This window comes from Pseudochrobactrum asaccharolyticum (assembly GCF_003314995.1).
In the GTDB taxonomy this organism is placed as follows: domain Bacteria; phylum Pseudomonadota; class Alphaproteobacteria; order Rhizobiales; family Rhizobiaceae; genus Pseudochrobactrum; species Pseudochrobactrum asaccharolyticum.
In genome coordinates, this window is sequence record NZ_QNRH01000001.1 from 518,232 (window position 1) to 633,574 (window position 115,343).

Consider the following 115,343-nt stretch of genomic DNA (forward strand, 5'->3'; position numbering starts at 1 on the left):
CTTTCGCTAAGATGCGCCAATAATTGATCATGATAAATGCTTCGGGACTTTAAAAATTGCAAAAAATTTTGACGCCGTCGTCTTATCACAGCGCGATAAATTGCAATAGTGAAACCATGCGGAAATCACTGTCATAAAAGCCGGATACGAATAATGAAGATATAGTGGGAGAGGGAGGCAGAAAAAAACTGAAATTCAGTGTCGTCAAAGAGACATTGAATGGCGATCCCGACTGGATTCGAACCAGTGACCGTCGGCTTAGAAGGCCGGTGCTCTATCCAGCTGAGCTACGGGACCGCAAATATCAGTCGCGGTGCTTAAATCAGTGAGTCCAAGGCTGCTGACGGTCGAAACGGAAATTATCCGTATAAGAGACCTTGCGGCGGTTGGCTTCTTTAGGCTCTTCAATGCGGTAAGGAATGCCGTATTTCTGCGCATAAGCGAGAGCCTCTTCAAGGCTTTCAAAGCTCATACGAATCTGGCTCTTCATATCGCGGGAAGATGTGTAACCCATCAGCGGTTCAATTTTGCGGGCAACTTCAGGCTCATATTCAAGAAACCAGGCTTCGGTTTTCGCTTTACCGGATTGCATGGCAGTCTTGGCTGGACGATAAATACGGGCAACCATATTCATATACCTCAGGGCACAAAAGCGACCGTCAAATTTCAGATTTGCTGGTCTGTTAAACGAGAGACAAAAATTACTATAAAAATCAGTATTTGTCATGGTCGGAGCGAGAGGATTCGAACCTCCGACCCCCTGATCCCAAATCAGGTGCGCTACCAGGCTGCGCTACGCTCCGTTATCCTCGAGGGACAAGACGTGTCTAGAATTTTCAGTGCAGAAGTGCAAGAGGCAAAACAACGGTTTTGACCGAAAATGCATGAATGTCACACTATAAAAGAGGGGACAAAAGCACTGTTTTGTCTCCTCTTTTGATGGGTTACGGTTTTTGCGGATGATTACACCGTGTTTTTAAACAAAAACCATTTCACTGAGGCAGGGCGATAGTGAGTCCCTGTTTCAGGTCGTTGATCAGATCCTGAGTATCTTCAAGACCGATTTGCAGGCGGATCACGGGGCCTTCAAAACTCTGTGCCGCAACGGTACGATCGCCGAGATAAACGTGAACCGCCAGACTTTCATAACCGCCCCATGAGTAGCCAAGGCCAAACAGCTGCAAATTGTCGAGCAATTTATGGGCTTCTGCTGCTCCACCGGAAGCAAGAACGATAGAGAAGACACCGCTGGCGCCTTTGAAGTCACGTTTCCACAAAGCATGATCCGGATGACTTTCCAGCGCCGGATGCAGAACACGGGCAACCTGTGGCTGCTGTTCCAGCCAGCGGGCAATGGTCAATGCACTTTGCTGGTGATGGTCGAGACGTAGACCCATAGTCCGCAAGCCACGTAAAATTTGATAGGCGTCATCGGAATTAACGCACATGCCAAGGGCGGTGTAGGATTCTTCCAGACGTTTCCAGCATTTTTCATTGGAAGAAATCATGCCGAACAGCACATCAGAATGGCCTGAAGGATATTTGGTGCCTGCATGAATACTGATATCAATGCCGAAATCCAGCGCTTTGAGGTATAGCGGTGTCGCCCAGGTATTATCCATCATGGTAATGATGTCATGTTCACGGGCAACCGCGACAATGGCCGGAATGTCCTGAATTTCAAATGTGTTGGAGCCCGGTGATTCTGTGAAAATAACACGGGTATTCGGGCGGATCAGACCAGCAATATCACCGGCGATATGCGGCGGATAATATTCAACTTCAATACCGAGGCGCTTCAGCATAGAGTCTGCAAAGCGGCGTGTCGGATTGTAAATTGTATCTACCAGCAAGACGTGATCGCCGGATTCAAGGAATGCAAGCAAAGGTACAGTCACTGCCGCAAGACCGGATGGTACCAGCAAAGTGCCTGCGGAACCTTCCAACTGGTCAATCGCCTGACATAAAGCATCGGTTGTCGGCGTGCCGTGCGTGCCGTAGGTGTATTTCTGGTTCTGTGATGCCATGGTTTCAGCATCTTTGAACAGCACAGTGGAAGCGCGTACGACCGGCGGGTTTACAAAACCATGAAATTCATAGGGATTATTGCCGCAATGCGCGAGCATTGTGTTGATACCTAAATTTCCTGCCGGTTTTCCTGATTTGACCATAAAAACGCCTCCTGCTGCTTGTTAGTCTGCACTTACATAAATGAGTCTCATATTTGCAGGCAGAAATACGGAAGCCTTTTGTTGAAAAACATTTATTTTTCAACACATTGTTTGATTCTGTATGCCTGTCTGATTGGAGATGAGACCGGATAACAGGACTAGAGCATAATCCTTGTTTTTTGCCGAGGGCTTTATTCTCCTTAAAACGCAAATCTGAGGCAGTAATTTCCAAGATGAAGAAATTACTGCCTCAGATTTGTATTCAAACTAACATCTTTGTTGTGAACGCGAGTGGTTGATGAGTTTAAAATACGAGATTTCAGAACTGAAAATGGCATGGCAGGCAGGTATTAAGCGCCGGAATTCTGAACAGGAAATTAGTGCTGAAACTAAGTTATGGCCAGTGGTTCTGACCGTTATAGTGCTTGTCACTCTCATGGGAGCGGTGGCCTTATTGCCTTTTGATGCTACGCTGTCGCGACAGGCCTTTGCATCGGACTGGCCTCCTTTCCTGATGCTGCGGGAAGTGACAAATCTCGTTTTAGCGACGCCTTATATTGCTCTTTCATTAGTCGTCATTATTGTGATGTTCGTTATGCGTAGCAGAGTAAGGATGCAGGAGGGCTTTCGCCTGAAGGTTCCTGAAATTCAGCACTATTATTGCCGTCTGGGTACAATAGCGCATCAAGCGATGTTTGCCATTGCGGCAATCCTAAGCGCGGGAATCATAGTCAATATCGTTAAATATATTGTCGGACGTCCGCGACCGCATCTTGTTGATACTATTGGGCCATTCGGCTTTAAGCCTTTTGACTTCACTTATCATTATGTGAGCTTTCCGTCGGGGCATGCCTGCACTGCAGCGGTTCTGGCTACATTGCTGGCTTTGTGGTTCCCGCGCTTTCGGATTGTTGCCTATGCAGGTTTGGCTCTGATTGCTGTGAGCCGTGTTTTTGTACAGGCACATTATCCGACCGATGTTCTCGTCGGTTTCACGATCGGTGCCGTCACGACTTTGATTCTGGCGCGTTTACTGGCGCAATGCGGCTTGCTGTTCCGCTTGGAACAGGGGCAGTTGTTTCCGGTTCTTAAAGCTAAAATCACCAGAAAAATCAAACAGGTCGTTGTTTAAGCAGGCCAATTAGCAAGCTCTGTTATTAGCACTATAGTCTGGTCTGAACACTTTTCCGTGTCTACGCTCTTGACCTGTCGAAAATAATAGCTTTCGATAGGAGGAGTTTATAGGCATCCGCCTTTGATCGAAGCGGATAGCGGGTTGAACTGACGGATGAATCCGCTCGGTTGAACCTGCTAAGACTGTTAGAATATCCGGCGTAATAATCTTTCGTACGGATGATACAGAATGCAAAATTGATTTTTGAATGCTGATTATAAGTTTAACGATAAAGAGGGTGAGCATCATATGAGAAAGTCAACTTTCCTCAAACTGGCCGGTCTGGCTGCTTTGACCTTTACCACCTCTGTAGCAGTTGCCGGCACATTGGATGATGTGAAGAAAAAAGGCTTTGTGCAATGCGGAACCAATACCGGTCTTCCGGGCTTCGCGGCACCGAATGATAAAGGTGAGTGGTCCGGCTTTGACGTGGATTATTGCCGTGCAGTGGCTTCGGCGATTTTTGGCGATAAAACCAAGGCTAAATTTACACCGTTGAATGCGAAAGAGCGCTTTACCGCGCTGCAATCCGGTGAAATTGATATTCTCATCCGCAATACCACATGGACGATCAGCCGTGATACGTCTTTGGGCTTGGAATTTGCCGGTGTGAACTACTATGACGGCCAGGGTTTTATGGTCAATAGTAAGAAGCTTCCGGATATTAAATCAGCATTGCAGCTCTCCGGCGCATCAATTTGTGTGCAGGCGGGTACAACAACTGAAATGAATATGGCCGATTATTTCAAGGCCAATAAGATGGAATATAATCCGGTGGTCTTCGAGAAAATCGAAGAGGCGAATGCCGCTTATGACAGCGGCCGCTGCGATGCTTACACCACCGATCAGTCCAGCCTTTATGGCGTGCGTCTGTCGCTTGCCAATCCGGATGACCACATGGTTCTGCCGGAAATCATTTCCAAAGAGCCGTTTGGTATCGTTGTCCGTCAGGGCGATGCTCAGTGGGCCGATGTCGCGCGCTGGGTGCATAATGCGCTGCTTAATGCAGAAGAAGCCGGTATTACACAGGCCAATGTCGAGGAAATGAAGAAGTCGGATTCTCCGGAAATCAAACGTCTTCTGGGAACCGAGGCTGAAACCAAGATCGGTATTGATCTCGGGCTTGAAAATGACTGGGTTGTGAAGATCATCAAGAATGTCGGCAATTACGGCGAGATTTTTGAACGCAATATCGGTACAGGCAGCCCGCTGAAAATTGCACGCGGTATCAATGCTTTGTGGACCAAAGGCGGTCTGCAGTACGGTATTCCGATCCGCTGATATCTTAACATTATTTGAAAATGTACCTGCATCACAATGTGTGATGCAGGGCAGTCCTTTGTACCTGAATTTATTATATTTTATCGTTTTAATTTAAATCGCATGAATCTGTCGGCACCTGTTGGCATGATGAAAGTTGAAAAGCATATAGCGAAGCCGTGACACGGTTTTCGGTAAACAGCGTGAAATATGAATAGGCTGAAGAATTGTGCCGCACTGACCGGCACCAGCCCGCATGACCGTAGTCCCTGTTTTATATTTATAATTTTATAATCCGGCTGCAGACGAAAACTACAGGGGACATTTCATACATCGGTCAATGTCTGACAGCCGAAAATGAGGTGCGCATGACAGATCAAAGCGCCGTAACCGGCAAACAACAGCAACCGCAGGTCGCTCTCCTGAATAATCCGAAAATTCGCGGATTGTTTTATCAGGCTGTTGTTTTCATTTCAGTTTTTGCTTTGGTTTATTGGATAATAGGAAATACGGCTGCAAATCTGCAGCGATTGAATATTGCATCAGGCTTTGGATTTTTGAACAGCCGTGCAGGCTTTGACGTTAGTCAAACCTTGATCAGCTATGATGCTGATTCAAAATATGCCAGAGCTTTTCTGGTCGGCCTGCTCAATACGCTTTATGTTGCTATCTTAGGGATTATCACTGCTTCCATCATCGGCTTTCTGGTTGGTATCGGGCGACTTTCCGGCAATTGGCTGATTGCTAAAATCTGCACGATTTATGTGGAGATTTTTCGTAATATCCCGCCGTTGTTGGTGATTTTCTTCTGGTATTTCGGTGTATTGTCCGTTCTGCCGGATGTACGCGGCAGTTATGCATTGCCATTCGATACTTATCTGAACAAGCGCGGCTTTTTCTTTCCTGCAATGATTTGGGGGGAGAAAGCATGGCTCACTTTAGCGGCATTCATTGTCGCTGTGATTGCCGTCTTTATCATGCATCGTTGGGCGCGTTTGCGTCAGGCCAAGACAGGACAGATATTTCCGTTCTGGCGTGTCACTATTGCAATCCTGGTAGGATTACCGGCACTCACCTTTGGCATAACAGGCATGCCGGTTAGCTTTGATTTTCCAAAACTCGGCTCTTTTAATCTGACCGGGGGAGCGCAGGTAAAACCGGAATTTCTGGCGCTTTATCTGGCGCTGTCATTCTACACGGCATCATTTATTGCCGAGACTGTGCGTGGCGGGATTAAAGGCGTCAATAAAGGTCAGTCAGAGGCCGCCGCAGCATTGGGCTTGCGCAGACCTCAGGCTATGCGGCTTGTTGTGGTGCCACAAGCGCTGCGGATTATCATTCCGCCACTTTCCAGCCAGTATCTTAACCTGACCAAAAACTCATCTCTGGCGATCGCCATTGGCTATCCGGATTTGATGGCGGTTGGTGGTACCGTCCTCAATCAGACAGGGCAGGCGGTGGAAGTCGTCGCGATCTGGATGGCTGTCTATCTTGGGATCAGTCTGGTTACATCGGGTTTTATGAACTGGTTTAATGCAAAAATGGCATTGGTGGAGCGGTAAGATGACAGATTCAAACTACCAATATATTCGCCAGAAAATGGTGGAACCGATGCCTGCACCAGCCAGTGAAAAAGGGATTGCATCCTGGTTAAAGGAAAATCTGTTTTCGGGCCCGAAAGACACTGTTTTAACAGTTATGGGAATATCGCTGATCGTCTGGTTCTTACCGGGGCTGATCAACTGGCTTTTCGTTAATGCTGTCTGGGTTGGTACAGATCGCACATTCTGCACGACAACAGTACAGGGCGGTTTGCAACCGGAAGGTTGGTCTGGTGCTTGCTGGGCATTTGTCGATTCTAAAATTCAGCAATTTCTCTACGGGCGCTATCCGGTTGATGAACGCTGGCGCGTGCAATTAGTAACGCTGGTTTTTGTGATCCTGCTGGTGCCGATGCTGATCGGAAAACTGCCTTATAAAAAACTGAATGCATTTTTGCTGTTTATCGCTTTTCCGGTTTTTACCTATTTTCTGCTGGTTGGCGGTTCTTTCGGCCTGCGCTATGTCGAAACCTCGCTCTGGGGCGGTTTGCTGGTGACAATGATCCTGTCCTTGGTCGGTATCAGCGTATCATTGCCGATGGGAATTTTACTGGCTTTAGGGCGTCGTTCTAATATGCCGGTGATCAAGGCATTCTGTGTGATCTTTATTGAGATCATTCGTGGTGTGCCGCTGGTCGCATTGCTGTTCATGGCCAGTGTGATGTTGCCGCTGTTTATGCCGCCCGGCACTAATTTCGATAAGTTCTTGCGTGCGCTGGTCGGTGTGTCACTGTTTGCTTCAGCCTATATGGCGGAGGTGATCCGCGGCGGATTGCAGGCCATTCCGTCAGGGCAGTATGAGGGAGCGGATTCGCTCGGACTGAGCTACTGGCAAAAAACTTTGTTCATTATCATCCCGCAAACGCTGAAAATTGCGCTTCCGGGGATTGTGAACACGTTTATCGGCTTGTTCAAAGACACAAGTCTTGTTTACATTATTGGTATGTTCGACCTGCTTGGAATCGTCAGGCAGAATTTTTCGGATGCCACTTGGGCAACACCGCAGACACCGGCGACGGGTCTTGTTTTTGCCGGATTTGTATTCTGGATTTTCTGTTTCTGTATGTCGCGTTATTCGCTATATATGGAAAGAAGGCTGGATACGGGCCATCGGTAAACCGTTGCAGAAACCGGGATGGGGTTCTGCAAGGCTGCACGAATACGGAGATGGCTTTGCTCGCTTGAGCAGGGTCTTGCAATTGGGAAATCATCCGCCTGTAACAGGCCGATGATCAGTGAGGGAATAAAGAATGAGCATGCAATCGGGCGCTTTGCTGAAGCCGACGATGGAAGAAACGGGAGCAATCATGGAAGTATCCAAAACCGATGTCGCAGTCGATATTGTCGGAATGCATAAATGGTATGGTGAATTCCATGTGTTGCGCGACGTTAATCTGCGCGTGATGCGCGGTGAGCGTATTGTTGTTGCAGGGCCATCCGGCTCCGGCAAATCAACTATGATCCGCTGCATTAACCGCCTTGAAGAGCATCAGAAAGGCCAGATCATTGTGGACGGCAAAGAGCTGACCAATGATCTGAAAAAGATTGATGAAGTGCGCCGCGAAGTAGGTATGGTGTTCCAGCATTTCAATCTGTTCCCGCATCTGACAATTCTGGAAAATTGCACACTCGCGCCGATCTGGGTTCGCAAAATGCCGAAGAAACAGGCAGAAGAAATTGCGATGCACTATCTGGAACGCGTGAAGATTCCGGAACAGGCCAATAAATATCCGGGTCAGCTTTCCGGTGGTCAGCAGCAGCGTGTGGCGATTGCCCGCTCGCTGTGCATGAAGCCGCGCATTATGCTGTTCGACGAGCCGACCTCTGCGCTTGATCCTGAAATGGTCAAGGAAGTGCTGGATACGATGGTTGGTCTTGCTGAAGAAGGTATGACCATGATCTGCGTAACCCATGAGATGGGCTTTGCACGTCAGGTTGCCAACCGTGTGATCTTTATGGATCAGGGGCAGATTGTTGAGCAGAATTCGCCAGCCGAATTCTTCGACAATCCGCAGCACGAGCGTACCAAGCTGTTCCTCAGCCAGATCCTGCACTAATTTTCAGAAACATATTAAAACACCCGCAATTTTCATTGCGGGTGTTTTTTATTATCTATTCGTCATGCGGGCCTTCGCAAAACTGGATACGATTGCCGAAAGGATCAATCACAGCCAGAACCCGACCCCATGACTGTGTTTCGATGCCGGGTCGTAAAAAACGATATTTGCGGCTGCTGATTTCCTGATGCAGACTATCAATCCCCTGCATACGCACAAAAATATTGGCGCCGGGGCTGCCGTCACCATGATGTTCACTGAGATGCAACACCAGATTGCCGCGCGAAACCTGCATGTAAAGCGGCATATTCTCTGCAAAACGGTGTTCCCAGTCACATTGAAAGCCAAGATAGTCGAGATAAAATTCTTTGGCTTTATCAATGTCGAAGATTCGGAAAATCGGGCAGACCTGTTCAAACTGAACGGATTTCATGAAGTTTTCTCCGGTGTGTTTCGCGACGGATTATAAATCTTGTCTATAAAATTCATATTAAAAAGATAGCTGAATTCAGGAGAGAGAATTTGCAACATCAGTGGCTGGAGCGGCTGGAGCAAAAACATCATCAGAGTTTGTATGCGCTCTATTCGAAGGAATGGTGGACGCAGAACCGCTCTTATGAAGATGTGATCAATATGCTCGCGCATTGCGATGTGATTATCGCTTGTTGTGATACGCAGCATCGTGTGCTTGGCTTTGCCCGTGTACTGACGGACTATACATTTAAAGCGCTGATTTTTGACGTGATCATTGATGAAACCGCGCGCGGGCAGGGACTTGGTCAGGAAATAATCTCACGCATTATCCGGCACCCTGATCTGCAAAAAGTTCAGAGCTTTGAACTCTACTGCCCTGAACGGTTAATTCCGTTTTATGAAAAACAGGGCTTTGTCAGAGGTTCTTCCTGTCTGATGTTTCAGCAACCATAATCACGTTCAGAGCTTTTGCATCAGCTCAATGCGGTTGCCAAACGGGTCATTGATATAGGCACGGAGATAGCCGATCAGTGGCTCATCCTCGGTCGCTTCTACCTGATGCTGCGCGAGCATAGTCAAAAATGCAGCCAGATCATCGACCAGAAAAGCCGGATGTGCTTTTTGTGCGGGGGCAAAGCCGCGCTCAACACCCAGATGCACTTTGACAGTTCCCAATTCAAACCAGCATCCGCCGCGCTCGATAAGATTATCCGGTTTTGTCACTTCACCCATACCTAAAATCTGTGCGTAAAATGCACGGGCTTTATCTTCACCACCCGCAGGCATAGCAAGCTGAATATGATCCAGTCCGAGTATCGGCATAGTGCTCTCCTCTTTTTCAGGCAGGCAAAACCACTTGTGTCAGCACATAGTTCTCATGGCGCTCACCCGGCAGTTCAAACCAGATTGTGCCTTGCCTTTGGAAACCTTGTTGCTTGTAGAAGTTTAATGCAGGGTAATTATCATGCAAGACGGAAAGCCAGATATGGCTGACATTTCTGGCAATGACGGCCTCTCTGGCCTGCTGCATGAGGGCGGAGCCAATGCCATTTCCGCTATGTCGGGCTCTGACATAAAGCGTGCTGATCTCTGTGGCTGTTGTCAACGCATCCAAGCTTTCAGGCAACGCAGCTTGATAATCAATGACAATATAGCCGAGCAGATGGTCATCCTGTTCCGCAAGAATGATCTGCTTTGCACCTTCCGTGATGATCTGCTCAAAATAGAGCGGCGTAAAACGCTGCAAAACATAATCTGCAAAAACATCACTGATGCCTGCTTTGGCATAGGTACTCAGCCAAACCTCAATGGAAAGAGCTGCAAGTCTTAGCGCGTCGGTGGCCTTCGCGTCACGGTAAATTATCAAATCCGGCCTCCCGCCCAAATTCGTATATTTTCTTGCATTATGCTGAAACTGCCGCAAGTTTAAATAAAAAGTATTAGCGCGCTAAAATCGAGGATCGCTCTGATGCGGTCAATTAAAGGAGGAGAGAAAAATGAGCAGGCAGATTTTTGTCAATTTCCCCGTCAGCAATCTCGCACAGGCGACAGCGTTCTATGAAGCTGTCGGGGCGCAAAAGAACCCGATGTTCAGCGATGACACGGCATCCTGCATGGTTTTCACGGACATAATTTATGTCATGCTGCTGACCCATGAGAAATTCCGCCAGTTCACGCCGAAAAGCATCGCGGATGCCCGTGCAGTGAGCGAGGTTCTGGTCTGTATTTCTGCTGCTGAGAAACAGGAAGTTGATGACTTCATTAATAAAGCAATCGCTGCAGGCGGGCGGGGAGATCCGTCACCGGTGCAGGATTATGGCTTTATGTATGGCCGCAGTTTTGAAGATCCCGACGGCCATATCTGGGAAGTGATGTGGATGGATATGGAAGCTGCCAAACAGGCTATGCCGCAGGGATAAAACGATGTTTCAGGCCGTAATATCCGCTGCATCATATTGGTAGAGCCAATCGAGATCGCGCAGGAAATCGTCCGGCTTACGCAGTTTGAACATGATATTGCGGCCAAGAGCAACGGGCCCGCTGGCGTGATAGGCAAAGCGATTGAGCTTGCCGCGACGGGCAACCTTGGCAATCCGTGCCAACCGCTGCTTTTCAAAGGCGGCGAGGGCAGCGCTATGGTCGCTTTGTTCCGGTGACAGATGGGCGGCCAGAGAGGCAGCATCTTCAATGGCCATTGCCGCGCCCTGCGCTGCAAAGGGTGTCATGGCATGGGAGGCATCGCCAAGCAGGATCAGGCGCTTGTCTATAACAAGCTTCGGCTCCGGCATTTCAAACATCGGCCAGAATGTCCATTGCGGTGCGGCTTGCAGCACATCGCCGACAGCTTGCGACCAGCCGCTGAAGCTACGGATCAGCGCTGCGCTGTCGCCTTTCATATCCCAGCTGGTGCCGATATCTTCACCATCGGTAATGGCAACAAAATTATAGGCTTTACCGTTTTTAATCGGATAGGCAATCAGGTGGGCGCCTTGACCAAGCCATGCGGAAACGCTGAGCTGATCTTTCAGTGCCGAGAGGAAGCTCTGCGGAACCTGCTCAATCGGCAGGGTGGTGCGCCATGCAATATGGTCGGTAAACCGTGCCCGGCTTTCGTCCGCCGGTTTGTTTTGCTGATTGATACCGGCGCGCTGGGCAGACCAGACACCATCGCAACCGAGCAGCAATTGCCCGCTATAATCGCTGATCTGGTCATTATGATCGACACGGATCGTCACCTTGTCGGCAGCAATATGATGCGACAGCACATTCGCGCCAAGGTGGAGAGTAATATTCGGATGCGCACGAACAGCCTTGAGCAGTGCAGCCTGCAAATCTGCACGATGGCAGGTAATGTAAGGTGCATTCCAGCGCTGTGCAGCCTGGCTCCCAAGTTCCATGCGGATCAGTGGTTGCGCTTTTACGCCGTCCATCAGATACAGCGCTTCAGGGCTGACGGCCTGTGGCAGCAGATCATCCATCACACCCAGACGCTCAAGCAGACGGGTGGCATTTGGTGCGAGCTGCAATCCGGCACCCACTTCAGAAAGAGCAGGTGCTTTTTCCATCATCAAAACAGAAAAGCCACGGTCAGCAAGTGCCAGAGCCGTGGTCATACCGGCAAGGCCGGCACCGGAAATGAGAATACGCTGATCGTTCTGATTTTGCATGGCGCCCTCAAACTAATAAAGCATGAGCCGGAACTGTCTGAACGGAAAAACCGATCCGGCGAACAATTCCCGCTCTGATCTTTGCAGTCATACGAGCCGGAAAAATAGATCAGCAGACTATGCCGCACTATGATTCCGGTTCATATTCAAAGGTGAAAACGGGGCGCTTTTTCACAACGGCTAGAGCGCCGTACGCCCACTTGGACGCACAAAACTCGCTCTAAAACTTTATATTTACAGCATAATTTTACCTTAAACTGATCCAGGTTTAAGGAATTATGCTGTAAGCGGATTTATTCCGCTGCTGCAACCACAGGGTCACTATATGTGCAACCGGCAGGCACAGTCTGCTCTGCGCCAAGCGATGCATCGTGACGATAAAGGGTTGAGCAATAAGGGCAGACAACTTCTTCTTCATCGCCCATATCAAGGAAGACATGCGGGTGGTCGAATGGTGGATTAGCGCCAACGCACATGAATTCTTTAACGCCGATGCTGATGGCATTGTGACCAGCATCGTTCTGGAAATGAGGAATAATATGATCTGACATGGGACAACTCCAGTGATTGCATCACCTTATAACATCAAAGCGCAGAGCGGAATCACTCCTTGCCTTCATGTGGTAACAACAAAGCGTGAGAGTGATAGCGGAAATAACCTTAATCCGGCACCGCTCAGACGCATAAATTTGCTCTGATGTATCGCGAATAGAGCAGGAGCGGAAGTGTTTTTTATCGTTTCCGCTTTAATCTCCGCTTTGTTAAGAATTTGTCATGCAGAATACACAAACGAACCGTAACAGGATCACTGTTTTGAGGATCGAATATCGCGCGGACTACGCGGCGATTTCAAAGGGGTTTTAAACGTGTCGCATAGAAAAAGTCATGGCTCGCTGAAAGAAGCTGAACCTGTGGGTAATGTGCCGGCATTGATGGCCAAAACAGATGTTGTTGCAGTTGTACCCAATGGCGCTGATTACACAGTGCCTCCTTTGTCTGAGAGTCCGGAGCGCTTTGTAAATCGCGAGTTCTCATGGCTGCAATTTAACAAGCGGGTTCTTGCCGAAGCTGTTAATAAGCATCAGCCGCTGCTGGAGCGCGTACGCTTTCTGTCGATTTCTGCTGCCAATCTTGATGAATTTTTCATGGTGCGTATTGCCGGTCTTGCAGGGCAGGTGCGTGCCGGTGTTGCCACGCGCTCGGCTGATGGCCGCACGCCGCAGGAGCAGCTGGATTTTGTGCTGGCAGAAGTTGCCACATTGCAGGCCGCGCAGCAGGAAACACTGCAAATGCTGCGTAAGGAGCTTGTGCAGGAAAATATCGAGATTATCCGCTCTGACCGTTTGAAGAAAAACGATAAGAAGTGGCTGGAACATCACTTCCTCGATACGATTTTTCCGGTTCTCACACCTTTATCGCTCGATCCGGCACATCCGTTTCCGTTTATTCCGAACCTCGGTTTCTCGATGGCGCTGCAATTGTCGCGTATTACCGATAAGCATCCGATGGTTGCGCTTTTGCGCCTGCCGGTCGCACTGAGCCGTTTTGTGCAAGTGCCGTCAGAAGCCGGAACCTATCGCTTTATTACGCTGGAAGATGTCGTCAGCCTGTTCATCGAACGGTTGTTTCCAGGGTATGAAGTGCGTGGTGCCGGTACATTCCGCATCATTCGCGATAGCGATATTGAAGTAGAAGAAGACGCGGAAGATCTGGTGCGCCATTTCGAAACCGCTTTGAAGCGCCGCCGTCGCGGTAAGGTGATCAGCATTGAATTCGACAGTGATATGCCGGAAGCGCTGCGGGTTTTCATGACGATGGAACTCGGTGTCTCCGAAAGCCGTGTCAGTGTTCTGCCCGGATTGCTGGCGCTGACAATGATCTCGGAAGTGGTTGCCATTCCGCGCGATGATCTGAAATTTACTCCCTATAATCCGCGTTTTCCGGAGCGTATCCGTGAACATGGCGGCGATTGCTTAGCGGCAATCCGCGAGAAGGACATTGTCGTTCACCATCCATATGAGTCGTTTGATGTCGTGGTGCAGTTTTTGCGTCAGGCTGCGCTTGATCCGAATGTGCTGGCGATCAAGCAGACACTTTATCGTACTTCCAACAATTCACCGATTGTTCGCGCACTGATTGATGCCGCTGAAGCCGGTAAATCGGTAACAGCGCTGGTGGAACTGAAAGCTCGCTTTGATGAGGAAGCGAATATTCGCTGGGCACGCGATCTGGAACGTGCCGGTGTGCAGGTGGTATTCGGCTTTATCGAATTGAAAACACATGCGAAAATGTCGCTGGTGGTGCGCCGTGAAGATGAAAAATTGCGCTCCTATGTGCATCTTGGCACCGGCAATTATCACCCGATTACCGCCAAGATTTACACCGACTTGTCGTTCTTTACATCCGATGCGGATACAGCGCGCGATGTGGCGCATATCTTTAATTTCATCACTGGTTATGCGCAGCCTGCGGACGGTATGAAACTGGCTATCTCACCGTTTTCTTTGCGCAAGCGTATTCTCAAGCATATTGCTGATGAAATCGAGCACGCTCAGGCTGGTCGTCCGGCTGCAATCTGGCTGAAAATGAATTCGCTGGTTGATCCGCAGATTATTGATGCGCTCTATAAAGCCAGCAGTGCAGGGGTGCAGATTGATCTGGTTGTACGCGGTATTTGCTGTCTGCGTCCGCAAGTGCCTGGTTTGTCAGACAATATCCGCGCCAAGTCGATTGTTGGTCGCTTCCTCGAGCATTCGCGCATTTATTGCTTTGGTAACGGGCAGGACCTGCCGTCCAAAGAGGCCATTGTTTATATCAGTTCAGCCGATATGATGCCGCGTAACCTTGATCGCCGCGTGGAAACGCTGGTGCCTGTTACAAATGTGACCGTGCATCAACAGATTTTATCGCAGATTATGCTTGCAAATCTCTACGATAATCAACAAAGCTTTGAGGTACTTTCAGACGGAACCTCCAAGCGGATTAAACCCGTGGACGGGGAAGAAGCTTTTAACGCTCAGGAATATTTCATGACAAATCCAAGCCTGTCCGGCCGCGGCAAGTCTCTGAAGTCATCAGCACCGCGTTTGATTGCGCGTCATAACCGCGTGCGCGCAGAGCGAAACCGTAACGCATGACTTTGTCCGTGGCACAGGGCCGTTTAAAAGGTCTGGAACCGGTTGCAGTCATTGATATCGGTTCCAACTCCGTGCGTATGGTTATCTATGAAGGTATCGTGCGTGCGCCGACGATTTTCTTTAATGAAAAAATTCTGAGCGGTCTTGGCAAAGGGCTGGCTCAAACCGGACGTCTGAATGATAAGTCGGTCGCCAGCGCCCTTGAGGCGCTGCGGCGTTTTCGTGCGCTCGCCAAACAGGCCGGTGCAACAAAAATCTATACGATTGCGACTGCCGCAGCCCGTGAGGCTGAAAACGGATCGGATTTTATTACGCGCGCAGAGGAAATTCTGGGCGAGAGCATCCAGATTCTTTCCGGCCGCGAAGAAGCCTATTATTCCGCTATGGGGATTATCTCCGGCTTTCATCACCCGAACGGTATTGCCGGTGACCTTGGCGGCGGCAGCCTTGAGTTGGTTGATGTGCATGGCGATAATCCGGATAAGGCCATTGGCAGCGGTATTACTTTGCCGCTTGGTGGTCTGCGTCTTCAGGATATGTCCGGCGGCAAGATTACCGAAGCGGCCAAGATTACCCGTAAGTATGTCGGCGATGTTTCCTTCCTGAAAGAAGGTAAAGGTCGTACATTCTATGCGGTTGGCGGTACATGGCGAAACCTCGCCAAGCTGCATATGAGCGCCAAACATTATCCGCTGCATGTTATGCATGGCTATGCCATGGATCCGGAAGATGCCTATCACTTCCTTTATCGAGTGGCGCGGTTTGATATTGATCATATGCGCGGCATTGAGGCCGTGTCCAAAAACCGTCGACAGTTGTTGTCCTATGGTGCGACAGTGCTGATGGAAGTTGTGAAGCGCATGGAACCGGCACAAATTGTCTTCTCGGCGATGGGTGTGCGTGAGGGCTATTTGTATTCGCTGCTTTCCAAGAAAGAGCAGCGGCTTGATCCTCTGCTGTCGGCAGCGGAAGAGCAGGCGGTCTTGCGTTCGCGTTCCCCGCGCCATGCGCATGAGCTGGCCGACTGGACAGGCTATGCCTTTGAACAGCTGGGCTACGATGAGACTGAAGACGAGGGGCGTGATCGTCGTGCTGCTTGTCTCTTGGCGGATATCAGCTGGCGCGCGCATCCTGACTATCGCGGTCCGCAGGCGCTGAATATCATCGCCCATGGTTCTTTCATCGGGATTGACCATCCGGGGCGCGCTTATATGGCGCTGGCCAATTATTACCGTCATGAAGGTGTGATGGATGATGATGTTGCGCCGGAGATTATCCGCATTGCTACTCCGCGTTTGCGCGAGCGTGCGCGGGTTCTGGGTGCTTTGTTGCGTGTGGTCTATCTGTTGTCGGCGTCGATGCCGGATGTGATTCCGCAGCTGAAATGGCGACAGGAAGGCGATGTACTGGCGCTGGTCGTGCCTGATGCCTATCGCGATCTGGTCTCAGAGAGACTGGATAACCGGTTGAATGTGCTGGCTAAGGTAACCGGCAAGACGCTTCGTTTCGTGATTGAATAAAATAAAAAGGCCGGATTATTAAATCCGGCCTTTTTATTACATTGCTTTATCGAATTTATATCGGGCTTGCACCAAGCCGCTTGGAAAAGCTTGCTGACCCGTAAGTTTCCACCGGCTCATGGACATATCGCCTTCAAACAGCCGCACACCTTTGCCGATTGTGGCCGGTACCCAGCTTAAAGTCAGTTCATCAACCAGTTGCTGTTGCAAACCTTGCCGCACAACATTGCCGCCGTCGAGATAGACGTGTTTCAGACCGCGTGTTGTCAGTTCCGGCAGCAGATCACTGAGTGTACCGTTAAAGCTGGTTTCACCATAGAGCGGTGTCAGCGGGCGGCTGGTCAGCACTACTACTTGTTTGCCCTCATAAGGCCAGAAGCCGAAGGTGAGCACTGTGTCATAGGTATTGCGCCCCATAACCAGCACATCAACATCAGCCATTAGCGCATTATAACCGGTATCCTCTGGCGGATCGGTCTCGACAATCGACAGCCATGACAGATCATTGTCAGGACCGGCAATATAACCATCAAGACTGATACCCAGAAAGACGCTGACTTTGATCTTGTCACTCATGTTCAATCCAGCGGTACAGCTTTGATCTTACGGTTTTCAAACTTGATGCCGATTTTGCCTTCGATCATCTGCAGTGCTTTTTCACCGAATAATTCACGGCGCCAGCCTTTCAGAGCCGCTACATCCGCTGCATTGCCCTTAGCCGCAATCTGATCAATATCATCGGAGGAGGCGACGACTTTCGGTGCCACGCCATGATCTTCGGTGATAATTTTGAGCAGAAGCTTGAGCACGTCCGAAGCTGCTCCGGTGCCTTCCGGTGCATTATGCTGCTTTGGCAGGCGTGGCAGGTCTTCTTTAGGAATGCTCAGCGCTTCATTGATTGCTTCAACCAAACCTTGCGCATGGGAGGAGCGCTCCCAGCCTTTCGGCACTGTGCGCAAGCGCGACAAAGCCTCGGCATCGCGCGGCTGTTGCTGGGCGATTTCCTGAATCGTATCGTCTTTGATCACACGACCACGCGGCACATTACGCTCACGTGCAGCACGTTCGCGCCATGCTGCAACTTTCTGCATAACAGCAAGTTCAACAGGTTTACGCAGGCGGATTTTCAGACGCTTCCATGCATCGTCCGGATGCATGTCATAGGTCTCGCGCGCCGTAAGGATGCGGATTTCTTCGCTTACCCAGTCGTTGCGATCTTCTTTGGTCAGCCGGTCTTGCAGGTAAAGATAGACATCGCGCAGATGCGTAACATCGGCCAGTGCATAATCCAGCTGCTTGTCACTCAACGGGCGACGACGCCAATCGGTGAAGCGGGAGGATTTGTCCAGATTAACGCCGGTAATACGCGCAACCAGCTGATCATAGGAGATCGCATCGCCAAAGCCGCAAACCATCGCTGCAACCTGCGTGTCAAACACCGGTTCAGGGATCAGGTTTCCGAGATGGAAAACGATTTCTATATCCTGGCGGGCGGCGTGGAAAACTTTGACAACAGATTTATCCGCCATGAGAGCGAAGAAAGAGCTGAGATCAATGCCCGGTGCCAGTGCGTCCACCAATGCAGTTGTGTCCGGCGATGCCATCTGGATCAGGCAAAGCTCCGGCCAGAACGTGGTTTCGCGAATGAATTCGGTATCCACAGTGACAAAATCAGATTTTGAAAGCTGTGAAACGGCCTTTTCAAGACCCTGTGTTGTCGTAATCAGTTCCATTATTTTTCTATAACCAATCACAATTGCTTTGTCGCGAAAAACTAAGTTTAAAAATTACATATCTTGTGACTTTACTACAATTCTGAAGGCGCTGTTGTCTGTTGCTCACAGGCAAGAGCAGTTATAGAACATACAGAATGAATCAATTTGGCTGCAGAATGGTCTGACACTTGACTTTTTGCGGCCAAAATGCGCTTGTCCGACAACATAAAAATCAGATTTTGATCTTTGATTTTACGTTTATTACCACTCTTCTGAAGGCAGAAAACATGCATCGTTACCGCAGCCATACCTGCGAAGCCCTCCGCAAGTCGGATGTCGGCCAGACAGTTCGTCTATCCGGCTGGGTTCATCGTGTCCGCGATCACGGCGGTATTCTCTTTATCGACATTCGCGACCATTATGGTCTGACCCAGATCGTTGCTGATCCGGAAAGCCCGGCATTCAAAATCGCTGAAACCGTTCGCGGTGAATGGGTTATCCGCGTAGACGGTGAAGTGACCGCCCGTGCCGGTGAAGCTGTGAATCCGAATTTGCCAACCGGCGAAATCGAAGTGGTTGCCAAAGAGATCGAAGTTCTGGCCGCTGCTAAAGAATTGCCTCTGCCGGTGTTTGGTGAGCCGGACTATCCGGAAGATATCCGTCTGAAATACCGCTTCCTCGATCTACGCCGTGATACGCTGCATAAGAACATTATGAAGCGCACCAAGATCATTGCAGCGATGCGCCGTCATATGAACGAAATCGGCTTCAATGAATTTTCAACGCCGATCCTGACTGCGTCTTCGCCTGAAGGTGCGCGCGACTTCCTCGTGCCGAGCCGTTTGCATGATGGTCAGTTCTATGCGCTGCCACAGGCACCGCAGCAGTACAAGCAGTTGCTGATGGTTGCCGGTTTCGACCGCTACTTCCAGATCGCACCTTGCTTCCGCGATGAAGATCCGCGTGCAGATCGTTTCTATGGCGAGTTTTACCAGCTCGATCTGGAAATGAGCTTTGTCACTCAGGAAGAAGTCTGGGAGACAATGGAACCGGTTATGCGCAGCATTTTCGAAGAATTTGCTGATGGCAAGCCTGTAACCCAGAACTTCCGTCGTATTGCTTATGATGATGCGATCCGCACTTATGGTTCGGATAAGCCTGATCTGCGTAATCCGATTGAAATTCAGGGTGTGACCGAGCATTTTGCCGGTTCCGGTTTCAAGGTTTTCGCAAACATGATTGCGAATGATCCTAAGGTTGAAGTCTGGGCAATTCCGGCCAAAACTGGTGGTTCACGTGCATTTTGTGACCGCATGAACTCATGGGCACAGAGTGAAGGTCAGCCGGGTCTCGGCTATATCTTCTGGCGTAAAGAAGGCGATAAGCTGGAAGGCGCTGGCCCGATTGCTAAGAATATCGGTGAAGAGCGCGTTGAAGCAATCCGTACCCAAATGGGTCTGGAAGATGGCGATGCCTGCTTCTTCGTTGCCGGTCTGCCGTCGAAATTCTACAAATTTGCCGGTGATGCGCGTAACCGTGCCGGTGAAGAACTGAACCTCACAGACCGTGATCGTTTTGAACTGGCCTGGATCATCGACTTCCCGTTCTATGAGTGGGATGAAGATAACAAGAAGCTCGACTTCGCCCATAACCCGTTCTCCATGCCGCAGGGTGGTCTGGAAGCGCTGGAAACGCAGGATCCGCTGTCGCTCAAAGCCTACCAGTATGATCTGGTCTGTAACGGTTATGAATTGGCATCCGGTTCTATCCGTAACCAGTTGCCGGAAGTTATGGTCAAAGCCTTTGAAAAGGTTGGCCTGAGCCAGCAGGATGTGGAAGATCGCTTCGGTGGTCTCTACCGTGCGTTCCAGTATGGCGCACCTCCGCATGGTGGTATGGCTGCCGGTATCGATCGTGTGGTTATGCTGCTTTGCGGCGTGCAGAACCTGCGTGAAATTGCACTGTTCCCGATGAACCAGCAGGCTGTTGATCTGCTGATGGGGGCGCCTGCTGAAGCTACTCCGGCTCAGCTGCGTGATCTGCACATCCGTGTGAACCCGATCAAAAAAGACTAACCTGCCAGCAGGTTAGATGATTTAAACGCCGCGTCTTATCAGATGCGGCGTTTTTTATTGCCTGTAAACTGGACAATAAAAAACCCGGCTCAAAGGCCGGGTTTTCTGTAATCGAAGATCTGTCGATCTTACTGATTAGCTGTCAGCTTAACAGCCAGCAGATCAATAAGCTTCTTAGGATCAGCAGTTGCAGTCGCAGCAATCAGAGCGAAGGATACAGGCGCATCCGGCTTCGCAGCGATTGTCAGGGACTTTGGATCGTCCAGATAGGTGTTGAGGGCAGTAGTTGCCTGAATTGCGAAATCCGCATGGCCGAGATAGCCAACCATCAGCGGTGCAATGCCTTTGATCTGGTTGACCATGTCTTCGCTGCTGATACCCTGCTGTTTGCCGTAGTATTCAAGCAGTTTAGGAGTCAGGGATGCGTCGTCATAACGGAAGGAGATGCCGCCGATTGACAGCTGCTGCATCAGACCAAGCATAGCCATTGTTGCTGCATCGTTGTTTTCACCGCTGTCAGCAAGCTTCTTATTGGCTTCCTGAATGGCTTTGATGAACTTTGTATCATAGCCGCCCAGTTTGAGTGTGGTGTCAAACTTGCCGAGATCAGCAACGTCAAATTCCATCTTGTCCATGACGAGGTCACCTTTTTCAGGTTCCCATGAGCCAGTGGAGGTGATCGCCATTTTCAGCTGCTTGTAGCCGAGGTCAATCATCGGATTTGGTGTGGCTTCGCCTGATTCTGCTTCCGACTTCTTGCGGACTTCTTCCATTTTCTCAATGTCGAGATCAATGGATTTAACACCGAATTCGTAAGTCATCGGTGTGCCTTTGGTATAGGCAGACGATTTGGCAGAAATGTCTTTAATATTAGCCATTTCCTGACCATCTTCAGCAACAACCAGACTGTCAACTTTGAAAGTCTGGTAGGCCATCATCTTGGCAATGACATCTTCTTCATTGTCAGCTGCCAGATAGATTTTGCCGATTTCGATGCCTTTTACATCGATTTTGGTCTTGTCATCGGTCTTCGAGAAATCCTGGAAAGTTGCTGTTTCAGCGGTGTAAGCGCCTTTGCCATCTTCAGCGACATCTTTCAGAACGATATCGCCAACAGGAAGCTCACCGATTTCGGAGTTCGGAACGGTTACTTTGGTGTCGCGCAGCGTTACGGTTGTACCGTCTGTTTCGACTTTACCAAATGCAATCTTCGTGCCCTGTTCCTCAAAACGAGCCTGCAGACGCTTTGCAACATCATTTCCGTCCAGCGCATAAGCTGAACCTGCAAAGATTACAGTGAGTGCTGTAGCAACGGAAAGAGTGCGTGCAGCTGTATAAAGCGGTTTCATAACCGGCATAGGAAGGCTCCTTGGGATGTTTGCCTATATTTACATGCGAAATACTTGGATTGTCTATAACAGGACAATTTTGGCTTTTTCGTAACAGTGACTTTATTTCACTGCAAGTCACACTTCGGTATCAGAGAAAATCTGCCGTCATAATCGTTGTATTTTTGACGAAATAACGAGAATAATGCGGAAAACCGGCCTAGTTGCTGTGTGTAAACGCATCCTGACTTGCCGCAGAATCAGCCGCTTGCTAACCATATACTATGGGTAAAAATCTGATTCCGCCATCAGGCGGCGATGATCACGTCGAAACAGTTGATCTGAAATCGGCGCTTGAAGAGCGCTATCTGGCTTACGCGCTGTCCACGATCATGCATCGTGCGCTGCCGGATGTGCGCGACGGTCTGAAGCCGGTTCACCGCCGCATCATGCACGCTATGCGTTTGCTGCGCCTCAATCCGGGCAGTTCCTATGCCAAATGTGCGCGTATTGTCGGTGATGTGATGGGTAAATTCCATCCGCATGGCGATGCGTCGATCTATGATGCTCTGGTACGTCTGGCGCAGGATTTCGCAGTGCGCTATCCGCTTGTCGACGGGCAGGGCAATTTCGGGAATATCGACGGCGATAATGCTGCTGCGATGCGTTATACGGAAGCCCGTATGACCGAAGTGGCATCATTGCTGCTCGAAGGTATCACGGAAAACGCCATTGATTTCCGCCCGACCTATAATGAAGAAGATCTGGAGCCGGTGGTTCTGCCGGGCGCATTCCCGAATCTTCTGGCCAATGGTTCATCGGGTATTGCTGTTGGCATGGCGACCAATATTCCGCCGCATAACGTGGCAGAACTTTGTGACGCCGCATTGCTGCTGATCCGCAATCCGCAGGCATCAGTTGAAGAACTGGTGCAGCTGGTGCCGGGACCTGATCTGCCGACCGGCGGTATTCTGGTTGAGCCGAAAGAGAATATTCTTGAAGCCTATCGTACCGGCCGCGGCGCTTTCCGTGTCCGTGCCAAGTGGGAAAAAGAAGATCTCGGCCGTGGTACATGGGTAGTTGTGGTCACCGAAATTCCGTATCAGGTGCAGAAATCGCGCCTGATTGAGAAGATCGCTGAACTGCTGCTGGCGAAAAAACTGCCATTGCTCGACGATATTCGTGATGAGTCGGCAGAAGATATCCGTATCGTGCTGGAGCCGAAGAATCGCTCTGTCGATCCTGAGCTTCTGATGGAATCGCTGTTCAAGCTGACAGAGCTTGAGAACCGTGTTTCACTGAATATGAACGTGCTTTCCCACGGGAAGGTGCCGAATGTTCTCTCATTGGGCGGTGTGCTGCAGGAATGGCTGGAACATCGTAAAGAAGTTCTGCTGCGTCGTTCGCAATATCGTCTGGAAGAGATTGAAAAGCGCCTTGAAATTCTGGGCGGCTATCTGATCGCTTATCTCAATCTGGATGAGGTTATCCGCATCATCCGTGAAGAGGATGAGCCGAAGCAGGAGCTGATGCGCACCTTCAGCCTGACGGATATGCAGGCTGAATCGATTCTGAATATGCGTTTGCGCTCTTTGCGTAAGCTGGAAGAGTTTGAAATCCGCAAGGAATTCGACGGTTTGACTGCTGAAAAAGCGCAGCTCGAAGAATTGCTTGGTTCGGAAATCAAGCAGTGGAAGGCGATCAGCGGAGAGATTAAAAAGGTTCGTGAAACTTACGGCCCTGAAACACCGCTTGGCAAACGTCGCACGCAATTTGCTGAAGCACCAAGTCACGATCTGGAAGACATTCATCAGGCGATGATCGAGCGTGAGCCGGTTACGATTGTCGTGTCTGAAAAAGGCTGGATGCGCGCCATGAAGGGGCATCTGCCGGACTTCTCCGCATTGTCTTTTAAAGAAGGCGATAAGCTGAAGCTGGCCTTCCATGCGGAAACGACGGACAAGATTGTTGTGGCAACCACCGGCGGCAAGTTCTTCACCATTGGTGCCAATACCCTGCCGGGTGGCCGTGGCCATGGTGAACCGATCCGTATCATGGTCGATATGGATAATGATCAGGATATTCTGAGTGCTTTTGTGCATGATGCCAGCGCTAAATTGCTCTTGGCGTCGCATGAAGGTTATGGCTTCATGATCAATGAGAGCGAAGTGATTGCCAATACCCGTAAGGGCAAGCAGATCATGAATGTGAAATTGCCGGATGAGATGAAAATCTGCCAGCGCATTACGGGAGATACGATTGCTGTCGTCGGTGAAAACCGCAAAATGCTGGTCTTCCCGTTGGCGGAACTGCCGGAATTGTCACGTGGTAAAGGCGTACGTCTGCAGAAATACAAAGATGGCGGCATATCCGACATTCGTACTTTTGCGATTGATCAGGGACTGACCTGGCAGGATTCGGCGGATCGTACCTTCACGCGCAGTAAAGACGAATTACAAGAATGGACGGCTGACCGTGCAACTGCAGGGCGCATGGTGCCGAAAGGTTTTCCGCGCACCGGTAAATTTACATCGTAAGAACATCATTCGGGCGGGCTCTGGTAGGGAAGAGTCCGCCCGACCTATATTTATAGAATGGGAAGAGTGACTTAATCATGCCGGTTGAATCAAAATATCAGGTCTTGCGTCAGGTTCCGGATGTCCAGACCTATTGTCATTTGCGTGCAGCCAGCGGGCTTAGTGCAAAGACCGTTGAAGCCGCAGAGCGCGGTTTGAAAAATTCGTTGTTTGGCGTGCAAATTTCGGACGGTGAAAAGATCGTCGGCATCGGGCGCGTCATTGGTGACGGCGGTACGACCTATCAGGTTTGCGATATTGCAGTTTTGCCTGAACATCAGGGACAGGGGCTCGGCAAACTGATCATGACCGAGATTATGGCTTATCTGGATGAGAATGCGCCGGAAAGTGCTTATGTCAGCCTGATCGCTGATGGTCCGGCTGCGCATCTTTATACCAAATATGGCTTCGCACCGGTGACGCCTGCATCTATCGGTATGGCGTTCAAGGTTGGCCGTAAGGCTTAAGATGAATCTCATTGTGAGATTTATTTCCTAACGGATTGAAATTAATAGAAAATAGTAACACACCCGCATAGTTTTATGCGGGTGTTTTTGTTTAATCAGCAATATCTGTCAGCTGCCAGCCATTGGCTGTGAGATGTTCTTGCGGTTTATAACGGGTCTTATAATGCATTTTTGCAGAGCCGTTGACCCAATAACCGAGATAGACATGCGGCAGGCCAAGTGCATTACAGCGCATAATATGGTCGAGAATAATATAGGTTCCGATTGAGCGGTCAGCCAGTTCCGGATTGAAAAACGAATAGACCATGGAAACACCGTCACCCATCACATCGGTGAGTGCGGCAGCAATCAGCGGCCCTTCGCCCTTGCCTGTGATCATCGTATCGGCGCCACGCATGCGGTATTCAATGATCTGTGTGTTGACGTGGCTGTCCTCAACCATCATCGCATAGTCCAGCACAGACATTTCTGACATGCCGCCATTATGGTGCCGGCTGTTGAGATAATCATGGAACAGCGCATATTGTTCTGAGCTGGGCTCCGCTTTATTGGCGAAACCGATCAGATCCTGATTGCGTTTCCAGATACGGCGCATGGAGCGTGTCATCTTGAATTCGCCGGCCAGAATACGCACGGACACACAGGCGTTACAATTTTCACAAGCAGGGCGGTAAGCAATATTCTGAGAGCGGCGGAAACCTGCCTGCGTTAGCAGGTCATTCAGCTCCGGTGCGCGATTTCCAACCAGATGCGTAAAAACTTTGCGCTCGGCACGATTGTCCAGATACGGACATTCAGTCGGTGCGGTCAGGTAGAATTGCTGTGGTTGCGGTTGATGCTGTGTCATGATTTGCCCGTCAATACGACAATAAAGACGACTTGAAATTATACGTCTCAAATTGTGCAGTCAAAAGGCCTGCAGAATGGTTAATCATAATAGAATTGAGCAGGATGTAAAATCCCGCTTTCGTGAATTTGTAGTCATAGCGCATAAGCGACGATAATTAAGCTGATAATGCAAACAGCGCAGAAAACTCTGCGCTGTTAAAATCTCTAAATGTTGTTGTTACGGATTGGTGCGTACAATCACCGCGCCGAGCAGCATATCATGCACTGCGCGTTTGTAGTCCAGAAACAGCGTTGCCAGCAGGATCAGCGGTGTCAGCAGCACATTGGCCGCCCAGAACAGCACCGAGTGCACAACGGCGAACACGCCGTCAATCGGTTTGCCGTCCATACGCTCAATCCGGATACCCATCATGCGCATACCTGTTGTGGCTTTATTCGGACCACCGACAGTAAAATACACATAAGGCAATGCCACCAGCGGCAGCAAAATACCGTAGAGCATCCAGCCAAGACCCAGTGTCAGAATGCCGAGAAAGGCAATCAAAATGGCAACCGGAATACACAGCAGCAGCACAATGAAATAGTCGATCAGAAAGGCGAAAATACGCCTTGATCGCACACCTTCATAGAGGCGGCGGTCTTCAAAACGCGGCAGAACAATATCATGGTTGATTGTTCGGTCATTCATCGGCTTATGATTGCTCCTTATACTCTCTTATAAGTTGAGAGATAGGAGGCACACAGCCGGATTTCAAGGTTTTATGTTTCGATGAGCTAAAATACAAAAGAGCACATCCTGCTTCAGCAGAATGTGCTCTTCATAGATATTATAAGCCGGATCAGGCGTTTTTGAGCTTCTCAGCCACTTCCAGCGCGAAATAAGTGAGAATACCGTCGCAACCGGCACGTTTAAACGCCAGCAGGCTTTCCATCATGACTTTTTCTTCGTCAATCCAGCCATTCTGACCGGCGGCTTTGATCATCGCATATTCACCGGAGACCTGATAAGCGAAGGTCGGCAGCGCGAACTGGCTTTTGATACGCTGAATAATATCAAGATAAGGCATGCCAGGTTTGATCATCAGCATGTCTGCGCCCTCACACACATCCTGCTCGGCTTCTCGCAACGCTTCATCCGTATTGGCCGGATCAAGGTAATAGGTTTTCTTGTCGCCTTTCAGAACACCGGCAGTGCCGATTGCTTCACGGTAAGGGCCGTAGAATGCAGAGGCGAATTTGGTGGCATAGGACATGATCGGCAGGTGCTGGAAGCCGTTGGCATCCAGTGCGTCGCGGATGGCACCGATGCGGCCGTCCATCATGTCAGAAGGTGCAATAATATCCGCACCGGCTTCAGCCTGTGCCAGTGCACCGCGTACAACAACCTCGACGGATTCATCATTGAGAATAATACCGTCGCGCAGAATTCCGTCGTGGCCATCCGTTGTGAAAGGATCGAGCGCAGCATCAGTGATAATGCCGATTTCCGGCACTTCTTTCTTGATCGCACGGGTGACTGAATTGATCAGATTGTCCGGATTGGCGATATAGGAGCCATCTTGCGTTTTAATATGAGCCGGTTCATTCGGAAAAGGAGCAATTGCCGGAATACCAAGCTTGGCAGCTTTTTCTGCCTGACGCACTGCCATATCCACGGAATAGCGATGCACGCCTGGCATCGCAGCAATAGGAGAGGCAACATTGTTACCTTCGCACACAAAGAACGGCCAGATCAGATCATTAACGCTTAACGCATTTTCCTGAACCAGACGGCGGGACCATTCGGTGCGGCGGGTACGACGCAGGCGGCGGCTTTGGGTGATTTCATCAATATTACGCATAATACCTTTTCCGTAATTCGGCGTAAGGAAAGGCGGGATCAGGCTATTCTATAGTCTGGAGATACCGCGCAGGCCAGATCAGGAGCCTTAACACTCTAATTGCGGTAACAGCTTGATAAAAACGCTTTTTGAGGTGTGAAACATTGCCGCGCTTAAGATTGGGAAGGCCTGTAATATGCAATGTTAAGCTATGGCCTTGGTTGAAAAATTAGCTACAGTCTGACCAGATAGCGCTAAAATATATTTGCGGGCAGGAGAAAATGATGGACAAGGCACAGCAGTCAGCAACCTCTCATGCAGGTTCAGTGGATTTCGGCGGCGATGATGAAATCGGCTTTGCTGTGCATGGTGCTGTAGGCTTAATCCGGCTGACCCGCCCGAAAGCGCTGAATGCCCTGACCCATAAAATGATTCAAGCTATGGAACGGGCTTTATTGCAATGGGCAGATGATCCGCAGATCAAAACCATTCTTATCGAAGGTGAAGGACGCGCTTTCTGTGCCGGAGGTGATGTCGTTGCCGCCTATCACGCCGGTAAAAATGGCGCGCCGGCCTATGATTTCTTTAAAGATGAATATCGGCTCAACCGGTTGATTGCGGCCTATAAGAAACCCTATGTGGCTCTGCTTGACGGTATTACGATGGGCGGTGGTGCCGGTGTGTCCGTGCATGGTTCACACCGGATCGTGACAGAAAACACGATGTTTGCGATGCCGGAAAGTGGTATCGGCTTTTTCACCGATGTCGGCGGCAGTGCTTTTTTACCTGCATTGCCGGAGAAGTTCGGTTTCTATCTCGGCTTAACCGGCTCTGCTATTCGTTGGGGCGATTGTCTGCATAGCGGCATTGCAACCCATGCTCTGAAAGCTGATCAACTGGATATGCTGCGTTCAAAGCTGATTGCCGGTGAAAATCCTGATGATATTCTGAGCACTATGCCGATGAGCGAACCGGAATGGGAGACTTCCGAGCAGGACAGGGCGCTGACCACCCGCTGTTGCAGGGCAGACAGCATTGAGCAGATTATTGCGAATTTCACTGCAGCCGGAGAGGCCGGTGATGAAAAAGCTGCCGCAATTGCGGATTTGCTCGGCAAGCGCTCTCCGACCAGTTTGAAGGCGATTTTTACACTTTTTCAGGATGCAGAAGCATTTATTCGTGCAAACAACCAACTGAGTTACAGCGCACGCTTGGATAGGCAGATGCAAATAGAGTACGCTCTGGCAGAGATTCTGCTGCAAGGGCATGATTTCTATGCGGGGATTGGCGCTGTTCTGATTGAAAAGACCGGCAATCCTGTGTGGAAACCAGCAAGTCTGGCGGATGTGAAACTGCCCGATTTCGTGCAGCATAATTGAATAAACCGTTGCAGAGACGCAGCTTTGCATTTGCAATGGTAATGAGATGAAGAGCGAGCTGTTTCAAACATGAAACAGCTCCGAATAAAGGTAAAGAACCGCATGGTGGATGATCAGCTGAGATTACGCACGGGAGATTCAGCCCTGCATAGCTGGTTCGTTCTGTTCATGCGGTTTGTTGCACTCGTTTGCCTTGCCGGTGGTATTTATTATTGGATGCGTCTGATCGGCCTTTATCCGGGATTGCTGTGGCGTTTCGATCTGATGCCCTGGCAGTGGCAAACCGTCAGCGTAAGTCTTGCCGTTGCCTTGCCGATTGTTGCTACCGGCTTATGGATCCGCGCCTCATGGGGCGCTGTGCTTTGGGTGATAACAGCTTTGGCACAGGCATTGATTTACACAATTTTTGCACGTTCTTTTGAATATTTTCCGGCCTTGGCAGCGCTGAATGTCGGCTTCCTGCTGATCTACATCGTATTCCGTATCGGCTTGTTTATGCAGGGAAAAAGAGCACTGGCAACGCCGGTACGCTAACTGCGGCACTCCCTGCCTCATGAGTTTTCAGTTGAATAACCGGCCGTTAACCGGTTGTTAGCCTTGCGGCTTAAGCCGAATTTCACCGCTGCTTCTTACAGTCATCGCTAAGCACTATGCCGGTTTTCTGCATGTCACACAGGGATATGTGGTGCTGCTGGCTTTTGCTTTGAAAAGCGGAGACAAGCTGAATGCAAACGCACGAGCCGTTTCAGACAACACATTGCGGAGCAGGGCACAAGGATGCCCTTGCAGGCTATGAGACTGTGCAAAGCGCAGAGCATGGCTCAGGCTTGCAGGTGTTATGTCTGGAAGTTGAGCGTCAGCTGAACCGCCATTACAGACGTTTGCTGGCTTTTTTCCACGGCGCATTTTCTGACAGGCAGAACTATCCGTTAAATGCGGAGCAGGCGGTAATGCTGTTTTGTATCGGCAATGGCCTGCGCGATACGGCGCAGCTTTATCGCACGATTGAGCCTCTATCCTCGCAGACCGTGATTATGCTCGCCAGCCTGATTGCACAGGGGTATGTGGTTTCTGCCGCTGAAAGCTCCGATGATCTGACAGTCCTGAGATTGACAGCGAAGGGGCAGGCCGTCGCCGATGGTCTTTTCGAGCTTTATGATTACGTGTTTCTCGATGGTGCAGGGCGCGATGTGCCGGATGCGACACGTCTGGCTTCAATGCATAATTCGCTCTGGCGCTTGCAGCGCTTCAGCCTTGTTAAAGCCGCAGCCGTATAAATCCGTCGGATAAGACCAGCCTTTATCGTTGCTGAATCGCCACAATTCCGGATTAAGCATATTTATGATAGTCATTTTTAGCTCATGATAATGATAAGAGCTTGCCGGAATGCTTACAGACATGTTTAAGCCACAAAACTGTTTATAGCGGTTAAGTCCGGCAGGATGTTTGGCGTCCATGCAACTGATGTGAGTTTGATCAGTTATACTGCTATTCGGGTTGATTATTGTTTCAGAGTTAAATTGTGAGCAGGGAAAGCGAAGCGGCTTTTCTGTTGATCTGCCTGTGTCGCACAGTCTTGCGATGGGAATTCTGGCGATGTGAATTCCGGTGAGCAAGTTGCTGTTGCTGCGGAGTGAGGATGAAAATATGAAGCATAGTGTAAAAGACGGAAAAACAGCAAAGGCGCTTGATCGCCGTTTGTTTTTGCGTGGCGCTGCCGGTCTGGGACTGGCTGCTTTGTCGGTGCCAGCGGCTACTTCCGCTGCATTTGCTCAGGCTGTGGGTCTGAATGATGTGCTGTCATCCGGTCGTCGCGGTAACTGGAGTGATACATTTGATGCGCGCGGTACTGGTGGTGCCAAAGCCATTGCAACCAACCAGCCAATCATGAGCCCGCAGACGCTGAATTATATCAGCGCGGCGATCAATCAGTATAATATGATTGTTGCCAATGGCGGCTGGCCGACAGTGCCAGGCAATGAGCGCCTGCGCTTAGGCATGAAAAGTCAGGTTGTGCCGATCCTGCGCCAGCGTCTGATGATTTCCGGCGATCTGCCGGAGGGTATCGGTTCTTCTACTTCCTTTGATACCTATGTGGATGCTGCCGTGAAGCGTTTTCAGGCGCGTCATGGTTTGCCAGCCGATGGTGTAATGGGCGATATGACCTATAAGGCGCTCAATGTCAGTGCCGATGTTCGTCTCGGTCAGCTCAATACCAATCTGCAGCGTCTTGGCTCTCTTGCCAATGTTGATCAGACCCGCTTCGTGATGGTCAATATTCCGGCAGCACAGATCGAGGCGATTGAAAACGGCCGCGTTGTGCAGCGCCATACGGCCGTTGTCGGTAAGATCGATCGCCAGACACCGATCCTGACTTCAAAAATCCACGAAGTGATCCTCAACCCGTACTGGACAGCGCCAAAGTCGATTATCCGCAAGGATATCATTCCTTTGATGCGTAAAGACCCGCAATATCTGACCAAAAACAAGATCCGTCTTTATAATGGACAAGGGCAGGAAGTGCCGCCGGAAACCGTTGACTGGAATACGGAAGATGCTGTGAAGCTGATGTTCCGTCAGGATCCGGGCAAGATCAATGCTATGGCATCGACCAAGATCAACTTCCATAATGCCCATGCTGTTTATATGCATGATACGCCGCAAAAGGGCACGTTCAACAATCTGATGCGTTTTGACTCATCCGGCTGTATCCGTGTGCAAAATATCCGCGATCTCGATGTGTGGCTGTTGAAAAACACCAATGGCTGGTCGCGTGACAGCATTGAGGAAACCATCAAGAGTGGTCAGAATAACCCGATCCAGCTTGCTGATCCTGTGCCGCTGTATTTTGTTTATATCTCGGCATGGTCAACCGGTGACGGTATTCCGCAGTTCCGTGATGATATTTACAAGATGGACGGCGCTTCTGAACTGGCTATTGGTACTGCGATCTGAGATTTTTAGTCTTGGAGCATAAAAACAGCAGGGCAGTTTTGAAAAAGACAGCAGCCGGTTTACTCTCAAAACTGCCTTCTGTGCATAAGATAATTTACTGATAAAGCCGCCTTCGGGCGGCTTTTTTGTATCTTAAACGATATAAATCGGACTTTAGCCGTTTTACGTCATGAGATATCGCCTGCTGGCCATGGAGCAGTCATGACAAGTGTGATATTGCCACCCGACATAGGAATGCGCTAAGCCGCAAGCTACATTGAATTTACGTGCTTTTTGTTCTGCATTTTGATATGCGGATGAACATTGAGCGTATCCCGAAAAGTGGGAACCGGTTTTCGGATAAGATACGCGTCAAAAACAAATAGCGAGGAATTCCATGACCGTCGCAAACAGGCGACGGGAGTGGTGTCTGATTGACTTTTGACTGGGAAATTGACTGGGAACCGGAAGGAATAGGATATGTCGCAGGCGAACGGTGCTTCTCTCGAAGCATTCTTTAATAAGGGTCTTGAAGAAGCGGATGCTGAAATTTTCGGCGCAATCCGCAAGGAACTTGGCCGTCAGCGTCACGAAATCGAGCTGATCGCATCGGAAAACATCGTTTCCCGCGCAGTGCTTGAAGCTCAGGGTTCAATCCTCACCAACAAATATGCCGAAGGTTATCCGGGCAAGCGTTATTACGGCGGTTGCCAGTATGTTGATATCGTCGAAGAACTGGCGATTGAACGTGCGAAAAAGCTGTTCGGCGCAGAATTCGTCAACGTGCAGCCGAATTCCGGCAGCCAGATGAACCAGGCTGTATTCCTTGCGCTGTTGCAGCCGGGCGATACATTCATGGGTCTTGATCTGAATTCCGGTGGTCACCTGACCCACGGTTCTCCGGTAAATATGTCCGGTAAATGGTTCAATGTTGTATCTTATGGTGTACGTGAAGACGATCACCTGCTGGATATGGACGAAGTGGCACGTCTTGCCCGCGAACATAAACCAAAGCTGATTCTGGCCGGTGGTACTGCTTATTCCCGTATCTGGGACTGGAAGCGCTTCCGTGAGATCGCCGATGAAATCGGTGCTTATCTGATGGTTGATATGGCGCATATCGCGGGTCTGGTTGCTGCCGGTGTTCATCCGTCACCAGTGCCGCATGCGCATGTTTGCACCACAACCACGCATAAATCCCTGCGCGGTCCGCGCGGTGGTATGATCATGACCAATGACGGTGATCTGGCCAAGAAGTTCAACTCGGCTGTATTCCCTGGTCTTCAGGGCGGCCCGCTGATGCATGTGATCGCCGGTAAAGCGGTAGCACTGGCAGAAGCTCTGCAGCCGGAATTCAAGCTCTATGCACAGAATGTTGTGGCAAATGCCAAGGCTCTGTCAGAGAACCTGAAGAAAAACGGTCTTGATATCGTTTCCGGCGGCACTGACAACCACTTGATGCTGGTTGATCTGCGTCCGAAGAATGCAACGGGTAAGCGCGCTGAAGCAGCACTGGGTCGTGCAAATATCACCACCAACAAAAACGGTATTCCGTTTGATCCTGAAAAGCCTTTTGTAACCTCCGGTATCCGCCTCGGCACACCGGCCGGTACAACCCGCGGCTTCGGCATTAAAGAATTCGAACAGATCGGCGATATGATCACCGAAGTGCTCGATGGTCTGAAAACAGCCAATTCTGATGAAGGCAATGCCGCTGTTGAAGCTGCTGTTCAGAAGAAGGTTATTGAACTGACAGCAAACTTCCCGATGTATGGCTATCAGGGCTAAGCTTGCTTTGCTGATGTTGTAAAAAATGACGCCGCGTATCACATAAGTGTTACGCGGCGTTTTTATTGCGGCGGGTTATTGATGCCGGAATGTATCTTTGAAGGACGCAGGGCTGTTTATCACGCAAGATGCGCATAAAAATAAATGGCTGGTGCATTTCAAAGGATTCAATTTAACATTGGAAATGTTCTAGCTGATGACAAAAGGGTCCATCTGCTTTAGATAATTTCAATCTGAAATATTTATTGTCATTGGTGCTGTTTGTTTAGCTGCAATGACCGCTGCGTTGTAAAGCGTGGCATAGTTTGAGAGTTTCGCCATGCGCTGCCCGTTTTGCCAGTCCGATGATACACAGGTTAAGGATTCCCGTCCGGCAGAGGACGGATCAGTAATCCGCAGACGCCGTGTTTGTCCTGTTTGCGCTGGTCGTTTTACCACTTTTGAGCGCGTGCAATTGCGCGAACTGATGGTGGTGAAGAAGAGTGGCCGCCGTGTACCGTTTGACCGCGATAAGCTGATGCATTCTGTGCAGGTGGCATTGCGCAAGCGCGAGGTTGATGCGGAGCGTGTGGAACGTGCCGTCTCCGGCATTGTACGCCAGCTGGAAAGTTCCGGTGAAGTGGAGATTCCGTCGGAGGAAATCGGTCGCTTGGCAATGGAAGCGCTGAAAGGCGTGGACGATATTGCTTATATCCGCTTCGCTTCCGTCTATCGTAATTTCAGTGTTGCTAAAGATTTTCACAATGTCATTGATGAACTCGGGCAGCCGGAAAATTCTGCATCGGCAGAGAATGAGGAATAAGTTCGGGGCGCATCATGTGCCCCGTCAGTTTGCAGATTGCTGCTTTTGAATGAATATCTGAGACAGGAAGTGGTTTTGTGTGAGCCGCCGGTCTCTTTTGAACAGAATGTATTCTGGCAACCGGAAATTTCGGGTCAGATACGTGTTAAAGTAAATAGGTTTTGCATCTGTTTGGCTTAAAGGCGGGCAGTACAAAACACTCCGTACTGGAATTTGGCATATGAATGAACCTCAGAACGCAACAGCCCGTCAGAACCAATCTGCGCAGGCAAGTGCATCAGAGCTCGATAAGCGCTTTATGGCGGCTGCAATCCGCTATTCACGCCGCCATCTTGGCATTACGGGAACCAATCCTTCTGTGGCAACGCTGATTGTGGCTGATGCCGGGCACGGGCCGGTGATTGTCGGACGCGGTGTGACAGCTGAGGGTGGCCGTCCGCATGCGGAGACACAGGCGATTGCCGAGGCCGGTGAATTGGCTAAAGGCGCTACAGCCTATGTTACGCTGGAGCCTTGCGCCCATCACGGCCATACACCGCCTTGTGCCAGTGCGTTGGTAACAGCGGGGATCAAGCGTGTTGTTGCTTCCAGCAGCGATCCTGATCCGCGTGTTGCAGGGCGTGGCTATCAGATTTTGCGCGATGCAGGACTGGAAGTTATCACTGATGTCTGTCGTGAGCAGGGCGATGATGAGCTGGCTGGCTATCTGTCACGCTCTTTCCGCAAACGTCCGGAAGTGATGCTGAAACTGGCGTTGTCGGTTGACGGCTATGTCGGTTGTGTCGGGCGCGGCCAGATCGCGATTACTGGTGCTGTCAGTATTTCACAGGTCCATATGCGCCGCGCGCAGACCGATGCGATTATGATCGGTGTCGGAACCGTGATTGCCGATGATCCAATTCTCAATGTTCGTTTACCGGGCTTGCAGGATCGTTCACCGATCCGCGTTATTCTAGATAGCGAGCTGCGCACTCCGCTGACCTCGAAGCTGGTGCGTTCCGCACGTCAGGTGCCGCTGTGGATTGCCGCCCGTAACGATGCTGATCCGGTCAAGCGCCAGCAGCTGATTGAAGCCGGTTGCCGTATTCTGGCAACGGAATGCGAAGATGAGAAAATCGCTCTTCCGGAATTGCTGGATGACCTAGCTGCACAGGGTATCGCCACTTTGATGGTTGAAGGCGGTGCCGTGGTTGCGCAGGCATTTCTCGCTGCCGGATTGGTTGATAAGCTGATGATCTTTGATGGCCCTAACCCGATCCTGCCGAATGGCGATGGGCAGGCACTGGCGGTTGAAGGTTTGCAGGCATTTATCGCCGCAGATTTCGTGAAAACCAGTGAGAGCCATTTTGCATCAGATGTTTTGAGCCAGTATAAGCGAAAATAAATATCTGCTAATATACTATCGCTGCAATGAGAATGACGGAGAATGACGGATGTTTACAGGTATTGTGACCGATATCGGTGAAGTCTCGGACGTTAAAGTTCTTGATGAAGGTGTGCTGCTGCGCATTGATACGGCTTATGATCCTAAAACCATTGAGATCGGTGCATCAATTGCTTGTTCCGGTGTTTGCCTGACTGTGACCCGTTTGCCGGATATTGAAAGCAATGCCCGCTGGTTCGAAGTGGAAGCATGGGAAGAGGCGTTACGTCTGACCACCATCAGCGAATGGAAATCCGGCCGTAAAATCAATCTGGAGCGCTCGCTGAAACTCGGTGATGAGATGGGCGGCCATCTGGTTTCCGGTCATGTCGATGCGATGGCAGAAATCATCAATATTGAGGCGGAAGGTGAGGCGGTGCGCTTTACCATTCGTGCGCCGGAAAATCTGGCACCTTTCATTGCGCAGAAGGGCTCTGTGGCACTGGACGGCACATCGCTGACCGTGAACGGTGTCAACGGCAATGAGTTCGATGTGCTGCTGATCCGCCATTCTTTGGAAGTGACCACATGGGGCTCCCGTCAGGTTGGCGATAAGATCAATATCGAGATTGATCAGCTGGCACGCTATGCCGCACGTCTGGCGCAGTTCAAAGCATAAAACGCATATCAAGATACGTCATATCAAAGGCGCCGCTAAAGACATGCTTTAGCGGCGCCTGCTCGTTTGCATGCGACAAAATTACAGAAATGCAGCAAACAGGGCTTACTTTTTAAGCATAATGCTGTAGAGCAGAATTTATTACCGTTCAGCCATTTGCTTAACCTCAGTTGTGCAGAGTTTCGTCTGTCACAGCGGGGCTTGCTGTCGTTGCAGGACAAAAGCCGTTATTAAAAAATCTATGGCCGCTTACATTGTAAGTGCCGCAGGTTTCTATAGAATATGATTTATATATGCTTTCTTGTCCCGCACGGGATGCGGAAGACAGTAGAGTGTTCTTAACCTGCAGCAGTTTCGGAAAAACCGCTCTGGTTGTCGTGGGTTCGTTTGCTGGAATAGCAATTGATTATGGAGAATGAGATGACCGGAAATCTGGCGTATCAGCCGCATATTCTGATTGTTGAAGCCCGTTTTTACGATGCGCTTTCTGATGCACTTCTGGACGGCGCCAAAGCCGCGCTTGATGATGTGGGTGCAACCTATGATGTTGTGACCGTGATGGGCGCGCTTGAAATTCCGGCAGCTATCTCCTTTGCTCTGGATGCAGAGGCAGGCGGCGGTACTGAATATGATGGTTATGTTGCGCTTGGCACGGTCATTCGCGGCGAAACCTATCATTTTGAAATTGTTGCGAATGAATCCTCCCGTGCGCTGACAGATCTGTCGGTGTCAGAGAGCATTGCGATCGGTAATGGTATTCTCACTGTGGAAAATGAAGAGCAGGCCTGGGCCCGCGCCAAACGCAGTGAAAAAGATAAGGGTGGATTTGCTGCGCGCGCTGCCCTGACAATGATTGATTTACAAAGAAAATTTGGAGTCTGATATGACCGCCCCACATGCGACGCCGCAGAATGCGCCGCGCACCGCCAATAAGCGAGGCGTAGCCCGCCTTGCTGCCGTTCAGGCTCTGTATCAGATGGAAGTCACCGGCACCGGCGTGCTGGACATTGCTGCTGAATACGAAAATTTCCGTCTGGGTAAAGATATTGATGGTGATCAGTATCTGGATGCCGATCCGCAGTGGTTCCGCGCGATTATCGCCGGCGTTGTTGCAGACCAGCGTGTTCTGGATCCGATGATCCGTCAGTCGCTGACCGAAGACTGGCCGCTGTCGCGTCTTGATTCGACACTGCGTGCGATTCTTCGTGCGGGTATCTGGGAATTGCGCACCAAAAAAGAAGTGCCGACCGCAGTGATTGTCTCGGAATATGTCGATATTGCCAAAGCATTTTACGACGAAGACGAGCCGAAACTGGTCAACGCTGTTCTCGATCGTTTGGCATTTGAGATCCGTGGTGAGAGCCGCGGTACAAAAAAAACGCCGCGTTAATCCTGTTTTGACGGCGGCAGAACAATCTGTCACGCCTGTGATGTATTTTAAAAGCCGGTACAATTCTGTGCCGGCTTTTTTTATGCTCAATTGTCGCTTTGTCTGTTTTTAAAACAGGCACTTGACCTTTGTCTCCGGCTTTCGCATCCTGCGGACAGAATACCGGAAGACAAGCCTGAAGCATGCTGATCAGACAGATGCTACAAGAAAACATAATCCTGATGACTAAGCGATTTCAGAACAGGATTATGGGGTAAATCGAACGACCGGACTCTGAATTGAAATGACTGCCTTCTGTTTCTGTCTGAGCAGACTGAGAGCATTTTCTGAAGCGCCCTCTGCGCTTTAAATGACTGCTGTACCTTGCTTCATGCCGTCCTCCGTTATCGGGAGATAATCCGGTGATTATTCCGGAATTATAAAGGCCGAAGAATAAGGGGAATACGCATGGCAGTTCTCATACTCATTCTTATTTGTGGTATTTTGGCTCTGGTCTATGCAGGCTGGGCAATCCGTTCTGTGCTGGCATCCGATGCGGGGAATGCGCGGATGCAGGAAATTGCAGGTGCTATCCGCGAAGGGGCGCAGGCCTATCTGGCGCGCCAGTATATGACGATCTTTTTCGTCGGTGCGGTGGTCTTTATCATTACATGGTGGCTTTTGGGCGCCTATGCGGCTTTCGGCTTTCTGATCGGTGCGGTTTTGTCCGGTGTGGCCGGTTTTATCGGGATGCATGTCTCCGTGCGTGCCAATGTGCGCACAGCACAGGCGGCTTCGATGAGCCTTGCGGGTGGTCTGGAGATTGCTTTCCGTGCCGGTGCGGTAACAGGTATGCTGGTGGCAGGTTTGGCACTGCTTGGCGTGGCCGGTTATTACGCGCTGCTCACAGCCGGTATGGGCTATGCCTCCGGTGACCGTGTGGTGATTGATGCACTTGTGGCACTCGGTTTTGGTGCCTCGCTGATTTCAATCTTTGCCCGTCTTGGCGGTGGTATTTTCACTAAAGGGGCAGATGTCGGCGGCGATCTGGTCGGTAAGGTTGAAGCCGGTATTCCTGAAGATGACCCACGCAATCCGGCAACCATTGCTGATAATGTGGGCGATAATGTCGGTGACTGCGCCGGTATGGCCGCAGATTTGTTTGAGACCTATGCAGTGACAGTTGTTGCGACGATGGTGCTGGCAGCAATTTTCTTCGCCGGTGCGCCACTGTTGCCGGTAATCATTCTCTATCCGCTGGCGATTTGTGGCTTATGTATTCTCACTTCTGTTGCCGGTACATTCTTTGTGCGGCTTGGCACAGATAACTCCATTATGGGGGCGCTTTATAAAGGCCTGATCGCCACAGGTCTGCTTTCAGTCGTTGGTCTGGCGCTGGCAACAACCATGACAATCGGCTGGGGAGAGATTGGCACAGTCGCCGGTGTTGCTATTTCCGGCAGCAATCTGTTTATCTGCGGGTTGATCGGTCTGATCGTTACCGGTCTGATTGTGGTGATTACCGAATATTATACCGGTACCAATAAACGTCCGGTCAACTCCATCGCACAGGCGTCGGTCAGTGGTCACGGTACCAATGTGATTCAGGGGCTGGCTGTCTCGCTGGAATCAACGGCACTGCCAGCCATTGTTATCGTGTTTGGCATCATCACCACTTATCAGCTGGCCGGATTGTTCGGTACGGCGATTGCGGTGACAGCAATGCTCGGCATTGCCGGTATGATTGTGGCGCTCGACGCCTTTGGCCCTGTGACTGATAATGCCGGTGGCATTGCGGAAATGGCGGGGCTTGATCCTGAAGTGCGCAAGGCAACCGATGCGCTGGATGCGGTCGGTAATACGACCAAAGCTGTGACCAAGGGCTATGCGATCGGTTCGGCCGGTCTTGGTGCCTTGGTGCTGTTTGCGGCCTATTCCAATGATCTGGCGTTTTTTGCAGCCAATAGTCAGAACTATCCGTATTTCAGTGATATGGGCGCAGTCTCTTTTGATCTGTCGAACCCTTATGTAGTAGCAGGCCTGATCTTCGGTGGTCTGATCCCTTATCTGTTTGGTGGTATTGCAATGACTGCCGTGGGGAGGGCTGCGGGTTCGGTGGTGCAGGAAGTGCGCAGGCAATTCCGTGAAAAGCCGGGAATCATGAGTGGCACAGAGCGGCCTGATTATGCCCGCGCGGTGGACATTCTGACCAAGGCGGCCATTCGGGAAATGATTATCCCGTCTTTGCTGCCGGTACTGGCGCCTCTGGTAGTCTATTTCGGTGTATTGCTGATCTCGGGTTCCAAGGCTTCGGCTTTTGCTGCCCTTGGCGCATCTTTGCTTGGGGTGATCGTCAATGGTCTGTTTGTGGCAATCTCGATGACGTCGGGTGGCGGCGCATGGGATAATGCCAAGAAGAGCTTCGAGGACGGTTTTACTGATGCAGACGGTGTTAAGCATCTGAAAGGCTCGGAGGCCCATAAAGCCTCGGTGACTGGTGATACGGTTGGCGACCCCTATAAGGATACTGCGGGGCCTGCGGTTAATCCGGCAATCAAGATCACCAATATTGTGGCGCTGTTGCTGCTGGCAGTTTTGGCACATCAATAAACAAAAACGCCGGTGAGAATATCTCACCGGCGTTTTCAATTCATATCTGACTTGTTGTAATGCGCTATTACATTGTGCCTGGCAGTGAGGTTGGCAGTTTGCCAACGCCTTGCATGAGCTGTCCGACAAAAGTCTGGTCTTTACCGCCGGTCGGTGTGGTGCGGGCAACAAAGTCAAAGACCTTGCCATCCTGCAGACCGTAATGGGCGATCTGAGAAACTTTACCGTCCTTGCCGAAATAAACAGCCAGAATACGACGGTCGATAATTTTTGGTTTCATGAATTGCGCAGCACGGAAACGCTTTTGCGAAATATAGTAGAAAACTTCATTATCAAATGTTGCCGTTGTGGACGGGGTGCCGAGTGTCAGCAACACCTGTTCACGACTGGAACCAACAGGAACAGAATCAAGTGCCTGTTCATCAAGGACATAACCTTCAGTCAGTGTTTCTGAAGGATTGAGCATGCTTGCGGTATTGCAACCGGCAAGTCCGAGCGAAAAAAGCACGGCTGCGCCTGTAATGAGCAAGCTTCTGCTGCGGTTTTGTGCGAAAATACGCTGCAACGACGACATCTCCATAAGCATTATCCCAACGGTACTTCCGTAACCTGATGAACTTGGGTAAACCACCTTGCATCCGGATGCAACAAAAGCATGGGCGTTTAATCATGATTCTTAATTTATTAAGACGCAAATCCCGAGTAAATGAAGCAATTACTCTGTCTGCTTACGAAAAAATCGTGGCGGCAGCACGACAAAAGCGCTTCTATGCGGAATTTCTTGTGCCGGATACACCAATCGGGCGTTATGAGATGCTGTCATTACATGTCTTCTTGCTGATGCACCGGTTGAAATCGGAAGATCCGGCGCTGAAAGAACTGACGCAGGATATTGCCGAAGAGTTTTTCAAGGATGTGGATCATTCATTGCGTGAGCTTGGTATCGGCGATCAGGGGGTGCCGAAGCGTATGAAAAAGCTGGCGCGCATGTATTATGGACGTGTGCTGAGCTATGCTGAGGCTATTGATAAGAATGATGAGGCCGAACTGGCGCTGGCACTGAGCCGCAATGTGCGGCCGGATCTGACGGAAGCGGGACAAAACTGGGAGCAGAGCAGTGCTATGGCCGCTTATGCAATGCAGACCTATCAGTATTTGCTCACACAGCCGGACAGCAAATTCCTTGAAGGCCACTTCAGCTTTGCATAAATAAGCTTGATATCATTGTTGTTAAACCAGCAATTCAAAAAATAAAGATGGACTTATCATGACGAAATATAATGGGTCGGGCGATGCAGGGCTTAAGTTTCCGGTTTCGGTGGCTCATGTGCCGAGCAAAGGCCTGACTATAAAAATCGAAGCCGATGAAAAAGAACGCGCGCAGCTGGCAAAAAATCACGAGTTGATTTCAGTTGGTTCTTTTACGGCTGATTTTGTGATCACCCAGTGGAAAAAAGACGGCATCAAACTGCGTGGTCATATTGAAGCGCAGATTGTACAGGCTTGTGTGGCGACACTGGAGCCGATTGAAGCGCAGATCAGTGAAGATGTGGATACGGTCTTTGTACCGGAAAATTCACGTCTTGCACGTATTCGTCTTGATGAAAGCGGCGAAATGCTGATCGATGCAGAGGGGCCGGATATGCCGGAAACTTTTGAAGGCGATCAGATTGATATCGGTGCGGTCGCCGAAGAGTTCTTTGAACTGGCAATTGATCCTTATCCGCGCAAAACAGATGCCGAATATATCGAAATTATCGAAGAAGATGATGAAGAGGTTGAGGACGACGTGAAGCCGGATTCGCCTTTTGCCGGTCTTGCGAAATTGCGCGATAAAAACTGACGCGCGATTTTAAGGCAGTTAGACATGCACGGAATTTGAATAGGCAAAGCCGCTAAAGTGCTTTATATTCAAACGCATGGTGTGATAACTGTAATGCTGGGAACTGATGTCTGCGTGGCAAAATTAAATTTAAGTTGTGCGCGCAGACAAAAAAGTTATTTTGCGCAATTCAGGGCATGGTGCAGATTTCTGCTGAAATCGCACCAGCGCTGAAGAGAAGACGAAGATATTCATGCTGTCTTTCGGGCTGGCTGGATATGCATTTTAAATCATGCCGGGCACGCAGGCTCTGATAGTAAACCCGTATGGTTTGTGAAGACCGGTATAGGACGATCAAGTGGTCACAATTTCTATTGACGCTATGGGGGGCGATTTTGGCCCTGAAGTGGTTATCCCCGCCGCAGCGAATGCACTGGAGCGTCATCCCGACATCCGGTTTCTTTTTTATGGTCTGGCGGGTCAGGTTGAGCCGTTTCTGGATAAATTTCCCAAATTAAAAGCTGCCTCGGTCCTGCATATCAGTGAAACCGCCGTGCAGATGGACGACAAGCCTAGTCAGGCTTTGCGGAATGGTCGTGGCAAGTCCACGATGTGGCAGGCCATCGAAGCCGTTAAAAACGGTGAGGCCGATGTTTGTGTTTCTGCCGGTAATACCGGTGCGCTGATGGCAATGGCAAAATTCTGCCTGCGCATGATGGCGAATATCGAGCGTCCAGCTATTGCAGCAATCTGGCCGACAACACGTGGCGAAAGCATCGTTCTCGATGTTGGCGCCAGTATTGGTGCAGATGCCCGTCAGCTGATTGATTATTCGGTGATGGGGGCGGGCATGGCGCGCGCTCTGTTTGAGATCAAGCGCCCGACAGTTGGCCTACTCAATGTTGGTGTTGAGGAAGTTAAAGGTCTTGATGAGATTAAAGAAGCCGGTGCTGCGCTGAAGGCAACGCCGCTGCCGGGCTTTGAATATAAAGGTTTTGTCGAGGGCGATGATATCGGCAAAGGCACTGTGGACGTGGTTGTCACGGAAGGCTTTACCGGCAATATCGCTCTGAAAACCGCTGAAGGTACTGCAAAGCAGATCGCTTCTTATTTGCGCGGTGCGATGAGCCGCACATGGATGGCTAAGCTGGGATACATCTTTGCCAAGGGCGCATTTAACCGCCTGCGCGAGAAGATGGATCCGAATAAGGTCAATGGCGGTGTGTTTCTCGGTCTCAACGGCGTAGTCATCAAAAGTCATGGCGGCGCAAGCAGCGAAGGCTTTTGTTCGGCGATTGAAGTTGGCTATGACATGGTACGCAATGGTTTGATGCAGAAGATCGAAGCAGATCTGACTTCATTCTACAGCCATTATAAGGCTGAGGAAGCGGAAGCCGTTAGCACAGAAGCTGCGGACAGTCCTGCCAAACCTGCTTAATTATCGTAAATTTGCCTTATATGATTTTCATATAAGCGCTGACTCAGGCAGTCATTGCTTTCTGCTCAGGCATTTGTAATGACTGCTATTATATTGTTGCTGCCGGTGATCTATATATAAATACGTTGTCCGGCAGGACACAAAATCAAAATATGTATCCGGTGTCGTCGGATGGCTTGCATTGCGCCAGATGACCGACAAGATGCCCGATATGTCAGACAGGAAAATTACTGATGATCAGATCCGTCGTTAAAGGCATTGGTGCAGTCACCCCGGAACGCGTTGTTAAAAATGCTGAGCTGGAAGGTGTTGTCGAAACAACCGACGAATGGATCGTTCAGCGTACAGGTATCCGTCAGCGTTATATCGCCGGTGAACATGAAACCACAGTATCACTTGGTACCAAGGCAGCGCAGGCCGCTTTGGAAAATGCCGGTCTGACGATTGATGACATTGATCTGATTATTCTGGCAACCTCCACACCAAACCATACATTTCCTGCCAGCGCGGTTGAAATTCAGCATGCTCTGGGCATGAAGCACGGTTTTGCTTTTGATATGCAGGCGGTGTGCAGCGGTTTCGTTTATGCTGTGACCACCGCCGATATGTATATCAAGAGCGGTATGGCCAAGCGCGTTATCGTGATTGGTGCAGAAACGTTCTCCCGTCTTCTCGACTGGAAAGACCGCACAACCTGCGTTTTGTTCGGCGATGGTGCCGGTGCAATCATTATGGAAGCGGCTGAAGGTAACGGCTTGACCTCCGATCGCGGTGTGCTGACTGCCAATCTGCGTTCAGACGGCTCTCATCAGGAAAAGCTCTATGTCGATGGCGGCCCTTCGACCACCGGTACCGTTGGTCATCTGCGCATGGAAGGCCGTGAGGTTTTCAAACATGCGGTTGGTATGATCACGGACGTGATTGAGGCTTCATTTGCCACGACCGGTCTGAGTGCTGATGATATTGATTGGTTTGTACCACATCAGGCCAATAAACGTATCATTGATGCCTCTGCGAAGAAGTTGAATATTGCCGAGCATAAAGTGGTGATCACTGTTGACCAGCATGGCAATACATCTGCTGCTTCTGTGCCTTTAGCTTTGGCGACTGCTGTTAAAGACGGACGTATCAAGCAGGGCGACCTGATTTTGCTTGAAGCAATGGGCGGTGGCTTTACATGGGGTGCGGTTTTGTTGCGCTGGTAGGGCGTATAAACGTCATTTCAATGGCTTTAGCACGTAAAGAAGTTCAAATAGTCGCAAAAGTCTGCTTGACCATCGGCATTTCATCTGTGTAACCTGTTGCACATACAAGAGATTATCACCTTTAACGCTAGCCGAGTAGGTTCATCATGGGGGGTAAGACTGTCACGCGTGCCGATCTGGCGGAAGCTGTCTATCGTAAGGTAGGGCTGTCACGTACTGAATCTGCATCGCTGGTAGAAATGATTCTTGACGAAGTCTGTGATGCTATTGTGAATGGCGAAACTGTTAAGCTTTCGTCCTTTGCAACATTTCAGGTCAGAGACAAGAATGAGCGTATTGGCCGTAACCCGAAAACGGGTGAGGAGGTTCCGATCCTTCCTCGGCGTGTCATGACGTTCAAGGCGTCCAATGTGCTGAAACAGCGCATTCTGGATCAGCACCTTGCGCGTCAGGGCAAGAAGGCTAAAGCCTGATTGAACAGAGATTTAAAACACCGGCTGCATTCGTGGCCGGTGTTTTGCTTTGTGCTGCTTTGTTCTGGTGGCGCAATGGATATTAGGGAAAAGGCATCGGGTTACGGAAACTTAACCCTGTTTCGCATTCCTTTTTAGGCGTTATGCAGCAGATCAATTTTGCTTTATGATCTGAGCGAATAAGAATCATTGCAGATGCTGACCAGAGCGACGCTCATTTAAGCCGGTTATTTCTCTCTTTCCTCACGGAAAGACCTGTATTTTACGTGTTTATTAGCGCCACGCCTTGTTTATGCTGGAAACGTGATTCATCCGAATTGATGTATCGTTTGAGTGATACTCCTTTGCGACCGGAAAGGGGCAGTACATGAATAAGAGTCCTGATGCGTTTAAGACGATCAGTGAGGTAGCGGAAGATCTGGATCTGCCGCAACATGTGCTGCGTTTTTGGGAAACCCGCTTCACACAGATCAAGCCGATGAAACGCGGCGGCGGCCGCCGCTATTATCGCCCGCTGGATGTGGAATTGCTCAAAGGTATCCGTCATCTGCTTTATGATCAGGGCTATACGATCAAAGGCGTGCAGCGTTTATTGCGTGAGAATAATGCACAATTCATTATTGCGCTTGGCAATGGTGATGTGGCGGCCGTTGAGGCGATTACCCGCCAGAAACAGGCAACAGCTGCGCAGGATGCCGCAATTGAGGATTACGATCCGCAGGAGCCGCGCCAGTCATCAGGCGGGCGCAAATTGTTCGGCTTGTTACGTGGTGAGGAAGAGGGGCCGATGGGCGCTGATTCTAAACGCCTGAACAAAGATAACCGCACACTTTTGCAGGAAGCTTTGTTTGATTTGCTGGAGTGCAAACGCCTTCTCGATCAGGTGCGCTAACTCTTAATGAGTTTGAAATAAAAAGCGGGGCTGCTAATGCGCCCCGCTTTTTTTATTACACGCGTTTCAGGCGCAGAACTTCACGTTTTTTCGCGTCAGTCAGGATCAGTTTGCCTTTGCTGATTTTCCAGCTTGTTACTGTTCCCAGCGCAGCATGGAATTTGGAATCCTGTTGCATCTGTGCGGGCGGGCAGGCCATGCGTGTCGATCCGGCAGGCTGAACTTTGATTGTTTCGCCTTTAATCTCCATGCCGCCCATATATTGGTTGCAGCCTGCATTGCCGGTGATGTTGCCGTCTTTTGCAATATCCAGTGTGGATTGAACTTTAGCGCTGACTTTCTGTCCCTGAATACGCTCTGCGACCCAATTGCCGTAAATACCTGTTTCTGCAGCCTGAGTCGCACCGAAGCTTGCAAGCAGAAGGCCTGCAGAGAGTGCGGCAGGTTGAATGAGCTTGGTAAAGTTAAATGGCATAACAATCCTCTTTTAATAAGCTGTATGAGGGCAATCTTATTTTATGCGCGCTTCAGGCGCAGAACTTCGCGATTTTTGCCGTCGGTCAGGATCAGTTTTCCTTTATTGATCTTCCAGCCTGTGACTTTTCCAAGCGCGCTGTGAAACTGAGAATCCTGTTTCATCAAAGCCGGAGGGCAGGCCATCAGTGTTGCTCCGCCGGGTAAGACTTTGATTTTGTCGCCTTTGATTTCCATGCCGCCCATATACTGGTTGCAACCGGCATTGCCGGAGATGTTGCCGTCTTTCGCAATATCCAGTGTGGATTTAACTTTCGCGCTGACTTTATGCCCCTGAATACGCTCTGTTACCCAGTTTCCATAAATACCTGTGTCCGCAGCATGAGCTGCACCGAAGCTTGCAAGCATTAGGCCTGCTGAGAGTGCGGCAGGCTGAATGAGCTTAGTGAAGTTAAATGGCATAACTGTCCTCGTAAAAATATTCTGCATAAAGGCAATCCTTTGCAGGTTCCGCATGGCTGCGGATAGTGCAGTAACGCTTATCAAACATATGGGTTGCACTAAGGCAGAAATAAAATTATATAGAGTAATAATTGTTAGCACTCTATCTATATGTGTACTCATGAAATCTGCAATTGTACAAAAGCGCGCTGATTTTCTGACGGACATGTCCGTGGCAGGCAGAAAGCTGCGCACTCTGTTTGATGTTTTTGCCAAAGAGCATGGCATGACTTTGCCGCGGGCGAGGGCGTTGTTTTTGCTGTCCAATCACAAATGCATGACACAGACCGAACTGGCCGCTGCGCTTGAAATTGAAACGCCGACCTTGGTGCGGCTGATTGATGGTTTGGAAAAGCAGGGGCTGGTCACGCGACGTGCTGTTGAGGGCGACCGGCGTGCCAAGCACATCATTCTCACAGAGGCTGCCCATGACCATGTTGAAGAACTGCAACGTGTCGCGGAAGTGCTGCGTATCCGCATTATGCAGGATCTGACAGAGGAAGATCTGGATCATGGATTGCATATTTTGCGGGTGATTTTGAAGAATATGGAAGCGATCAACTGAGATCATCATGGCAGACATACAAGCAAACCAGAAGGATGAGCCCAAAGAAGCTCATGACGATGCTGACGCAGTGCTGCATCCGGCGAAAGCCGATGCACAGCCTGTAAGCCAACCTTTATCCGATAGTGCAAGCGTGGCTATACAGCCTAAGGACAAACCGTCGCTTATAGAAGAAACTGTGGAAGCTGCCGAAGAGCCCGCACCACAAGCGCCGCCTGCGCCTCCGTTGCCACCTGCAAAACCTTTCCTGCTTTCTGCGGCCTTTGTCTGCGCCTCTCTGCTGATGTGGATTACACAGGGGATTGGTCTGAATATGGTTGCGGTGAATATTCCGCAATTACAGGGTGGGCTTGGCGCAACAACCGCCGAAACGACGTGGCTGCTGGCTGCCTATATGGCGCCGAATGTCAGCCTGACCTTGTTTCTGATGAAAATCCGCACGCAATACGGCCTGCGTTTGTTCACCGAACTTGGCCTTCTGGCCTTTGTGCTGGTGACCTCGCTGCACTGGTTCATTCATGATCTGAACTCGGCGCTGATCGTGCGGTTCTTTTCCGGTGCTGCAGCATCGCCGATGTCGACACTCGGCTTTTTCTACATGCTGGAAGCGTTTCCACCGAGCAAGAAGATGAGCTGGGGGCTGTGTCTGGCTCTGACCTGCACCACAATTGGTGCTCCATTAGCACGCATTATCTCGCCGAGCTTGCTCGGAATAGGGTTGTGGCCGCAGCTTTATATGCTGGAAATCGGTCTGGCGCTGATGTGCTTTGCAACGGTTTATACGCTTAAGCTGACGCCTATTCCGCATCAGAAAGTGCTCGAAAAGCTGGATTTCATCAGCTATCCGCTGATTGCACTTGGCTTTGGCCTACTGGCGATGATGCTGGTTGTCGGGCGGCTTTATTGGTGGCTGGAGGCGCCATGGATCGGTGTTTGCCTTGCTGTTGCTTTTGGTGCGCTGGCACTGGCCGCAGCGATTGAGTTTAATCGCGAAAACCCGTTGCTCAATATCCGCTGGCTGACAAGTCGCCAGACGCTGACGTTTGCCGGTATGTTGTTGGTCTTTCGTCTGGTGCTTTCCGAGCAGACGGCCGGAGCAACGGGTATGTTTCAGGCTTTAGGTATTTATAATGAGCAGAGCACCGGTCTCTATTGGGTGCTGATCGCCAGTTCCGTTATGGGTGGTATTATCTGTGCAATGGTCATCAGACCAGGCAGAGAAGCGTATATTTATACCGTGGCATTGCTGCTGATTATGAGCGGCGCCTTTATGGACGGACATGCCAATAATCTGACACGGCCTGAGATGATGTATCTTAGTCAGGCAATGATTTCTTTTGGCGGTGCTTTATTCTTGCCGCCTGCAATGGCCGCGGGTCTGGTCAGTGCGCTGAAAAACGGCCCTACCTATATTACCAGCTTCATTGTGGTGTTTATTTTCACACAAAGTGTCGGCGGCTTGTTTGGTTCGGCGGTGTTCGGCAGCTTTGTGACGTGGCGGCAGCAACATCATATGCGTGCGCTTTATGATCAGATTGTAATGACTGATCCTTTGGTGGCGCAGCGTATAGCACAGCTGTCTGCCTCTGTGTCGAAGGTGATCACGGATCCGGTCTATGTCAATGCTGAAGGTGCCGCTCTGCTTGGTCAGCAGATTGTGAAAGAGGCTACCGTTCTATCCTATAACGATCTGTTTTTGCTGGTGTCTGCCATTGCTGCAATGACGCTGGCTATTCTGATTATCCGGCGGGTTGTCGTGCCTGCGCTGTATCAGCTCTGGAACTTTTTGCAGCGCCATATAGCAGCTGCTGAACAACCCGCCGTAAACTGATTTTGATTTGAGAGTATCTGAAATGCAGAAGATTTTTCGTAACTCAGCCACATTATTCATTCTGGCTATCGGGCTTTGCGGCGTGTTGTTTATTCTCTACGCGTGGCAGTTGCCGCCGTTCCGCTCCTCGGTTGAAATGACTGAGTATGCCTATGTGCGCGGGCAGGTAACAATCGTCAGTCCGCAGCTTGCCGGTTATATTACAAATGTGCCGCAGCGTGATTATCTGCGTGTGAAAAAAGGTGATGTTCTGTTTACGCTGGATGACCGCATTTATGTTCAGAAACTGAAGCAGGCTGATGCTATGTTACAGACGCAGAAAGCCGCTCTGGCGAATTCTGAACAGGATCGTCTTGCGGCCGAAGCGCGGACACGGTCGGGTGAGGCTGTACTGAACAGTGCAAAGGCAGCCTTGGTCGTTGCAGAGGCGAACTATAATCGCGTGACACCTCTGCGTAAAAGCGGAGTGATGACCCAGAGCAATGAAGATCAGTCGCTTTCAGCTCTCGAGCAGGCGCGCGGTTCGGTTAGTCAGGCTGAGGCCGCACTGGAAGTGAATAAGCAGGATGTGCAGTCGATTGTCGTGCGCCGTCATTCATTGGAAGCTGCGGTCACCAATGCAGAAGCAGCAGTCGATCTTGCTAAAATTGACCTGAGCAATACGAAAATCATTGCGCCGCAGGATGGTGTTCTTGGTGAAATTGGTGCGAAACCCGGCCAATATGTCAATATCGGTGCGCAGCTGACCTCTCTGGTTCCGGATAAGAAGTGGGTGATTGCGAATTTCAAAGAAACGCAATTCTACGGCATGAAAGTCGGCTTGCCCGTAAGCTTTACAGTCGATGCACTTGGTTATGAGAAAATGACCGGCCGTATCGAGGCTTTCTCACCGGCCACAGGTTCAGAATTCAGTGTATTGAAGGCTGACAATGCCACAGGTAATTTTATTAAGGTGGCGCAGCGTTTGCCGGTTCGCATTGCTATTGATGAAGGCCAGCCACAGGAAGACAAGCTTGCGCCTGGTATGTCAGTTATTGTTAAAGTCGATACCAGCGCGAGTATCGAAAAATAATCGTATAGCAGCGGTGCAGAGGACAGAATGCAGAATATAGAACTACGCCGCCTTGAGCACAGTGAAGTGGAGACAGTCTGGCAGATTGAGCGCCGTGAACTGGTTCACGAAGTCTACCGCTTTAACAGTGGCGTATTGCAGCTGCATCCGGAGTTCTACGATACGCAGGATTGGCCGGAAGGTGAACCGGAGCTTTATACGCCGATCCTGCTCGACTGCTATGATCATGGCGGGTTATTTATTGGTGCTTATGCCGGACAGCAATTGATTGCGGTTGTGGTTGTGGATGCCCGTCCGGTTGGTGATTACCCGCATTATCGCCAACTGGCATTCCTGCATGTTAGCCACAACTGGCGCGGGCAGGGATTAGCCTCACGCCTTTATCGTCAGGCTATGGAATTGACCAAAATGCAGGGTGTTGAAGGCTTCTATATTTCATCAACCTCAACAAAACACACAGTCGATTTTTATATGCATCAGGGGGGTAAGCCGGTCATACATCCGGATAAAGCTCTCTATGCTTTAGAACCGGATGATATTCATCTGCTTCATAGATTCTCTGATGCGGAATGATGTTGCGATTTATTTTTTACAGCGCTGCTTGCCAAGCTGAACATTGAATTGTCTGGGGCCAACAAGTCCGGGCTTGGCAGGGAGAGAGACGATCTTCGCAGTAATGGTGCAATTTCCGGCAGCCACCAGATACTGATCATCTTTTTGATAGACAATTTTCGTAATCGGCTGGTAAGGGGAAAGTGTCTCAGTAACAGCTGTGATTACCGCATTCATCTCATTGGCACGTTGATATTGCGGCGCCAGTGCAGCCATCGAAACTGTGCTGAAACCTGCCAGCATTAAAATAGCGACAATCAGCCTTAAAATCATATTGCGCATTTCATTTGCCCTTTGAACGGATCAGTATTTTTGAAGCTGACAAACACTATCATAGTCGGAGCACGGATTTAATCGTCGCTGAAATCCGGAGTTTCCCCAAAGCTGGCAAGCAGGCGCGGGGCGTTCATATCGCCGCTTTCCTCATCCACCTGCACGGCATAGGCTGCAACGCCGATATAGCGCGCTGACATGGAAGTGGCGATTTTAATCGCGCTGGCCTCACTGGAGGCAGGGCGCATTTCCGCTGCAACAAGCTTTTGGTTGTTCTTGCGGAACGGCATTATGATGTATTTTTCTGGTTTGGCCACTGCGAGAGACATAGTGGAATCTCCTTTGCGTTCCTATAATGTTCTCAATTTGTGATCTCTGTCAAGGGGAGTGAAAGATCGTGGACTTATTGTCAAATGATCTCCGCACATTGAAGGCTCTTGCCAATAAAATCTTTATATCCTAAGGCTTTTAGGTGTTAGGAATGTAGCGCAGCCAGGTAGCGCACTTGACTGGGGGTCAAGGGGTCGTGGGTTCGAATCCCGCCATTCCGACCATGTTTTCAAACAATGATTTACTTGTATTTTTGCGCATAGAACGGCCGGTTTTCATAAATTGTGCCGGTGTTTTGTTACGCTTAATAATGACCGTAAAAAAAATTTAACAACCTGATATAAAAAGAAAGTTGAATTTTATTGACGCCTTCCCATATCCTCGGGATAACGAAGGAGTTCGGCATGAAAACGATAATTGCAGCTACAATTTTGACATTTACAGCCATGAACGCTTATGCGGCAGTGCCTGAAGGTGCAAAGCTTTCAGAAATTATTGCTAAAATTGAGAATACAGCTGATGTGAAATATATTGACGAAATTGATTGGAATGACCGCGGATATTACGAAATTGATTATTATCTGAATAGTGGTGCAAAGGTTGAGGTCAAGATTGATCCGAAAACCGGCGAAACCGTCAAATAATTGAGAGATTTAAAACATAGGGCTCCATATTGAACGGCTTTGTAAATGTGGAGCCAGACAAATCTATCCTGGATTTGAAGACGATATTTCCATCAGGCGCATGAGCAGAGAATTTGTATCAATGCTCAGTCCAATCTTTGCAAGATCAATGACATCGACAGGAGATAGCTCCCCTATATATGATCGATGATGGTAGACAGAATGAAGCTGACACAAATAAATTTGCTAATTGATATTCCTGAACTCAACCGCTTCAATATTGGGGATAAAGTTGTGACTGAGGCATCAGAACGCTTCAACCAGACCGAGGGAATTGTTGTCGGCATTGAGCTTCGGCAGCTCAATTCTAGTGATATTGCTATTCCGAATATTACCTTGCTGGATAATGAGGGCAGTCTGAAAAGCGGTTTTAAACCTGCGGATTTGCGCCTGTTTGGCATTCCGACCCCCCGTCCAGGTAAAGGTCTGCACTGATAGGGGACACTACCATTTTGCATCTTCAGCGCCGCTTGGTTTAACCACAAGTGGCGCTGAAATTATAATGTTACATTTTTAATGTCCGGAGGCTAAAGTGCTCACTCAGATTATATATGAGGTGAAGCTTTATGTCGGGACAACAGAAAACGGTAAAACATTGGTCCAAAGTCGAAATTCTGGCCGATACCGTTAAAAATCCTAACATTCATATACGCGGTAAAAACAGTTATTATAGCGATGCCTGGAGCGGAAGCTTCGAGGAAAGTGTTGTGCGTTATCACTATGGCGATGAGTATAGTCTCGCCCATTGGGAAACGCTGTGGGAAATTGACCAGCTTTATATCGGCGATTATGTCTGTATCGGCGCTGAGGCTGTTATTTTAATGGGCGGTAATCATACGCACCGCACCGACTGGTTCAGTCTCTATCCTTTTCCGGAAATAATTGCAGATGCCTATATGGCTAAAGGTGACACTGTCATCGAGGACGGTGCATGGATTGGTATGCGGGCAATGATCATGCCAGGTGTAACGATCGGTGAGGGGGCGATTGTCGCCTCCGGTGCATTGGTCACGAAGTCCGTTGCGCCTTATACAATCGTTGCCGGTAATCCTGCCGCGCCGATTAAGCAACGTTTTGCTGAAGCGACAACAGAGCAATTGCTGGAACTCAAAATCTATCAGTGGGAAAAAGCGAAATTCGATGCTCTGAGGCAATATATTTGCTCGGATGATATCGGCAAGCTGGTTGAGGCTGCAAAGCTTTATGATGCGAAGCACGCATAAGAGATAAACTTCGCTGATCCGGTTACAACCCGATCTGACACAAACGCCCGTTTCAACGGGCGTTTTTTCATTGGGACATGCTCCTTATCAGAACGGGCCTTTAAAGACGAAAAAGGCACCGAGGCAGATAAAGCCAAAACCAATTATATGATTGATCGTGATATTCTCGCCCAGATACAGCACAGAGAAACCAGCGAATACACTCAGAGTGATCACTTCCTGAATGGTTTTCAGTTCTGCTGCACTATAGATGCCATGCCCCATGCGATTGGCTGGAACCGCCAGGCAATATTCAAAAAAAGCAATCAGCCAGCTGACAACGATCACCAGTATCAATGGTTTATTTGTGAATTTCAGATGCCCGTACCAGGCAAAAGTCATGAAAATATTAGATGCGCAAAGCAACAGGATCGGCTTGAGATAGTTAGCCATGATATGCCTCAATATACCGGCGGGTGTCAGGATCGACAAAGCACCGATAGCTCTATTCTCAGCATAAGTAAAACGCCTTCGGATATTTCTCCGGAGCATTTGAGATGTTGAACGTTCTATAGTGCAATAATGAAAAATGCGGGTTTAAAGCCCGCATTTTCAGTTGTGATTGTATAGCTGTATTTGCAAGGATTTATGGCACGTCGTCATAGCCGACGATACCGCCTTCTGCTTCAAGTGCAGAAATCCGTTTGGCCTCAGAGCGGGTAAATTTCAACCGGACACCGATGCCGCCGCCATTCTCGGGAATGAAGACTGCTCCGGCATCTTCAAGCGCTTTCTGTAATGCTTCCAGAACGCTATGGTCAGGCGTGTCAAGCTTGCGCTCAAACAACTCAATGACACCAATTTCAATGCCGGAGAACGAGGATAATCTTTCACGGCTAAGTTCAATTAAGGTACGGGCAGCTTTACATTGCGGGCCGGTAATCATCACACATCTGTCCTTCTGCTGAGGTCTGTTTAGTTCTACTGAAAACATACCTTAAGAGATTGAGAAACAAAGCCTTATTTCTTGTATCATAACGCAGTTTCTGCCGGTTGAAACAAGACTTTTTGAAGCGGTCTGACAGGTTGAAATCCGCTTTTTGTTCAAAAATCGGCTTTAGATGACATAATTTCGTCTGAAAACGGATGCTTGGTTATTGGCTATGCAGTGTTTGAACTGAAAATTTATAAATTTTGGTCATTATTGATATTAATTAAAATAGATTTTTAAAAATTTAATATTGGATATTCGGCATAATTTTTATGCAGATTATAAGCTATCTGAAAGCACATGATTTCTTGACGGATATGTAAGATGTAGTTTTTTTATTTAGAACAGGTGACATATGAAATTCAAAAGAATTTCTGTAGCAAGTAATTTATTATGTTTTATTTCAGCTATTTATATTGCGATCTTTTTTAACCGAACTGTGTTTGCATTCATATCAGATTATCTGAACGGCGATTATCTGGTTACCGGAGTTGTTGTTTTAGCAATATTTTTGCTGACTTATTGCCTCCTCGTCTTATTCTCAGCGCCATATCTCATCAAACCGGCGTTGATTTTCTTTATCGCCGTTTCGGCCTCATCTGCCTATTTTATCGACCATTTCGGGGTTTTTATTACGCCGAATATGATTGAAAATGCTGCGACAACAACAAGAGCAGAATCCGGACACCTGATTAACGGTCATTTTATTCTGAGCATGTTGCTTTATGCCGGCTTGCCAAGTGCTCTGATATTCTGGGTGAAGATTAAACACCGGCCTTTTACGCAGAAATTATGGGTCAATACATTATTGATTTCCGGTTGTCTGATCGTCACGTTGGTTTTGGTTATGAACCATTTCGGGACGATTTCGTCGATGTTTCGTGACAAAAAAGAAGAGATTGTCGCGAGGATAAATCCTCTGGCGCCGGTTAGCAGCAGTATTCGCTATTTAGTAAAGGCGAATAAAGAGCGCACTTATGTTGCAAAGCCGCTTGGTACAGATGCGGTGCAGCTTAAACCTTATAAGGGCGATGGCGATAAAAAACGCCTGACGGTGATTGTGGTTGGCGAAACAGCACGGGCGCAGAGCTTTAGTTTCAATGGTTATGCCCATGACACCAATCCGCAATTACGCGCGCGGGATGTGCTGAATTTCAGCAACACGACCAGTTGCGGCACAGAGACAGCCGTATCAGTGCCTTGTATGTTCTCACCTTTTCCGCGAGCAGATTATAGCAGCAAGAAGTTCCGTCAGTCAGAAAATCTGATGGATGTGCTGAACCATGCAGGTCTGCAGCCATTATGGATTGAGAATAACACCGGCACCAAACGTGTTGCAGACCGAATTGAAACAATTGATCTCAGCCTTATGCAAGAGGGGAATCCGAATTGCGAGGATGGTGAATGTTATGATCAGGTGCTGGTTGATCAACTCGCAGCACGGATGGACGGATTTAAATCCAATACCGTGGTTGTGCTGCATATGCTTGGCAGCCATGGGCCTGCTTATTACCGGCGTTATCCTGCGGATGCGGCGGTTTTTAAACCTGCTTGTAACACATCGAACTTTTCCGAATGCACGCAGCAGGAGATCATCAATGCCTATGATAATACGATCCTCTATACGGATAAGATTCTGGCAGAGATTATTGATCTTCTGAAGTCAAAGGAGGGGGAGTTTGCGTCCTCGATGATCTATATGTCAGACCATGGGGAATCCCTTGGCGAGAAAGGGCTTTATCTGCACGGCATGCCATATTTCATCGCACCGCGTGAGCAGACCTCTATTCCGTTCTTCAGTTGGTTCTCGCCGGATTTCCTGAAACAGAATGATCTGGATATGGCTTGTCTCAGGCAGCAGACGGATAAGCCAACCTCGCATGATGATCTGTTCAATCTGGCATTGGGTCTGATGGATGTGAAAACCAGCATCTATGATGAGAAACTGGATATTTTCAATATTTGCCGGAGTGTTGAAACCGCGAACTAAAATATTTCACAGTCAAGTTGTGGCAACTTTCCGTAGTGATAATGCGGCAAACTTAAGAATCCAGAGCGATCGCTATGGTTCAATCTGAACGTAAATTGCTCTAGTCCAGACAACAAAGCTCCGGAAAAGTGCTTCCGGAGCTTTTTTCAATTTAGCAATCTTACCAGCGTGAATCGTTGCGGCAGCTGGCAACAAGAAAACCCAGAACAAAACCGGCAATACCGGCCGTGCTGAGTATGGTGGTTGCAGTGCCCGGATTTTCACGAATAGCAGAGACCGTTGCTTGTCCCTGTTCCTTGATGGTTGAGGCAGCGCGGTTCAGGCGGGTGCGGGCTTCTTCAGCTGCTTCCTCACTGCGCTGTTTCAGGGATTTACTCATTGTATCGATCTGCTGGCGCAGTTCTGCGATTTGTTCTTCCATTGCCTGACGGGCATTGTCTGCATTATCTGCCATTTATAGTCTCCGTAATTGCTATTTCAGAATTTAAATCATTCAGAAAAGGCAGAGCGCCGGTGCTGCTGTACAAGCGCACCTCGCTTTAAACGCTCATGCTCACATAGGTTTTTTTGTTCAGTAGCGGCTTAATCAGAAGAAAAAATACCAGATCAGCACCACAACAAAAAACGGGACACCCATCATCCATAAAATACCGGCTCTCAGCATTATTGTTCTCCTTATTTTTATAGGGAGGTAACGCAGAGACTGGTCTTTTAGTTCCCTAAAATCTTTAACGGAGAACGATGATCAGTTCGTAATTGTTGCTGGTAGCGGTGTTCCAGTCCGGCACAGCCCCAGATGATACCGATAAGCAGATAAAAATGTCGCCAGTGATCAATATCAATCACATTGCCAATGAGAATATGGGCGATAAAGGCAATATAGGTACACAGAAGATAGGGTTGCCATGGCCGCTCGCGCAGCATCAGCCTGAAACCAAAAGCGAGCGTCAGTATTGTCAGGATGATGAAGGCGACAAAACCCAGCCAACCGTAATCGAGCAGGGCTTTCAGCCAGATATTATGAGTGTCTTCGCCGAACATTGGCCCGAACTCTAAAGGGCCTATGCCGAAAGGCTTTTCCATTGACAGCAATAGCCCCAGCCAGTGCCGTGCAAAACGTCCTGTACGCGCACTGTCATAATCCTGCTCAAGGCGGGCGCGTTGATAGAAAATATAGCTGATTTGCGGGATTTGCAAAGCGATAACCAATGCCAATGCCAGCAGAATAGTGACTGTAACGCTGATCAGAATGATCTTGCCACGCAGGCGCTGATCGGTACTGCGCAGGAAGAGCAAGGCCGGAATGAACAGCAGAGACATAGCAAACATGCCCCATGCTGCACGGGAGAAGGACAGCAGAACGGCGAGCGTTAATATCAGGAACAACGCCCAATACAGCAGGCTTTTGTTAAAAGGACGGGTCAGAACCTGATAAATGCACCAATTAATCGGCAGGATCAGGAAAGGCCCGAACACATTCGGATCCTGAAAGGCACCTTTGGCGCGGCCATAAAGTGTGAATAAATCCGCTGCCGGTATCAGATTGAGATAGCCGCCAATGCCCAGCAAGCCGGTGATGGTTGCCGCAGCCAGATAGCCGGTAAAAAGCGGTTGCAGTCTTCGCCAGTCACTCTCGGTCACGGCGGCGAAGAAGACCGCTGTCAGCGCAAGAAAATATGAAACAGCAATATAAAGTGGGGCTTTTTTCAGATCATCCATCTGAAAAATCGAGAGAACACCGCCAATATTAAATAGTGTGAAAAGCAGCAATAAAGTGAGCGCATGGATGCTGAGCCTGAGACCGGAAAGCAGCCACAGGCACAACAATGCCAGCATCAGAATTTCATATGGACCCGGTTCAAACAGAACAAAACCGCTGAAAAACACGCCGGTGCCCAGAGACAATCGTGCAAGCCATGGCAGTACGGCTTGCTGATTGTTGAGCGCAGGCGGTTTAAAGTCTGCAGTAGCCCTATATCCAGCCTTGGCACTCAATAGGCGTTTTCCGTGTTCAGCAGACGCACAGGGGTCAGGAACAGAATTTTCAGATCGAACCAGAGCGACCAGTTTTCAATATAATTCAGGTCATATTCTGTGCGCATGACGATTTTTTCCGGCTTGTCGATTTCGCCGCGCCAGCCGTTGATTTGCGCCCAGCCGGTGACACCGGGTTTGACCTTGTGGCGTGCAAAATAGCCGTCAACCACATCATTATAGAGCATATTGTTTGAATTGGCGCTAACCGCATGGGGACGCGGACCTACCAGCGAAAGACTGCCGGTAAGGGAGTTGAAAAACTGCGGCAATTCATCAATGGAGGTTTTGCGAATGAAGCGGCCGACACGGGTAACACGGCTGTCATTTTTAGTGACGGCCTGTTTGGCGGTCGGGTCGCACTGATCCACATACATGGAGCGGAATTTCCAGACATTGATCACTTCATTATTAAAACCGTGACGCTTTTGTTTGAAAATAACCGGTCCTTTGCTGTCGAGTTTGATAGCAATAGCGGTTGCCAGCATGACCGGAGAAAACAGCACAATACCAAACAGGCTGAAGACAATATCAAATATCCGCTTGGCGATGGCGTCCCAGTCGTTGATCGGCTTGTCGAGAATATCCAGCATCGGCACTGAGCCGATATAAGAATAAGCACGTGGGCTCAGGCGCATACTGGCTGCATGGGCGGAAAGACGAATATCAACCGGCAGCACCCAGAGCTTTTTCATCAGCGTCAGCACACGCTCTTCTGCCGAGATCGGCAGCGATACAATCAGCATATCAATGCGGGCGACACGGGCAAATTCGATTAGTTCGGAAATATTGCCGAGCTTTGGATAGCCTGCCACCACCGGAGGGGAGCGACGATCACCGCGATCGTCAAAAATACCACAAATACGAATATCGTTATCGGGTTGCTCGTTGAGCGCAAGAATAAGATCTTCGGCATTCTGACCACCACCAACGATTACCGCGCGGCGCTCCATACGTCCGCTGCGTGCCAGCATACGCATCAGTTTGGCCGCCAGAATACGCGACAGCATAAGCAGAACAAAGCCGGTGACCGCAAAACCAGCGAACCAGACACGGGAATATACTGCAGAAATTTTTAGCAAAAAGGCCAGAATAGCCATTGCCGCAAAAACACCGGCCCAGCAGATAATCAAGCGGCCGAGAAATCGGAACGGCTTACGCAAAACCGAAGGGCGATAGCCTGAGCTAAACTGCGCAAAGATAACATAGAGTGAGGCTGCCAGTGTGTTTGCCATGAAATATTCAAGAAAGTGCATTTCCTGAATGCCGACATAGGCAAGATAAAACCCGCTGCCGCACAAAAAAACAACCAGAAACTCCCAGATGCGCATAAGACCGGTAAACAGCGCCGGTGAGATGCTCTCATTGCGGTATTGGGCAGCAACTTTGACGGCAAGAGGGCTCAGCTCAACCTTTTCAGCAGGCGCAACCGGCTGATCGGGGGCATGCTGTTTCAGCACTGCCTTCCTGTCAAAATTTCCGTTGTTTTTTTTCTCACGCATAGGATCTACCGGCATATCTGGGCTTTTTCACAAGAAAATATATGCAATTTATCGGCTATGAGAGTTGTTATTTTCTTATTTTTACGAGGCGTTTCATATTATAGCCGTGTATACAGGCTTTTTCATAGAACTTGGTTGCCGGATAGTAAATGTATCCGCAATGTTAGTTTAATAGATGGAAGTCTGTTTATTGGTTTTTTTACTTGCAAAAAGCCGCAGAAAATTCTGTTTTCTGGTGTGTGCACATAACGCTCAGAGCGGTTTTTGATCGCCGCAAAAGCGCATAAAACTCCGTAATCGCTAATTTAATAGCTACGATAGAATTGTTCAACAGCGGCGGCCATATTTTCGCGGCTGAACAATGAGCGTAGCAGCAGCGGATCGGGCATGCTTGCTTGATAACCGGCCTGATCAGTCAGGGCTTCATGCATTCTGGCTGCAAGAGCAGCCGTATTCGGTTTGCACAGTGCAGGGCTGTCTTCGCCAAAGATTTCGGCCAACCCGCCGACGCGGGTGGCAATAATACTGCGTTGGGCTGCCAGCACTTCGAGAGCAATATAGGGCAAAGATTCAGCACGGGAGGGGAGGACAAAGATACGGCCAAGTATGAGCGCTTCACGTATCGGCATAGCCGGATAAAAACGGATATGCTCTGATAAGCCCAATTGTTCAGCCAAGGCTTGATATTGTTGCTTTTGCGGACCATCACCGACCATGGCACCGGTAATTGGTGCGCGGTTTCCGGCTTTGGCAGCAAGGTTAAGCTCTGCCAGTGCCCGTATAAAAAGGTCAGGTCCTTTCAGATCACGCATCATGCCGGTGAACAGAAAATCTGCGGTATCAGCGGCCAAATCAACCGGCGCAAATTCATCTTTGCTGATGCCGTTACGAATTACTGCATAGGTACAACGCGGATTGCCGACTTTGGCACGATAGGTGTTTTCTTCATAGGCCGATACGAAGATTAATCCGTCAGTCACATGTTCCTGCCAGCGTTCAGCGGTAAACATGACTTTGCCGGCAAGCGAAGCAGCATCAAAATGCAAGCTACCGCCATGCGGAGAGTAAAAGCGCAGCGGGCGGGAAATCTGATTGCGCTTTTCTCGCGCCAGAACCGTACCAAGACGTGCATAGGTGCCGCCCTTGGCGCCATGACCATGCACAATATCCGGTTGCAGATGCTTGAATAATTTTCGTGTTGCGAGAATAGCACCAATATCACTGAGGCCGATTTTACGGCTGATTGGAATGCGGTGCAGTCCCAGCGCTAAATCCGGCAGGAGTGATGCAAATTGCGCCTGTTCGAGCGCGCCGTCTTCACATAATTCGCAGATGACCCCGACCTGATGACCGGCAGCATTTTGCATCGCTGCCAGATCGCGAATATGCCGGAACACACCACCGACAGGTGAGCGGAAGCAATGGATAATCCGCAAAGACTTTTGCTTCACAACATCCTCATCTCAGCTTCTGAAACTGCTGTATGCCCCACTATTTGCTGATCAGAATAACCGCTCACGGACATAAATGGTATCGCCCGGCAGAATAGGGTCGGTAATGCGCACCCGTCCGGTAAAGATTTTACCATTGATCTGGCGGGTAATGTCTACGCTTTCCTGATTGGCACGCGGTGTAAAACCACCGGAAGCCGCAATGGCTGTCTGCGCTGTCATGCCCGGTACATAGGAATATTGTCCGGCACCACCGACTTCACCCATAATGAAGACCGGACGATAACGGTCGATCTCCACGCTGACATCAGGATTACGGATATAGCCGCTACGCAATTTGGTTGCGATTGCCGATTCAAGCTGTTTGGCAGTTTTGCCGCGGGCAGGAATGCTGCCAACCAGCGGAAACGCAATATAGCCGGACTGATCAACGGAATAGGTGTTGCTGAGACCGGTTTGTTCAAACACAGTAATGCGCAAACGATCACCGGAGCCCAGAATGTAAGGCTGATTCAGAGCTTCATGAAAAGCTGGCGGAGCAGGCTGATAGCTGGAGCAACCTGAAAGGATCAGGCCGGTTATCCCCAAAGCTGCCATAAAAACTTGAGTTTTCATTCTGCTCTTATCCTCATACCGCTTTCAGCATCTTCCGGCTGCATAAAGGCCGCTCGCATAAAGCTTGTTGTCGCGTATATCGTCAATTGCCGGTGCCATGCTTTGAGTGGCGTGGCCGGTGATTGAGTGCGATTATTGAATTATTAGGGTTAATATGGCGTAAAGGCGGCGACATTAATTCATGTCACGGAACGAAATTGCCATAAAATACAATCTTCTAAAGTAAAGATTTGAATCTGACCGGCAGAAGAGGGCGGCTGAATTCCGGCAGTTTAACGCTATAGTTACCTTGACGATTTACCATGTCAGCTCTGTTCAGGAGTATTGGGGTCGGTTCAGTTATGCGCGATACAGCGGAAAATGCGGATATTGATATCGGAGCACTGTTTGCTGCTCTGAAACGCAACTGGCTGTTTATTGTGCTGGGAGCTGTCTTATTTGCTGTGCTGACATGGGGCGTGGCGCAATTCCTGACGCCTTATTACCGGTCTGAAGCGCGCATTCTTATTGAAACACGTGAATCGGTCTTTACACGCCCGAATGCCGGATCAGAGAATGATCGTCCGTTGCTCGATGCCGAGGCTGTCAAATCTCAGGTCGAGCTTGTCGGCTCCGCGCAGGTTCTGGCAAAGGTCGCGACTGATCTCAAACTTGCTGATTATGCGGAATTTTATCCGAAAACCATGTCACCGGTAAAGCAGGTGCTGGTTATGCTCGGATTACGCCCTGATCCGCGTACTATTCCCGCATCCGAGCAGGTGCTCACCCGTATGCGCGAGAATTTGCAGATTTATGCAGTAACCGGATCACGGGTTATCGTCGTTGAATTTGCTGCGAAAAATCCCCAGATTGCTGCGGATGTTGCCAATAAAATTGCCAATGAATATATTGCCATGCAGGTTGCCGCCAAACGTCAGTTGACGGGCGATGCAACAGGCTGGCTGGCACCGGAAATCGACCAGCTGACCAAAAAAGTGCGTGAGGCTGAAAGTAAGATCGCAGACTTTCGCGCAGCAACAGATCTCCTCAATACCAGTGGTAATACATCACTTGCGACGCAGCAGATGTCCGATATCTCATCGGAACTCTCTCGCCTAAAGGCGCAGCGTGCGGCGAGTGAAGCCAAAGCTGAAAGCATCCGCGCAGCCTTGAAAAAAGGTGTGCCGGTCAATAGTCTGCCGGAGGTGATGTCCTCAGGCATTATGCAGCAGCTCAATGAGCGCCGTGGTGCATTGATGGCTGAGATTGCCAATCTGTCGACCACATTGCTGGACGGGCATCCGCGTTTGCAGGGCTTGCGTGCACAATTGGCTGATCTTGACCGGCAGATCCGGCAAGAAGGCAATACGATTCTCAAGAGCCTCGATAATGAGGTGAATACTGCCCGCAGCCTTGAGCAGGAGCAGACCCGAGAGCTGAACCGCCTCAAAGCACAGGCTGCCGAAGCTGGCAGCAAGGAAGTTGAGTTGCGGGCACTTGAGCGTGAAGCAGCAGCACAACGCGATCTGCTGCAGACTTATCTGGCGCGTTTCCGCGAGGCTTCCAGCCGTGTAGACCGGACGGATCAGCCTGCGGATGCACGGATATTCTCTGATGCAACCGTAGCCGGTGAACCTTATTTCCCTAAGGTTCTGCCGATGGTCAGCATGAGCTTTGTTGCGGGCTTGTTGTTATTGTCGGTTTTTGTGCTGCTGCGTGAGCTTTTCAGTGGTCGTGCTTTGACCAGAAATCCTGTCAGAACTGTCAGGGGACAAAATATCTGGGGTGATGAAGATAATCGCATCGCAGAAAACTTTACTCCTGCACATAATAAAACCGCACAAATTGATAATAAACTGATTGCGCAGCCGGTCTCTGAGCCTGCCGTAGCGAATAATGAGATGATTGAGCGACAAATGGCCCGTCCAGAAATTGATGTCGAAACCATTCAGCGTATTTATGACAGCTACACTGTGTCCGAAAATGGTGCAGATGAAGTTGTTGCTGAAACCGATGATATTTATGCGCCGAATGGTGTTGCTGCAATCGCCAGCCGTTTGATGTTGCAGGAGCGCCGTCGCATTATTCTGATTTCGCCGGAAGGTGATGCCGGTTCTGCGGGCAGTGTACATTTGCTGCGTGAATTGGCAGACCGCAGTCTGCGTGTGCTGCTGGTGGATATGAGCGGCACCGGTGCGATCAGTCAGGCGATGCTGGATGGCAATAAACCGGCGGGCATTACCGATCTCCTGCTTAATGTGAAGCAGTTTACCGATATTATTCACGGTGATCTTTATTCGGATGCCGATGTTATTCCGACCGGCCTTTCTGATCCGAAAGCTGCAATGGTACAAGCCGAACGTCTGCCGGTGATTTTTGAAGCACTGGAAACGGCTTATGATTTCGTTCTGGTGGAAATCGGTGCATCAACGGCTGAACAGGCACTTAATCTCGATAGCGATGCATCGCTTTTCGTGATGAATGTGTTCGATAGTGAAGATCAGACTGTTGCGCAAACCGCGTTGGCTTTCCATGAGGCCGGTCAGGAAGATGTGACCATCTTGATGGTTCCGCATTCTTGAGAATTTAGGGCGTTTAGCGAAGCTTCTGCCTTAGCTTTTTAACCAGTGGCCAGAGATGGCGATTGGTTTTAATGCGATAGACAAGACCGGAGCGCAGTTGATTGAAGGTTGCGCTCAAACGCCCGCCAAATGTCAGCGCAATATGGCTGTCATAGAGCGGCTGCTCAATATCGCACCAGTCGCGTTTATATTTTTCTTCACCAATGCCGAAGCTGAAATAATCCAGCCCTTCATCAATCGCTTTGATTATGGCCTCGTAGAACAGGAAATCGCCGGGGCTGGCTGTTACCAGATCATCATCGGCAAAAGCACCGAACTCAACTGTCAGGCCGCGCTTTATAGACGCAGATACCGTTTCAGGACTTTGCCAGTAAGAGCAGCCGATCACGGCGCGCGGTTTATCCGCGACCTCGAGCACATGCAGGCGATATTGCCTTGCATCGTCATTTTCAGGGGCAGCAAAAAGATCGCGGAAGAAGCCTGTCAGGGCATCACCGGTAAAACTATTGGCAATACCCTGATTGGCAAAGCGCTGGCTTTTCATGGCATAAAAAGCATCGTAGGCGGCGATGTTTTCTTCAGGTGTGACGGCGGTATAGATGCGCCATGCACCGGCTTCATCATAGCGGCGTGCATGCTGACGATGTTTTTTGCGTTTGCGCGATGCATTGCTGCGCTCAAGTACAAGATCAAAACTATTCGGCAGAGACGCGGTCAGTGCGGGATTCGGATTAAGCTGATGACGCAAGCTCAGCAACGGATTGCTGAAGCCCAACCAGTTTTCCATCTGACGGGTAAGCGAGAGCAGGGCAATATCCGGCCGCGCTTCCTTCAGGCAGGTAATCAATGCAGAGATATGTTCAGCCGTGATTTGACTGGCTAAAGCCGGAAACAGCACAGGGAAATTGCAATTGGCGTGAGAACCGCCGGCAAAGCGGGCAATGATCTGTTGTTTTTGTTTGATGACTTCAAGCGGCAATAGCAGCGCAGGACTGTTATCAATAAACAGCGCCAGCACTAAGCAGTCAGGGTTGACGTGTAGCTGCCAGAGCTTTGTCCAGAGTGCTGATTGAGCAATACCATGCACAGTCGCATCATTGCTGCTCCAGAGCGGTAAAGCATTAGCCAGCTTGGTGAGACAGACCGTTTGAAACATGGTTTAGCGGGTTTTGGGTGGCTGAACCATCCACCACAGCAGATACATTGCCGGAAGAATCCAAAGGAAACCGGTGAAGAAGAAATAGGCGAGCTGCACCCAGACTGAAGACTGGCCGAGATGAGCAACCGCAATAATGGTCGCCAGCAGTGCATAGACTGCAATCAGCACAACAAGCAGAAAAGTTCCGATCAGTTTTTTCAGGCGTACAGGCATATTTCTCACTCCGTCTCCCCACTCATACACCAGACAGATTTAAATCTGAAATGTTTTAATCCATTGTTGATAACCGCGAGGTCACCGTAAATTGACGTGGGAACTAAAAACAGCGTCTGCGTGTCGCGCGCTGTTGGCTTGTATTCATGGGGCTCATGCGGCATGTAATTGCAGGGCGGAATTCAGGCGGAGCAGAATTGATGATCACAGATTATGCCGCATTACCGGCAAAACAACAGCCGGTCAGTGCTAACCACGATAAGAACCGTAAACTGGTGCGGTGGTGGCTCTATGCGGTGTTTGTGGTGCTGATTGCCATTGTTATGGTGGGCGGCGCAACGCGTATGACCGGTTCTGGCCTGTCGATTACCGAATGGAAGCCGATTCACGGTGTTATTCCGCCGCTTAATCATGCGGAATGGCTTGAGGAGTTCGATAAATACCGCCAGATTCCGCAATATCAGCAGATCAACAAAGGTATGGCACTGGAAGAGTTCCAGTTCATTTTCTGGTGGGAATGGGCGCATCGTATGCTGGCGCGCTTTGTCGGCTTTCTGGTAGCAATTCCGCTGATTTTCTTCTGGGTAACAGGTCGTTTGCAGGATGGTTTGAAAGCACGGATGCTGGGTATTCTGGCTCTCGGCGGTCTGCAGGGCGCAATCGGCTGGTGGATGGTGGCATCAGGTCTGAGCGTGCTGACATCTGTGAGCCAGTATCGTTTGGCCGTGCATCTTACAATGGCCTGTATCATCATTGTTGCGGTGTTCTATGTGGCGCGGGGACTGGCTGAATATACGGAAAAACCAGCGCAGAAAAATGTGCAACGCTTTGCCGGATGGCTGGTTTTCGCGGTTCTGGTGCAGATTTATCTCGGTGGTCTGGTTGCGGGGCTTCATGCCGGCCTGACCTATAATACATGGCCGCTGATGGATGGCGCAATTATTCCGTCTGATCTGTTCACCAACCAGCCTTATTGGCGCAACCTGTTTGAGAACCCGAAAACCGTGCAGTTCATTCACCGCATGTTTGCCTATACGGTTCTGGTGCTTGCAGTGCTGCATGTTGTGCAAACTCATCGCTATGCTTCCGGCACAACCCATGCACGGCGCTCTGTGGTGCTGCTTGGCCTGATTCTGATGCAGGCAGCGATCGGCATCGTCGCCTTGCTGACCATGGTGCCGATTGAGTGGGGGCTGGCGCATCAGGGCTTTGCTCTGGTGGTGCTAAGCTTTGCTGTTGCGCACTGGCGTGCCTGCAAAGGCGCCTATGCCGTGCGCCACGCTTAAAACAAGAAGCCCGCAAAATGCGGGCTTTTTTATGGGCAAGTTTCAAGGCGTAGTTTGCGCAATGCGGATGCTATTTTCAGTTCCCGCGCTTCGTCCGCATCATTGCCGTCCTCGCGGTGCCATGCAGCCGAGAGGCAGCCATAGCAAAAGGCATAATCGAGAATATAGGATGCAGGCTTGCCGATAGTTTCTGAGAAAATCTCAGCCATAGCCAGTGCTCTGCGCCCGTCAAGGCAGAGATCATCGCGATCAAGCGGGTTGTAAAACAGATTGGCACAGTCAAAGGCTGCATCGCCGCACAGTCCGTGCGGATCAATAGCCAGCCAGCCACGCGAACTTTGAATAATGTTCTCATGATGCAGATCGCCATGCAGAGCGATGATCTCATGCGGTTGATTGAGCAAATGCAATGCCAGTCCGGCTGCATCGGCGTAGATGTCCTGCGCGGCATTAGCCAGATCAAACAGGCTTTTGAAATGCTTGCGCAGAGGCTGCAATTCAGACGGCAGCACCTGACCGGAGGGACTGTGCAGAACACGGATCACATCTGCAGCGATACGGATTGTTTCCGCATCATGTCCGGCATCCAGATGCGCTTTGAGATCATAATCACCGGCATATTCCAGCAGCATCATGGTGGGATCAAGCCGGAGGTCGAGAAGCCGGATAGCGCCATGACCATCGCGCTCACGCATATAATAAGCGCCACGCAGCTCTTCATGACCTGCAGGTTTTAGTATTTTCACAATCACCGGAGAGTTCTCCTCTCCGGTGATTGTTGCTTTCCAGATATGGCTGGAATTGGTGTCAGCCAGCAGTGTTGCAGAGGTAATCTGCCAATGTGCCGGAAACTCCGGCGACGTCACTTGCAACTGTTGCATAATGGCTTAGCTCAAACCGAGCATCAGGTTCATATTCTGCACAGCTGCACCTGATGCACCTTTGCCGAGATTATCCAGCACAGCCACCAGATTGATCTGCTTGCCACCTTCTGAACCGAAGACGAAGAGGTTCATGCCGTCTGTATCAGCCAGCATTTCCGCATCGACGCGCGCCATTGCAGTACTCTCTTCCAGAGGGACAACACGCACAACCTTCTGGCCGGAATAATGAGCGGTGAGCTCCTTATGCACATCTGCCAGTGTCGGCTTGCCTTTGAGGTGGTCAAGATAGACCGGAACCTGCACGATCATCCCCTGCGGGAAACGACCGACACTTGGGGCAAAAATCGGCGCATGGTCGAGTTTGCCATACATCTGCATTTCCGGCAGGTGTTTATGTTTGAGGTTCAGACCATAGAGGAAGTTGTTTTCCGTCATATGTTCCGGATGGTTCACATCTTCCATCTGGGTAATCATCTGTTTGCCGCCGCCGGTATAGCCGGAGACAGCATTCACAGTTACCGGATAGTCGCTGTTCATCAGCCCTGCATCGCGCAGCGGGCGGATCAGCGAAATTGCGCCGGTCGGATAGCAGCCCGGATTGGCTACCAGACGTGCTTCACGGATGCGCTGTGCCTGCAAAGCTTCCAGCTCTGCAAAGCCATAGACCCAGCTGGAATGCGTGCGGTGTGCCGTGGACGTGTCGATAATACGGGTGGCATGACCTTCAAGCAGAATGACAGCCTCACGCGAGGCATCATCCGGCAGGCAGAGAATAGCAATGTCAGCCGAGCGCAGCAGATCAGCGCGCAGGTCTTTATTACGTCGCTCTTCTTCCGGAATAGACAGGATTTCCAGATCAGTGCGACCGGCAAGACGTGTGCGGATCTGCAGACCCGTTGTGCCATGTTCGCCGTCAATAAAGATTTTCGGTTTCATTTGAATTTTGCCTTATAGGTAGAGAATTCATGCGGTTAGAGATTTTTGATGAATCAACCTGTAAAGCAGTTGATTCATTATGTCAGGTACTATCTTTTTCGGCCAGATATCCAGCCAGATCTCTGGCCGGATATATCGGATAATGCATGGCAACTTTTCTGCCTGCAATGTAGTGGCTGCAGACATTATACATTATTGTGTTCTGTAGATGTTTTTACAGCCAGTATTGAAGCTAGTGTGAATAGGGAATCATAATTGTTTTCGGTTGCGCTCAAAACTGTATTTTTAACAAAATGAGGCTTGCGTGGTGTTGCGCTGAAGCAACACTACGCAAGCTGATAGCAAGAAAAACATATATGCATTTAGTGACACTGTATGCAGAATTTCTTTCGCTCCGTCTTCCATTCAGAGCAGAGATCATTCACGCTTTTGCCAGTAGACATTCAAGCTTTGAGAGAAGAGATGTTCATACCGCATTATTGGAAGGTTTTATTAGATGGATATGGTGAAGTTGAGAGTGGTGATGTCATTACAAAAGATGGCGAGATAATAGGCACATGGTCTCTTGTTGACGATGTTTTCTATACTTTTACCCCAGATGGAGAGGAAGATTATCTCTTTTTTGATCCATTTTTAGGACTGCTATGTTGCAATATAGCTGAATGGCATGCGGAAAAAGAAGCCGCGCAGGGAGTTCTGGGAGTTGCGCAGACAGATGGTTAGAAATAACCGAGTCTGAGTTATATGGTATATTCAGAACCGGATTTTCGCCATTCAAAAAGAATATCCGGTTCCTTTTCTTCATTGTCATGACCGTCAGTTTGATCGATTGCCGTAAAGCCGTGCTTCCCGTAGAATTTCTGCGCCTGAATATTGCGCTGGAATGTCCATAGTTGCAGGTGCGATAATGTCTGCTGTGCTTGTTTAAGCAGGGTGCTGCCGATGCCGCGCCCCTGAAACTCAGGCAAAATATAAAGCTGCTCAATCCATCCTGTTTTAAAGGCGATAATGCCAGCCATTTCAGGTGCAAAGGCTGTCCAGACCTCACATTGCGGAAAGATACAGTTTTCATAGAACCATTGATCTTCTTGCGGTGTATGCAGCCCTTTAAGCCACGGCAGACGATCATCAAATGATGCCCGATGAATGCGGGAAGCCTGCGCCATTTCAGGCAGGTCTAAACGCTTCAATGTGAAGTTATGAGCTGTCATTTGGTTTTAGAGCTTTCAGCATGAAAGCCGTAAGCGCGCTCAACACGGGCAATGCGCAAAGCATAGGTTTCATACCACATAGCACGGCCTTGCTTCTGCGCGGCAAGATGATCGATATTGCGCTTCCAGTTACGAATGCTTTCCTCATCACGCCAGTAAGAATTGGTAATGCCGAAGCCGCTTGCATCCCGCACGCTCTCGACGCCGAGAAAACCGTCCTGCTTTTCTGCCAGTTCAACCATGTGATCGGCCATCTCGACATAGCCTGTATCATCATCCGCAGTGCGTTGGGATGAGAAAGCTACAACATAATAAGGTGCAGTGGGAAGGGTGGCGAAGGGAGAGTGATTATGCATGAAACAGAATCCTGAGGCTTGGTGATGTGAAAGCATAAAGACCAAGCATTACAGCTGACAGCCGCTACTCTGTCGCATGAAATAAAAAAAAGCGGATCCGAAGATCCGCTTTTCTGTCGTTCGTAAGCGATAAAAGATTAGCGCTTGGAGAACTGGAAGCTACGACGGGCTTTCGCCTTACCGTATTTCTTACGTTCTACAACACGGCTGTCGCGTGTCAGGAAGCCGCCCTTCTTGAGGACTGCGCGCAGAGCTGGTTCGTAGTAAGTCAGAGCTTTTGAAATGCCGTGACGAACTGCACCGGCCTGACCGGACAGACCACCGCCAGCAACAGTCGCGATGATGTCAAACTGACCAGCGCGGTTTGCTGCAACGATTGGCTGCTGCAGAACCATCTGCAGAACCGGACGAGCAAAGTATGCATTGAACTCTTTGCCGTTTACGATGATCTTGCCTGTGCCTGGCTTTACCCAAACGCGTGCAATCGCATCTTTACGCTTACCGGTCGCATAAGAACGTCCGAGAGCGTCGACTTTTTTAACGTGAACCGGAGCTTCAGGAGCAGCAACTGCTGCAACTGTGCCAAGTTCTTCGAGCGAGTTGAGCTGCTCAGCCATTATGCGTTCCTCTTATTTTTGCTGTTCAAAGCGCCGATGTCGAGGACTTCTGGCTGCTGTGCTTCGTGCTGGTGGTCAGCGCCTGCATAAACGCGCAGGTTTTTCATCTGACGACGGCCGAGCGGACCGCGCGGAACCATACGTTCAATCGCCTTCTCAACGACGCGTTCAGGGAAACGGCCTTCGAGGATCTGACGAGCTGTACGTTCTTTAATACCGCCTGGGTGGCCAGTGTGCCAGTAGTAAACCTTGTCGGTGTACTTCTTGCCGGTCAGAACTACCTTGTCCGCATTGATGATGATGACATTGTCACCGTCGTCAACGTGTGGAGTAAAGGTTGGTTTGTTCTTACCGCGCAGAATGTTGGCGACCTGAGAAGCGAGACGACCGAGAACAACGCCTTCAGCGTCGATCAGGATCCACTTCTTCACCACTTCTGCTGGCTTCTGGGAAAAAGTTGCCATTGAAGTTATCCTTGGAAATAATCCTTGCAACAGAGACTGGAGCAAGGCTTTTTTTGTTGCTTGTGTTCCGGCAGAAATCTGCTCGTAACAAATGAAAACCGCCCATCTTTGACAGATGCACGCTTTCTGGCTGTGCAATACAGTGCTGCTGGAAACACGTCAAGTGCAGTGAAATGGCGTTATTTTGAAATAAATGTTTAAAATCAATGATTTAAAAATGCGGTAATATGTTACCCTATTAATTATCGCCGGTTTTACCCTTTGATAGGCACTATATAGACGTGACTCTTTAATTGCTGCCGATAAGAACCTAAAGCATGTCGCAGCTAAATGTATTCATTAGCGTTGGCGAACATGCGATAATCACAAAGAATCTAGAGCGAGCGCAGTGGGTACGATTAAACGCAACACGCTCTAGATTAGCTTTCACATAACCGAGCATGAAAACGGAGAGTTCCATGAATGATGAACAAGTAAAATCTATCCTGCAGACCAAACATGTCATTGCGCTGGTCGGGGCTTCTCCGAATGAAGATCGTCCGAGCTTTGGTGTCATGAAATATCTGCTGGAGCATGGTTATAAAGTTATTCCGGTTAATCCGGGGCAGGCGGGCAAACAGATACTTGGTCAGGCCGTTTATGCTTCACTGGCAGATATTCCGGAAAAGATCGAAATTGTTGATGTTTTCCGTGCTTCTAACGCAGTGCCTGCCATTGTGGACGAAATTCTGGCGCTGAAAACACAGCCTGATGTTTTGTGGTTGCAGCTTGAAATCAGCCATGAAGGAGCGGAAGCCAAAGCGCGCGCTGCGGGGATGCAGGTGGTGACCAATATGTGCACCAAACAACAGCATCAGCGCCTGATCGGAGCATAAACAGATTTATCGGTAGCCGGTGTCTGCGCGAAACGGAAAAAGATAATAGTTTGCGTGAATTATAGCGTTAAGTGGAATCTTTTTCTTTGCTTGTGGGGAAGTAAAATCCTAACCTGTCCCAAAGTTTTTATTTTGGGAGTAGAGAATGTCTAAGCGCAGCCCCGGTTTTGATACCCTTGCCATCCATGCAGGCGCCAAGCCGGACCCGACAACCGGTGCCCGCACCACGCCGATTTATCAGACCGCATCTTATGTTTTTGATGATGTTGATCATGCTGCCGCACTGTTCGGCCTGCAGGCATTCGGCAATATCTATACCCGCCTGACTAACCCGACCACAGCCGTTCTGGAAGAGCGCGTTGCAGCGCTTGAAGGCGGTACAGCAGCTGTTGCCACCGCATCCGGCCATGCTGCACAGTTGCTGGTATTCCACAATCTGCTGCGTACCGGCGACAATTTTGTTGCTGCGAACAAGCTTTACGGCGGTTCGATCAATCAGTTCGGCAATGCCTTCAAGTCTTTCGGCTGGGAAGTGCGCTGGGGTGATGTGGATGATGTTTCCAGCTTTGAGAAACAGATCGACGACAAAACTCGTGCGATTTTCATTGAAAGTCTGGCCAATCCGGGCGGTATCGTTGTTGATATCGCTGCTATTGCGGAAATTGCACATAAGCATGGTCTGCCGCTGATCGTTGATAATACAATGGCGTCGCCATATCTGATCCGCCCAATTGAACATGGTGCAGATATTGTTGTGCATTCGCTGACCAAATTCATCGGCGGTCATGGCAATTCTATGGGCGGTATTCTGGTCGATGGCGGTACTTTCGACTGGTCGAAATCCGGCAATTACCCGATGCTGAGCGAACCACGTCCTGAATATGCCGGTGCAGAACTGCACAAAACTTTCGGCAATATTGCTTTTGCCATTGCAGCACGCACACTTGGTTTGCGCGATTTTGGTCCGGCGATTTCTCCGTTCAACTCGTTCCAGATTCTGGCGGGTATTGAAACTCTGCCGCTGCGTATTCAACGCCATTGCGACAATGCGCTGAAAGTGGCTCAGTGGCTGGAAAAGCACGAGAAAGTTTCATGGGTGCGTTATGCCGGTCTGCCAACCGACAAATATCATGCTCTGCAGCAGAAATATTCGCCTAAAGGCGGCGGCGCGGTTTTCACCTTCGGTCTGAAGGGCGGCTATGAAGCCGGTAAGACATTTGCGAACTCGCTGGAACTGTTCTCACTGCTGGCAAATATCGGTGATACCCGCTCGCTGGTTATCCATCCGGCATCCACCACCCATCGCCAATTGACAGATGAGCAGAAAGTTGCTGCCGGTGCAGGGCCGGAAGTGGTGCGTTTGTCGATCGGCATTGAAGATGCTGACGATATTATCGCTGATCTTGAACAGGCTCTGGCAAAGATCGCCTGATGTCGCTGTTGCTGCCTGTAAATACAATGTCTGAACCGGAACTTGGTGCGCCTGCAGAAGGGCGTATCATTTCCGGTAATCCGCAGTTCAGAACATGGAATGCGGAGGAGACCTCAGACGGGCTTTATGCCGGTATCTGGGAGGCGACTGAAGGCAAGTGGCATGTCGCTTATGATGAGTGGGAGTTCTTCCAGTTGATCAGCGGTGTGTCTGTGGTGACGGAAGAAGGCAAAGAGCCGGTCACCTTACGGGCAGGCGATAGTTTTATCATCAGACCGGGCTTTAAAGGCACGTGGGAAGTGATTGAAACAACTCGTAAAACCTATGTGATAAAGCTTTAAACTTATATTGTCTGAAATAGAAAACGCCGCGTCTTGATAGACGCGGCGTTTTTGTTTTTACCATTCCAGTTTCAGGCTTTGCATACCGTGGAAGTGATAGGTGTCGCCATAGAGCGGCGGCTCGGCAAAGCGGATATTTGGCAGGCGTTTGAACAATGTCGCCAGTGATACCTGCATTTCCAGACGTGCCAGCGGTGCACCGATACAGAAATGGATCCCGGCTCCGAAAGAAACATTCTTCTGATCCGGACGTTCCGGCCAGAAGCGATCCGGCTGCTCAAAAGCCAGATAATCGTGGTTGCCGGAACCCAGCAACAGGCCAAGCTGTTCACCGGCTTTGAGCGTTACGCCTTCGACAATTTCAGTCTCATTATAGGCATAGCGAGTGAACATATGCAGCGGAGCATCAAAGCGCAGGCTTTCCTCAACCGTAGCAGCGGTTGATTCCGGCGTTGCAAACAGGGTGCGATGATCCAGACCGCTTTGCAGAATGCTCTTAACCGCATTGCCGGTCTGGTTGACCGTTGCTTCATGTCCGGCATTGAGCAGCAGGATACAAGTGGTGATCAACTCATCTTCCGAGAGCTTGGCACCATTTTCTTCTGCGGCGAGCAACAGGCTTAGCAGATCATCACCCGGATTTTTACGGCGCTGGGCAGCGTAGTCACGCAAATAATCGGAAAACTCTTTGGCCGCCTGATTAGCACTGTCTTCCACTTCACGCGTCGCATTGTGCATATACATGTTGACCATGCGATGCGACCAGTCGAGCAGTTGCGGGGCGTTGTCAGTCGGCACACCGAGCATTTCGGCAATCACCACTACCGGAATAGGGGTGGCGAAAGCAGGCATCAGGTCGACATGACCTTGGTGTTCAAAACCGTCAATCAGCTCATTAGCGAGCTTTTCAATACGCGGGCGCAGGCGTTCAACCTGACGGGAGACGAAAGCACGGTTGACGAGGGTGCGCAGGCGGGTATGTACCGGCGGCTCGATCTCCAGCATGGAGTGACGCTCAACGCCGTCAAAATCTTTGAGATGTTCGCGATTGATTGCATTGGCGCGATAACCGCCTGGTTCTTCACGGCCAAAACGGCGGTCGCGGAATAGCTTGTTGATATCGTCGTAACCGGCAAAGCACCAGAAACCGTAATCTTCCCAGAAAAACACCCGCGCATTGTTATGCAGCCACGCATAGGCCGTATAGGGATTCTGCACAAATTCCGGCTGGTGCGGATCAATACGCACGTGGCGGGTCGCAGGATCAAAATGGAGATAGTCAGGTTTTACAGGGGCGTTTGGTATGTGATTCATCAGGCTTTCATCGCATTGCTATTCAGATTGAGTATGCGACTATAGAAGCAGATGAGGGAGATTTGGAGCGTGACAAAGCGCGCTTGCAGAGAATACAAATGAGACGGTTAATTGTTGGCGTCTGCTAATACTTTTCCAGCTTCATTCAATGGCTCTTTAACTGAAGTGCTTATGGAAATAAGAAAAATCATAAGTATTAGGGCAATGAATCCAACGATCAGCCCGTATTCAATAGAGGTTGCGCCTGATTGTGTTTTCAAGAAGATCTTCAATTTTAAAATGACCTTCATTTCAATCGGAAACATTGCTTTATGTGAAGATCGTCTGGCTTGTAGCCAGACGATCTGTTTTTAGTATTATTACTTGGTCGCGTTTTGAAGCTCAGTGGATACTGTACCAAACAATGCAGCCAAATCGGTACCCAATAATGTGAGAGCAGCAATAAGAGCCACAGCAACCAAAGCTGCGATCAGGCCGTATTCGATTGCTGTTGCGCCGTCTTCATTTTTACGGAAACGTTTGAAAATTGCTTTCATTGCCTTAACTCCAGATAGTTCTTTATTTGTTATGGTCTTGATGACCTGTCACGACTTATAGCGCACAGATTGTTTTTCAAGACTTAAATTACATAGTAAATGAAAATTAAGTGTTGTTCTTGCTTAATAATTTGCTGCTATTTAGAAGGCTTTGCTCAATTACGTAAATTGATAACGCTGGATATTATATTGATTTCAACGCGTTAAAAAACTCCCTGAAATAAACAAACCCCTGAACCGGTTTGTCGGCTCAGGGGCTTGTTTATTTTTTATGTTCGCAAAAGAAGTATTTTCAGATGAATTTTCTTCTTTATTTGAAGAATATATTAAAAATCCCAATCGTCGTCTTCAGTTGCAACCGCTTTACCGATCACATAGCTGGAGCCGGAACCGGAGAAGAAGTCATGATTCTCATCAGCATTCGGGGAGAGTGAAGACAGGATCGCCGGATTAACATTGGTAACTGTGCTCGGGAATAATGATTCATAACCGAGATTCATCAGTGCTTTGTTCGCATTATAATGCAGGAATTTTTTGACGTCTTCGGTCAGGCCGGTGCCGTCATACAGCGCTTCCGTATATTTGGTCTCAACATCATAGAGATCAAGCAGCATAGCAAAGGCAAAATCCTTTAGCTCCTGCTTGCGCTCTTCGCTCTCTTTTTCCAAAGCGAGCTGATATTTATAGCCGATATAATAACCATGCACGGCTTCATCGCGAATAATCAGGCGGATAAGATCAGCGGTATTGGTGAGTTTCGCACGGCTCGACCAGTACATCGGCAGATAGAAGCCGGAATAGAACAGGAAGCTTTCCAGATAAACACTGGCGATTTTACGCTTCATCGGATCATCAGATTTATATTCATTGACGATCAGAGCGGCTTTGCGCTGCAGATGTGGGTTTTCTTCACTCCAGCGATAGGCATCATCCACATCCGGAGTTGAGCACAGAGTAGAGAAGATCGAGGAATAGGAGCGGGCATGAACTGCTTCCATAAAGCTGATATTCGACAGAACAGCTTCTTCATGCGGTGTTACCGCATCCGGCATCAGGCAAATTGAGCCGATGGTGTTCTGAATGGTGTCGAGCAGGGTCAGGCCGGTGAAAACACGAATGGTCAGTGTTTTTTCTGCCGGTGTGAGCGTGCCCCAGGAAGGAATATCGTTGGATAGCGGCACTTTTTCAGGCAGCCAGAAGTTACCGGTCAGGCGGTTCCATACTTCGAGGTCTTTATCGTCTTCGATACGGTTCCAGTTAACGGCTTTCGTGGCGCAGATCAGTTTAGGTTGGGCGTTCATTTTAAGCTCTGAATGTGTGAGGAGAAGACCGTCTGTCGCAGACAGACGGTGCTTTTTCAAACGTGACGATGATTACAGGGTGCAGGAAACGCAGCCTTCTACCTGTGTGCCTTCCAGAGCCATCTGGCGCAGGCGGATATAGTAGATCGTTTTGATTCCCTTGCGCCATGCATAAATCTGCGCCTTGTTGATATCGCGTGTTGTTGCGGTATCACGGAAGAACAAGGTGAGGGACAGGCCCTGATCCACATGCTGCGTTGCCGCTGCATAGGTGTCGATGATCTTTTCAGCGCCGATTTCATAAGCATCCTGATAATAATCGAGATTATCATTGTTCATGAACGGAGCAGGGTAATAAACGCGGCCGATCTTACCTTCCTTGCGAATCTCAATCTTGGATGCAATCGGATGGATCGAAGAGGTCGAGTTATTGATGTAGGAAATCGAACCTGTCGGCGGAACAGCCTGAAGGTTACGGTTATACATACCATGCGCCATCACTGATTTGCGCAATTCTTCCCAGTCTGCCTGTGTTGGAATCGCAACGCCTGCGGTTTCAAACAGTTCACGAACACGGGCAGTTTCCGGTTCCCAGACCTTGCTTGTATATTTGTCGAAGAATGTGCCGTCGGCATATTTCGAATCTTCAAAGCCGACAAAGCTTGATTTGCGATCCATCGCAATGCGGTTGGACGCTTTAATCGCGTGATAGGCCACGGTGTAGAAGTAGATATTGGTGAAATCCACGCCTTCTTCTGAGCCGTAGTAAATACGCTCGCGTGCCAGATAGCCGTGCAGGTTCATCTGACCAAGGCCAATCGCGTGTGATTCATCATTGCCGCGGGCAATTGATGGCACAGAAACGATCTTGCTCATATCCGACACAGCAGTCAGCGCACGGATCGACGTTTCAACAGTTTTGCCGAAATCCGGGCTATCCATGGTCATCGCAATATTGAGCGAGCCGAGGTTGCAGGAAATGTCCTTACCGATATGTTCGTAGTTCAGATCGTCCTTATAGACGCTGGCTTCGCTGACCTGCAGAATTTCCGAGCAGAGATTGCTCATGGTAATGCGGCCGGCAATCGGATTGGCAGCATTCACGGTATCTTCGAACATGATGTACGGATAGCCGGATTCAAACTGAATTTCCGCCAGTGTCTGGAAGAAAGCACGAGCCTTGATCTTCTGCTTGCGGATGCGGCCATCATCAACCATTTCACGGTATTTGTCTGTAACCGAGATTTCAGTGAAAGGTACACCGTAAACGCGTTCCACATCATATGGCGAGAACAGATACATATCCTCGTCATTTCTTGCCAGCTCAAAGGTAATGTCGGGAATCACCACACCGAGCGACAGCGTTTTAATGCGGATTTTTTCATCGGCATTTTCGCGCTTGGTATCGAGGAAGCGCATAATATCCGGATGGTGGGCATTAAGATAAACCGCACCGGCACCCTGACGCGCACCCAGCTGGTTGGCATAGGAGAAGGCATCTTCGAGCAGCTTCATGATCGGAATAATACCGGAAGACTGATTCTCGATCATTTTGATCGGTGCGCCGTGCTCACGGATATTGGTGAGCGAGAAAGCAACACCACCGCCGCGCTTGGAAAGCTGCAGCGCGGAATTGATCGAGCGACCGATCGATTCCATATTGTCTTCCATACGCAGCAGGAAGCAGGAGACCAGCTCACCGCGCTGTTTTTTACCGGCATTGAGGAAGGTTGGTGTCGCTGGCTGGAAACGGCCGGACAGCACTTCTTCCATGATCGAGATCGCCAGAGCTTCGTCACCGTCGGCCAGAGCCAGCGCGACCATGCAGACGCGGTCTTCATAACGTTCCAGATAGCGCAGACCGTCAAATGTCTTCAGCGTATAGCTGGTGTAATATTTGAAAGCGCCGAGGAAGGTCGGGAAGCGGAATTTCTTTTTATAAGCGAGATTGAAGAGATTCTGCACGAACTCGAAAGAGTAGAGATCCAGAACTTCTTTTTCATAATAATTCTGGGTGACCAGATAATCGAGCTTCTCTTCCAGATTGTGGAAGAAAACCGTGTTCTGGTTCACATGCTGAAGGAAATACTGGCGAACGGCTTTACGATCCATATCAAACTGGATCTCACCATTCGGGCCGAACAGGTTCAGCATGGCATTCAGTGCATGATAATCCATCGCCGGAGTGTCCTTGTTAGAACTCCCGTTGTTTGAACTGCTTGTGTTGATTTTGTCTTTCCGTTCAAGCTCAAGAGTCGTCACAGTTTTTCCAATTCATCTCTCAGGGCGGGCAAATAAAGATACGGCTTTATCCGCATACCAGTTCATGTTTCTGACCTTGCTTTTAAAGCGGCCAGCCATTCAATTGCTGCTGTTTATTGCCGGCGCATTTTTAATAGCCATCATTAAAAGTGCGCCGGTTTGTTCAAATAAGAGCGTCAGGCTGCTTCGGCATGCTGCCAAAAACGTTGCAAACCGTGACGCACCTTCATGACATCCTCATCTGTTCCCGCCAGTTCGTAGCGATACAGAAACGGTACCTGACATTTCTCAGAAATGACTGTCCCTGCAAGGCAATATGTGGCGCCGAAATTCCGGTTTCCGCCCGCGATGACGCCGCGGATGAAAGAACGGTTGGAGCTGTCATTGAGGAAACGAATGACGGGTTTAGGCACCGCGCCGCGTCCGTCTCCTCCGGCATAGGTTGCCACAACCAGAACAAATGGCTGGGTAACCTTCAGAATATCTTCCTTCATGCTGCACGGGATACGCAGGGCAGGCAGTCCGGTTTTGGTAACAAAGCGATGCGTATTTTGCGTGCCGCTTGAAAAATAGACGAGCATGCTCATAGCCACTTCCTATGTCAAAGCTTCAGCGGGCAACTGAAGTCAAACAAAGACCCTCTTTATATAAGATCATCATTCAGGCTTTTCAGCCTGCCGGATACAGATCATATAGAGAAGAGGGCGTAAGATTTCTGGCATCTGCCTGAGGCGTTTTGGCTTCCACTTATGGCTGCCCGTCATTACCAGAGGGACGACGGGCAGGGCAGTTCGCGGGAAGGCATTGGCTCCGCAGGCTGATTGTCAGCGCTGCTGATTAAGACAGTGCGCTGATCATGTCCGGACGGAAACCGGCCCAATGGGTGTCACCGGCAACAACAACCGGAACCTGCATGTAACCAAGGCGCTTAACAGTGTCGAAGCCTTCTGTATCGGCAGAAATATCAATGATGTTGAAATCGATTCCCTGACGTTCCAGAGCGCGGTAGGTGGCGGTGCACTGAACACAGGCTGGCTTGCTGTAAACGGTAATGGACATCGGATTCCTCGTTTCTTGACTGCCCTGATATTTTTCAGAGCTTTCTCTATGTTGTCTGTCTGTTGCTTGTTCCGCTGGGAACCGGCCGCAGGCAGTGTAGCGGGGGCTACGTTTCCCTTTGCAGGGCTTCAATGGCTGCACCGGATGGTGCTTTGTTTTGCATCTTGCGATGCGCGTATTCTTTTGCACCTCGCGGTGCTCTTAGCTTCTGCACCTTAGGGTGCGGTATTCTCTGTTCTCCGGAGCTTTTTGCCCTCAAAGAACGGTGCGCTTGTTTTTTTGCACCTAACGGTGCGTTTGACGCTTCCCTGTATTCCCCGCCGCTGCGCCTCTGTTGAGGCTGTTACCGGCGATAAATCCGAGCACTGTGGTTTCGCCGCCTTTACGATCAGAAGGGCGGCGAAATTTACGGCGCGCTTTAATCGCGCCTTTCATGTGCCGCACAAACTGCGGTTAATCCGCAAAACGCATGCTGTACTTTAAAAACTGATGATACGGACTGAAGAACGGTAGAGGCAGAAGAGGTGATCCGGATAACTTACGGGAAGCACCGGAGCCGGTTTTACGGATGGTCATATAAAGCCATCGGACGCAGTTGTGCCCGGATGGCTGGTGTGGCTGACACGGATGCCTGCGGTGAGTTTTCTGCTGATACGGTATTCTGAAACACAGACTCTGCAGCCTGTTCGTAACCTGATACCTGAAAAGCAGCTCTGACCTTGCGCACAACCTGATTCCTGTTGCCTTGTTAAAGTGTGATTTTTTGGTCTGTCTATATATAGACGCAACCCGTCACACTTCTTCCGTTTTCAACATGACCGGAGCGTATCGCATTTCATTTCTTCGTTGCGCCCGCTCTGGCTTCTTACATTCGCGGCATACACACAGAAAACCGGTTGGCCCTGTGTATTATGCAATGCTCCGGAACTTAAATGACTGACATCAAATTCCGATTCTTGGCCGGAAGGGACAAATCCCTTCTTTTTCGGCAAAGAACAGGCGTGACTGATCCGGATTACACTCGGTATTTCCGTATTCAACGCACCTGATAAAGTCGTTTTAAGCGCCGTTTCGAATCTGCGGTCGCAGAATCGTGGGATCTGCTTAAGACACTATATATGGTATATGTTATGAATTTTTCGTCAATACCTATGGTGTCTCTGATTTATTTTTACCCGCTATACACAGGGCTGTATAAATATCCGGGAGAGAGGCCAAAAGGCAAAAAGCCGGCATGAGGGCAGGGTGCCGCCGGTGCATATGATTCTTATCCGCAATATATAAGAAATAAGCGCTTTTAGGGCTGAATCTTTGCAGTTCGCAGGCAGATTCTTTGCTTTACAAAAGCGGCAGAACAGTCTCGCGATTCTTTTTTTGAAATTTATTTGGCCATGACAGACAAAATAATTTTATCGTCATGCGATAGCGGTTTGCGACCGATATCACCTAGTGTGAATCAATTTATGAGAAAATGCTGACATACCATAGATTTAGTATGCTCAGACTATATGTAGTAGGTGGTCTTAAAGAGGAGGGGATGAATGGTGGGCGATGAGAGACTCGAACTCCCGACATCTTCGGTGTAAACGAAGCGCTCTACCAACTGAGCTAATCGCCCGCTCGCTAAAAGCGGTATGTGCTAAATTTAAATCCGTCATGAATATGAGCACACATATCTACAACTTCGTTCAGCAAACTGATTTCTCAGAGAGTGAATGGTGGGCGATGAGAGACTCGAACTCCCGACATCTTCGGTGTAAACGAAGCGCTCTACCAACTGAGCTAATCGCCCGCTCGCTAAAAGCGGTTTGTGCTAAATTTAGATCAATCATCAATACAAGCACATATAATGATGACTTCATTCATTAAACTGATTTCTCAGAGAATGAATGGTGGGCGATGAGAGACTCGAACTCCCGACATCTTCGGTGTAAACGAAGCGCTCTACCAACTGAGCTAATCGCCCGCTCGCTTTGCAGCGGCTGTGAGGGTCATTTACGGAATTCTTTCACTAAGCGCAAGTGGAGGAATCAAAATAAAACAGAAATCCGCATTATTTTTTACGTATTCACATATCTGACATCCGAACGGCTGTGGATTTCGGATGATTCTTTGAATTCAGACGCTTAACGTGGGAGGGGCAGACATATTTTTATATGGTTTTGTGTATAAAAATCATGCTCTGAAAGTTACCTATATATATAAAGTACACAACAGCACGGCTTCGCCATAATTATCTCTTTTTCGGTGAAAAACTTTTAAAACCTCGCTTGACAGTTCACAGGGAACCCATTAGACAGCGCCCATACCGAACGGAAACGTCACGGTGCCTCAAGCGAACAGCTTGGGTCTTTCAGATCAAGTCTGAAAATACTGCGCGGGTGTAGCTCAGTTGGTTAGAGTGCCGGCCTGTCACGCCGGAGGTCGCGGGTTCGAGCCCCGTCACTCGCGCCACTTTCTCTTCTTTAAAAATTTGAAATCAGAGAAAGTGGCGCACCTCGCCTGCTTTATCAATCTCCTTTTACGTCCAGATTTAACCTTTTGTTTTTAAATGAAATTTTTTTCATTTATTTGTGAATTTTATAAGAAAACCCTTTGATTTTAAAAATGAATCAGGGTACATACAAAATCACTTCAGCACATGAAGTACTGCGCGGGTGTAGCTCAGTTGGTTAGAGTGCCGGCCTGTCACGCCGGAGGTCGCGGGTTCGAGCCCCGTCACTCGCGCCACTTTCTCTTCTTTAAAATCAAAATCAGAGAAAGTGGCGCACCCCGCCAACAATTTTCAAATTATCTTTCTGTTTATTGGCGCAAGCTTGTGTCGTCTTATTTCGTGTCTGTTGGTGCATTAATGCTGACGTCACAAAGTCGGGCTGCGTTCTGCTGTATGTTTCATTTTAAATACGCGTGTTTGGTCTTTGTGAATCGCTGATTTGTCGTGCGGGGTATCCGTCACTGCCGGTCCGTATCAATGCGCATTATATCACTGTGCGAATCCTGTTGGATGCCTTGCGGTAGACGAGGGCGCTCTGTGCTGATTTGTGTTGCGCAGTTTGTGTTTCAGGTAGGCTTCTCTGTCGCCCTATATATAAAGAGAAGCGGTTTTCTTTTTGCACTGATTCATAAAGCTGGACGATCAGTCGTCTCTTGTGAGTTTATTGGCAGTGGTCAGTGTCTGCTCGCCCGGAAGCCGAAGGCAGATGCTGCGGGCTCACTTAAAAGTGAGGTGCGCCGGCACTGCAGGGTTGGTGGCTGGTGTGCGCTACGATGCCCTGATGCTGTTTTGATTCTTTTCAGATATAATTGATAGCTCACTGTGCCGGAGATTCAGTTCTCGGGCGGATTGTTTTTATGGGACGTCTCGGGTGGTCCGAGTTGTTAACAGGCTGGCTTTTATTAATCATATCCGTGTGAGCGCATAGGAGACATGTGCTATAAAGGCTTGCGCAATCGGGTCGACTGAGATAACCGTCCCCATACAAAGCACTGTATTCGCACGGCACGCCATTTGAAGCTGTTTGGGCGAGATTGATAGTAAGGTGCAATGTGTCACATGGCTGTAGCCGTCAAATGGCTTATGTAGTGCACAACTTTACATCTTGAAGCCGGAAATAGGGTAATGAACGAGCTTTTAAGTTCCTATCTGCCGATCGTCATTTTTATTGGCGTGGCAATGGTGATCGGAATTGCGTTGCTGGTAGCGCCATTCCTGGTCGCGTACAGACAGCCGGATCCAGAGAAACTCTCTGCATATGAGTGCGGCTTTAACGCATTCGATGATGCACGCATGAAATTCGACGTGCGTTTCTATCTGGTATCCATCCTTTTCATCATCTTCGACCTTGAAGTCGCATTCTTGTTCCCGTGGGCAGTGTCCTTCGGTGAAATCGGTATGTTCGGATTTTGGTCCATGATGGTCTTCCTTGCTGTTCTGACCATCGGCTTCATTTATGAATGGAAGAAGGGAGCCCTCGAATGGGATTGACCTCTGGCCAAAATAACCAGAACGCAATGTCTGCAAACAATCCGGCAGGCGGGACGCTGATCGCTCCCCGCCCTAAGGGTATTATTGATCCGAATACAGGTAAGCTGATCGGTCAGGATGATGCGTTTTTCGGTGAGTTGAGTAATGAACTGTCCGATAAGGGCTTTATCGTTACTTCTGCTGATGCTCTCATCACCTGGGCCCGTACCGGCTCGCTGATGTGGATGACTTTCGGTCTCGCTTGCTGCGCCGTTGAAATGATGCATATTTCCATGCCGCGCTATGATGCTGAACGTTTTGGTATTGCTCCGCGTGCATCTCCGCGTCAGTCCGACGTGATGATTGTTGCGGGTACGCTGACCAATAAAATGGCACCTGCGCTGCGCAAGGTTTACGATCAGATGCCTGAACCGCGCTATGTGATCTCGATGGGATCCTGCGCAAATGGTGGTGGTTACTACCATTACTCCTATTCTGTTGTGCGTGGCTGCGACCGTGTTGTTCCGGTTGATATCTATGTTCCGGGCTGCCCTCCGACCGCTGAAGCGTTGCTCTACGGCATTCTGATGCTGCAGAAGAAGATTCGCCGCACCGGTACGATTGAGCGTTGATCGGGGATATGATGATGCAAGAAGCTCTTAATGAACTCTCGTCCTATCTGACGGAAAGCCTCGGCAATAAAATCGAAGCGACATCACTGCGCTACGGTGAGCTGAGCATTACAGTGCCAGGCAGCCAGATCATTTCTGTGCTGACATTCCTGCGTGATGATGTGCAGTGCCAGTTCGTGAATTTCACTGATCTGAGTGGTGTTGATTACCCGGGTCGTGCGAACCGTTTTGATGTGGTTTATCAGCTGATGTCGCCGCGTCACAATCTGCGTATGCGTATTCGCGTTATCACGGATGAAGATACACCGGTTCCGTCCATAACGGGCGTTTATCCGGGCGCTTTGTGGTTCGAACGTGAAGCCTACGATATGTATGGTATTCTGTTCTCCGGTCATCCGGATCTGCGTCGTCTTCTGACTGACTATGGTTTTGAAGGCCATCCGCTGCGTAAGGATTTCCCGCTGACAGGCTTCGTTGAAGTCCGTTATGACGATCAGGTCAAACGTGTGGTTTACGAACCGGTTGAGTTGCGTCAGGAATTCCGTAATTTTGACTTCTTGTCTCCGTGGGAAGCGACTGACTATGTGCTTCCGGGTGATGAAAAAGCCAAAACTCCTGCATAATTTTTTAAATCAAGTTTGATTTAAAATAAAATTATGCAGCATTTTAGGTGTGCATCGTCCTTTGCGCGTCCGGCAGGACGCGCGGCGATGTAGTAATCTGCTACGTCAAACGTGAGGATTGAAGAATGTCTGATAGTGCTAAGTTGGAAGGTCGCTGCCTGTGTGGCTCGGTGCGCTTTTCGGCGAAGCCTGTAAATGACGAGATGGGCGTCTGTCACTGCTCAAAGTGTCGCCAGTGGACTGGTGGTGCGTTTTTGAGCGTGGAGTGCGGCGACAGCCTTGAAATCACCAAGGGTGATGATCTTGCATTTTACGGCTCTTCCCAGTGGGGGGAGCGGGGTTTTTGCAAGAACTGCGGTTCGTCACTGATGTGGCGTATGCAGGATGGCTCCCACAATGTCGTTTCCATTCAGGCATTTGAAGATCCTTCACAATTCAGGTTCACGACGGAAATCTTCATCGATTGCAAACCTGATAATTACGCTTTTGCCAATGATACGAGCAAAATGACGGAAGCAGAGTTTCTGGCAGCTTATGCCTCTACACAGGATGCCGACAATGGCTGAGACACAAGTAAGAAATTTTAATATCAACTTCGGCCCGCAGCATCCGGCGGCGCACGGCGTTCTGCGTCTGGTGCTCGAGCTCGATGGTGAAGTGGTAGCGCGTGTTGATCCGCATATCGGCCTGCTGCATCGCGGTACCGAAAAGCTGATGGAAGCCAAGACCTACCTGCAGGCTGTGCCTTATCTCGATCGCCTCGACTATGTGGCGCCGATGAATCAGGAGCACGCCTATGCGTTGGCAGTTGAACGCCTGCTCGGTATTACAGTGCCGAAGCGCGGTCAGCTGATCCGTGTGCTTTATTCGGAAATCGGCCGTATTCTCAACCACCTGCTGAACGTGACCACACAGGCTATGGACGTTGGTGCGTTGACACCGCCGCTCTGGGGCTTTGAAGAGCGTGAAAAGCTGATGGTGTTCTATGAGCGCGCTTGCGGCGCCCGTATGCACGCAGCATATTTTCGTCCGGGTGGTGTGCATCAGGATCTGCCTGAGCAGCTGGTGCAGGATATTGCAAATTGGATTGATCCGTTTCTTTCCACAACACTGACCAATCTCGACAACCTGATTACGGGCAACCGTATTTTCAAACAGCGTAACGTTGATATCGGTGTTGTCTCTCTCGAAGATGCATGGGCATGGGGCTTCTCCGGCGTCATGGTACGTGGTTCGGGTGCTGCGTGGGATCTGCGCAAAAGCCAGCCATACGAATGCTATTCGGAAATGAAATTCGATATTCCGATTGGTAAAAACGGCGACTGCTACGACCGCTATCTGATCCGTATGGAAGAAATGCGCCAGTCCGCTGAAATTATGCGCCAGTGCTGTGAACTGCTGCTCGGCAAAGAGCGCGTCGGCCCTGTGTCGAATACCGATAACAAGATTGTTCCGCCGAAACGTGGCGAAATGAAACGCTCGATGGAAGCTCTCATCCATCATTTCAAGCTTTACACTGAAGGTTACCATGTGCCGGAAGGCGAGGTATATGCCGCAGTGGAAGCACCGAAGGGTGAATTCGGTGTTTATCTGGTGTCTGACGGCTCCAATAAACCGTATCGTTGCAAATTGCGTGCACCGGGTTTTGCTCATCTTCAGGCCATGGATTTCCTGTGCCGCGGTCACCTTCTGGCCGACGTCTCCGCGATCCTTGGTTCGCTCGATATTGTGTTTGGTGAGGTAGACCGCTGATGTCCGTCCGTCGTCTCGCAGATGATTCCGTTCAGCCGGCCAGCTTTTCGTTTAATGCGGAAAATCAGGTTTGGGCTGAAAAGACAATTAAGAAATTCCCTGAAGGTCGCCAGCAGTCAGCGGTTATTCCGCTGCTGATGCGTGCACAGGAACAGGATGGCTGGGTCACTAAGGCTTCCATCGAGCATATTGCTGCGATGCTGGAAATGCCGCTGATCCGCGTTCTGGAAGTTGCAACATTCTATACGCAGTTCCAACTCAAGCCTGTGGGCACACGTGCTCATATTCAGGTTTGCGGTACAACGCCGTGCGCCTTGCGCGGTGCTGAAGAACTGATGAAAGTGTGCAAACACAAAATTCATCACGATCCGCTGACACCAAATGCCGAAGGCACTTTGTCCTGGGAAGAGGTGGAATGTCAGGGTGCTTGCGTCAATGCGCCGATGGTTATGATCTTCAAAGACGCTTATGAAGATCTGACGCCTGAACGTCTTGAAGAAATCATTGATGCTTTCGAGGCTGGCAAAGGCGACACCATCAAGCCGGGTCCGCAGATTGACCGCGATTTCTCGGCACCGATCGGTGGTTTGACATCTTTGACTGATGGCAATCCGAAAGCGGAGGGCTAATTGATGCTGGCTGATAAAGATCGTATCTTTACAAATATTTATGGCCTGAAAGACAAGTCGCTCAAAGGCGCAATGTCCCGTGGTCATTGGGATAATACCCGTGGTCTGGTCGAAAAAGGCCGTGACTGGATCATCAACGAGATGAAGGCCTCAGGTCTTCGCGGCCGCGGCGGCGCGGGCTTCCCGACCGGTATGAAATGGTCTTTCATGCCGAAGGAAAGCGACGGTCGTCCGCATTACCTCGTTGTGAATGCTGACGAATCAGAACCAGGTACCTGTAAAGACCGTGATATTATGCGTCACGATCCGCATACGCTGATCGAAGGCTGCGTATTGGCCGGTTGTGCTATGGGTGCTCATGCTGCCTATATCTATATCCGCGGCGAGTTCATGCGTGAGCGTGAAGCCCTGCAGGCGGCGATTGATGAGTGCTACGAAGCCGGTCTTCTGGGCAAGAATAATAAGTGCGGCTGGGATATGGATGTTTACGTCTCCCACGGTGCCGGCGCTTATATCTGCGGTGAAGAAACTGCGTTGCTCGAAAGCCTTGAAGGCAAAAAAGGCCAGCCACGTCTGAAGCCACCGTTCCCTGCGAATATGGGTCTTTATGGCTGCCCGACCACTGTGAACAACGTGGAATCCATTGCTGTTGCTCCGACCATTTTGCGTCGCGGTGGTGCATGGTTCTCGGCTATCGGTCGTCCGAACAATGTCGGTACCAAGCTGTTCCAGATTTCCGGTCATGTAAACACACCATGCACAGTGGAAGAAGCGCTCGGTATTCCGTTCCGCGAACTGATTGAAAAACATGCCGGCGGTATTCGCGGCGGTTGGGACAATCTGCTTGCGGTTATTCCGGGTGGTGCATCCTGTCCTGTGGTTACCGCTGAAAACATGATGGACGCCATCATGGATTTCGACGGTATGCGCGATGTTAAATCGTCTTTCGGTACCGGCGGTCTTATCGTTATGGATAAGTCGACGGATATCATCAAAGCGATTGCACGCCTGTCGGCTTTCTTCAAGCATGAAAGCTGCGGTCAGTGCACGCCTTGCCGTGAAGGTACAGGCTGGATGTGGCGCGTAATGGAACGCATGGTTACCGGTAATGCGCAGAAGCGCGAAATCGACATGCTGTTCGACGTGACAAAGCAGATCGAAGGCCACACTATTTGTGCGCTGGGTGATGCGGCTGCATGGCCAATTCAGGGTCTGATCCGCAATTTCCGTCCGGAAATTGAAAAGCGTATTGATGATTATACCCGCAATGCTGTTCAGAGCCGTAATATCCGGCTCGAAGCTGCGGAATAAGCTTCAGGGCAGGCCGGTAAGGTCTGCCCGCTCAGTCATGATGCGGCAATGCCGCAGGATTAATATGATGCGGCAAATGCCGCGGGTTTAAAAGAATGCGGCATGTGCCGCAGGTTTGGACAAGCGATGGCAAAGATCAAAGTTGACGGTAACGAGATCGAAGTACCCGATCACTACACGCTTCTTCAGGCAGCCGAAGAGGCTGGCGCTACCGTGCCGCGTTTCTGTTTCCACGAACGCCTCTCCATTGCCGGCAACTGCCGCATGTGCCTGGTTGAAGTTAAGGGCGGACCGCCAAAACCGGCAGCATCCTGCGCTATGGGCGTACGCGATCTGCGTCCGGGCCCGAATGGCGAAGCACCTGAAATCTTCACCAACACACCTATGGTCAAAAAGGCCCGCGAAGGTGTGATGGAATTCCTGCTGATCAATCACCCTCTGGATTGCCCTATTTGCGATCAGGCCGGTGAGTGCGATCTTCAGGATCAGGCAATGGCTTTCGGTACAGATGGTTCGCGTTACCGCGAAAACAAACGTGCTGTTGAAAATAAATATATCGGCCCTCTGGTCAAAACGATCATGACACGCTGCATTCACTGCACGCGTTGCGTTCGTTTCACTACGGAAGTTGCCGGTATTTCTGAGCTCGGCCTCACAGGTCGCGGTGAAGATGCTGAAATCACCACCTATCTCGAACGCGCAATGACCTCTGAACTGCAGGGCAACGTGATTGATCTGTGCCCGGTCGGCGCGCTGACATCCAAGCCTTACGAGTTTCAGGCACGTCCTTGGGAGCTGAACAAGACTGAATCAATCGACGTGATGGATGCTCTTGGTTCAAACATCCGCGTTGATACCCGTGGTCGTGAAGTGATGCGTATTATGCCGCGTCTGAACGAACAGGTGAACGAAGAGTGGATTTCCGACAAGACCCGCTTCATCTGGGATGGTCTGCGCACACAGCGTCTGGATCGCCCGTATGTTCGCGTTAATGGTCGTCTGCAGGCTGCAAGCTGGTCTGAGGCTTTTGCTGCGGTTAAAGCTGCGGTTGCCAAGACTTCCGCTGCCAAAATCGGTGCAATCGCCGGTGATCTGGCCAATGTGGAAGAACTCTACGCACTGAAGAGCCTGATGACCAAACTCGGTTCCGTCAATATTGACGCCCGTCAGGACGGTGTTGCGCTTGATCCTAAATTCGGCCGCGCTTCTTACATCTTCAATCCGACGATTGAAGGTATCGAACAGGCTGATGCGATCCTGATCATCGGTTCCAACCCGCGTTTTGAAGCTTCGGTGCTCAATGCACGTATTCTGAAGCGTCATCGTCAGGGTGGTCTGCAGATTGGTCTGATCGGTGAACAGGCAGATCTGCGTTACGCTTACAACTATCTCGGCGCCGGTTCTGATACGCTGGCTCAGGTAGCAAGCGGCAAAGACAAGTTCTTTGATGTGCTGAAAAATGCACAGCGTCCGCTGATTCTGATTGGTCAGGGTGCGCTGACCGGTGAAACCGGTGAAGCTGTACTGGCTCAGGCTGCTCAGCTGGCAAATGCAGTCGGCGCGTTGAGCGAAGAGTGGAACGGCTTTGCAGTTCTGCACACTGCTGCAGCCCGCGTTGGCGCACTTGATCTCGGCTTTGTGCCGGGTGAGGGCGGCGTTAAAGCGCTCGACATGGTCGGCCAGATGGATGTGCTGTTCCTTGCCGGTGCAGATGAACTTGATCTGTCCAATAAAGGCTCATCCTTTGTGGTTTATATCGGCACCCATGGTGATGCCGGTGCCCACGCTGCCGATGTGATCCTGCCAGGTTCCACCTATACAGAAAAATCCGGTACCTATGTAAACACGGAAGGCCGCGTTCAGCTGGCAAACCGTGCCGGTTTTGCTCCGGGTGAAGCCAAGGAAGACTGGGCGATCCTGCGTGCATTGTCTGCTGTACTGGGTGCGAAACTGCCGTTTGATAATCTGCCACAACTGCGTTCAGCACTTTATGCGGACTATCCGCACATGGCGCAGATTGACGCAGTGGCAGCAGGACAGGTTGCAGACCTTGCAGCTCTTGGCGCAAAAGCAGCTCCGGTAAAAGGCGTTACATTTACTTCGCCTGTTACAGATTTTTATCTGACAAACCCGATTGCCCGTGCATCAGCTGTAATGGCTGAATGTTCCGCGCTGGCAAAGGGCGGCTTCCAGCAGGCAGCCGAATAAGCATTGATGCAAACAGCTCCTTAAGCTTTCGGGTTTAAGGAGCTGATATTGCTAAGCAATTTCGAGGCAAAAGTGGGAACCGGTTTTCCGTACGAAATTGCGTCAACAAAAAAAGAGCATTTTCACATTTTCATTAATTTGGAAATGCTCTGATAAAATAAGGTTTACAGCTTGCCCTTGCGCGGGTTTCAAATCCACGCAGTGCTGTAAGAGAGAGACGGGAAAATGGACGGTATTTTTGCAGCTTACGTCTTACCAGCGCTGATCATAGCGCTGAAGTCAGTCGTTCTGCTCGTCGTATTGCTGATTGTTGTAGCCTATCTGCTTTATGCGGATCGTAAGATCTGGGCTGCGGTACAGTTGCGTCGGGGACCAAACGTTGTCGGCCCTTGGGGACTGTTTCAGGCTTTTGCGGATCTTTTGAAATTCGTATTTAAAGAGCCGATCATCCCATCGGGTGCAAACAAGGCAGTGTTCCTGCTGGCGCCGTTTATTTCGGCACTGCTGGCAATGGCCACATGGGCGGTTATTCCGGTCAGTGAAGGCTGGGCAATCGCCAATATCAATGTCGGCATTCTTTATATTCTCGCTATCTCTTCTCTGGAAGTTTACGGCGTGATTATGGGTGGCTGGGCTTCAAACTCGAAATATCCGTTTCTCGGTGCATTGCGCTCCGCAGCGCAGATGGTTTCTTATGAAGTTTCAATCGGTCTGGTTATCGTGACTGTTCTGTTGGTTGCCGGTTCGCTGAACCTAACCGATATCGTACTGTCGCAGTCAACCGGTCTTGGTACAATGCTTGGACTGCCGAACTCGTTCCTCGACTGGAACTGGCTCGTGCTGTTCCCGATGTTCGTGATCTTCTTCATCTCGGCACTCGCTGAAACCAACCGTCCGCCGTTCGATCTGGTTGAAGCGGAGTCTGAACTTGTTGCCGGTCACATGATCGAATACTCGTCGACACCGTTCCTGCTGTTCTTCCTCGGTGAATATGTTGCCATCACTCTGATGTGCGCCCTGATGACCATTCTGTTCCTTGGTGGCTGGCTGCCAATCGTGGATGTATGGTTCCTCGCATGGGTTCCGGGCATTGTCTGGTTCATGCTGAAGCTCTGTATGTGCTTCTTCATGTTCGCGATGGTGAAGGCATTTGTACCGCGTTACCGTTATGACCAGCTGATGCGTCTGGGTTGGAAAGTATTCCTGCCGATCTCGCTGTTCATGGTTGTGGCAACCGCTGCATTCCTCAAATTTACCGGCCTCGTAGGTTAAGGAGACATCACATGGCTTCTATCGCTCAAGCCGCTAAATCACTGCTTCTGAAAGAATTCGTCGGAGCATTCTTTCTCTCTATGCGTCAGTTCTTTGCCCCTAAGGCAACTTTGAACTACCCGCATGAAAAGGGTCCTGTTTCACCGCGCTTCCGCGGTGAACATGCTCTGCGCCGTTATCCGAATGGTGAAGAACGCTGCATCGCCTGTAAGCTTTGCGAAGCGATCTGCCCGGCACAGGCAATTACAATTGAAGCCGGTCCGCGCCGCAATGACGGAACCCGCCGCACCGTGCGTTATGACATTGATATGGTCAAATGCATCTATTGCGGTTTCTGTCAGGAAGCTTGTCCGGTTGATGCGATTGTTGAAGGGCCGAATTTCGAATTCGCCACGGAAACCCGTGAAGAGCTTTACTATGATAAAGAAAAGCTGCTTGCGAATGGTGACCGTTGGGAACGCGAACTTGCGCGCAACATCGCAATGGATGCACCTTATCGTTAATGTGGGTTCAACCCGCTGGATCGTTAAGGTGACTTCCTCTGCCTTAAGAGGGCAGGGCTAATATTTAAGTTGGTGCAATAGCCGGAGCTTATTTGTGCTCATGGCTGTTGTGCTTGAAGTTTTGCCTCATATCATGGCCTTGGCTGTAGGATGTGAGGTGGTAGGACAGGCAAGTTGCCTTGCCAAGTTAAAGGATATTGGGGAACCCCATGCTGACAGGTATAGCGGCGGCGTTTTTCTATTTATTCGCCTTCATCATGATTGCGAGTGCGCTGATGGTTATCACCGCGCGCAATCCCGTTCACTCGGTCTTGTTTTTGATTTTGGCTTTCTTCAACGCAGCGGCTTTGTTCCTGCTGACGGGTGCCGAATTCCTAGCAATGATCCTTGTGGTTGTTTATGTCGGTGCTGTGGCGGTTCTCTTCCTCTTCGTCGTCATGATGCTGGATGTGGATTTTGCTGAACTCAAGCAGGGCGCACTCAAACATGCGCCGATTGGTGCTTTGGTCGGTGTGGTTCTGCTGGCAGAATTGATCCTGGTGTTCTCGGCCTCGATCTTCTCGCCTAAAATTGCAGAAAATGCCGCTTATCCGATCCCTGATGCAGCCACACGTCATAACACGGCGGCCATTGGTGACATTCTTTATACGGATTTTGTTTTCTACTTCCAGGTTGCCGGTCTGATCCTGCTGGTGGCGATGATCGGTGCGATTGTGCTGACCCTGCGTCATAAAGAAGGCGTCAAACGTCAGTCGATTTCTGCGCAGGTTGCCCGTACACCGGAAACCGCGATCGAGATCAAAAAAGTCGAAACAGGCAAGGGTATTTAACAGGAGCCTCATGATGGTAGTCGGTATCGAACATTATCTGACCGTGTCGGCGATCCTGTTTACGCTTGGCGTTTTCGGGGTTTTCCTCAACCGTAAGAATGTGATCGTCATTTTGATGTCGGTCGAACTTATTCTTCTCTCGGTCAATCTGAACTTTATTGCGTTCTCCGCAACGCTCGGCGATCTGGTCGGGCAGGTTTTCGCACTCTTCGTCCTGACTGTTGCAGCTGCTGAAGCGGCAATCGGTCTTGCTATTCTTGTCGTGTTCTTCCGTAACCGTGGTTCTATCGCGGTGGAAGATGTCAATGTCATGAAAGGTTGACGGGCAGATGCTCTACTACGCGATCGTCTTCCTTCCGCTCTTGGGCTTTCTTATTGCCGGTCTTTTCGGCAATAAGATCGGAGCCAAAGCAAGCGAATATATCACTTCCGGCTTCCTCGTTATTGCAGCTGCGCTGTCTTGGGTTGCCTTCTTTACAATTGCACTGGGTTCTTCCGAGCCGGTGCGCGTACCGGTTCTGCATTGGCTGACCTCCGGCACTCTGTCTTTTGACTGGGCTATCCGTGTAGATACACTGACCGCGATCATGCTTGTTGTTATCAACAGCGTGTCGGCGCTCGTGCACATCTACTCGATCGGCTATATGCATCACGATCCGCATCGTCCGCGTTTCTTTGCCTATCTGTCGCTGTTTACATTTGCGATGCTGATGTTGGTAACCTCTGACAATCTGGTTCAGATGTTCTTCGGCTGGGAAGGCGTGGGTCTTGCATCCTACCTGCTGATCGGCTTCTGGTATAAAAAACCATCGGCCAATGCGGCTGCGATGAAAGCTTTCGTGGTCAACCGCGTTGGTGACTTCGGCTTCCTGCTTGGTATTTTCGGTATCTTCGTTCTGTTCGGCGCCGTGGATTATGCCACGATCTTCTCGACAGCCCAGAATTATGCTGCCGGTGAAAATGCATCGCAGGTTGTTCTGAGCTTCCTCGGTTTTGAACTCGACAAACAAGGTGCTCTGACGGTTGTTGCATTGCTGCTCTTCATGGGCGCGATGGGTAAATCCGCGCAGTTCCTGCTGCACACATGGTTGCCTGATGCGATGGAAGGCCCGACACCTGTGTCGGCTCTGATTCACGCGGCGACAATGGTGACCGCAGGTGTGTTCATGGTTGCGCGTATGTCGCCGATCTTTGAACAGTCTGAAACAGCTCTGCTGGTTGTGACTATTATCGGTGCGATCACTGCATTCTTTGCGGCGACCGTTGGTCTGGTACAGAACGATATCAAGCGCGTTATTGCTTATTCGACCTGTTCGCAGCTCGGCTATATGTTCGTGGCACTCGGTGTTGGCGCTTACGGCGCTGCCGTATTCCACCTGTTCACACACGCATTCTTTAAAGCTCTGCTGTTCTTGGGCGCCGGTTCGGTGATCCATGCGGTATCTGACGAGCAGGATATGCGTCGTATGGGTGGTCTGCGTAAGCTGATCCCGACCACTTACTGGATGATGATCATCGGTACTGTGGCGCTGACAGGTCTTGGTATTCCGGGCACTGTTATCGGTACTGCCGGCTTCTTCTCCAAAGATGCGATTATTGAATCTGCATTTGCTTCGCATTCAGCTGCATCGGGTTTTGCCTTCACGCTGCTGGTGATCGCTGCTGCATTCACATCTTTCTATTCATGGCGTCTGATTTTCATGACTTTCCACGGTAAGCCGCGCGCAACCGCTGAAGTTATGCATCACGTCCATGACTCACCTCCGGTTATGCTGGTACCGCTGTTTATTCTCGCTGTCGGTGCACTTTTCGCAGGCTTCTTCTTCGTTGGTTACTTCTTCGGCGATAATTACGATGCCTTCTGGAAGGGTGCTCTGTTTACCGGTGCGGATAACCACATTCTGCATGACTTCCACGGCGTGCCGACCTGGGTTAAATTCTCACCGTTCATCGCAATGGTACTGGGTTTCATCTTTGCATGGGCTTTCTATATCCGTTCGCCGGAAACACCGAAGGCTATTGCAGCGCGTCATCCTGGTCTGTACCAGTTCCTGCTGAACAAGTGGTATTTCGACGAACTGTATAACTTCCTGTTTGTTCGACCGAGCATGGCTCTTGGCCGTTTCCTCTGGAAAACCGGTGATACCAAGATCATTGACGGCATGGGTCCGAATGGTGTGGCGGCTCGTGTGGTCGGCATTACCAACCGCGTTGTTAAATTGCAGAGCGGTTACCTTTATCACTACGCATTCGCGATGCTTATCGGTGTCGCCGCGCTCGTCACCTGGATGATGATCGGGAGCTCTTTCTGATGACCGACTGGCCAATTCTCTCAACGGTCACGTTTCTGCCGCTCGTAGGTGCGTTCTTGATCCTCTTGATCAAGGACGACAGCGAGGCAGCGCGCCGCAATATCCGTAATGTTGCATTTCTGACCACAATCTTTGTGTTTGCATTGTCTCTGGTGATCTGGGCAGGCTTTGATAATTCAAATGCCGGCTTCCAGATGGTTGAGAAACATGCATGGTTCGGTGAAGGCATTAGCTATCACATGGGCGTGGACGGTATTTCCATGCTGTTTGTGGTTCTGACCGCATTCCTGATGCCGTTCTGTATTCTGGCGAGCTGGAAGTCCGTGGACTTCCGTGTCAAGGAATATATGGTTGCGTTTCTGATCCTTGAAACGCTCGTTATCGGTGTGTTCTGCGCACTGGATATGTTCCTGTTCTACGTCTTTTTTGAAGCAAGCCTAATTCCGATGTTCATTATCATCGGTGTATGGGGTGGTCAGCGCCGCGTTTACGCCAGCCTGAAATTCTTCCTCTATACGCTGCTGGGCTCGGTGCTGATGCTCATTGCTATGATGGCAATGTACTTCACTGCCGGTACAATGGATATTCCGACCCTTCTGGCATACGACTTCCCTGCATCAATGCAGACATGGTTGTGGCTGGCCTTCTTCGCTTCTTTCGCAGTGAAGATGCCGATGTGGCCGGTTCATACATGGTTGCCTGATGCGCACGTTGAAGCGCCGACAGCCGGTTCGGTTATTCTGGCGGGTATTCTTCTGAAACTCGGTGGCTACGGCTTCCTGCGTTTCTCGCTGCCGATGTTCCCGCTGGCTTCCGCTGATTTCGCACCATTCGTATTCTGGCTCTCGGTTATCGCCATTGTCTACACCTCTCTGGTGGCTCTGGTTCAGACCGATATCAAAAAGCTGATCGCCTATTCGTCCGTTGCCCATATGGGTTATGTGACCATGGGTATCTTTGCTGCCAATGCGCAGGGTGTACAGGGTGCACTGTTCCAGATGCTGTCACACGGTATCGTTTCCGGTGCGCTGTTCCTTTGCGTGGGCGTGGTTTATGACCGTATGCACACGAGAGAGATCTCGGCCTATGGCGGTCTGGTCAATAACATGCCGAAATATGCGGTTGTGTTCCTGATCCTCACCATGGCCAATGTTGGTCTGCCAGGGACTTCCGGCTTTATCGGTGAATTCCTGACACTGTTCGGTGTATTCCAGGCCAATACTTGGATTGCTGTGATTGCAACAACCGGTGTTATCCTGTCGGCTGCCTATGCGCTTTACCTCTATCGCCGCGTCATTTTCGGTGCGCTTGATAAAGAAAGCCTGAAAGCACTGCTGGATCTTTCACCTCGTGAAAAAGCGATCCTGTATCCGCTCGTCATTCTGACGATCTTCTTCGGTGTCTATCCGGTTCCGGTCTTTGATGCGACTGCGAGTGCCGTTGACGCTCTGGTCACCAACTACAATGCGGCTGTGGCAAGTGTTGCCATGCCTGTTGCAAATTAAGACGAAGGCATCGAGCGATGTACACCGATCTGATTGCCCACCTTACTCTCGCTGCACCGGAGGTGCTGCTCGCAGTTGGCGCCTTGGTGCTGCTGATGGTGGGTGTATTCTCCGGCGACCGCGCCAGCACGATTGTTACGGGTCTCTCCGTAGCATTGCTGCTGGGTGCGCTCGCACTCGTGCTGGTTTTCCCTGCTGACGGCGCTGCTTTCGGCACGGCATTTATCAGCGACAGCTTCACCCGTTTCATGAAAGTGCTGACCCTGATCGGTTCGGTTGTCACACTGATCATGTCGGTTGGTTTTGCCAAAGACCAGAAATTCAACAAGTTTGAGTTTCCGGTTCTGGTCGTGCTTTCGACCGTTGGTATGCTGTTGATGGTTTCTGCCAACAATATGCTGGCTCTCTATCTCGGCCTCGAAATGTCGTCTCTGGCACTCTATGTGCTGGCCGCTTTCAACCGCGACAGCGTGCGTTCCACAGAAGCCGGTCTGAAATATTTCGTTCTCGGCGCTCTGTCTTCGGGTATGCTGCTGTACGGTATTTCTCTGGTCTATGGTTATACAGGCACAATCAACTTTGCTGATATTGCTGCTGCCGTTACCGGTGGCGAGCGTCAGCTGGGTCTGGTCTTTGGTCTGGTCTTCATCATGGCCGGTCTGGCATTCAAAATCTCTGCTGTTCCGTTCCATATGTGGACACCGGACGTTTATGAAGGTGCACCAACCCCTGTAACCGCTTTCTTTGCTGCTGCTCCGAAAATGGCTGCTGTTGCATTGCTGGTTCGCGTGACCATGGGTGCCTTTGCACCGCTGAGCGCTGACTGGCAGCAGATCATCGTCTTCGTCGCTTTGGCTTCGATGATCCTCGGTGCTTTCGCAGCAATTGGTCAGAAGAACATCAAACGCCTGATGGCCTATTCATCCATCAGCCATGTTGGTTATGCTCTGGTCGGTCTGGCTGCCGGTACTGTAGACGGTGTGCGCGGCGTTGCTATTTACATGCTGATCTATCTGGTGATGACACTGGGTACATTTGCATTCATTCTGGCAATGCGTAACAAAAACGGCACTGTTGAAGAGATTAATGATCTGGCTGGTCTGTCCCGCACCAATCCGGTGATGGCAACGATCATGACCATCTTCTTGTTCTCGCTTGCAGGTATTCCTCCGCTGGCCGGTTTCTTCGGTAAGTGGTACACATTCCTTGCAGCTGTTCAGGCTGGTCTGGTGCCGCTGGCGGTTATCGGTATCGTGGCTTCTGTTGTCGGTGCGTTCTACTACCTACGTATGATCAAGATCATGTGGTTCGATGAGCCAGCAGCTGGTCTTGAAGCACCTGCCGGTGAACTGAAACTGGTAATGGGCGTATCTGCAGCTTTCGTTCTGCTCTATGCGCTGATTGCTTCGCCGATCATGATCTGGGCGACAAATGCTGCCAAAGCATTTTTCTGATAAGATCTGAATAGAACATGTTATAAACGCCCGGTTTTGTGCCGGGCGTTTTTGTTTCTGCACAGACTGGCTGAATGGATGACAGAGAGATTATGACTTTTGTACTGAGCGAAAAAACAATCGCTGCCGGATATCGGGTAAAGGAATTCGAGTATATCGGCTCAACGAATGCCGAAGCCTTGCAGGATGCGCAAACCGGTGAGGCGGGTTTTGTCTGGTATGTAACCAAAGATCAGCGCTCCGGCCGTGGTCGCCGTGGCCGCGAGTGGTCAACGCAGACCGGCAACCTCGCAGCAACCCTGCTACTTGTTCATGACTATTCCTTGGAAATTGCAGCTACGCTGAGTTTCGTCGCCGGACTTTCACTGATTGAAGCGGTTGAGCAATTGCTGCCGGATACGCAGACACGGTTTCAGCTCAAATGGCCGAATGATGTGCTGGCAGATGGTGCAAAATTATCGGGCATCCTGCTGGAGTCCGCTATCCTGAAAGACGGGCGCAAGGCTCTGGTTATTGGTATTGGCGTGAATGTTCTGCATATTCCGGAGGGCGTGCCCTATGCCGTGAGCAATCTGAAAGACAATGGCTATAGTCAAGGTGCCGAACAGCTTTTACAGGCACTGGCTGAACGCTTTGCTGTGAACTTTGCTTTGTGGAATGATGGTCAGGGGCTGGAAACAATTCGTACCCATTGGTTGCGCCATGCGGCAAGAGTGGGCGAAGTCATTCGGGTGCAGAGCGGTGGTGAAGTGCTGGAGGGTGTGTTCTCTTCCATTGATGCTCAGGGGCATCTGGTATTGAGCCTGCCACAGGGGCGTAAACAGACGATCTCAGCGGGTGAGGTTTTCTTTGGCACTGAAACACGTTAAAGCGTCTGTTTAGAGTTATGTTTCATGAAAGCGGTGATAGCTTGGTGTTATCAGGTCAAGCCGAAGTGAACGCGATAAACTGGCTAATAGGTCCGGTATTGTTATAAATGGGATGTTGAAGTGCAAAACTTCAGCTTTCCTTTTGTAAGTTGGGAATTTCACAGAACAATTCTTGCTTCCAATCACTTTAGCGGTCATGAAATTATTATCTTAAGTTTGCATTGTTATGACTGTGCGCATCCGGCTCTGTCTTTAAAAGAGCAGGGAAAATGCCAAATGATGATGTACCGGAATTAAATAGTTTTTGAGGAGGGGGAATGCCCCAGTCCCGTTTGGATGATTTGCAGAACAAAGCCCAGCTGAATGGCAAAGAGGAACTGGTGTTCCTGCCATTAGGCGGCGTCGGTGAAATCGGTATGAATCTTGCAATGTACGGCTACGGGCCGGAACATGCGCGTGAATGGATCATTATCGATATGGGCGTGAGTTTTGCAGGTCCTGAATTGCCGGGGGCAGATTTGATCCTTCCGGATATCCGTTATCTGGAAGCAGAGCGTAATAATATCCGCGGGATTATTATCACCCACGCGCACGAAGACCATTATGGCTCGCTGCTGGATTTGTGGCCGCGCCTCCGTCTGCCGGTTTATGCGACGCCATTCACCGCCGGTTTGCTCGAAGCCAAACGTCAGGCTGAATATAATGCCCCGGAAATTCCGGTGACCGTATTCCGTGCGGGTGAAAGCTTTGAAGTCGGCGCTTTCAAGATCGAAGCGCTGGCCGTTACCCACTCTATCCCTGAGCCGGTATCGCTGGCGATTACCACACCGCTAGGCCGTGTGATCCATACAGGCGACTGGAAGATTGATCCGGAACCATCCCTGGGCCCTGTGCTTGATGCCAGCCGTTTTGAACAACTCGGCGATGAAGGTGTGCTGGCATTGGTCTGCGACAGTACCAATGCGATGCGCGAAGGTGAATCCCCATCCGAGCGTCAGGTTTCGGAAAGCCTGCGTGAGCTGATCCAGAATGCCAAAGGCCGTGTGGCCATTACCACATTCTCTTCCAATGTCGGACGTATCCGCTCAATCGCCGAAGCAGCACGCGATGCCGGTCGTCAGGTGCTGGTGGTTGGCCGTTCGATGAAGCGCTGCATTTCTGTGGCGACAGAGCTTGGCTATATGGAAGGTCTGCCGGAATTTCTCTCGGAAGATGATTACGGCTATGTCCCGCGTGAAAATGTGGTGATGGTTCTGACCGGTAGTCAGGGGGAACCACGTGCTGCGCTTGCCAAACTGGCACGAGATGAAATGCGCTCTCTGGCATTGACCGCCGGTGATACGGTGATTTTCTCGTCGCGTACTATTCCGGGTAATGAAAAATCGATCATTGAAATCAAAAACATGCTGATCGAGCAGGGCATTAAGATCATCTCTGATGATGATGCGCTTGTGCATGTTTCGGGCCACCCGCGCCGCAATGAGCTGAAGCGTATGTATGCTTGGGTTCGTCCGCAAATTCTGGTGCCGGTGCATGGTGAAGCCGCGCATCTGGTTGCACAGGGCACTCTGGGCATGCAGGCCGGCATTCCGGATGTGGCGCAGATCCGCAATGGTGATGTGCTGCGCTTAGCACCGGGCCCTGCAAAGATCATTGATGAAGCACCTTATGGCCGTATCTATAAAGATGGTCGCCTGATTGGTGATGAAGATGAAATGGGGATCACAGAGCGCCGCAAACTGGCTTGGGTTGGCCATGTGGCGGTGTCCATTCTTCTCGATAATCAGCATAAAATCTACGATGATCCGGAAGTGGTTGCTTTTGGCCTGCCGGAAGAAGATTCTCAGCGTAATTTGATCGAGGATCTGCTTTATGATGCCGTAATGAGTGCCGTTGACAGTATTCCGCGCGCGCGTCGTAAGGATCTTGAACTGGTGCGTGAAGCTGCACGGCGTGCAGTACGTGCTGCAGCCAATGATGTCTGGGGCAAAAAGCCGGTTACCACTGTCTTTGTAACACGTATTCCGGAAGCCTGATTACCTGCATTTATATTGCTTCTGTTAAGTTTAAAACCGCCGGTCTGTATCGCACAGACCGGCGGTTTTATTTTTGGTTGCTTGAATTCATTGGCACGGCACTATTGTCGGCACGAAAATGCTGAACTAAGGTGAGGCCGGAGCAGAGCATAACCTTGATATTGGTATCGGTTATGCAGGGAGGAAAAATATGTCGGTTATATCCGGAATGGCGATTTTTTTCATCATCTGGTGGACAACACTGTTTGCCATGTTGCCTTTTGGTTTGCGTACACAGGCAGAAGAAAATCATATTGTGCGTGGCACAGTCGCGAGCGCTCCGGCACGCCCGCGGATCTGGCTGGCCTTTTTACGGACAACAATCGTCGCCACGATCATTTTTGGCTTATTCTGGTTTGTCACGCAGAAGCTTGGCTTTGGTCTGGATGACATTCCGCACTTCTTCCCGGACCTGTGAATCTAAAACTGAGTTTATTTCCGTAATCATCTGTATTCATAGCGCTATATAGAATTAAATTATCTGATTTTGGTGCGTACGGCATCGCCTGAAATCAGAATTTCAGGCTTTGCATTGGGTGTGTTCGGCAGTTTACTGTCGAACATGGATGCCTTGGCATGAATACGATAGCTGACCGCAGTACCTTTCGGAAACTGCAGACTGGTATCAAGCGCACGACCGGCGATATCAATCTGCTCCGGTTGCGTAGTATCATCGAATTGCAATCTTGTACGAAAAGCATCGCCACGAATTTTAACCGTTTGGGCTGAGCCTGACAGAGCAATATCTGCAGCTCTGGTGTCGATATCCAAACCGGAGAATTGCCCCTGAAGATCAGCTTTGAAAGCGGGCTGATCAATCGTCACACTGGCATCGCGCGGCAGGTTGATTTGCAGATCGGTGCTGCATTCCGACAGATCATACCAGTCGCTGTTGCGGGATGTGATCAGCAATGTTTGTCCCGTCACAACCATATCACCCTTTGCTTTACAGTCATTATAGAACCAACCGGAGAGCCAGCCTGACGGTTTGGCGGTCATGATTGATTGCCACTTTTCATCTTCTTGAGTGGTTAACCGGATAAAGCTGGCATCACCGCTAATTTTGACAAGATTGACGTCATCTGTCGCGACTGACTTCGTGGCAGGAGACGGTTCGTTGTTGCAACCGCTGAGTGCAACGACGGTGGAAAGCAATATAGAACGAAGCAGATAATCCATGCATATTTATCCCTATTAAGATGGTCTGTGCATGGATATTTGATCGTTCTGTCATTTTCGGCGACCTGAAACCTGATCAAGGTCGACGCAAAATGCGTTTTGCTTCATCGCTAGAGCGTGTTGCGTTTAATCGTATCCACTGCGCTCGCTCTAGATTCTTTTAATTATCGCATGTTCGAGAACGCTAAATGAATACATTTGAGCCAGACATGCTTTAGAGCATCCCGAAAAGTAGGAATCGATTTTCGGAGAGGTTATGCGTAAAAATAAATAGATAGAGAACTCTCAATGGTTTGGTCTGAACCGGAGATAGTCTGGCTTGTAACCATCATGTAAGGCTGTGCCGTGCTTTTTATTCCTTTGCCTTTTGTGGTGACAATCTTGCTGGCTATGTTGCTTTGGCAATTGTTGCGCAAGCGTGAGACGGGCAATCGCACAGATCAGTTTTTCATCGTGCTGATTAGTATTTATATGGTGCAATCTGTATTGCTTGGTTTGCGCTGGGGCTATGAAATTACAGCGGTTTTGCCATTACAGATATTGCTGGCCTCACTCATTGCCGGATTGGCCTATTTAAGTTTTTATAGTCTCACTGTGCCCGACAGCACGCTGGCATTAAGCCTTAAAAAGATATGGCCGCATTTGCTGCCGGTGATGGTTATTTTCAGCCTGTTGCTTTTCCGGCGGGACTTGGCAGCTCTGGCTATTATTGTGATTTTCCTGGTCTATGGCGTTTCTTTATTATGGCTTGCCTTTAAGGGGCCGGATATTTTGATTGCAGCAAGATTGGATGGTGTGCTGCGTTCCTATCGGGCAATGCAGATTACCGGCCTGATGCTGATCGGCTCTGTAATCGTTGATCTTTTGATTAATTTGGATTTTGCCCGAAACAGTGGTCATTACTCACCAGCTATCATTTTGGTGACGAATATTCTGTCATTACTTTTCCTTGGCACTGCAGCAGGCGTGGCGCTGAACAATCGTACCAATGATGAAAGCGGCGGGGAGGCGGAGCCTCACGCGCAAGCGCCAAGTACGGAGGCGGCTCTGACCACGGAGCAACATGTGGCTATCGTGGCGGAACTGGATGATCTGATGCGAGAAAAGCAGCTCTATAAGGACATGGAGTTGAATTTGAAACGCATTGCACATCGTTTGCGCAAACCGCCACGTCATGTGTCTGAGGCGGTAAATCGTTGTCGCGCAATGAGCGTTTCTGTCTATGTGAATAATTTTCGCGTGGAGGAGGCGTGCCGTCTGTTGCGGGAGACGGACGAGCCGGTGACACAGATTACATTTGCCAGTGGTTTTCTGACCAAGTCCAATTTCAATCGCGAATTTTTGCGTGTGACGGGTATGAGCCCCAAAGCATTTCGCAGTCAGATGGTAACATCTGACGTTCGCGATAATGCGCCCAACTAAAGGTTATTTCGCAATCGGCTGATAATGCCTGATCTCTGAACTGAGCATTCTCATCGAAAATAGCTTCTCGCGCTGATTTCTCTGTGAAATGTGGAGAGTGAGCAGGGCGGGAGAGTCGCTGCTTTATTATTGCAGCCAAGAAAAACTATGCTTTATAATCACACTATATTTGTATTATTAAGATGTAAAAAAAAGCAAGGCGTTAGCCTTGCTGATAAAATACGCGTCCAACTCGTATCCTTATTACAGGCGGCTGCGATAAACCGCGCCTGAGTTGCATCCTCCCAAGACTTTGACCGCGTGAGAGAGTAGTTAAGCCTGCTCTCTGTTGTCGTTAACTTGAAAATAGAGTGAGAAATATCAGTTGTCACGTGTTTTTTTAAGCGAGAACACAAAAATGACATATGATTTAAAGCGAAAATACGATTTTGAGAGTTTTTAATTCGATTTAAATGACCAAATTGATCAAAAATGCAGTTTTTGAACTGTTTTCTGTGTCAAAATCGAATTTGTAAAAAAAATGTCACAAAGAAGTAAAACAGAAGAAGTTTGTATTCTTATCCTCTCAAGAGCGGGCATAAACTTGTGAAGCTCACGCTATTTTGAGCGGGTAAGCCTGTTTTCTATGGAATCAGCATGGCTTGCCATAATTTGGCAGGCTTTATCCGGCAGGTCTGCACTGTTCCGTGTTGGAAATTACAGCGCTCCGCTCTGCGTGAGACGGGTTTTCATTGCTACGATAAGTGGTTAATAAACACGGGAGATTTTATGTGTTTTTTCCTGATTCTTCGGTGTCGGGAACAATTTCCGGTGGTTCCTCCATGCGTATGTCGCGATTCTTTTTGCCAATCCTGAAAGAAAATCCAAAAGAGGCAGAAATTGTCTCCCATCGTTTGATGCTGCGTGCGGGTATGATCCGTCAGCAATCAGCTGGTATCTACACATGGCTGCCGCTGGGTCTGAAGGTGCTCAACAAGGTCAACACAATCATCCGTGAAGAGCAGAACCGCGCTGGCGGTAATGAAATTCTGATGCCGACCATTCAGTCTGCGGATCTGTGGCGCGAAAGCGGCCGATATGACGCTTACGGCAAGGAAATGCTGCGCATCAAAGACCGCTCCGAGCGTGAAATGCTGTTCGGCCCGACCAATGAAGAAATGGTCACCGATATTTTCCGCTCTTATGTGCGTTCTTACAAGGACTTGCCGCTGAACCTCTATCACATTCAGTGGAAATTCCGTGATGAAGTGCGTCCGCGTTTCGGCGTGATGCGCTCACGTGAGTTCCTGATGAAAGATGCTTATTCCTTTGATCTGAACTATGAAGGCGCGAAAGCTGCCTATTACCGCATGTTTGTTTCTTACCTGCGCACATTCTCGCGTATTGGCGTGCAGGTTGTGCCGATGCGTGCAGATACCGGCCCGATCGGTGGTGATTTGTCCCATGAGTTTATCATTCTGGCAGATACCGGTGAAAGTCAGGTTTTCTGTGACCGCGCTTATCTTGATCTGAAAGTGCCGGGTGCGGATATCGACTTCTTCGATGATGCCGCAATGGCTTCGATCGTTGACCAGTGGACAACACCTTATGCCGCGACTGAAGAAATGCACGACGAAGCCGCATGGGCAAAGGTCGATGCAGCTTCTCAGGTTGCAGCACGCGGTATTGAAGTCGGCCATATCTTCCATTTCGGCACTAAATATTCTGAGCCAATGGGCGCGAAAGTGCAGGGACCAGACGGTAAAGAGCATCTGGTTTCCATGGGTTCTTACGGTATCGGCCCTTCACGCGTGGTTGCAGCAACGATTGAAGCATCGCACGATGAAAACGGTATCATCTGGCCGAAAGCCATTGCGCCGTTTGGTGCGGGTATCGTCAATATGAAGCCAGGCGATGCGGCTTGTGATGCTGTTTCTGAAAAACTCTATGAAGCGCTGACCAATGCCGGTCTTGATCCTTTGCTGGATGACAGCGACGACCGTCCGGGTTCAAAATTCGCGACTATGGATCTGATCGGCGTGCCGGTGCAGATTATCGCCGGTCCGCGCAGTGTTGCGAATGGCGAAGTTGAAGTGAAAGATCGCAAAACCGGTGAACGACAGACAATGACTGTGGAAGCCGCAATCAATCTTCTCACTGCGGGGCAGTAATGTTCAAAAAGCCTGCGACAGGTGGAAAACAAGGCAACGGAGGAGCGCAATTGCTCAATAAATTGCCCAAGAAGCCACAGGAAAAGAAATCGGCAGCCCAGGCAAAGCGTCAGGGCACCGGACCATTCTCCGCACTGGAACGTATGATTGCATGGCGCTATCTGCGTTCCCGCCGTCGCGAGGCTTTTATCTCTGTGATTGCCGGTTTTTCATTTACCGGCATCATGCTTGGTGTGGCCACACTCATCATCGTTATGGCGGTGATGAATGGCTTTCGTACTGAGCTGCTCAACCGTATTCTCGGTATTAATGGTCACCTGATTGTTGCACCGATCGATAGTCCGCTGGAAGATTATGACCATCTGGTGAAGCGGATGGATGCGCTGAAAGGCGTAAAATTCGCGATTCCGGTGGTTGAAGGTCAGGCGCTGGTGCAGGGCGCTATTGGTGCAGGTACCGGCGCATTGGTGCGCGGCCTGCGTGAGCAGGATGTCAACAAGCTTGAGCTTATTGCCAAGAATGTAAAATCCGGCACTTTTGCGAACTTCGATACCTCCGATGGCGTGGCTATTGGTACGCGTATGGCACAGAATCTTGGTCTTGGTGTCGGGGATGATCTGAAAGTCATTTCTCCTGACGGCGATGTCACACCATTTGGTGTCAATGCCCGTACAAAAGCCTACCCGATCAAGGCAATTTTCGAAATCGGTATGTCGGAATATGACGCTTCTATTGTGCTGATGCCATTGGGCGAGGCGCAATTGTTCTTCAATCAGGAAGATCGTGTTCAGTCGATTGAGGTTTTCGCGGATAATCCGGACAAGGTCGATGATTTGCGCGCCGGTGTGGAAGAGGCGGCTGAGCGTCCTGTCATGATGACAGACTGGCGGCAGCGTAATGCTACATTCTTCTCGGCCTTGCAGGTTGAGCGCAACGTGATGTTTATGATCCTGACATTGATCGTTCTGGTCGCCGCATTGAATATTATTTCCGGACTGATCATGCTGGTGAAAGATAAAGGGCGCGATATCGCGATCCTGCGCACGATGGGTGCAACCCGCGGCGCAATCATGCGTATCTTCCTGATGACCGGTGCCGCAATTGGTGTCACCGGTACATTGGCAGGTGTCGTACTTGGTGTGGTGGTGTGTCTCAATGTTGAGAGCATCCGTGCATTCTTCTCATGGCTGTCGGGTACGACCTTGTTTAATCCTGAGCTTTATTTCCTCAGCCAGCTTCCGGCCAAAATGAATGTCGGAGAAACACTCTCTGTTATTGGTATGGCACTGTTCTTGTCATTTATTGCTACGATTTTGCCGGCCTGGCGTGCGGCTAAACTCGATCCTGTTGATGCGCTGAGGTACGAATAATGGCTGGTATGTCAGGGGAACCGATCCTTCAGCTGAAAAATGTCTGCCGCAGTTATCATGAAGCAGACCGTGAGCTGACCATTCTTAAAGATGCGAATTTCACACTGATGCGCGGTGAGATGGTGGCATTGGTTGCGCCATCCGGTGCCGGTAAATCCACATTGCTGCACACTGCTGGCTTACTGGAAAAACCGGATTCCGGCGATGTAATCTTAGGGAAAACATCTTGTGCTCAGCTGGATGATGATGAGCGCACTGCTATGCGTCGTCATGATCTGGGTTTTGTATATCAGTTTCATCATCTGCTGCCGGAGTTTACCGCGCTGGAAAATGTGATGGTGCCGCAGATGTTGCGTGGACTGTCATCGAAAGTCGCATCACAGCGGGCGCAAAACCTGCTGGATTATATGCGTATCGGGCCACGTTCATCGCATCGTCCTTCAGAGCTTTCAGGTGGTGAGCAGCAGCGTGTGGCGATTGCCCGTGCGGTTGCTAATGCGCCGCTGGTACTGTTCGCGGATGAACCGACAGGTAATCTTGATCCGTCTACGTCTTCTTATGTATTTCAGGCGTTAGAAGCACTGGTACGCCAGTCTGGCCTGTCTGCATTGATAGCAACACACAATCATGATCTGGCGCGTCGCATGGATCGGTGTGTGACTTTGAAAGACGGTAAGATCGTCGAATTTGTATTATAGTAAAAAGAAATTTTATATTAAAAATAAATAAGTAATAAAGAGGTGATATAAGAGGAGAATTTTTGTTTTATTAATGTATGAATGTGAAAATTTCTTGAAATTATTGTGACGCATGCGTATGCCATCCTTGGGTGGCGAAGATACGCATGCGGGGGCAGTAATGGAATTTATTTTAAACCGTAGCCAGTACAAATATAATTTTATTGTTTTTGTTCTGGCGTTTTCTGTTTCTTATGCGTTTAAGAAGTATTTTCTTATTTCTGGATTTGTTAGTTCTGCATTATGTTTTGGTGGAGCTGCAATTTATATAATGTACGGTTTTGGTGCCGTTGCTAAACAGCCAGTTTCATTTCGTTTCCTTTATAGTTTAGTCCCTATTGTTTTGCTGTTTATTTATGCTGGTGTTATTGGGCTTTTTGGCAGCTTTGATTTTGCAAGTATTGTTTTTCACTTAAATATGGGAGTGGAAGGTGGTGCTCCAGAAAATAGTACAAAATACACGTTACGTTTTGCGCTGAGTTGTCTCGGTGTGATCCTTGCTTTCTGGTTTTTAATTAATAAAGATAGACGTTTTTTGGTTTTAGACAGGGCATTATTTATTCCGCTACTGTTGATTAACCCACTTGTTTGGAGTGTCGGAAGTTTTTTTATTGGCAGTCATTACGATGATCGGTTGTTGAAAGCCTATTTTGCACCCGATCATCTGCAACTTGCAACGGCCATAAAGCAAAATATGATTATTATTTATGCTGAAAGTACAGAGCGTACTTTCGCTGATATTGCTGCTGGCGACAAAGTATTTGCTGAGCTGAAAGAGCTTTCTGCTTCGGGTTTGGAGGTCAAAGGTCTGGCTCAAGCAAAAAATACGGGCTGGAGCATGGCTGGCTTTGTCGCATCACAATGTGGGGTTCCTCTGCAACCTCATGGTCTTTTAAGCGGGAACTTGTTTGATAAGCAGCAAACGTTTTTTGCCGGCATAGTTTGTCTCAGCGATTTGTTGAAGAAAAATGATTACCAAGTTGAGTTTTTGAATGGCTCTGATCATGGTTTTGCCGGAATGAGAGCGTTTTTGAAAAGCCATAAATTTGACCAGGCTTTTGGTTTGCATAATATCGAAGCTGCCAGTGATTATCGGAATGACTGGGGGCATTATGATGATACTGTTTTCAAACAAGCACAAAATCGTGTACGGCTGTTAAAAAAATCCGGAAAGCCATATGTCATGTCTGTTGCGACAATTGCAGCGCATTTTCCAAACGGACATTCGACAAGGAGTTGTGAACGCGCATTTCCAAACAATAAACTACCTCAAATTCTTTTCTCAGTAAAATGTACTGGCTATGAAATTAGTAAGTTTATTAAAACTCTTCGGCATGAAGGGCTGCTTGACAATACGGTTGTTGTTATCGTCAGTGATCACCTGATGATGAAAAATGATTACGAAGAGCAGTTGAATCAAAAACAACGCCTTAATTATTTCGTCGTAATCGGCGATAGCATTCGTCCGCAATTACTGGAAAGACAAGCTGCTATGTTCGACGTTTTCCCTACATTGCTGGATTTGTTAGGGTTTTCTTTGCCAGATGGTCGGGCGGGCTTGGGTGTTTCTTTATTGTCTGTGAACAAAACACTTTTTGAGCAATATGGAGCGGATAAGATCAATGATCGGATAAGTCGTGATCGTTTGTTGGCACGAAAAATTTGGGTTGAGCCATCAGTTCTTTAATGGTGATCTTAGAAGACATTATTTGGGGTAGTTCGTTAGATGCCACTCATGAGTTAATGAGTGGCATTTTTATTTTTACCATAAGTAAGATATGCGTTTGAATTTAAGGCGTAAAATTTTTGCCCGTATAAAATGATGGCCTGTGCAGGCTGGAGTGGGATTGAAAGATTCATATTTTACTAACTATAGATGTTTTTACGCGAACAAAGAGGGGTTGACTACGGAACAATAATGGAACAAATTACAAACATACAGGAACATATGGAGTTCATATCATGTCTGATCTGGTTCGTGATGTTATGTCATTTATTTCTATCGGTTTGTTCGTAGCGACATTTGCTATGTGGGTCGCAGTATTCTGATCCTGATTGTTCTGTTCGCTCAGAACATAAAAGTTACTCACAGGCGGAGGACTGCCTGTGAATGATATGCAGAATGCATATATGCATCTGGACATCATGACGGCATTGCGGGAAAAAGGGTTTTATGAATGAGCGGAGTCTTTGGGCTTCAGTTTCAATCATTCAATTCGATTTTCCCGGATTACAGAGCTGCCATTGTTAAAACTGGTTTCGCTGTAAAACTTTGAAATGCGATAGCATCATTGCTCACAGAAGAGCAGGTGGTGTCTGCGATGACGGAGTATATGCCTTTGCCTTCTGATGTTTCTGCCGTAGCTGCTTCTGATATGTCTGCCGGTGCACCGGCATTTATTCATTTGCGTACGCATTCGGCCTATTCATTGCTGGAAGGGGCGTTGCAAATCGGCAAAATCATTGGCCATGCCAAAGATGATAATGCTCCCGCAATTGCAGTCACAGATACGAATAATCTCTTCGGGGCACTGGAATTCGCGCAGAAAGCTTCGAAAGACGGTATTCAGCCAATTATCGGTTGTGTTGTTGACATTGCCTTTGGCGATCATCAGCCAGAAGGTCGCGCAATCAACCGGCGTGATGCATTGGATCTGGCTCCGGTGGTGCTGCTGGCTTCCAGTGAAGAAGGCTATGCCAATATGGTGCGGCTGGTCAGCCGTTCTTATTTGGAAACTGAATCCGGTGATCCGGTACATATCCGTGCAGACTGGCTGCCGGATTTGTCGGAAGATGTTATTTTTCTGACTGGTGGAGCTGAAGGGCCTATCGGTAAGCCACTGAGCGCTGAGCGTGAAGAACGTGCGCGCAGCCGTCTCGAATTTTTAAAGAACACTTTTGGTGATCGTCTTTACATCGAACTGCATCGCCAGCGTGGATATGACCGTGTACTTGAAGCCAGATTGGTTGATTTGGCTTATGAATATGAACTACCATTGGTTGCGACCAATGAGGCTTTCTTCAAGCAGAGTGAGGATTATGAAGCGCATGATGCGCTGCTGGCGATTGCCGACGGACAGGTCATAGCATCAGATGATCGCCGCCGCCTGACACCGGATCATTATCTGAAATCCCAGAGCGAAATGGCGGCTTTGTTTGCCGATCTGCCGGAGGCTTTGGAAAATACAGTCGAGATTGCACGCCGTTGCCATTGGTACACGCAAACCCGCGCGCCGATCCTGCCACGTTTTACCGGTGAATCGGATGATCCGGAAGCTGCTCTGCAAGCAGAAGCGGATGAAATGGCGCGTCAAGCGCGCGAAGGCCTTGAAGAACGTTTGAAGATTTTCGGCCTTGCCGAAGGTCATACCCATGAAGACTATATCAAACGTCTGGACTATGAGATTTCGATCATCGTCCGTATGAAATTTCCGGGCTACTTCCTGATCGTTTCGGACTTTATTAAATGGGCGAAACTGCAGGACATTCCGGTGGGGCCGGGGCGTGGTTCCGGTGCCGGCTCGCTGGTTGCTTATGCGCTGACTATTACGGACGTTGATCCGTTGCGCTTTTCTTTGCTGTTCGAGCGCTTTCTTAATCCGGATCGTGTGTCGATGCCGGACTTTGATATCGATTTTTGTCAGGATCGCCGTGAAGAAGTGATCCGCTATGTACAGCAAAAATATGGTCGCGATCAGGTCGCGCAGATTATCACTTTCGGTACGCTGCAGGCGCGTGCGGTGTTGCGCGACGTTGGCCGCGTGCTGCAAATGCCTTACGGTCAGGTGGACAGGCTGTGTAAGCTGGTGCCGTCAAACCCTGCCAATCCGGTATCACTTGGCCAGGCGATTAATGAAGAACCGCGTATTAATGAGGAGCGTGAGAAAGAGCCCGTTGTCGGTCGCCTTCTCGATATGTCGCTGAAGCTGGAAGGGCTTTATCGTCACGCTTCTACGCACGCTGCGGGTATTGTTATCGGTGACCGGCCTTTATCGGAACTAGTGCCGATGTATCGCGATCCGCGCTCGGACATGCCGGTCACCCAGTTCAATATGAAATGGGTTGAGCAGGCCGGTCTGGTAAAATTCGACTTTCTTGGTCTGAAAACGCTGACGGTACTCAATACAGCCGTGAAGCTGATTGCCCGTAAAGGTGTCGATATTGATCTGCAAACACTGCCGTTTGACGATCAGCTGACCTATGAAATGCTGTCGCGCGGTGAGACAGTCGGGGTGTTTCAGGTGGAATCCGTGGGGATGCGTAAAGCACTCATCGGGATGAAGCCTGACCGTATCGAGGATATTATTGCGCTTGTGGCGCTCTATCGTCCGGGCCCGATGGAGAATATTCCGACCTATAATGCGCGCAAGCATGGTGAGGAGGAAATTGCCTCTATTCACCCGAAAATTGACCATCTGGTGAAGGAAACGCAGGGCGTTATTGTTTATCAGGAACAGGTGATGCAGATCGCGCAGGAGCTTTCCGGCTATTCGCTTGGTGAAGCGGATTTGCTGCGCCGCGCGATGGGTAAGAAAATCCGTGAGGAAATGGACAAGCAGCGCGTCCGTTTTGTTGATGGTGCGATTGAAGGCGGTGTTGGCAAGGCGCAGGCCAATACGATTTTCGACCTTCTTGCCAAATTTGCTGACTATGGTTTCAATAAATCCCACGCAGCGGCCTATGCGATTGTTTCTTATCATACTGCTTATCTGAAGGCGCATTATCCGGCAGAGTTTCTCGCCGCATCCATGACCTATGATATGAACAACACGGAAAAGCTGAATGATTTCCGTCGTGATGCACTGCGCCTTGGTATTGAGGTGGTGTTGCCGTCGGTCATGACATCCTACCGTCCGTTTGAGGTGGGAGAAGGCAAGATTTTCTATTCTCTGGCAGCGATCAAGGGCGTCGGTGATGCTGCAGTTGAGCATATTGTCGAAAAACGGAAAGAAAAACCGTTTGAAAGCCTTGAGGATTTCTGTGAACGCGTTGATCCGCGCATGGTCAACCGCCGTGTGTTTGAAAGCCTGATTAATGCCGGTGCGCTGGATTGTTTCGGTGTCGATCGCTCGGCTCTGAGCTCCGGTATGGACAGTCTGATGGCCTATACGCAGCGCACGCAGGAAAATGCCAATAGCGGGCAGTCCGATATTTTTGGCACCGGTCTGGTGCCGAAAGAAAAGCTGCAATTGCCGGTGGTAACCCCTTGGACATCATCAGAAAAACTGCACCGCGAATTGCAGGCTGCGGGTTTCTATCTCTCAGCACACCCATTGGATGATTATAATGAAGCGCTGCAGAAGATGCGTGTTCAAAGCTGGGCTGATTTCTCCAATGCGGTGAAAAAAGGTGCAACCAACGGTCGTCTGGCCGGAACGGTTATCAGTAAGCAGGAGCGCAAGACCAAGACCGGTAATAAGATGGGCATTATCGCCTTTTCAGATGCGACAGGTCAGTTTGAATCGGTA

111 protein-coding genes and 8 tRNA genes (2 of these 119 cut by a window edge) are annotated in these 115,343 nt (G+C 49.7%); 70 read left to right on the forward strand and 49 right to left on the reverse strand.

Features of this window, described 5'->3' with window-relative positions:
- The 5 genes from DFR47_RS02350 to DFR47_RS02370 all read right to left on the reverse strand — a co-directional run.
- Positions 1-31, reverse strand: partial view of a GGDEF domain-containing protein gene (locus DFR47_RS02350; protein WP_113942787.1) — the 5' portion only. Its footprint begins 716 nt before the window's first position; 31 of the gene's 747 nt are visible here — the first part of the coding sequence; its start codon is at positions 29-31; the stop codon falls past the left edge of the window.
- Between the two features lie 189 nt (positions 32-220).
- Positions 221-297 (reverse strand) — tRNA-Arg (locus DFR47_RS02355).
- Between the two features lie 25 nt (positions 298-322).
- The gene (locus DFR47_RS02360) at positions 323-628 is read right to left on the reverse strand and encodes an ETC complex I subunit (protein ID WP_170137425.1); all 306 of its coding nucleotides are present in this window, start codon (positions 626-628) and stop codon (positions 323-325) included.
- Positions 629-726: 98 nt separating this feature from the next.
- Positions 727-803, reverse strand: a tRNA-Pro gene (locus DFR47_RS02365).
- A 189-nt stretch (positions 804-992) separates the two neighbouring features.
- Positions 993-2,171, reverse strand: coding sequence for a cystathionine beta-lyase (locus DFR47_RS02370; protein ID WP_113942789.1), 1,179 nt, complete (start codon positions 2,169-2,171; stop codon positions 993-995).
- Positions 2,172-2,469: 298 nt separating this feature from the next.
- Here DFR47_RS02370 and DFR47_RS02375 point away from each other — a divergent pair, with 298 nt between their 5' ends.
- The 5 genes from DFR47_RS02375 to DFR47_RS02395 all read left to right on the forward strand — a co-directional run bounded on the left by DFR47_RS02375 (position 2,470) and on the right by DFR47_RS02395 (position 8,263).
- Positions 2,470-3,303, forward strand: a complete 834-nt coding sequence (locus tag DFR47_RS02375) for a phosphatase PAP2 family protein (protein WP_113942790.1) — start codon at positions 2,470-2,472, stop codon at positions 3,301-3,303.
- A gap of 291 nt (positions 3,304-3,594) precedes the next feature.
- On the forward strand, positions 3,595-4,626 hold the full coding sequence (locus tag DFR47_RS02380) for an amino acid ABC transporter substrate-binding protein (RefSeq protein WP_113943196.1): 1,032 nt from the start codon (positions 3,595-3,597) through the stop codon (positions 4,624-4,626).
- Positions 4,627-4,973: 347 nt separating this feature from the next.
- A complete protein-coding gene (locus DFR47_RS02385; protein ID WP_113942791.1) occupies positions 4,974-6,167 on the forward strand; it encodes an amino acid ABC transporter permease in 1,194 nt (397 codons plus the stop codon).
- 1 nt (position 6,168) lies between these two features.
- Positions 6,169-7,323 (forward strand): amino acid ABC transporter permease, encoded by a 1,155-nt coding sequence (locus DFR47_RS02390; protein WP_113942792.1) that lies wholly within the window; start codon positions 6,169-6,171, stop codon positions 7,321-7,323.
- A gap of 169 nt (positions 7,324-7,492) precedes the next feature.
- Positions 7,493-8,263: an amino acid ABC transporter ATP-binding protein gene (locus DFR47_RS02395; RefSeq protein WP_272906686.1), complete on the forward strand. Its 771-nt coding sequence runs from the start codon at positions 7,493-7,495 to the stop codon at positions 8,261-8,263.
- 55 nt (positions 8,264-8,318) lie between these two features.
- Here DFR47_RS02395 and DFR47_RS02400 read toward each other — a convergent pair whose 3' ends face one another.
- Positions 8,319-8,696, reverse strand: a complete 378-nt coding sequence (locus DFR47_RS02400; protein ID WP_113942793.1) for a glyoxalase superfamily protein — start codon at positions 8,694-8,696, stop codon at positions 8,319-8,321.
- Between the two features lie 89 nt (positions 8,697-8,785).
- On the opposite strand from DFR47_RS02400, the gene DFR47_RS02405 reads away from it, so the two are divergent.
- The gene (locus DFR47_RS02405; protein WP_113942794.1) at positions 8,786-9,190 is read left to right on the forward strand and encodes a GNAT family N-acetyltransferase; all 405 of its coding nucleotides are present in this window, start codon (positions 8,786-8,788) and stop codon (positions 9,188-9,190) included.
- 6 nt (positions 9,191-9,196) lie between these two features.
- Here the strand turns inward: DFR47_RS02405 and DFR47_RS02410 are convergent, their stop codons facing one another.
- On the reverse strand, positions 9,197-9,559 hold the full coding sequence (locus DFR47_RS02410; RefSeq protein WP_113942795.1) for a VOC family protein: 363 nt from the start codon (positions 9,557-9,559) through the stop codon (positions 9,197-9,199).
- A 16-nt stretch (positions 9,560-9,575) separates the two neighbouring features.
- Positions 9,576-10,103 (reverse strand): GNAT family N-acetyltransferase, encoded by a 528-nt coding sequence (locus tag DFR47_RS02415; protein WP_170137426.1) that lies wholly within the window; start codon positions 10,101-10,103, stop codon positions 9,576-9,578.
- Positions 10,104-10,233: 130 nt separating this feature from the next.
- On the opposite strand from DFR47_RS02415, the gene DFR47_RS02420 reads away from it, so the two are divergent.
- Positions 10,234-10,656, forward strand: a complete 423-nt coding sequence (locus DFR47_RS02420; protein ID WP_113942797.1) for a VOC family protein — start codon at positions 10,234-10,236, stop codon at positions 10,654-10,656.
- Between the two features lie 9 nt (positions 10,657-10,665).
- Here DFR47_RS02420 and DFR47_RS02425 read toward each other — a convergent pair whose 3' ends face one another.
- Positions 10,666-11,904 (reverse strand): FAD-dependent monooxygenase, encoded by a 1,239-nt coding sequence (locus DFR47_RS02425; protein ID WP_113942798.1) that lies wholly within the window; start codon positions 11,902-11,904, stop codon positions 10,666-10,668.
- A 293-nt stretch (positions 11,905-12,197) separates the two neighbouring features.
- Positions 12,198-12,455 carry a zinc-finger domain-containing protein gene (locus DFR47_RS02430; RefSeq protein WP_113942799.1) on the reverse strand — a complete coding sequence of 86 codons (258 nt, stop codon included), beginning with the start codon at positions 12,453-12,455 and terminating at the stop codon, positions 12,198-12,200.
- A 381-nt stretch (positions 12,456-12,836) separates the two neighbouring features.
- Here DFR47_RS02430 and DFR47_RS02435 point away from each other — a divergent pair, with 381 nt between their 5' ends.
- Positions 12,837-15,041, forward strand: a complete 2,205-nt coding sequence (locus tag DFR47_RS02435) for an RNA degradosome polyphosphate kinase (protein ID WP_113943198.1) — start codon at positions 12,837-12,839, stop codon at positions 15,039-15,041.
- Positions 15,038-16,561 carry an exopolyphosphatase gene (gene ppx / locus DFR47_RS02440; protein WP_113942800.1) on the forward strand — a complete coding sequence of 508 codons (1,524 nt, stop codon included), beginning with the start codon at positions 15,038-15,040 and terminating at the stop codon, positions 16,559-16,561. Before DFR47_RS02435 ends, ppx begins: the two co-directional genes overlap by 4 nt.
- A gap of 36 nt (positions 16,562-16,597) precedes the next feature.
- On the opposite strand, the gene DFR47_RS02445 is transcribed toward ppx, so the two are convergent.
- The gene (locus DFR47_RS02445) at positions 16,598-17,137 is read right to left on the reverse strand and encodes a dihydrofolate reductase family protein (protein WP_113942801.1); all 540 of its coding nucleotides are present in this window, start codon (positions 17,135-17,137) and stop codon (positions 16,598-16,600) included.
- Positions 17,138-17,139: 2 nt separating this feature from the next.
- Positions 17,140-18,294, reverse strand: coding sequence for a ribonuclease D (rnd, locus tag DFR47_RS02450; RefSeq protein ID WP_113942802.1), 1,155 nt, complete (start codon positions 18,292-18,294; stop codon positions 17,140-17,142).
- Positions 18,295-18,563: 269 nt separating this feature from the next.
- Between rnd and aspS the strand changes: the two genes are divergently transcribed.
- Positions 18,564-20,351, forward strand: coding sequence for an aspartate--tRNA ligase (gene aspS / locus DFR47_RS02460; protein WP_113942804.1), 1,788 nt, complete (start codon positions 18,564-18,566; stop codon positions 20,349-20,351).
- A 128-nt stretch (positions 20,352-20,479) separates the two neighbouring features.
- Here aspS and DFR47_RS02465 read toward each other — a convergent pair whose 3' ends face one another.
- Positions 20,480-21,709: a hypothetical protein gene (locus DFR47_RS02465; protein ID WP_113942805.1), complete on the reverse strand. Its 1,230-nt coding sequence runs from the start codon at positions 21,707-21,709 to the stop codon at positions 20,480-20,482.
- Between the two features lie 254 nt (positions 21,710-21,963).
- Between DFR47_RS02465 and parC the strand changes: the two genes are divergently transcribed.
- Together parC and DFR47_RS02475 are read left to right on the forward strand one after the other, a co-directional pair.
- A complete protein-coding gene (parC, locus tag DFR47_RS02470) occupies positions 21,964-24,216 on the forward strand; it encodes a DNA topoisomerase IV subunit A (protein WP_113942806.1) in 2,253 nt (750 codons plus the stop codon).
- A 77-nt stretch (positions 24,217-24,293) separates the two neighbouring features.
- A complete protein-coding gene (locus DFR47_RS02475; RefSeq protein ID WP_113942807.1) occupies positions 24,294-24,722 on the forward strand; it encodes a GNAT family N-acetyltransferase in 429 nt (142 codons plus the stop codon).
- 91 nt (positions 24,723-24,813) lie between these two features.
- Here the strand turns inward: DFR47_RS02475 and DFR47_RS02480 are convergent, their stop codons facing one another.
- The 3 genes from DFR47_RS02480 to hemB form a co-directional block, all read right to left on the reverse strand.
- Complete coding sequence (locus DFR47_RS02480) at positions 24,814-25,569, reverse strand: arginyltransferase (protein ID WP_113942808.1); 756 nt, start codon at positions 25,567-25,569, stop codon at positions 24,814-24,816.
- A 219-nt stretch (positions 25,570-25,788) separates the two neighbouring features.
- Positions 25,789-26,259, reverse strand: a complete 471-nt coding sequence (locus DFR47_RS02485; protein ID WP_113942809.1) for an RDD family protein — start codon at positions 26,257-26,259, stop codon at positions 25,789-25,791.
- Positions 26,260-26,410: 151 nt separating this feature from the next.
- A complete protein-coding gene (hemB, locus tag DFR47_RS02490; RefSeq protein ID WP_113942810.1) occupies positions 26,411-27,412 on the reverse strand; it encodes a porphobilinogen synthase in 1,002 nt (333 codons plus the stop codon).
- Between the two features lie 263 nt (positions 27,413-27,675).
- Between hemB and DFR47_RS02495 the strand changes: the two genes are divergently transcribed.
- The 11 genes from DFR47_RS02495 to DFR47_RS02550 all read left to right on the forward strand — a co-directional run bounded on the left by DFR47_RS02495 (position 27,676) and on the right by DFR47_RS02550 (position 40,315).
- Positions 27,676-28,770: an enoyl-CoA hydratase/isomerase family protein gene (locus tag DFR47_RS02495; protein WP_113942811.1), complete on the forward strand. Its 1,095-nt coding sequence runs from the start codon at positions 27,676-27,678 to the stop codon at positions 28,768-28,770.
- Between the two features lie 102 nt (positions 28,771-28,872).
- Positions 28,873-29,304: a DUF6163 family protein gene (locus tag DFR47_RS02500; RefSeq protein ID WP_113942812.1), complete on the forward strand. Its 432-nt coding sequence runs from the start codon at positions 28,873-28,875 to the stop codon at positions 29,302-29,304.
- 191 nt (positions 29,305-29,495) lie between these two features.
- On the forward strand, positions 29,496-30,047 hold the full coding sequence (locus DFR47_RS02505; protein WP_113942813.1) for a hypothetical protein: 552 nt from the start codon (positions 29,496-29,498) through the stop codon (positions 30,045-30,047).
- Between the two features lie 370 nt (positions 30,048-30,417).
- The gene (locus tag DFR47_RS02510; protein WP_113943199.1) at positions 30,418-31,725 is read left to right on the forward strand and encodes a L,D-transpeptidase family protein; all 1,308 of its coding nucleotides are present in this window, start codon (positions 30,418-30,420) and stop codon (positions 31,723-31,725) included.
- A gap of 459 nt (positions 31,726-32,184) precedes the next feature.
- Positions 32,185-33,492, forward strand: a complete 1,308-nt coding sequence (gene glyA / locus DFR47_RS02520; protein ID WP_113942814.1) for a serine hydroxymethyltransferase — start codon at positions 32,185-32,187, stop codon at positions 33,490-33,492.
- Positions 33,493-33,811: 319 nt separating this feature from the next.
- Positions 33,812-34,294, forward strand: a complete 483-nt coding sequence (gene nrdR, locus DFR47_RS02525) for a transcriptional regulator NrdR (protein WP_113942815.1) — start codon at positions 33,812-33,814, stop codon at positions 34,292-34,294.
- A gap of 220 nt (positions 34,295-34,514) precedes the next feature.
- Positions 34,515-35,678, forward strand: coding sequence for a bifunctional diaminohydroxyphosphoribosylaminopyrimidine deaminase/5-amino-6-(5-phosphoribosylamino)uracil reductase RibD (gene ribD / locus DFR47_RS02530; RefSeq protein WP_113942816.1), 1,164 nt, complete (start codon positions 34,515-34,517; stop codon positions 35,676-35,678).
- Between the two features lie 49 nt (positions 35,679-35,727).
- Positions 35,728-36,336, forward strand: a complete 609-nt coding sequence (locus DFR47_RS02535) for a riboflavin synthase (protein ID WP_113942817.1) — start codon at positions 35,728-35,730, stop codon at positions 36,334-36,336.
- A 420-nt stretch (positions 36,337-36,756) separates the two neighbouring features.
- On the forward strand, positions 36,757-37,218 hold the full coding sequence (locus tag DFR47_RS02540; protein WP_113943200.1) for a 6,7-dimethyl-8-ribityllumazine synthase: 462 nt from the start codon (positions 36,757-36,759) through the stop codon (positions 37,216-37,218).
- Position 37,219: 1 nt separating this feature from the next.
- Positions 37,220-37,726, forward strand: coding sequence for a transcription antitermination factor NusB (nusB, locus tag DFR47_RS02545; RefSeq protein WP_113942818.1), 507 nt, complete (start codon positions 37,220-37,222; stop codon positions 37,724-37,726).
- Positions 37,727-38,173: 447 nt separating this feature from the next.
- Positions 38,174-40,315, forward strand: a complete 2,142-nt coding sequence (locus DFR47_RS02550) for a sodium-translocating pyrophosphatase (protein ID WP_113942819.1) — start codon at positions 38,174-38,176, stop codon at positions 40,313-40,315.
- 67 nt (positions 40,316-40,382) lie between these two features.
- On the opposite strand, the gene DFR47_RS02555 is transcribed toward DFR47_RS02550, so the two are convergent.
- Positions 40,383-40,895 carry an outer membrane protein assembly factor BamE gene (locus DFR47_RS02555; RefSeq protein WP_113943201.1) on the reverse strand — a complete coding sequence of 171 codons (513 nt, stop codon included), beginning with the start codon at positions 40,893-40,895 and terminating at the stop codon, positions 40,383-40,385.
- 89 nt (positions 40,896-40,984) lie between these two features.
- On the opposite strand from DFR47_RS02555, the gene DFR47_RS02560 reads away from it, so the two are divergent.
- From DFR47_RS02560 to DFR47_RS02585, 6 genes are all read left to right on the forward strand, one after another.
- The gene (locus DFR47_RS02560) at positions 40,985-41,524 is read left to right on the forward strand and encodes a ubiquinol-cytochrome C chaperone family protein (RefSeq protein ID WP_113942820.1); all 540 of its coding nucleotides are present in this window, start codon (positions 40,985-40,987) and stop codon (positions 41,522-41,524) included.
- Between the two features lie 58 nt (positions 41,525-41,582).
- On the forward strand, positions 41,583-42,158 hold the full coding sequence (locus DFR47_RS02565) for a YceD family protein (protein ID WP_113942821.1): 576 nt from the start codon (positions 41,583-41,585) through the stop codon (positions 42,156-42,158).
- Between the two features lie 337 nt (positions 42,159-42,495).
- Complete coding sequence (plsX, locus tag DFR47_RS02570; RefSeq protein WP_113942822.1) at positions 42,496-43,575, forward strand: phosphate acyltransferase PlsX; 1,080 nt, start codon at positions 42,496-42,498, stop codon at positions 43,573-43,575.
- Positions 43,576-43,808: 233 nt separating this feature from the next.
- Positions 43,809-44,780: a beta-ketoacyl-ACP synthase III gene (locus DFR47_RS02575; RefSeq protein ID WP_113942823.1), complete on the forward strand. Its 972-nt coding sequence runs from the start codon at positions 43,809-43,811 to the stop codon at positions 44,778-44,780.
- Between the two features lie 146 nt (positions 44,781-44,926).
- Positions 44,927-45,253 carry an integration host factor subunit alpha gene (locus tag DFR47_RS02580; protein WP_113942824.1) on the forward strand — a complete coding sequence of 109 codons (327 nt, stop codon included), beginning with the start codon at positions 44,927-44,929 and terminating at the stop codon, positions 45,251-45,253.
- 367 nt (positions 45,254-45,620) lie between these two features.
- Positions 45,621-46,145 (forward strand): MerR family transcriptional regulator, encoded by a 525-nt coding sequence (locus DFR47_RS02585; protein ID WP_113942825.1) that lies wholly within the window; start codon positions 45,621-45,623, stop codon positions 46,143-46,145.
- 55 nt (positions 46,146-46,200) lie between these two features.
- Here the strand turns inward: DFR47_RS02585 and DFR47_RS02590 are convergent, their stop codons facing one another.
- The gene (locus tag DFR47_RS02590) at positions 46,201-46,620 is read right to left on the reverse strand and encodes an META domain-containing protein (protein ID WP_113942826.1); all 420 of its coding nucleotides are present in this window, start codon (positions 46,618-46,620) and stop codon (positions 46,201-46,203) included.
- Positions 46,621-46,661: 41 nt separating this feature from the next.
- Positions 46,662-47,108 (reverse strand): META domain-containing protein, encoded by a 447-nt coding sequence (locus tag DFR47_RS02595; RefSeq protein WP_170137427.1) that lies wholly within the window; start codon positions 47,106-47,108, stop codon positions 46,662-46,664.
- Positions 47,109-47,292: 184 nt separating this feature from the next.
- Between DFR47_RS02595 and DFR47_RS02600 the strand changes: the two genes are divergently transcribed.
- The 4 genes from DFR47_RS02600 (at position 47,293) to DFR47_RS02615 (ending at position 51,161) form a co-directional block, all read left to right on the forward strand.
- A complete protein-coding gene (locus tag DFR47_RS02600; RefSeq protein WP_210207244.1) occupies positions 47,293-47,685 on the forward strand; it encodes a MarR family winged helix-turn-helix transcriptional regulator in 393 nt (130 codons plus the stop codon).
- 283 nt (positions 47,686-47,968) lie between these two features.
- On the forward strand, positions 47,969-49,516 hold the full coding sequence (locus tag DFR47_RS02605) for an MFS transporter (RefSeq protein ID WP_374788362.1): 1,548 nt from the start codon (positions 47,969-47,971) through the stop codon (positions 49,514-49,516).
- Positions 49,517-49,538: 22 nt separating this feature from the next.
- On the forward strand, positions 49,539-50,588 hold the full coding sequence (locus tag DFR47_RS02610) for an HlyD family secretion protein (protein ID WP_113942828.1): 1,050 nt from the start codon (positions 49,539-49,541) through the stop codon (positions 50,586-50,588).
- Between the two features lie 27 nt (positions 50,589-50,615).
- Positions 50,616-51,161 (forward strand): GNAT family N-acetyltransferase, encoded by a 546-nt coding sequence (locus DFR47_RS02615; RefSeq protein WP_113942829.1) that lies wholly within the window; start codon positions 50,616-50,618, stop codon positions 51,159-51,161.
- A gap of 9 nt (positions 51,162-51,170) precedes the next feature.
- Here DFR47_RS02615 and DFR47_RS02620 read toward each other — a convergent pair whose 3' ends face one another.
- Positions 51,171-51,482: a hypothetical protein gene (locus DFR47_RS02620; protein WP_245416414.1), complete on the reverse strand. Its 312-nt coding sequence runs from the start codon at positions 51,480-51,482 to the stop codon at positions 51,171-51,173.
- A 68-nt stretch (positions 51,483-51,550) separates the two neighbouring features.
- Positions 51,551-51,802: a hypothetical protein gene (locus DFR47_RS02625; RefSeq protein ID WP_210207245.1), complete on the reverse strand. Its 252-nt coding sequence runs from the start codon at positions 51,800-51,802 to the stop codon at positions 51,551-51,553.
- 148 nt (positions 51,803-51,950) lie between these two features.
- Between DFR47_RS02625 and DFR47_RS02630 the strand changes: the two genes are divergently transcribed.
- The 4 genes from DFR47_RS02630 (at position 51,951) to DFR47_RS02645 (ending at position 53,709) form a co-directional block, all read left to right on the forward strand.
- Positions 51,951-52,027 (forward strand) — tRNA-Pro (locus tag DFR47_RS02630).
- Between the two features lie 180 nt (positions 52,028-52,207).
- Positions 52,208-52,447, forward strand: coding sequence for a PepSY domain-containing protein (locus tag DFR47_RS02635; protein WP_113942830.1), 240 nt, complete (start codon positions 52,208-52,210; stop codon positions 52,445-52,447).
- A 201-nt stretch (positions 52,448-52,648) separates the two neighbouring features.
- Positions 52,649-52,921, forward strand: coding sequence for a hypothetical protein (locus DFR47_RS02640; RefSeq protein ID WP_147245472.1), 273 nt, complete (start codon positions 52,649-52,651; stop codon positions 52,919-52,921).
- A 131-nt stretch (positions 52,922-53,052) separates the two neighbouring features.
- Positions 53,053-53,709: a CatB-related O-acetyltransferase gene (locus DFR47_RS02645; RefSeq protein WP_113942832.1), complete on the forward strand. Its 657-nt coding sequence runs from the start codon at positions 53,053-53,055 to the stop codon at positions 53,707-53,709.
- An 87-nt stretch (positions 53,710-53,796) separates the two neighbouring features.
- Here the strand turns inward: DFR47_RS02645 and DFR47_RS02650 are convergent, their stop codons facing one another.
- Positions 53,797-54,141: a DMT family protein gene (locus tag DFR47_RS02650; protein ID WP_113942833.1), complete on the reverse strand. Its 345-nt coding sequence runs from the start codon at positions 54,139-54,141 to the stop codon at positions 53,797-53,799.
- 193 nt (positions 54,142-54,334) lie between these two features.
- On the reverse strand, positions 54,335-54,634 hold the full coding sequence (locus DFR47_RS02655; RefSeq protein ID WP_170137441.1) for an XRE family transcriptional regulator: 300 nt from the start codon (positions 54,632-54,634) through the stop codon (positions 54,335-54,337).
- Positions 54,635-55,034: 400 nt separating this feature from the next.
- Between DFR47_RS02655 and DFR47_RS02660 the strand changes: the two genes are divergently transcribed.
- Positions 55,035-56,669: a phosphoethanolamine transferase gene (locus tag DFR47_RS02660; protein WP_113942835.1), complete on the forward strand. Its 1,635-nt coding sequence runs from the start codon at positions 55,035-55,037 to the stop codon at positions 56,667-56,669.
- A gap of 160 nt (positions 56,670-56,829) precedes the next feature.
- Here DFR47_RS02660 and DFR47_RS02665 read toward each other — a convergent pair whose 3' ends face one another.
- The 5 genes from DFR47_RS02665 to DFR47_RS02685 form a co-directional block, all read right to left on the reverse strand.
- Positions 56,830-57,123 carry a hypothetical protein gene (locus DFR47_RS02665; RefSeq protein WP_113942836.1) on the reverse strand — a complete coding sequence of 98 codons (294 nt, stop codon included), beginning with the start codon at positions 57,121-57,123 and terminating at the stop codon, positions 56,830-56,832.
- A 257-nt stretch (positions 57,124-57,380) separates the two neighbouring features.
- Positions 57,381-58,664 carry an O-antigen ligase family protein gene (locus DFR47_RS02670; RefSeq protein ID WP_113942837.1) on the reverse strand — a complete coding sequence of 428 codons (1,284 nt, stop codon included), beginning with the start codon at positions 58,662-58,664 and terminating at the stop codon, positions 57,381-57,383.
- Positions 58,661-60,205 carry an undecaprenyl-phosphate glucose phosphotransferase gene (locus DFR47_RS02675; RefSeq protein WP_113942838.1) on the reverse strand — a complete coding sequence of 515 codons (1,545 nt, stop codon included), beginning with the start codon at positions 60,203-60,205 and terminating at the stop codon, positions 58,661-58,663. The genes DFR47_RS02670 and DFR47_RS02675 overlap by 4 nt, the downstream gene beginning before the upstream one ends.
- A 305-nt stretch (positions 60,206-60,510) precedes the next feature.
- Positions 60,511-61,656 carry a glycosyltransferase family 4 protein gene (locus DFR47_RS02680; protein WP_245416415.1) on the reverse strand — a complete coding sequence of 382 codons (1,146 nt, stop codon included), beginning with the start codon at positions 61,654-61,656 and terminating at the stop codon, positions 60,511-60,513.
- A 51-nt stretch (positions 61,657-61,707) separates the two neighbouring features.
- Complete coding sequence (locus DFR47_RS02685) at positions 61,708-62,271, reverse strand: polysaccharide biosynthesis/export family protein (RefSeq protein ID WP_113942839.1); 564 nt, start codon at positions 62,269-62,271, stop codon at positions 61,708-61,710.
- A 341-nt stretch (positions 62,272-62,612) separates the two neighbouring features.
- On the opposite strand from DFR47_RS02685, the gene DFR47_RS02690 reads away from it, so the two are divergent.
- Positions 62,613-64,832, forward strand: a complete 2,220-nt coding sequence (locus tag DFR47_RS02690) for a GumC family protein (RefSeq protein ID WP_113942840.1) — start codon at positions 62,613-62,615, stop codon at positions 64,830-64,832.
- A gap of 13 nt (positions 64,833-64,845) precedes the next feature.
- On the opposite strand, the gene DFR47_RS02695 is transcribed toward DFR47_RS02690, so the two are convergent.
- Both DFR47_RS02695 and DFR47_RS02700 read right to left on the reverse strand, forming a co-directional pair.
- On the reverse strand, positions 64,846-65,988 hold the full coding sequence (locus DFR47_RS02695; RefSeq protein WP_113942841.1) for a GNAT family N-acetyltransferase: 1,143 nt from the start codon (positions 65,986-65,988) through the stop codon (positions 64,846-64,848).
- A gap of 3 nt (positions 65,989-65,991) precedes the next feature.
- Positions 65,992-66,204, reverse strand: a complete 213-nt coding sequence (locus DFR47_RS02700; protein ID WP_113942842.1) for a DUF2842 domain-containing protein — start codon at positions 66,202-66,204, stop codon at positions 65,992-65,994.
- A gap of 200 nt (positions 66,205-66,404) precedes the next feature.
- On the opposite strand from DFR47_RS02700, the gene DFR47_RS02705 reads away from it, so the two are divergent.
- Entirely contained in the window at positions 66,405-67,490 is a 1,086-nt protein-coding gene (locus tag DFR47_RS02705; RefSeq protein WP_113942843.1) for a COX15/CtaA family protein, read from the forward strand.
- A 29-nt stretch (positions 67,491-67,519) separates the two neighbouring features.
- Here DFR47_RS02705 and DFR47_RS02710 read toward each other — a convergent pair whose 3' ends face one another.
- Positions 67,520-68,371 carry an aminoglycoside phosphotransferase family protein gene (locus tag DFR47_RS02710; protein WP_113942844.1) on the reverse strand — a complete coding sequence of 284 codons (852 nt, stop codon included), beginning with the start codon at positions 68,369-68,371 and terminating at the stop codon, positions 67,520-67,522.
- 6 nt (positions 68,372-68,377) lie between these two features.
- Positions 68,378-69,310: an N-acetyl-gamma-glutamyl-phosphate reductase gene (argC, locus tag DFR47_RS02715; protein WP_113942845.1), complete on the reverse strand. Its 933-nt coding sequence runs from the start codon at positions 69,308-69,310 to the stop codon at positions 68,378-68,380.
- A 375-nt stretch (positions 69,311-69,685) separates the two neighbouring features.
- Between argC and DFR47_RS02720 the strand changes: the two genes are divergently transcribed.
- On the forward strand, positions 69,686-70,033 hold the full coding sequence (locus DFR47_RS02720; protein ID WP_113942846.1) for a hypothetical protein: 348 nt from the start codon (positions 69,686-69,688) through the stop codon (positions 70,031-70,033).
- Positions 70,034-70,050: 17 nt separating this feature from the next.
- Here DFR47_RS02720 and DFR47_RS02725 read toward each other — a convergent pair whose 3' ends face one another.
- From DFR47_RS02725 to rplM, 4 genes are all read right to left on the reverse strand, one after another.
- A complete protein-coding gene (locus DFR47_RS02725; protein WP_113942847.1) occupies positions 70,051-70,521 on the reverse strand; it encodes a GNAT family N-acetyltransferase in 471 nt (156 codons plus the stop codon).
- The gene (locus DFR47_RS02730) at positions 70,518-70,877 is read right to left on the reverse strand and encodes an antibiotic biosynthesis monooxygenase family protein (RefSeq protein ID WP_113942848.1); all 360 of its coding nucleotides are present in this window, start codon (positions 70,875-70,877) and stop codon (positions 70,518-70,520) included. Before DFR47_RS02730 ends, DFR47_RS02725 begins: the two co-directional genes overlap by 4 nt.
- A gap of 137 nt (positions 70,878-71,014) precedes the next feature.
- Positions 71,015-71,494, reverse strand: a complete 480-nt coding sequence (gene rpsI / locus DFR47_RS02735; protein WP_113942849.1) for a 30S ribosomal protein S9 — start codon at positions 71,492-71,494, stop codon at positions 71,015-71,017.
- Positions 71,494-71,958: a 50S ribosomal protein L13 gene (gene rplM / locus DFR47_RS02740; protein ID WP_022710805.1), complete on the reverse strand. Its 465-nt coding sequence runs from the start codon at positions 71,956-71,958 to the stop codon at positions 71,494-71,496. The genes rpsI and rplM overlap by 1 nt, the downstream gene beginning before the upstream one ends.
- A 458-nt stretch (positions 71,959-72,416) precedes the next feature.
- Between rplM and DFR47_RS02745 the strand changes: the two genes are divergently transcribed.
- The 3 genes from DFR47_RS02745 to DFR47_RS02755 all read left to right on the forward strand — a co-directional run bounded on the left by DFR47_RS02745 (position 72,417) and on the right by DFR47_RS02755 (position 74,606).
- Complete coding sequence (locus tag DFR47_RS02745) at positions 72,417-72,833, forward strand: CoA-binding protein (RefSeq protein ID WP_113942850.1); 417 nt, start codon at positions 72,417-72,419, stop codon at positions 72,831-72,833.
- Positions 72,834-72,978: 145 nt separating this feature from the next.
- The gene (locus DFR47_RS02750; RefSeq protein ID WP_113942851.1) at positions 72,979-74,265 is read left to right on the forward strand and encodes an O-acetylhomoserine aminocarboxypropyltransferase; all 1,287 of its coding nucleotides are present in this window, start codon (positions 72,979-72,981) and stop codon (positions 74,263-74,265) included.
- A complete protein-coding gene (locus DFR47_RS02755; protein ID WP_113942852.1) occupies positions 74,265-74,606 on the forward strand; it encodes a cupin domain-containing protein in 342 nt (113 codons plus the stop codon). Before DFR47_RS02750 ends, DFR47_RS02755 begins: the two co-directional genes overlap by 1 nt.
- A 57-nt stretch (positions 74,607-74,663) precedes the next feature.
- Here DFR47_RS02755 and DFR47_RS02760 read toward each other — a convergent pair whose 3' ends face one another.
- The 12 genes from DFR47_RS02760 to DFR47_RS02805 all read right to left on the reverse strand — a co-directional run bounded on the left by DFR47_RS02760 (position 74,664) and on the right by DFR47_RS02805 (position 83,044).
- A complete protein-coding gene (locus DFR47_RS02760) occupies positions 74,664-75,920 on the reverse strand; it encodes a cytochrome P450 (RefSeq protein WP_113942853.1) in 1,257 nt (418 codons plus the stop codon).
- Between the two features lie 107 nt (positions 75,921-76,027).
- Positions 76,028-76,225, reverse strand: a complete 198-nt coding sequence (locus DFR47_RS02765) for a Flp family type IVb pilin (RefSeq protein WP_342633936.1) — start codon at positions 76,223-76,225, stop codon at positions 76,028-76,030.
- Positions 76,226-76,279: 54 nt separating this feature from the next.
- Positions 76,280-76,456, reverse strand: coding sequence for a Flp family type IVb pilin (locus tag DFR47_RS02770; RefSeq protein ID WP_113942854.1), 177 nt, complete (start codon positions 76,454-76,456; stop codon positions 76,280-76,282).
- A gap of 326 nt (positions 76,457-76,782) precedes the next feature.
- The gene (nrdF, locus tag DFR47_RS02775) at positions 76,783-77,757 is read right to left on the reverse strand and encodes a class 1b ribonucleoside-diphosphate reductase subunit beta (protein ID WP_113943208.1); all 975 of its coding nucleotides are present in this window, start codon (positions 77,755-77,757) and stop codon (positions 76,783-76,785) included.
- 72 nt (positions 77,758-77,829) lie between these two features.
- On the reverse strand, positions 77,830-79,935 hold the full coding sequence (gene nrdE, locus DFR47_RS02780; RefSeq protein ID WP_210207247.1) for a class 1b ribonucleoside-diphosphate reductase subunit alpha: 2,106 nt from the start codon (positions 79,933-79,935) through the stop codon (positions 77,830-77,832).
- 260 nt (positions 79,936-80,195) lie between these two features.
- The gene (gene nrdI / locus DFR47_RS02785; RefSeq protein ID WP_113942856.1) at positions 80,196-80,606 is read right to left on the reverse strand and encodes a class Ib ribonucleoside-diphosphate reductase assembly flavoprotein NrdI; all 411 of its coding nucleotides are present in this window, start codon (positions 80,604-80,606) and stop codon (positions 80,196-80,198) included.
- Positions 80,607-80,856: 250 nt separating this feature from the next.
- The gene (nrdH, locus tag DFR47_RS02790) at positions 80,857-81,078 is read right to left on the reverse strand and encodes a glutaredoxin-like protein NrdH (RefSeq protein ID WP_113942857.1); all 222 of its coding nucleotides are present in this window, start codon (positions 81,076-81,078) and stop codon (positions 80,857-80,859) included.
- Positions 81,079-81,363: 285 nt separating this feature from the next.
- A complete protein-coding gene (locus tag DFR47_RS21965) occupies positions 81,364-81,513 on the reverse strand; it encodes a hypothetical protein (RefSeq protein WP_210207248.1) in 150 nt (49 codons plus the stop codon).
- Positions 81,514-81,640: 127 nt separating this feature from the next.
- On the reverse strand, positions 81,641-81,805 hold the full coding sequence (locus DFR47_RS21700) for a hypothetical protein (protein WP_162930399.1): 165 nt from the start codon (positions 81,803-81,805) through the stop codon (positions 81,641-81,643).
- 815 nt (positions 81,806-82,620) lie between these two features.
- Positions 82,621-82,696 (reverse strand) — tRNA-Val (locus tag DFR47_RS02795).
- A gap of 98 nt (positions 82,697-82,794) precedes the next feature.
- A tRNA-Val gene (locus DFR47_RS02800) sits at positions 82,795-82,870 on the reverse strand.
- Between the two features lie 98 nt (positions 82,871-82,968).
- A tRNA-Val gene (locus tag DFR47_RS02805) sits at positions 82,969-83,044 on the reverse strand.
- Positions 83,045-83,455: 411 nt separating this feature from the next.
- Between DFR47_RS02805 and DFR47_RS02810 the strand changes: the two genes are divergently transcribed.
- From DFR47_RS02810 to DFR47_RS02905, 20 genes are all read left to right on the forward strand, one after another.
- Positions 83,456-83,532, forward strand: a tRNA-Asp gene (locus tag DFR47_RS02810).
- A 199-nt stretch (positions 83,533-83,731) separates the two neighbouring features.
- Positions 83,732-83,808 (forward strand) — tRNA-Asp (locus DFR47_RS02815).
- An 889-nt stretch (positions 83,809-84,697) separates the two neighbouring features.
- Positions 84,698-85,063 (forward strand): NADH-quinone oxidoreductase subunit A, encoded by a 366-nt coding sequence (locus DFR47_RS02820; protein ID WP_113942858.1) that lies wholly within the window; start codon positions 84,698-84,700, stop codon positions 85,061-85,063.
- A 26-nt stretch (positions 85,064-85,089) separates the two neighbouring features.
- Complete coding sequence (locus DFR47_RS02825; RefSeq protein WP_113943209.1) at positions 85,090-85,674, forward strand: NuoB/complex I 20 kDa subunit family protein; 585 nt, start codon at positions 85,090-85,092, stop codon at positions 85,672-85,674.
- Between the two features lie 11 nt (positions 85,675-85,685).
- Positions 85,686-86,297 carry an NADH-quinone oxidoreductase subunit C gene (locus tag DFR47_RS02830; protein ID WP_113943210.1) on the forward strand — a complete coding sequence of 204 codons (612 nt, stop codon included), beginning with the start codon at positions 85,686-85,688 and terminating at the stop codon, positions 86,295-86,297.
- Between the two features lie 125 nt (positions 86,298-86,422).
- A complete protein-coding gene (locus tag DFR47_RS02835; RefSeq protein WP_113942859.1) occupies positions 86,423-86,863 on the forward strand; it encodes a GFA family protein in 441 nt (146 codons plus the stop codon).
- Positions 86,856-88,049: an NADH-quinone oxidoreductase subunit D gene (locus DFR47_RS02840; protein ID WP_113942860.1), complete on the forward strand. Its 1,194-nt coding sequence runs from the start codon at positions 86,856-86,858 to the stop codon at positions 88,047-88,049. The genes DFR47_RS02835 and DFR47_RS02840 overlap by 8 nt, the downstream gene beginning before the upstream one ends.
- Positions 88,049-88,678, forward strand: coding sequence for an NADH-quinone oxidoreductase subunit NuoE (gene nuoE / locus DFR47_RS02845; RefSeq protein ID WP_113942861.1), 630 nt, complete (start codon positions 88,049-88,051; stop codon positions 88,676-88,678). Before DFR47_RS02840 ends, nuoE begins: the two co-directional genes overlap by 1 nt.
- A gap of 3 nt (positions 88,679-88,681) precedes the next feature.
- Entirely contained in the window at positions 88,682-89,989 is a 1,308-nt protein-coding gene (gene nuoF / locus DFR47_RS02850; RefSeq protein ID WP_113942862.1) for an NADH-quinone oxidoreductase subunit NuoF, read from the forward strand.
- A 126-nt stretch (positions 89,990-90,115) separates the two neighbouring features.
- A complete protein-coding gene (gene nuoG, locus DFR47_RS02855) occupies positions 90,116-92,197 on the forward strand; it encodes an NADH-quinone oxidoreductase subunit NuoG (protein WP_113942863.1) in 2,082 nt (693 codons plus the stop codon).
- Between the two features lie 225 nt (positions 92,198-92,422).
- A complete protein-coding gene (nuoH, locus tag DFR47_RS02860) occupies positions 92,423-93,469 on the forward strand; it encodes an NADH-quinone oxidoreductase subunit NuoH (protein WP_113942864.1) in 1,047 nt (348 codons plus the stop codon).
- Between the two features lie 11 nt (positions 93,470-93,480).
- Positions 93,481-93,972: an NADH-quinone oxidoreductase subunit NuoI gene (gene nuoI, locus DFR47_RS02865; RefSeq protein ID WP_113942865.1), complete on the forward strand. Its 492-nt coding sequence runs from the start codon at positions 93,481-93,483 to the stop codon at positions 93,970-93,972.
- Positions 93,973-94,181: 209 nt separating this feature from the next.
- A complete protein-coding gene (locus DFR47_RS02870; protein ID WP_113942866.1) occupies positions 94,182-94,802 on the forward strand; it encodes an NADH-quinone oxidoreductase subunit J in 621 nt (206 codons plus the stop codon).
- A gap of 13 nt (positions 94,803-94,815) precedes the next feature.
- Positions 94,816-95,124, forward strand: a complete 309-nt coding sequence (gene nuoK / locus DFR47_RS02875; protein ID WP_022711734.1) for an NADH-quinone oxidoreductase subunit NuoK — start codon at positions 94,816-94,818, stop codon at positions 95,122-95,124.
- 7 nt (positions 95,125-95,131) lie between these two features.
- Complete coding sequence (nuoL, locus tag DFR47_RS02880; RefSeq protein ID WP_113942867.1) at positions 95,132-97,114, forward strand: NADH-quinone oxidoreductase subunit L; 1,983 nt, start codon at positions 95,132-95,134, stop codon at positions 97,112-97,114.
- Positions 97,114-98,619, forward strand: a complete 1,506-nt coding sequence (locus DFR47_RS02885) for an NADH-quinone oxidoreductase subunit M (protein WP_113942868.1) — start codon at positions 97,114-97,116, stop codon at positions 98,617-98,619. Before nuoL ends, DFR47_RS02885 begins: the two co-directional genes overlap by 1 nt.
- A gap of 17 nt (positions 98,620-98,636) precedes the next feature.
- Entirely contained in the window at positions 98,637-100,073 is a 1,437-nt protein-coding gene (gene nuoN / locus DFR47_RS02890; RefSeq protein ID WP_113942869.1) for an NADH-quinone oxidoreductase subunit NuoN, read from the forward strand.
- Between the two features lie 92 nt (positions 100,074-100,165).
- Complete coding sequence (locus DFR47_RS02895; RefSeq protein WP_113943211.1) at positions 100,166-100,942, forward strand: biotin--[acetyl-CoA-carboxylase] ligase; 777 nt, start codon at positions 100,166-100,168, stop codon at positions 100,940-100,942.
- A gap of 317 nt (positions 100,943-101,259) precedes the next feature.
- A complete protein-coding gene (locus DFR47_RS02900) occupies positions 101,260-102,978 on the forward strand; it encodes a ribonuclease J (protein ID WP_113942870.1) in 1,719 nt (572 codons plus the stop codon).
- A 190-nt stretch (positions 102,979-103,168) separates the two neighbouring features.
- Complete coding sequence (locus DFR47_RS02905) at positions 103,169-103,435, forward strand: DUF1467 family protein (RefSeq protein ID WP_113942871.1); 267 nt, start codon at positions 103,169-103,171, stop codon at positions 103,433-103,435.
- Positions 103,436-103,494: 59 nt separating this feature from the next.
- On the opposite strand, the gene DFR47_RS02910 is transcribed toward DFR47_RS02905, so the two are convergent.
- Positions 103,495-104,196 carry a hypothetical protein gene (locus DFR47_RS02910; RefSeq protein ID WP_113942872.1) on the reverse strand — a complete coding sequence of 234 codons (702 nt, stop codon included), beginning with the start codon at positions 104,194-104,196 and terminating at the stop codon, positions 103,495-103,497.
- Between the two features lie 345 nt (positions 104,197-104,541).
- Between DFR47_RS02910 and DFR47_RS02915 the strand changes: the two genes are divergently transcribed.
- The 6 genes from DFR47_RS02915 to dnaE form a co-directional block, all read left to right on the forward strand.
- Positions 104,542-105,618, forward strand: a complete 1,077-nt coding sequence (locus tag DFR47_RS02915) for a helix-turn-helix domain-containing protein (protein ID WP_113942873.1) — start codon at positions 104,542-104,544, stop codon at positions 105,616-105,618.
- Between the two features lie 821 nt (positions 105,619-106,439).
- On the forward strand, positions 106,440-107,768 hold the full coding sequence (gene proS, locus DFR47_RS02920) for a proline--tRNA ligase (protein WP_113942874.1): 1,329 nt from the start codon (positions 106,440-106,442) through the stop codon (positions 107,766-107,768).
- A 143-nt stretch (positions 107,769-107,911) separates the two neighbouring features.
- Positions 107,912-109,138 (forward strand): lipoprotein-releasing ABC transporter permease subunit, encoded by a 1,227-nt coding sequence (locus tag DFR47_RS02925; protein WP_245416448.1) that lies wholly within the window; start codon positions 107,912-107,914, stop codon positions 109,136-109,138.
- Positions 109,139-109,146: 8 nt separating this feature from the next.
- Entirely contained in the window at positions 109,147-109,836 is a 690-nt protein-coding gene (locus tag DFR47_RS02930; RefSeq protein ID WP_113943212.1) for an ABC transporter ATP-binding protein, read from the forward strand.
- A gap of 160 nt (positions 109,837-109,996) precedes the next feature.
- Positions 109,997-111,562 (forward strand): sulfatase-like hydrolase/transferase, encoded by a 1,566-nt coding sequence (locus DFR47_RS02935; protein ID WP_170137429.1) that lies wholly within the window; start codon positions 109,997-109,999, stop codon positions 111,560-111,562.
- A 688-nt stretch (positions 111,563-112,250) separates the two neighbouring features.
- On the forward strand, positions 112,251-115,343 hold the 5' portion of the coding sequence (dnaE, locus tag DFR47_RS02940; protein WP_374788391.1) for a DNA polymerase III subunit alpha. It continues 369 nt past the right edge of the window; 3,093 of the gene's 3,462 nt are visible here — the first part of the coding sequence; its start codon is at positions 112,251-112,253; its stop codon lies beyond the right edge, outside the window.

Bases quoted from the DNA above. Each gene is read 5' to 3' on its own strand.
- DFR47_RS02820 (WP_113942858.1), top strand. From the start codon at position 84,698: ATGAACGAGCTTTTAAGTTCCTATCTGCCGATCGTCATTTTTATTGGC.
- DFR47_RS02745 (WP_113942850.1), top strand. From the start codon at position 72,417: ATGAATGATGAACAAGTAAAATCTATCCTGCAGACCAAACATGTCATT.
- DFR47_RS02550 (WP_113942819.1), top strand. From the start codon at position 38,174: ATGGCAGTTCTCATACTCATTCTTATTTGTGGTATTTTGGCTCTGGTC.
- DFR47_RS02605 (WP_374788362.1), top strand. From the start codon at position 47,969: ATGTGGATTACACAGGGGATTGGTCTGAATATGGTTGCGGTGAATATT.
- DFR47_RS02495 (WP_113942811.1), top strand. From the start codon at position 27,676: ATGGACAAGGCACAGCAGTCAGCAACCTCTCATGCAGGTTCAGTGGAT.
- DFR47_RS02765 (WP_342633936.1), bottom strand. From the start codon at position 76,225: ATGTTTCCGATTGAAATGAAGGTCATTTTAAAATTGAAGATCTTCTTG.
- DFR47_RS02410 (WP_113942795.1), bottom strand. From the start codon at position 9,559: ATGCCGATACTCGGACTGGATCATATTCAGCTTGCTATGCCTGCGGGT.
- DFR47_RS02885 (WP_113942868.1), top strand. From the start codon at position 97,114: ATGACCGACTGGCCAATTCTCTCAACGGTCACGTTTCTGCCGCTCGTA.
- DFR47_RS02540 (WP_113943200.1), top strand. From the start codon at position 36,757: ATGACCGGAAATCTGGCGTATCAGCCGCATATTCTGATTGTTGAAGCC.
- aspS (WP_113942804.1), top strand. From the start codon at position 18,564: ATGCATCGTTACCGCAGCCATACCTGCGAAGCCCTCCGCAAGTCGGAT.
- nuoF (WP_113942862.1), top strand. From the start codon at position 88,682: ATGCTGGCTGATAAAGATCGTATCTTTACAAATATTTATGGCCTGAAA.
- DFR47_RS02685 (WP_113942839.1), bottom strand. From the start codon at position 62,271: ATGAAAACTCAAGTTTTTATGGCAGCTTTGGGGATAACCGGCCTGATC.
- DFR47_RS02565 (WP_113942821.1), top strand. From the start codon at position 41,583: ATGACGAAATATAATGGGTCGGGCGATGCAGGGCTTAAGTTTCCGGTT.
- rpsI (WP_113942849.1), bottom strand. From the start codon at position 71,494: ATGGCTGAGCAGCTCAACTCGCTCGAAGAACTTGGCACAGTTGCAGCA.
- DFR47_RS02725 (WP_113942847.1), bottom strand. From the start codon at position 70,521: ATGACAGCTCATAACTTCACATTGAAGCGTTTAGACCTGCCTGAAATG.
- DFR47_RS02580 (WP_113942824.1), top strand. From the start codon at position 44,927: ATGGGGGGTAAGACTGTCACGCGTGCCGATCTGGCGGAAGCTGTCTAT.
- DFR47_RS02535 (WP_113942817.1), top strand. From the start codon at position 35,728: ATGTTTACAGGTATTGTGACCGATATCGGTGAAGTCTCGGACGTTAAA.
- DFR47_RS02510 (WP_113943199.1), top strand. From the start codon at position 30,418: ATGAAGCATAGTGTAAAAGACGGAAAAACAGCAAAGGCGCTTGATCGC.
- DFR47_RS02620 (WP_245416414.1), bottom strand. From the start codon at position 51,482: ATGCGCAATATGATTTTAAGGCTGATTGTCGCTATTTTAATGCTGGCA.
- DFR47_RS02895 (WP_113943211.1), top strand. From the start codon at position 100,166: ATGACTTTTGTACTGAGCGAAAAAACAATCGCTGCCGGATATCGGGTA.
- parC (WP_113942806.1), top strand. From the start codon at position 21,964: ATGGGTAAAAATCTGATTCCGCCATCAGGCGGCGATGATCACGTCGAA.
- DFR47_RS02710 (WP_113942844.1), bottom strand. From the start codon at position 68,371: ATGCAACAGTTGCAAGTGACGTCGCCGGAGTTTCCGGCACATTGGCAG.
- DFR47_RS02660 (WP_113942835.1), top strand. From the start codon at position 55,035: ATGAAATTCAAAAGAATTTCTGTAGCAAGTAATTTATTATGTTTTATT.
- DFR47_RS02750 (WP_113942851.1), top strand. From the start codon at position 72,979: ATGTCTAAGCGCAGCCCCGGTTTTGATACCCTTGCCATCCATGCAGGC.
- DFR47_RS02370 (WP_113942789.1), bottom strand. From the start codon at position 2,171: ATGGTCAAATCAGGAAAACCGGCAGGAAATTTAGGTATCAACACAATG.
- DFR47_RS02825 (WP_113943209.1), top strand. From the start codon at position 85,090: ATGTCTGCAAACAATCCGGCAGGCGGGACGCTGATCGCTCCCCGCCCT.
- DFR47_RS02625 (WP_210207245.1), bottom strand. From the start codon at position 51,802: ATGTCTCTCGCAGTGGCCAAACCAGAAAAATACATCATAATGCCGTTC.
- DFR47_RS02755 (WP_113942852.1), top strand. From the start codon at position 74,265: ATGTCGCTGTTGCTGCCTGTAAATACAATGTCTGAACCGGAACTTGGT.
- nuoG (WP_113942863.1), top strand. From the start codon at position 90,116: ATGGCAAAGATCAAAGTTGACGGTAACGAGATCGAAGTACCCGATCAC.
- DFR47_RS02760 (WP_113942853.1), bottom strand. From the start codon at position 75,920: ATGAATCACATACCAAACGCCCCTGTAAAACCTGACTATCTCCATTTT.
- nrdR (WP_113942815.1), top strand. From the start codon at position 33,812: ATGCGCTGCCCGTTTTGCCAGTCCGATGATACACAGGTTAAGGATTCC.
- DFR47_RS02870 (WP_113942866.1), top strand. From the start codon at position 94,182: ATGCTGACAGGTATAGCGGCGGCGTTTTTCTATTTATTCGCCTTCATC.
- DFR47_RS02385 (WP_113942791.1), top strand. From the start codon at position 4,974: ATGACAGATCAAAGCGCCGTAACCGGCAAACAACAGCAACCGCAGGTC.
- DFR47_RS02555 (WP_113943201.1), bottom strand. From the start codon at position 40,895: ATGGAGATGTCGTCGTTGCAGCGTATTTTCGCACAAAACCGCAGCAGA.
- DFR47_RS02505 (WP_113942813.1), top strand. From the start codon at position 29,496: ATGCAAACGCACGAGCCGTTTCAGACAACACATTGCGGAGCAGGGCAC.
- DFR47_RS02675 (WP_113942838.1), bottom strand. From the start codon at position 60,205: ATGCGTGAGAAAAAAAACAACGGAAATTTTGACAGGAAGGCAGTGCTG.
- nrdE (WP_210207247.1), bottom strand. From the start codon at position 79,935: ATGGATTATCATGCACTGAATGCCATGCTGAACCTGTTCGGCCCGAAT.
- DFR47_RS02635 (WP_113942830.1), top strand. From the start codon at position 52,208: ATGAAAACGATAATTGCAGCTACAATTTTGACATTTACAGCCATGAAC.
- DFR47_RS02435 (WP_113943198.1), top strand. From the start codon at position 12,837: ATGGCCAAAACAGATGTTGTTGCAGTTGTACCCAATGGCGCTGATTAC.
- DFR47_RS02690 (WP_113942840.1), top strand. From the start codon at position 62,613: ATGCGCGATACAGCGGAAAATGCGGATATTGATATCGGAGCACTGTTT.
- DFR47_RS02900 (WP_113942870.1), top strand. From the start codon at position 101,260: ATGCCCCAGTCCCGTTTGGATGATTTGCAGAACAAAGCCCAGCTGAAT.
- DFR47_RS02925 (WP_245416448.1), top strand. From the start codon at position 107,912: ATGATTGCATGGCGCTATCTGCGTTCCCGCCGTCGCGAGGCTTTTATC.
- DFR47_RS02935 (WP_170137429.1), top strand. From the start codon at position 109,997: ATGGAATTTATTTTAAACCGTAGCCAGTACAAATATAATTTTATTGTT.
- DFR47_RS02835 (WP_113942859.1), top strand. From the start codon at position 86,423: ATGTCTGATAGTGCTAAGTTGGAAGGTCGCTGCCTGTGTGGCTCGGTG.
- DFR47_RS02390 (WP_113942792.1), top strand. From the start codon at position 6,169: ATGACAGATTCAAACTACCAATATATTCGCCAGAAAATGGTGGAACCG.
- nuoH (WP_113942864.1), top strand. From the start codon at position 92,423: ATGGACGGTATTTTTGCAGCTTACGTCTTACCAGCGCTGATCATAGCG.
- DFR47_RS02445 (WP_113942801.1), bottom strand. From the start codon at position 17,137: ATGAGTGACAAGATCAAAGTCAGCGTCTTTCTGGGTATCAGTCTTGAT.
- DFR47_RS02375 (WP_113942790.1), top strand. From the start codon at position 2,470: ATGAGTTTAAAATACGAGATTTCAGAACTGAAAATGGCATGGCAGGCA.
- DFR47_RS02695 (WP_113942841.1), bottom strand. From the start codon at position 65,988: ATGTTTCAAACGGTCTGTCTCACCAAGCTGGCTAATGCTTTACCGCTC.
- DFR47_RS02595 (WP_170137427.1), bottom strand. From the start codon at position 47,108: ATGCAGAATATTTTTACGAGGACAGTTATGCCATTTAACTTCACTAAG.
- DFR47_RS02665 (WP_113942836.1), bottom strand. From the start codon at position 57,123: ATGGCAGATAATGCAGACAATGCCCGTCAGGCAATGGAAGAACAAATC.
- hemB (WP_113942810.1), bottom strand. From the start codon at position 27,412: ATGCGTAATATTGATGAAATCACCCAAAGCCGCCGCCTGCGTCGTACC.
- nuoI (WP_113942865.1), top strand. From the start codon at position 93,481: ATGGCTTCTATCGCTCAAGCCGCTAAATCACTGCTTCTGAAAGAATTC.
- DFR47_RS02645 (WP_113942832.1), top strand. From the start codon at position 53,053: ATGTCGGGACAACAGAAAACGGTAAAACATTGGTCCAAAGTCGAAATT.
- DFR47_RS02700 (WP_113942842.1), bottom strand. From the start codon at position 66,204: ATGCCTGTACGCCTGAAAAAACTGATCGGAACTTTTCTGCTTGTTGTG.
- DFR47_RS02560 (WP_113942820.1), top strand. From the start codon at position 40,985: ATGATTCTTAATTTATTAAGACGCAAATCCCGAGTAAATGAAGCAATT.
- DFR47_RS02575 (WP_113942823.1), top strand. From the start codon at position 43,809: ATGATCAGATCCGTCGTTAAAGGCATTGGTGCAGTCACCCCGGAACGC.
- DFR47_RS02485 (WP_113942809.1), bottom strand. From the start codon at position 26,259: ATGAATGACCGAACAATCAACCATGATATTGTTCTGCCGCGTTTTGAA.
- rplM (WP_022710805.1), bottom strand. From the start codon at position 71,958: ATGGCAACTTTTTCCCAGAAGCCAGCAGAAGTGGTGAAGAAGTGGATC.
- DFR47_RS02640 (WP_147245472.1), top strand. From the start codon at position 52,649: ATGAAGCTGACACAAATAAATTTGCTAATTGATATTCCTGAACTCAAC.
- DFR47_RS02655 (WP_170137441.1), bottom strand. From the start codon at position 54,634: ATGATTACCGGCCCGCAATGTAAAGCTGCCCGTACCTTAATTGAACTT.
- DFR47_RS02380 (WP_113943196.1), top strand. From the start codon at position 3,595: ATGAGAAAGTCAACTTTCCTCAAACTGGCCGGTCTGGCTGCTTTGACC.
- DFR47_RS02420 (WP_113942797.1), top strand. From the start codon at position 10,234: ATGAGCAGGCAGATTTTTGTCAATTTCCCCGTCAGCAATCTCGCACAG.
- DFR47_RS02465 (WP_113942805.1), bottom strand. From the start codon at position 21,709: ATGCCGGTTATGAAACCGCTTTATACAGCTGCACGCACTCTTTCCGTT.
- DFR47_RS02650 (WP_113942833.1), bottom strand. From the start codon at position 54,141: ATGGCTAACTATCTCAAGCCGATCCTGTTGCTTTGCGCATCTAATATT.
- nuoE (WP_113942861.1), top strand. From the start codon at position 88,049: ATGTCCGTCCGTCGTCTCGCAGATGATTCCGTTCAGCCGGCCAGCTTT.
- glyA (WP_113942814.1), top strand. From the start codon at position 32,185: ATGTCGCAGGCGAACGGTGCTTCTCTCGAAGCATTCTTTAATAAGGGT.
- DFR47_RS02475 (WP_113942807.1), top strand. From the start codon at position 24,294: ATGCCGGTTGAATCAAAATATCAGGTCTTGCGTCAGGTTCCGGATGTC.
- DFR47_RS02395 (WP_272906686.1), top strand. From the start codon at position 7,493: ATGGAAGAAACGGGAGCAATCATGGAAGTATCCAAAACCGATGTCGCA.
- DFR47_RS02705 (WP_113942843.1), top strand. From the start codon at position 66,405: ATGATCACAGATTATGCCGCATTACCGGCAAAACAACAGCCGGTCAGT.
- nusB (WP_113942818.1), top strand. From the start codon at position 37,220: ATGACCGCCCCACATGCGACGCCGCAGAATGCGCCGCGCACCGCCAAT.
- nuoN (WP_113942869.1), top strand. From the start codon at position 98,637: ATGTACACCGATCTGATTGCCCACCTTACTCTCGCTGCACCGGAGGTG.
- nuoL (WP_113942867.1), top strand. From the start codon at position 95,132: ATGCTCTACTACGCGATCGTCTTCCTTCCGCTCTTGGGCTTTCTTATT.
- rnd (WP_113942802.1), bottom strand. From the start codon at position 18,294: ATGGAACTGATTACGACAACACAGGGTCTTGAAAAGGCCGTTTCACAG.
- DFR47_RS02905 (WP_113942871.1), top strand. From the start codon at position 103,169: ATGTCGGTTATATCCGGAATGGCGATTTTTTTCATCATCTGGTGGACA.
- DFR47_RS02615 (WP_113942829.1), top strand. From the start codon at position 50,616: ATGCAGAATATAGAACTACGCCGCCTTGAGCACAGTGAAGTGGAGACA.
- DFR47_RS02830 (WP_113943210.1), top strand. From the start codon at position 85,686: ATGATGCAAGAAGCTCTTAATGAACTCTCGTCCTATCTGACGGAAAGC.
- DFR47_RS02430 (WP_113942799.1), bottom strand. From the start codon at position 12,455: ATGTCAGATCATATTATTCCTCATTTCCAGAACGATGCTGGTCACAAT.
- DFR47_RS02610 (WP_113942828.1), top strand. From the start codon at position 49,539: ATGCAGAAGATTTTTCGTAACTCAGCCACATTATTCATTCTGGCTATC.
- DFR47_RS21965 (WP_210207248.1), bottom strand. From the start codon at position 81,513: ATGAAAGGCGCGATTAAAGCGCGCCGTAAATTTCGCCGCCCTTCTGAT.
- DFR47_RS02480 (WP_113942808.1), bottom strand. From the start codon at position 25,569: ATGACACAGCATCAACCGCAACCACAGCAATTCTACCTGACCGCACCG.
- DFR47_RS02930 (WP_113943212.1), top strand. From the start codon at position 109,147: ATGTCAGGGGAACCGATCCTTCAGCTGAAAAATGTCTGCCGCAGTTAT.
- DFR47_RS02910 (WP_113942872.1), bottom strand. From the start codon at position 104,196: ATGGATTATCTGCTTCGTTCTATATTGCTTTCCACCGTCGTTGCACTC.
- DFR47_RS02585 (WP_113942825.1), top strand. From the start codon at position 45,621: ATGAATAAGAGTCCTGATGCGTTTAAGACGATCAGTGAGGTAGCGGAA.
- argC (WP_113942845.1), bottom strand. From the start codon at position 69,310: ATGAAACCGAAAATCTTTATTGACGGCGAACATGGCACAACGGGTCTG.
- DFR47_RS02400 (WP_113942793.1), bottom strand. From the start codon at position 8,696: ATGAAATCCGTTCAGTTTGAACAGGTCTGCCCGATTTTCCGAATCTTC.
- DFR47_RS02360 (WP_170137425.1), bottom strand. From the start codon at position 628: ATGGTTGCCCGTATTTATCGTCCAGCCAAGACTGCCATGCAATCCGGT.
- nrdH (WP_113942857.1), bottom strand. From the start codon at position 81,078: ATGTCCATTACCGTTTACAGCAAGCCAGCCTGTGTTCAGTGCACCGCC.
- DFR47_RS02500 (WP_113942812.1), top strand. From the start codon at position 28,873: ATGGTGGATGATCAGCTGAGATTACGCACGGGAGATTCAGCCCTGCAT.
- DFR47_RS02840 (WP_113942860.1), top strand. From the start codon at position 86,856: ATGGCTGAGACACAAGTAAGAAATTTTAATATCAACTTCGGCCCGCAG.
- proS (WP_113942874.1), top strand. From the start codon at position 106,440: ATGCGTATGTCGCGATTCTTTTTGCCAATCCTGAAAGAAAATCCAAAA.
- nrdF (WP_113943208.1), bottom strand. From the start codon at position 77,757: ATGAACGCCCAACCTAAACTGATCTGCGCCACGAAAGCCGTTAACTGG.
- DFR47_RS02720 (WP_113942846.1), top strand. From the start codon at position 69,686: ATGCAGAATTTCTTTCGCTCCGTCTTCCATTCAGAGCAGAGATCATTC.
- DFR47_RS02730 (WP_113942848.1), bottom strand. From the start codon at position 70,877: ATGCATAATCACTCTCCCTTCGCCACCCTTCCCACTGCACCTTATTAT.
- DFR47_RS02425 (WP_113942798.1), bottom strand. From the start codon at position 11,904: ATGCAAAATCAGAACGATCAGCGTATTCTCATTTCCGGTGCCGGCCTT.
- ribD (WP_113942816.1), top strand. From the start codon at position 34,515: ATGAATGAACCTCAGAACGCAACAGCCCGTCAGAACCAATCTGCGCAG.
- ppx (WP_113942800.1), top strand. From the start codon at position 15,038: ATGACTTTGTCCGTGGCACAGGGCCGTTTAAAAGGTCTGGAACCGGTT.
- nuoK (WP_022711734.1), top strand. From the start codon at position 94,816: ATGGTAGTCGGTATCGAACATTATCTGACCGTGTCGGCGATCCTGTTT.
- DFR47_RS02590 (WP_113942826.1), bottom strand. From the start codon at position 46,620: ATGCCATTTAACTTTACCAAGCTCATTCAACCTGCCGCACTCTCTGCA.
- DFR47_RS02770 (WP_113942854.1), bottom strand. From the start codon at position 76,456: ATGAAAGCAATTTTCAAACGTTTCCGTAAAAATGAAGACGGCGCAACA.
- nrdI (WP_113942856.1), bottom strand. From the start codon at position 80,606: ATGAGCATGCTCGTCTATTTTTCAAGCGGCACGCAAAATACGCATCGC.